This is a genomic window from Maritalea mobilis, assembly GCF_019800885.1.
Classification (GTDB): Bacteria; Pseudomonadota; Alphaproteobacteria; order Rhodobacterales; family Rhodobacteraceae; genus Roseibacterium; species Roseibacterium beibuensis.
The window spans coordinates 341,445-451,674 of record NZ_JAHVKE010000002.1 but is presented as its reverse complement, the minus strand read 5'-3'; the positions used below and the strand labels follow the sequence as shown (position 1 = coordinate 451,674).

General features: G+C 65.8%; 117 protein-coding genes, 2 tRNA genes and 1 pseudogene (2 of these 120 only partly in view). 60 read left to right on the top strand and 60 right to left on the bottom strand.

Annotated elements, in window-relative coordinates:
- The 3 genes from KUV65_RS10935 to KUV65_RS10925 all read left to right on the top strand — a co-directional run.
- On the top strand, positions 1–266 hold the 3' portion of the coding sequence (locus KUV65_RS10935; RefSeq protein WP_222190539.1) for a peroxiredoxin. Its footprint begins 223 nt before the window's first position; the window shows 266 of its 489 coding nt (coding positions 224–489); its start codon lies off the left edge, out of view; the stop codon is at positions 264–266.
- Positions 267–274: 8 nt separating this feature from the next.
- Positions 275–757 carry a peroxiredoxin gene (locus KUV65_RS10930; protein ID WP_222190537.1) on the top strand — a complete coding sequence of 161 codons (483 nt, stop codon included), beginning with the start codon at positions 275–277 and terminating at the stop codon, positions 755–757.
- Positions 758–862: 105 nt separating this feature from the next.
- Complete coding sequence (locus KUV65_RS10925) at positions 863–1,540, top strand: DUF6639 family protein (RefSeq protein ID WP_222190536.1); 678 nt, start codon at positions 863–865, stop codon at positions 1,538–1,540.
- Between the two features lie 150 nt (positions 1,541–1,690).
- On the opposite strand, the pseudogene KUV65_RS18110 reads toward KUV65_RS10925, so the two are convergent.
- Together KUV65_RS18110 and KUV65_RS10915 are read right to left on the bottom strand one after the other, a co-directional pair.
- A pseudogene (locus tag KUV65_RS18110) lies at positions 1,691–1,786 on the bottom strand (SDR family NAD(P)-dependent oxidoreductase); the annotation flags it as partial.
- A 42-nt stretch (positions 1,787–1,828) separates the two neighbouring features.
- A complete protein-coding gene (locus KUV65_RS10915) occupies positions 1,829–2,224 on the bottom strand; it encodes a (R)-mandelonitrile lyase (RefSeq protein WP_222190532.1) in 396 nt (131 codons plus the stop codon).
- 99 nt (positions 2,225–2,323) lie between these two features.
- On the opposite strand from KUV65_RS10915, the gene KUV65_RS10910 reads away from it, so the two are divergent.
- Positions 2,324–3,217, top strand: coding sequence for a LysR family transcriptional regulator (locus KUV65_RS10910; protein ID WP_222190530.1), 894 nt, complete (start codon positions 2,324–2,326; stop codon positions 3,215–3,217).
- A 4-nt stretch (positions 3,218–3,221) separates the two neighbouring features.
- Here KUV65_RS10910 and KUV65_RS10905 read toward each other — a convergent pair whose 3' ends face one another.
- The 7 genes from KUV65_RS10905 to KUV65_RS10875 form a co-directional block, all read right to left on the bottom strand.
- On the bottom strand, positions 3,222–4,106 hold the full coding sequence (locus tag KUV65_RS10905) for a mechanosensitive ion channel family protein (RefSeq protein ID WP_222190528.1): 885 nt from the start codon (positions 4,104–4,106) through the stop codon (positions 3,222–3,224).
- A gap of 62 nt (positions 4,107–4,168) precedes the next feature.
- On the bottom strand, positions 4,169–4,477 hold the full coding sequence (locus KUV65_RS10900) for a 4a-hydroxytetrahydrobiopterin dehydratase (protein WP_222190527.1): 309 nt from the start codon (positions 4,475–4,477) through the stop codon (positions 4,169–4,171).
- A complete protein-coding gene (locus tag KUV65_RS10895) occupies positions 4,474–5,664 on the bottom strand; it encodes a GNAT family N-acetyltransferase (protein WP_261331735.1) in 1,191 nt (396 codons plus the stop codon). The genes KUV65_RS10900 and KUV65_RS10895 overlap by 4 nt, the downstream gene beginning before the upstream one ends.
- An 87-nt stretch (positions 5,665–5,751) precedes the next feature.
- Complete coding sequence (locus tag KUV65_RS10890; RefSeq protein WP_222190525.1) at positions 5,752–6,516, bottom strand: glycerophosphodiester phosphodiesterase family protein; 765 nt, start codon at positions 6,514–6,516, stop codon at positions 5,752–5,754.
- 4 nt (positions 6,517–6,520) lie between these two features.
- Positions 6,521–6,988, bottom strand: a complete 468-nt coding sequence (locus tag KUV65_RS10885) for a RidA family protein (RefSeq protein WP_222190523.1) — start codon at positions 6,986–6,988, stop codon at positions 6,521–6,523.
- A 134-nt stretch (positions 6,989–7,122) separates the two neighbouring features.
- A complete protein-coding gene (locus KUV65_RS10880; RefSeq protein ID WP_222190521.1) occupies positions 7,123–8,481 on the bottom strand; it encodes an HlyD family type I secretion periplasmic adaptor subunit in 1,359 nt (452 codons plus the stop codon).
- A complete protein-coding gene (locus KUV65_RS10875) occupies positions 8,478–10,190 on the bottom strand; it encodes a type I secretion system permease/ATPase (RefSeq protein ID WP_222190519.1) in 1,713 nt (570 codons plus the stop codon). Before KUV65_RS10875 ends, KUV65_RS10880 begins: the two co-directional genes overlap by 4 nt.
- A gap of 276 nt (positions 10,191–10,466) precedes the next feature.
- On the opposite strand from KUV65_RS10875, the gene KUV65_RS10870 reads away from it, so the two are divergent.
- Positions 10,467–11,339, top strand: coding sequence for an MlaA family lipoprotein (locus KUV65_RS10870; RefSeq protein ID WP_222190517.1), 873 nt, complete (start codon positions 10,467–10,469; stop codon positions 11,337–11,339).
- Positions 11,340–11,368: 29 nt separating this feature from the next.
- Positions 11,369–11,992: an MlaC/ttg2D family ABC transporter substrate-binding protein gene (locus tag KUV65_RS10865; RefSeq protein ID WP_222190509.1), complete on the top strand. Its 624-nt coding sequence runs from the start codon at positions 11,369–11,371 to the stop codon at positions 11,990–11,992.
- Between the two features lie 38 nt (positions 11,993–12,030).
- On the opposite strand, the gene KUV65_RS10860 is transcribed toward KUV65_RS10865, so the two are convergent.
- On the bottom strand, positions 12,031–14,244 hold the full coding sequence (locus KUV65_RS10860) for a transglycosylase domain-containing protein (RefSeq protein WP_222190507.1): 2,214 nt from the start codon (positions 14,242–14,244) through the stop codon (positions 12,031–12,033).
- Positions 14,245–14,532: 288 nt separating this feature from the next.
- Here KUV65_RS10860 and KUV65_RS10855 point away from each other — a divergent pair, with 288 nt between their 5' ends.
- Complete coding sequence (locus tag KUV65_RS10855; protein WP_025311633.1) at positions 14,533–14,871, top strand: P-II family nitrogen regulator; 339 nt, start codon at positions 14,533–14,535, stop codon at positions 14,869–14,871.
- Positions 14,872–14,903: 32 nt separating this feature from the next.
- Positions 14,904–16,223 carry an ammonium transporter gene (locus KUV65_RS10850; protein WP_222190505.1) on the top strand — a complete coding sequence of 440 codons (1,320 nt, stop codon included), beginning with the start codon at positions 14,904–14,906 and terminating at the stop codon, positions 16,221–16,223.
- Between the two features lie 53 nt (positions 16,224–16,276).
- On the opposite strand, the gene KUV65_RS10845 is transcribed toward KUV65_RS10850, so the two are convergent.
- Both KUV65_RS10845 and KUV65_RS10840 read right to left on the bottom strand, forming a co-directional pair.
- Positions 16,277–16,828, bottom strand: coding sequence for a hypothetical protein (locus tag KUV65_RS10845; RefSeq protein ID WP_222190503.1), 552 nt, complete (start codon positions 16,826–16,828; stop codon positions 16,277–16,279).
- A tRNA-OTHER gene (locus KUV65_RS10840) sits at positions 16,788–16,901 on the bottom strand. The genes KUV65_RS10845 and KUV65_RS10840 overlap by 41 nt, the downstream gene beginning before the upstream one ends.
- A gap of 83 nt (positions 16,902–16,984) precedes the next feature.
- On the opposite strand from KUV65_RS10840, the gene KUV65_RS10835 reads away from it, so the two are divergent.
- Positions 16,985–17,290, top strand: a complete 306-nt coding sequence (locus tag KUV65_RS10835; RefSeq protein WP_222190501.1) for a hypothetical protein — start codon at positions 16,985–16,987, stop codon at positions 17,288–17,290.
- A gap of 39 nt (positions 17,291–17,329) precedes the next feature.
- Here the strand turns inward: KUV65_RS10835 and KUV65_RS10830 are convergent, their stop codons facing one another.
- From KUV65_RS10830 to regB, 9 genes are all read right to left on the bottom strand, one after another.
- Complete coding sequence (locus KUV65_RS10830; RefSeq protein ID WP_222190499.1) at positions 17,330–17,710, bottom strand: rhodanese-like domain-containing protein; 381 nt, start codon at positions 17,708–17,710, stop codon at positions 17,330–17,332.
- Between the two features lie 184 nt (positions 17,711–17,894).
- Complete coding sequence (gene trxA, locus KUV65_RS10825; protein ID WP_222190497.1) at positions 17,895–18,215, bottom strand: thioredoxin; 321 nt, start codon at positions 18,213–18,215, stop codon at positions 17,895–17,897.
- A gap of 77 nt (positions 18,216–18,292) precedes the next feature.
- Entirely contained in the window at positions 18,293–21,691 is a 3,399-nt protein-coding gene (addA, locus tag KUV65_RS10820; RefSeq protein WP_222190495.1) for a double-strand break repair helicase AddA, read from the bottom strand.
- Positions 21,684–24,680 (bottom strand): double-strand break repair protein AddB, encoded by a 2,997-nt coding sequence (addB, locus tag KUV65_RS10815; protein WP_222190486.1) that lies wholly within the window; start codon positions 24,678–24,680, stop codon positions 21,684–21,686. Before addB ends, addA begins: the two co-directional genes overlap by 8 nt.
- A complete protein-coding gene (locus KUV65_RS10810; RefSeq protein ID WP_222190484.1) occupies positions 24,664–25,368 on the bottom strand; it encodes a nucleotidyltransferase family protein in 705 nt (234 codons plus the stop codon). Before KUV65_RS10810 ends, addB begins: the two co-directional genes overlap by 17 nt.
- On the bottom strand, positions 25,365–26,345 hold the full coding sequence (locus KUV65_RS10805; RefSeq protein WP_222190482.1) for an aminoglycoside phosphotransferase family protein: 981 nt from the start codon (positions 26,343–26,345) through the stop codon (positions 25,365–25,367). Before KUV65_RS10805 ends, KUV65_RS10810 begins: the two co-directional genes overlap by 4 nt.
- Complete coding sequence (gene tsaE / locus KUV65_RS10800) at positions 26,342–26,863, bottom strand: tRNA (adenosine(37)-N6)-threonylcarbamoyltransferase complex ATPase subunit type 1 TsaE (protein ID WP_222190480.1); 522 nt, start codon at positions 26,861–26,863, stop codon at positions 26,342–26,344. Before tsaE ends, KUV65_RS10805 begins: the two co-directional genes overlap by 4 nt.
- A 54-nt stretch (positions 26,864–26,917) precedes the next feature.
- On the bottom strand, positions 26,918–28,615 hold the full coding sequence (locus KUV65_RS10795) for a PAS-domain containing protein (protein ID WP_222190478.1): 1,698 nt from the start codon (positions 28,613–28,615) through the stop codon (positions 26,918–26,920).
- Between the two features lie 92 nt (positions 28,616–28,707).
- Positions 28,708–30,111, bottom strand: a complete 1,404-nt coding sequence (regB, locus tag KUV65_RS10790; RefSeq protein ID WP_222190476.1) for a sensor histidine kinase RegB — start codon at positions 30,109–30,111, stop codon at positions 28,708–28,710.
- Positions 30,112–30,216: 105 nt separating this feature from the next.
- Here regB and KUV65_RS10785 point away from each other — a divergent pair, with 105 nt between their 5' ends.
- The 3 genes from KUV65_RS10785 (at position 30,217) to KUV65_RS10775 (ending at position 32,143) form a co-directional block, all read left to right on the top strand.
- Positions 30,217–30,867, top strand: coding sequence for an SCO family protein (locus KUV65_RS10785; protein WP_222190474.1), 651 nt, complete (start codon positions 30,217–30,219; stop codon positions 30,865–30,867).
- A gap of 124 nt (positions 30,868–30,991) precedes the next feature.
- Positions 30,992–31,555: an ActR/PrrA/RegA family redox response regulator transcription factor gene (locus KUV65_RS10780; RefSeq protein ID WP_374107070.1), complete on the top strand. Its 564-nt coding sequence runs from the start codon at positions 30,992–30,994 to the stop codon at positions 31,553–31,555.
- 87 nt (positions 31,556–31,642) lie between these two features.
- Complete coding sequence (locus KUV65_RS10775) at positions 31,643–32,143, top strand: hypothetical protein (RefSeq protein ID WP_222190470.1); 501 nt, start codon at positions 31,643–31,645, stop codon at positions 32,141–32,143.
- Positions 32,144–32,149: 6 nt separating this feature from the next.
- Here the strand turns inward: KUV65_RS10775 and KUV65_RS10770 are convergent, their stop codons facing one another.
- Complete coding sequence (locus tag KUV65_RS10770) at positions 32,150–33,049, bottom strand: LysR family transcriptional regulator (RefSeq protein WP_222190468.1); 900 nt, start codon at positions 33,047–33,049, stop codon at positions 32,150–32,152.
- Positions 33,050–33,146: 97 nt separating this feature from the next.
- On the opposite strand from KUV65_RS10770, the gene KUV65_RS10765 reads away from it, so the two are divergent.
- Positions 33,147–33,305 carry a hypothetical protein gene (locus tag KUV65_RS10765; RefSeq protein ID WP_222190467.1) on the top strand — a complete coding sequence of 53 codons (159 nt, stop codon included), beginning with the start codon at positions 33,147–33,149 and terminating at the stop codon, positions 33,303–33,305.
- 24 nt (positions 33,306–33,329) lie between these two features.
- Here the strand turns inward: KUV65_RS10765 and KUV65_RS10760 are convergent, their stop codons facing one another.
- A complete protein-coding gene (locus tag KUV65_RS10760) occupies positions 33,330–33,821 on the bottom strand; it encodes a GNAT family N-acetyltransferase (protein WP_222190465.1) in 492 nt (163 codons plus the stop codon).
- A gap of 72 nt (positions 33,822–33,893) precedes the next feature.
- Positions 33,894–34,490, bottom strand: a complete 597-nt coding sequence (locus KUV65_RS10755; RefSeq protein WP_222190456.1) for an HD family hydrolase — start codon at positions 34,488–34,490, stop codon at positions 33,894–33,896.
- A 126-nt stretch (positions 34,491–34,616) separates the two neighbouring features.
- On the opposite strand from KUV65_RS10755, the gene KUV65_RS10750 reads away from it, so the two are divergent.
- A complete protein-coding gene (locus KUV65_RS10750) occupies positions 34,617–34,757 on the top strand; it encodes a hypothetical protein (RefSeq protein ID WP_222190435.1) in 141 nt (46 codons plus the stop codon).
- 57 nt (positions 34,758–34,814) lie between these two features.
- On the opposite strand, the gene KUV65_RS10745 is transcribed toward KUV65_RS10750, so the two are convergent.
- Positions 34,815–35,030 (bottom strand): hypothetical protein, encoded by a 216-nt coding sequence (locus KUV65_RS10745; RefSeq protein ID WP_222190433.1) that lies wholly within the window; start codon positions 35,028–35,030, stop codon positions 34,815–34,817.
- Positions 35,031–35,155: 125 nt separating this feature from the next.
- Between KUV65_RS10745 and ahcY the strand changes: the two genes are divergently transcribed.
- From ahcY to KUV65_RS10730, 3 genes are all read left to right on the top strand, one after another.
- Positions 35,156–36,550 carry an adenosylhomocysteinase gene (gene ahcY, locus KUV65_RS10740; protein WP_222190431.1) on the top strand — a complete coding sequence of 465 codons (1,395 nt, stop codon included), beginning with the start codon at positions 35,156–35,158 and terminating at the stop codon, positions 36,548–36,550.
- Positions 36,551–36,773: 223 nt separating this feature from the next.
- Complete coding sequence (locus KUV65_RS10735) at positions 36,774–37,838, top strand: hypothetical protein (RefSeq protein ID WP_222190429.1); 1,065 nt, start codon at positions 36,774–36,776, stop codon at positions 37,836–37,838.
- Between the two features lie 103 nt (positions 37,839–37,941).
- Positions 37,942–38,913 (top strand): ketopantoate reductase family protein, encoded by a 972-nt coding sequence (locus KUV65_RS10730; RefSeq protein WP_222190427.1) that lies wholly within the window; start codon positions 37,942–37,944, stop codon positions 38,911–38,913.
- Between the two features lie 131 nt (positions 38,914–39,044).
- Here the strand turns inward: KUV65_RS10730 and KUV65_RS10725 are convergent, their stop codons facing one another.
- Positions 39,045–39,236, bottom strand: a complete 192-nt coding sequence (locus KUV65_RS10725) for a hypothetical protein (protein ID WP_222190425.1) — start codon at positions 39,234–39,236, stop codon at positions 39,045–39,047.
- Between the two features lie 62 nt (positions 39,237–39,298).
- Between KUV65_RS10725 and KUV65_RS10720 the strand changes: the two genes are divergently transcribed.
- Positions 39,299–39,640, top strand: a complete 342-nt coding sequence (locus tag KUV65_RS10720; RefSeq protein WP_222190423.1) for a DUF2853 family protein — start codon at positions 39,299–39,301, stop codon at positions 39,638–39,640.
- A 238-nt stretch (positions 39,641–39,878) separates the two neighbouring features.
- Here KUV65_RS10720 and KUV65_RS10715 read toward each other — a convergent pair whose 3' ends face one another.
- The 3 genes from KUV65_RS10715 to tsaD are packed head-to-tail and all read right to left on the bottom strand — an operon-like array spanning position 39,879 to position 42,321.
- Positions 39,879–40,292 carry an EVE domain-containing protein gene (locus KUV65_RS10715; protein ID WP_222190421.1) on the bottom strand — a complete coding sequence of 138 codons (414 nt, stop codon included), beginning with the start codon at positions 40,290–40,292 and terminating at the stop codon, positions 39,879–39,881.
- Positions 40,293–40,297: 5 nt separating this feature from the next.
- Positions 40,298–41,242: an NAD(P)H-dependent glycerol-3-phosphate dehydrogenase gene (locus tag KUV65_RS10710; RefSeq protein ID WP_222190419.1), complete on the bottom strand. Its 945-nt coding sequence runs from the start codon at positions 41,240–41,242 to the stop codon at positions 40,298–40,300.
- Positions 41,239–42,321, bottom strand: a complete 1,083-nt coding sequence (gene tsaD / locus KUV65_RS10705; RefSeq protein WP_222190417.1) for a tRNA (adenosine(37)-N6)-threonylcarbamoyltransferase complex transferase subunit TsaD — start codon at positions 42,319–42,321, stop codon at positions 41,239–41,241. Before tsaD ends, KUV65_RS10710 begins: the two co-directional genes overlap by 4 nt.
- Positions 42,322–42,379: 58 nt before the next feature.
- Between tsaD and KUV65_RS10700 the strand changes: the two genes are divergently transcribed.
- From KUV65_RS10700 to KUV65_RS10655, 10 genes are all read left to right on the top strand, one after another.
- Entirely contained in the window at positions 42,380–43,078 is a 699-nt protein-coding gene (locus tag KUV65_RS10700) for a uroporphyrinogen-III synthase (RefSeq protein WP_222190415.1), read from the top strand.
- 98 nt (positions 43,079–43,176) lie between these two features.
- A complete protein-coding gene (locus KUV65_RS10695; protein ID WP_222190413.1) occupies positions 43,177–44,709 on the top strand; it encodes a COG4223 family protein in 1,533 nt (510 codons plus the stop codon).
- 16 nt (positions 44,710–44,725) lie between these two features.
- The gene (locus KUV65_RS10690; protein WP_222190411.1) at positions 44,726–46,225 is read left to right on the top strand and encodes a heme biosynthesis protein HemY; all 1,500 of its coding nucleotides are present in this window, start codon (positions 44,726–44,728) and stop codon (positions 46,223–46,225) included.
- A gap of 159 nt (positions 46,226–46,384) precedes the next feature.
- Positions 46,385–46,460, top strand: a tRNA-Thr gene (locus KUV65_RS10685).
- Positions 46,461–46,658: 198 nt separating this feature from the next.
- Positions 46,659–48,863 carry an NADP-dependent isocitrate dehydrogenase gene (locus tag KUV65_RS10680; RefSeq protein WP_222190409.1) on the top strand — a complete coding sequence of 735 codons (2,205 nt, stop codon included), beginning with the start codon at positions 46,659–46,661 and terminating at the stop codon, positions 48,861–48,863.
- 153 nt (positions 48,864–49,016) lie between these two features.
- Positions 49,017–49,853, top strand: coding sequence for a flagellar motor protein MotB (locus KUV65_RS10675; RefSeq protein WP_222190407.1), 837 nt, complete (start codon positions 49,017–49,019; stop codon positions 49,851–49,853).
- A gap of 96 nt (positions 49,854–49,949) precedes the next feature.
- The gene (locus tag KUV65_RS10670) at positions 49,950–51,251 is read left to right on the top strand and encodes a flagellar hook protein FlgE (protein ID WP_222190404.1); all 1,302 of its coding nucleotides are present in this window, start codon (positions 49,950–49,952) and stop codon (positions 51,249–51,251) included.
- 30 nt (positions 51,252–51,281) lie between these two features.
- Positions 51,282–52,745 (top strand): flagellar hook-associated protein FlgK, encoded by a 1,464-nt coding sequence (gene flgK, locus KUV65_RS10665; RefSeq protein ID WP_222190402.1) that lies wholly within the window; start codon positions 51,282–51,284, stop codon positions 52,743–52,745.
- Positions 52,742–53,749, top strand: a complete 1,008-nt coding sequence (locus KUV65_RS10660) for a flagellin (protein WP_222190400.1) — start codon at positions 52,742–52,744, stop codon at positions 53,747–53,749. The genes flgK and KUV65_RS10660 overlap by 4 nt, the downstream gene beginning before the upstream one ends.
- Positions 53,750–54,853, top strand: coding sequence for a flagellar basal body P-ring protein FlgI (locus KUV65_RS10655; protein ID WP_222190399.1), 1,104 nt, complete (start codon positions 53,750–53,752; stop codon positions 54,851–54,853).
- A gap of 113 nt (positions 54,854–54,966) precedes the next feature.
- Here KUV65_RS10655 and KUV65_RS10650 read toward each other — a convergent pair whose 3' ends face one another.
- Genes KUV65_RS10650 through fliF form a run of 5 tightly spaced genes read right to left on the bottom strand, consistent with a single transcriptional unit; the run spans position 54,967 to position 58,840 of the window.
- On the bottom strand, positions 54,967–55,455 hold the full coding sequence (locus KUV65_RS10650) for a hypothetical protein (protein ID WP_222190397.1): 489 nt from the start codon (positions 55,453–55,455) through the stop codon (positions 54,967–54,969).
- Between the two features lie 20 nt (positions 55,456–55,475).
- On the bottom strand, positions 55,476–56,216 hold the full coding sequence (fliP, locus tag KUV65_RS10645; RefSeq protein ID WP_222190395.1) for a flagellar type III secretion system pore protein FliP: 741 nt from the start codon (positions 56,214–56,216) through the stop codon (positions 55,476–55,478).
- Entirely contained in the window at positions 56,203–56,493 is a 291-nt protein-coding gene (locus KUV65_RS10640; RefSeq protein ID WP_222190393.1) for a FliM/FliN family flagellar motor switch protein, read from the bottom strand. Before KUV65_RS10640 ends, fliP begins: the two co-directional genes overlap by 14 nt.
- Positions 56,493–57,149 carry a hypothetical protein gene (locus tag KUV65_RS10635; RefSeq protein WP_222190391.1) on the bottom strand — a complete coding sequence of 219 codons (657 nt, stop codon included), beginning with the start codon at positions 57,147–57,149 and terminating at the stop codon, positions 56,493–56,495. Before KUV65_RS10635 ends, KUV65_RS10640 begins: the two co-directional genes overlap by 1 nt.
- Positions 57,146–58,840: a flagellar basal-body MS-ring/collar protein FliF gene (gene fliF / locus KUV65_RS10630; protein ID WP_222190389.1), complete on the bottom strand. Its 1,695-nt coding sequence runs from the start codon at positions 58,838–58,840 to the stop codon at positions 57,146–57,148. Before fliF ends, KUV65_RS10635 begins: the two co-directional genes overlap by 4 nt.
- A gap of 110 nt (positions 58,841–58,950) precedes the next feature.
- Here fliF and KUV65_RS10625 point away from each other — a divergent pair, with 110 nt between their 5' ends.
- The 10 genes from KUV65_RS10625 to KUV65_RS10580 all read left to right on the top strand — a co-directional run bounded on the left by KUV65_RS10625 (position 58,951) and on the right by KUV65_RS10580 (position 68,877).
- Complete coding sequence (locus tag KUV65_RS10625) at positions 58,951–59,493, top strand: flagellar basal body-associated FliL family protein (protein ID WP_222190387.1); 543 nt, start codon at positions 58,951–58,953, stop codon at positions 59,491–59,493.
- Complete coding sequence (locus KUV65_RS10620; RefSeq protein WP_222190385.1) at positions 59,494–60,033, top strand: DUF6468 domain-containing protein; 540 nt, start codon at positions 59,494–59,496, stop codon at positions 60,031–60,033.
- A gap of 3 nt (positions 60,034–60,036) precedes the next feature.
- Positions 60,037–60,666, top strand: coding sequence for a MotE family protein (locus KUV65_RS10615; protein WP_222190383.1), 630 nt, complete (start codon positions 60,037–60,039; stop codon positions 60,664–60,666).
- Positions 60,667–60,710: 44 nt separating this feature from the next.
- Positions 60,711–61,580, top strand: a complete 870-nt coding sequence (motA, locus tag KUV65_RS10610) for a flagellar motor stator protein MotA (protein ID WP_222190381.1) — start codon at positions 60,711–60,713, stop codon at positions 61,578–61,580.
- Positions 61,577–63,778 (top strand): hypothetical protein, encoded by a 2,202-nt coding sequence (locus tag KUV65_RS10605; RefSeq protein WP_222190379.1) that lies wholly within the window; start codon positions 61,577–61,579, stop codon positions 63,776–63,778. Before motA ends, KUV65_RS10605 begins: the two co-directional genes overlap by 4 nt.
- A gap of 318 nt (positions 63,779–64,096) precedes the next feature.
- Positions 64,097–64,564 carry a hypothetical protein gene (locus KUV65_RS10600; protein WP_222190377.1) on the top strand — a complete coding sequence of 156 codons (468 nt, stop codon included), beginning with the start codon at positions 64,097–64,099 and terminating at the stop codon, positions 64,562–64,564.
- Positions 64,561–66,639 carry a flagellar biosynthesis protein FlhA gene (flhA, locus tag KUV65_RS10595; protein WP_222190375.1) on the top strand — a complete coding sequence of 693 codons (2,079 nt, stop codon included), beginning with the start codon at positions 64,561–64,563 and terminating at the stop codon, positions 66,637–66,639. Before KUV65_RS10600 ends, flhA begins: the two co-directional genes overlap by 4 nt.
- Positions 66,636–67,406 (top strand): flagellar biosynthetic protein FliR, encoded by a 771-nt coding sequence (locus KUV65_RS10590; protein WP_222190373.1) that lies wholly within the window; start codon positions 66,636–66,638, stop codon positions 67,404–67,406. The genes flhA and KUV65_RS10590 overlap by 4 nt, the downstream gene beginning before the upstream one ends.
- Positions 67,406–68,494: an EscU/YscU/HrcU family type III secretion system export apparatus switch protein gene (locus KUV65_RS10585; RefSeq protein WP_222190371.1), complete on the top strand. Its 1,089-nt coding sequence runs from the start codon at positions 67,406–67,408 to the stop codon at positions 68,492–68,494. Before KUV65_RS10590 ends, KUV65_RS10585 begins: the two co-directional genes overlap by 1 nt.
- Positions 68,491–68,877, top strand: coding sequence for a hypothetical protein (locus KUV65_RS10580; protein ID WP_222190369.1), 387 nt, complete (start codon positions 68,491–68,493; stop codon positions 68,875–68,877). The genes KUV65_RS10585 and KUV65_RS10580 overlap by 4 nt, the downstream gene beginning before the upstream one ends.
- 43 nt (positions 68,878–68,920) lie before the next feature.
- Here KUV65_RS10580 and KUV65_RS10575 read toward each other — a convergent pair whose 3' ends face one another.
- From KUV65_RS10575 to KUV65_RS10535, 9 genes are read right to left on the bottom strand one after another with little or no spacing between them, the layout of a single operon-like run.
- A complete protein-coding gene (locus tag KUV65_RS10575) occupies positions 68,921–69,475 on the bottom strand; it encodes a flagellar basal body-associated FliL family protein (protein ID WP_222190367.1) in 555 nt (184 codons plus the stop codon).
- A gap of 9 nt (positions 69,476–69,484) precedes the next feature.
- On the bottom strand, positions 69,485–70,213 hold the full coding sequence (gene flgH / locus KUV65_RS10570; RefSeq protein WP_222190365.1) for a flagellar basal body L-ring protein FlgH: 729 nt from the start codon (positions 70,211–70,213) through the stop codon (positions 69,485–69,487).
- Positions 70,210–70,629, bottom strand: a complete 420-nt coding sequence (gene flgA / locus KUV65_RS10565) for a flagellar basal body P-ring formation chaperone FlgA (RefSeq protein WP_222190363.1) — start codon at positions 70,627–70,629, stop codon at positions 70,210–70,212. Before flgA ends, flgH begins: the two co-directional genes overlap by 4 nt.
- Complete coding sequence (gene flgG / locus KUV65_RS10560; protein WP_222190361.1) at positions 70,629–71,414, bottom strand: flagellar basal-body rod protein FlgG; 786 nt, start codon at positions 71,412–71,414, stop codon at positions 70,629–70,631. Before flgG ends, flgA begins: the two co-directional genes overlap by 1 nt.
- A gap of 21 nt (positions 71,415–71,435) precedes the next feature.
- A complete protein-coding gene (locus tag KUV65_RS10555; RefSeq protein WP_222190359.1) occupies positions 71,436–72,155 on the bottom strand; it encodes a flagellar hook-basal body complex protein in 720 nt (239 codons plus the stop codon).
- Between the two features lie 13 nt (positions 72,156–72,168).
- Positions 72,169–72,435 carry a flagellar biosynthetic protein FliQ gene (locus tag KUV65_RS10550; protein ID WP_222190357.1) on the bottom strand — a complete coding sequence of 89 codons (267 nt, stop codon included), beginning with the start codon at positions 72,433–72,435 and terminating at the stop codon, positions 72,169–72,171.
- Between the two features lie 11 nt (positions 72,436–72,446).
- Complete coding sequence (gene fliE / locus KUV65_RS10545; protein WP_222190356.1) at positions 72,447–72,740, bottom strand: flagellar hook-basal body complex protein FliE; 294 nt, start codon at positions 72,738–72,740, stop codon at positions 72,447–72,449.
- Between the two features lie 24 nt (positions 72,741–72,764).
- Entirely contained in the window at positions 72,765–73,157 is a 393-nt protein-coding gene (gene flgC / locus KUV65_RS10540) for a flagellar basal body rod protein FlgC (protein ID WP_222190355.1), read from the bottom strand.
- 18 nt (positions 73,158–73,175) lie between these two features.
- A complete protein-coding gene (locus tag KUV65_RS10535) occupies positions 73,176–73,532 on the bottom strand; it encodes a FlgB family protein (protein WP_222190353.1) in 357 nt (118 codons plus the stop codon).
- A 107-nt stretch (positions 73,533–73,639) separates the two neighbouring features.
- Here KUV65_RS10535 and KUV65_RS10530 point away from each other — a divergent pair, with 107 nt between their 5' ends.
- Positions 73,640–75,025 (top strand): FliI/YscN family ATPase, encoded by a 1,386-nt coding sequence (locus KUV65_RS10530; protein WP_222190351.1) that lies wholly within the window; start codon positions 73,640–73,642, stop codon positions 75,023–75,025.
- A 7-nt stretch (positions 75,026–75,032) separates the two neighbouring features.
- On the opposite strand, the gene KUV65_RS10525 is transcribed toward KUV65_RS10530, so the two are convergent.
- From KUV65_RS10525 to KUV65_RS10500, 6 genes are all read right to left on the bottom strand, one after another.
- Positions 75,033–75,824, bottom strand: a complete 792-nt coding sequence (locus tag KUV65_RS10525; RefSeq protein WP_222190349.1) for a DUF1217 domain-containing protein — start codon at positions 75,822–75,824, stop codon at positions 75,033–75,035.
- Complete coding sequence (flbT, locus tag KUV65_RS10520) at positions 75,821–76,240, bottom strand: flagellar biosynthesis repressor FlbT (protein ID WP_222190347.1); 420 nt, start codon at positions 76,238–76,240, stop codon at positions 75,821–75,823. Before flbT ends, KUV65_RS10525 begins: the two co-directional genes overlap by 4 nt.
- A complete protein-coding gene (flaF, locus tag KUV65_RS10515) occupies positions 76,237–76,611 on the bottom strand; it encodes a flagellar biosynthesis regulator FlaF (RefSeq protein WP_222190337.1) in 375 nt (124 codons plus the stop codon). Before flaF ends, flbT begins: the two co-directional genes overlap by 4 nt.
- Before the next feature lie 140 nt (positions 76,612–76,751).
- A complete protein-coding gene (locus tag KUV65_RS10510) occupies positions 76,752–78,302 on the bottom strand; it encodes a flagellin (protein WP_222190336.1) in 1,551 nt (516 codons plus the stop codon).
- 225 nt (positions 78,303–78,527) lie between these two features.
- Positions 78,528–78,866 (bottom strand): hypothetical protein, encoded by a 339-nt coding sequence (locus KUV65_RS10505; protein ID WP_222190334.1) that lies wholly within the window; start codon positions 78,864–78,866, stop codon positions 78,528–78,530.
- Complete coding sequence (locus KUV65_RS10500; protein ID WP_222190332.1) at positions 78,863–79,177, bottom strand: rod-binding protein; 315 nt, start codon at positions 79,175–79,177, stop codon at positions 78,863–78,865. The genes KUV65_RS10505 and KUV65_RS10500 overlap by 4 nt, the downstream gene beginning before the upstream one ends.
- 1,191 nt (positions 79,178–80,368) lie before the next feature.
- On the opposite strand from KUV65_RS10500, the gene KUV65_RS18200 reads away from it, so the two are divergent.
- Positions 80,369–81,106, top strand: a complete 738-nt coding sequence (locus tag KUV65_RS18200) for a flagellar hook-length control protein FliK (RefSeq protein WP_222190330.1) — start codon at positions 80,369–80,371, stop codon at positions 81,104–81,106.
- A 16-nt stretch (positions 81,107–81,122) separates the two neighbouring features.
- Positions 81,123–81,791 carry a flagellar hook capping FlgD N-terminal domain-containing protein gene (locus KUV65_RS10490; RefSeq protein ID WP_222190328.1) on the top strand — a complete coding sequence of 223 codons (669 nt, stop codon included), beginning with the start codon at positions 81,123–81,125 and terminating at the stop codon, positions 81,789–81,791.
- Positions 81,792–81,798: 7 nt separating this feature from the next.
- Here KUV65_RS10490 and ubiB read toward each other — a convergent pair whose 3' ends face one another.
- Together ubiB and ubiE are read right to left on the bottom strand one after the other, a co-directional pair.
- Positions 81,799–83,328, bottom strand: coding sequence for a 2-polyprenylphenol 6-hydroxylase (gene ubiB, locus KUV65_RS10485; RefSeq protein ID WP_222190326.1), 1,530 nt, complete (start codon positions 83,326–83,328; stop codon positions 81,799–81,801).
- Between the two features lies 1 nt (position 83,329).
- The gene (gene ubiE / locus KUV65_RS10480) at positions 83,330–84,094 is read right to left on the bottom strand and encodes a bifunctional demethylmenaquinone methyltransferase/2-methoxy-6-polyprenyl-1,4-benzoquinol methylase UbiE (RefSeq protein WP_222190324.1); all 765 of its coding nucleotides are present in this window, start codon (positions 84,092–84,094) and stop codon (positions 83,330–83,332) included.
- A 100-nt stretch (positions 84,095–84,194) separates the two neighbouring features.
- On the opposite strand from ubiE, the gene mutM reads away from it, so the two are divergent.
- From mutM to gyrB, 9 genes are all read left to right on the top strand, one after another.
- On the top strand, positions 84,195–85,058 hold the full coding sequence (mutM, locus tag KUV65_RS10475; protein ID WP_222190322.1) for a bifunctional DNA-formamidopyrimidine glycosylase/DNA-(apurinic or apyrimidinic site) lyase: 864 nt from the start codon (positions 84,195–84,197) through the stop codon (positions 85,056–85,058).
- A 64-nt stretch (positions 85,059–85,122) separates the two neighbouring features.
- Positions 85,123–85,899 carry an enoyl-CoA hydratase gene (locus tag KUV65_RS10470; protein WP_222190320.1) on the top strand — a complete coding sequence of 259 codons (777 nt, stop codon included), beginning with the start codon at positions 85,123–85,125 and terminating at the stop codon, positions 85,897–85,899.
- A 185-nt stretch (positions 85,900–86,084) separates the two neighbouring features.
- A complete protein-coding gene (rpsT, locus tag KUV65_RS10465) occupies positions 86,085–86,351 on the top strand; it encodes a 30S ribosomal protein S20 (RefSeq protein WP_222190318.1) in 267 nt (88 codons plus the stop codon).
- 602 nt (positions 86,352–86,953) lie between these two features.
- Positions 86,954–88,459 carry a chromosomal replication initiator protein DnaA gene (gene dnaA, locus KUV65_RS10460; protein ID WP_222190316.1) on the top strand — a complete coding sequence of 502 codons (1,506 nt, stop codon included), beginning with the start codon at positions 86,954–86,956 and terminating at the stop codon, positions 88,457–88,459.
- Between the two features lie 135 nt (positions 88,460–88,594).
- Positions 88,595–89,713, top strand: coding sequence for a DNA polymerase III subunit beta (gene dnaN / locus KUV65_RS10455; RefSeq protein WP_222190314.1), 1,119 nt, complete (start codon positions 88,595–88,597; stop codon positions 89,711–89,713).
- A gap of 79 nt (positions 89,714–89,792) precedes the next feature.
- Complete coding sequence (gene recF, locus KUV65_RS10450) at positions 89,793–90,905, top strand: DNA replication/repair protein RecF (protein WP_222190312.1); 1,113 nt, start codon at positions 89,793–89,795, stop codon at positions 90,903–90,905.
- Entirely contained in the window at positions 90,902–91,336 is a 435-nt protein-coding gene (locus KUV65_RS10445; protein WP_222190310.1) for a VOC family protein, read from the top strand. Before recF ends, KUV65_RS10445 begins: the two co-directional genes overlap by 4 nt.
- Entirely contained in the window at positions 91,333–91,959 is a 627-nt protein-coding gene (locus KUV65_RS10440) for a LysE family translocator (RefSeq protein WP_222190308.1), read from the top strand. Before KUV65_RS10445 ends, KUV65_RS10440 begins: the two co-directional genes overlap by 4 nt.
- A 74-nt stretch (positions 91,960–92,033) precedes the next feature.
- A complete protein-coding gene (gene gyrB, locus KUV65_RS10435) occupies positions 92,034–94,451 on the top strand; it encodes a DNA topoisomerase (ATP-hydrolyzing) subunit B (protein ID WP_222190306.1) in 2,418 nt (805 codons plus the stop codon).
- Between the two features lie 40 nt (positions 94,452–94,491).
- On the opposite strand, the gene KUV65_RS10430 is transcribed toward gyrB, so the two are convergent.
- Together KUV65_RS10430 and KUV65_RS10425 are read right to left on the bottom strand one after the other, a co-directional pair.
- Positions 94,492–95,691, bottom strand: a complete 1,200-nt coding sequence (locus KUV65_RS10430) for an anaerobic sulfatase maturase (RefSeq protein ID WP_222190305.1) — start codon at positions 95,689–95,691, stop codon at positions 94,492–94,494.
- 147 nt (positions 95,692–95,838) lie between these two features.
- Positions 95,839–96,603 (bottom strand): hydroxypyruvate isomerase family protein, encoded by a 765-nt coding sequence (locus KUV65_RS10425; RefSeq protein ID WP_222190303.1) that lies wholly within the window; start codon positions 96,601–96,603, stop codon positions 95,839–95,841.
- A 421-nt stretch (positions 96,604–97,024) separates the two neighbouring features.
- Here KUV65_RS10425 and KUV65_RS10420 point away from each other — a divergent pair, with 421 nt between their 5' ends.
- The 4 genes from KUV65_RS10420 (at position 97,025) to KUV65_RS10405 (ending at position 99,308) form a co-directional block, all read left to right on the top strand.
- A complete protein-coding gene (locus KUV65_RS10420) occupies positions 97,025–97,462 on the top strand; it encodes a curlin (RefSeq protein WP_222190301.1) in 438 nt (145 codons plus the stop codon).
- 99 nt (positions 97,463–97,561) lie between these two features.
- Positions 97,562–97,945, top strand: a complete 384-nt coding sequence (gene csgH / locus KUV65_RS10415) for a curli-like amyloid fiber formation chaperone CsgH (protein WP_222190299.1) — start codon at positions 97,562–97,564, stop codon at positions 97,943–97,945.
- 76 nt (positions 97,946–98,021) lie between these two features.
- Complete coding sequence (locus KUV65_RS10410) at positions 98,022–98,429, top strand: curlin (RefSeq protein WP_222190297.1); 408 nt, start codon at positions 98,022–98,024, stop codon at positions 98,427–98,429.
- A gap of 189 nt (positions 98,430–98,618) precedes the next feature.
- The gene (locus KUV65_RS10405) at positions 98,619–99,308 is read left to right on the top strand and encodes a transporter substrate-binding domain-containing protein (protein ID WP_222190295.1); all 690 of its coding nucleotides are present in this window, start codon (positions 98,619–98,621) and stop codon (positions 99,306–99,308) included.
- A gap of 9 nt (positions 99,309–99,317) precedes the next feature.
- On the opposite strand, the gene KUV65_RS10400 is transcribed toward KUV65_RS10405, so the two are convergent.
- Both KUV65_RS10400 and trhO read right to left on the bottom strand, forming a co-directional pair.
- Positions 99,318–99,884: a hemerythrin domain-containing protein gene (locus KUV65_RS10400; RefSeq protein ID WP_222190286.1), complete on the bottom strand. Its 567-nt coding sequence runs from the start codon at positions 99,882–99,884 to the stop codon at positions 99,318–99,320.
- 68 nt (positions 99,885–99,952) lie between these two features.
- Positions 99,953–100,870, bottom strand: coding sequence for an oxygen-dependent tRNA uridine(34) hydroxylase TrhO (gene trhO, locus KUV65_RS10395; RefSeq protein ID WP_222190283.1), 918 nt, complete (start codon positions 100,868–100,870; stop codon positions 99,953–99,955).
- 70 nt (positions 100,871–100,940) lie between these two features.
- Between trhO and pncA the strand changes: the two genes are divergently transcribed.
- Complete coding sequence (gene pncA, locus KUV65_RS10390; protein ID WP_222190281.1) at positions 100,941–101,546, top strand: bifunctional nicotinamidase/pyrazinamidase; 606 nt, start codon at positions 100,941–100,943, stop codon at positions 101,544–101,546.
- A 4-nt stretch (positions 101,547–101,550) separates the two neighbouring features.
- The gene (locus KUV65_RS10385; RefSeq protein ID WP_222190279.1) at positions 101,551–102,309 is read left to right on the top strand and encodes a DUF6782 family putative metallopeptidase; all 759 of its coding nucleotides are present in this window, start codon (positions 101,551–101,553) and stop codon (positions 102,307–102,309) included.
- Here KUV65_RS10385 and KUV65_RS10380 read toward each other — a convergent pair.
- The gene (locus tag KUV65_RS10380) at positions 102,306–102,965 is read right to left on the bottom strand and encodes a MarC family protein (RefSeq protein WP_222190277.1); all 660 of its coding nucleotides are present in this window, start codon (positions 102,963–102,965) and stop codon (positions 102,306–102,308) included. The two genes, KUV65_RS10385 and KUV65_RS10380, sit on opposite strands and share 4 nt — an antisense overlap.
- Before the next feature lie 48 nt (positions 102,966–103,013).
- On the bottom strand, positions 103,014–104,141 hold the full coding sequence (locus KUV65_RS10375) for a THUMP domain-containing class I SAM-dependent RNA methyltransferase (RefSeq protein ID WP_222190275.1): 1,128 nt from the start codon (positions 104,139–104,141) through the stop codon (positions 103,014–103,016).
- Positions 104,142–104,241: 100 nt separating this feature from the next.
- On the opposite strand from KUV65_RS10375, the gene KUV65_RS10370 reads away from it, so the two are divergent.
- The 4 genes from KUV65_RS10370 to KUV65_RS10355 all read left to right on the top strand — a co-directional run bounded on the left by KUV65_RS10370 (position 104,242) and on the right by KUV65_RS10355 (position 108,371).
- On the top strand, positions 104,242–104,871 hold the full coding sequence (locus KUV65_RS10370; RefSeq protein ID WP_222190273.1) for a hypothetical protein: 630 nt from the start codon (positions 104,242–104,244) through the stop codon (positions 104,869–104,871).
- A complete protein-coding gene (locus KUV65_RS10365; RefSeq protein ID WP_308124610.1) occupies positions 104,868–105,260 on the top strand; it encodes a potassium channel family protein in 393 nt (130 codons plus the stop codon). The genes KUV65_RS10370 and KUV65_RS10365 overlap by 4 nt, the downstream gene beginning before the upstream one ends.
- A 63-nt stretch (positions 105,261–105,323) precedes the next feature.
- Complete coding sequence (pncB, locus tag KUV65_RS10360) at positions 105,324–106,616, top strand: nicotinate phosphoribosyltransferase (protein ID WP_222190271.1); 1,293 nt, start codon at positions 105,324–105,326, stop codon at positions 106,614–106,616.
- A gap of 39 nt (positions 106,617–106,655) precedes the next feature.
- The gene (locus KUV65_RS10355; protein ID WP_222190269.1) at positions 106,656–108,371 is read left to right on the top strand and encodes an AIPR family protein; all 1,716 of its coding nucleotides are present in this window, start codon (positions 106,656–106,658) and stop codon (positions 108,369–108,371) included.
- Positions 108,372–108,408: 37 nt separating this feature from the next.
- Here KUV65_RS10355 and arfB read toward each other — a convergent pair whose 3' ends face one another.
- The 3 genes from arfB to KUV65_RS10340 all read right to left on the bottom strand — a co-directional run.
- Positions 108,409–108,828: an alternative ribosome rescue aminoacyl-tRNA hydrolase ArfB gene (gene arfB / locus KUV65_RS10350; RefSeq protein WP_222190267.1), complete on the bottom strand. Its 420-nt coding sequence runs from the start codon at positions 108,826–108,828 to the stop codon at positions 108,409–108,411.
- A gap of 323 nt (positions 108,829–109,151) precedes the next feature.
- Positions 109,152–109,775, bottom strand: a complete 624-nt coding sequence (locus KUV65_RS10345) for a queuosine precursor transporter (protein WP_222190265.1) — start codon at positions 109,773–109,775, stop codon at positions 109,152–109,154.
- A gap of 89 nt (positions 109,776–109,864) precedes the next feature.
- Positions 109,865–110,230: the end of an amino acid aminotransferase gene (locus tag KUV65_RS10340; RefSeq protein ID WP_222190263.1), read on the bottom strand. Its footprint extends 819 nt past the window's final position; only the last 366 of its 1,185 coding nucleotides appear in the window; its start codon lies off the right edge, out of view; it ends in the stop codon at positions 109,865–109,867.

Below are 110,230 nucleotides of genomic sequence, written 5' to 3'. Positions count from 1 at the left end.
TCTCGGTCAATGACCCGTTCGTCATGGGCGCATGGGGCGAGGCCACCGGCGCGACCCAGGCCGGCATCACGATGCTTGGCGATGCGGAAAGCGCGTTCACCACGGCCATCGGCATGGATTTCACCGCGCCGCCGGCCGGCCTGATCGCACGCTCTGGCCGCTACGCGATGTATGTCGAGGACGGTGTCGTCAAAGTCTTCCAGGCCGAGGAGAACCCCGGCGTCTGCGAAACCTCGGGCGGCGAAGCCCTTCTGGCAGCGATCTGAGGCGCGACATGGTCGCGATCGGAGACAGCCTTCCTGACGTGCGCTTCGTCCGGATGGGCGAGAGCGGGCCGGAAGAGGTCTCGCTGACACAGAAGGCAAAGGGCCGTCGCATCATCATCGTGGCGGTGCCCGGCGCCTTTACGCCCACTTGCGATTCCAAGCACCTGCCGAGTTTCGTGCGCACGAAACCCGAGTTCGACGCCAAGGGCATCGACGAGATCATCTGCGTTTCTGTGAACGACGCGCATGTGATGCGGTTGTGGGGCGAGACGACGGGCGCGACGGCGGCGGGCATCACCCTTTTGGCCGATGGGGACAGCAGTTTCACCCGCGCCATGGGCATGACCTACACCAAGCCCGAGGTCGGGTTCTACGACCGCTCCAAGCGCTACGCGCTGGTGGCCGAGGATGGCGTCATCACCCATTTGCAGGTCGAAAAACCTGGCGAGTGTGCAATCTCGACCGGTGAGGCCCTGCTTGCGGTGATCTGAGGCGCGACAAGGGACAATCCAGAAAGGCGGGCCTAGGTGCCCGCCTTTTCTTGTTTGGGGTTGGTTTTCGTTGCCAAGCGACCCGGCGGCACGCATCTTGTTGCAATGACAACAACTCGCTGTCTGATTTTCACGCTTTGCCTGTCGGCAGCCGCCCCCGTTCTGGCCGATCCGATGCCATGCCCGGGCGGGTCCATCACGGTCGATGCCGGGTCCGATGCCCTTCGGACAACCCTGTGCCAGTCTGCCGAAACCCTGCTGGCCGGATTGGCGGCGTGCCATCTACCCCAACAGCGCCCCATCAACATCGTGGCGGTGGACGAGGTCGCGCATCCGTTCGCGACCTGCCTTGCGGCCTTTGATTGCGACTATGATCGGATCAGGCTGGTCGTGCGCGACGACTACACGGGGCTTGTCGCCCCGGATGATCCTTACGCGAGTTTCCCGCCCGACATTCTGCTGCATACGCTGTTGTCGCACGAGTTGACCCACGCCCTGATCGAGCAGAATAGCACCGGCCGGGAGGTGCCGCTGGTCGATCACGAATACATGGCCAACGCGCTGGAACTGGAGCAGATGGCGCCGGAATGGCGTCAGGCGATCCTCGACTACGCGATGCTGGAGGAGCCGAGCGACTCGCGTATCGACATCTGGATTTACCGACTGGAACCGCGCCGCTTCGCCGCGAATGCCTGGCTGCATTTCATTCAACCTGAAAACGGCTGCGACCTGGTCGGACGGCTCGTCTCGGGCGACGCAAGCTTCGAAGACGACAAGCGGTGATCCGGATTGGCCACCTGCCCGACATGAAGAACCCGGCACCTAGGGTGCCGGGCATTCCGGGACGGTTGGCAGACGTCACCAGGGTTGGGTCGCGGGACCCACGGTAAACTCGTTGACCGTGGTATCTTCGGGCATGTCGAGCGCAAAGCTCACCACCTTGGCACCCTTGGCCGCGATCTCCTTGGCAGTAGCTTCGCCGATCCCCGAGGAGGCCCCGGTGATGATGACGGTTTTTCCTTCGATCATGTTGTTTCCTTGCGTGATATGGATCGACGCACGGGTCAGGGGTCAGGCCCCGTATTCGGCGTCGGTCACGTGTTCCATCCAGTCGACGGCGCGTCCGTCCTGAACCTCCTGGATCGCCGTATGGGTCATGGCGCTGTCCGGCGCGGCGCCGTGCCAGTGCTTTTCACCCGGGGCGAACCAGACGACGTCGCCCGGATGGATTTCCTCGATTTCACCGCCCCAGCGTTGGACACGGCCCTTGCCGGACAGAACGATCAGCGTTTGCCCGAGCGGGTGGGTATGCCACGCCGTCCGCGCCCCCGGCTGGAAGGTCACGTTGGCACCTTGCACGCGTTCTTCATCGACCGGGTTGAACAACCGTTCCAATTCGACCGTGCCGGTAAACCAGTCGGCGGGGCCGGCCATGACTGGGCGGGTGTTTGCGCGGAAGATATCCATTGGGCGTGTCTCCTGTAGCGGTGTGGTTGGTATGTAGCGGGGCTCGCGCTATTCGATTAGACGATGTAGATTGCATGTACTGTTGAGCGAGATTCAAGTATGGCGCGGGACGAGTTCGGCGAATTGCGGACCTTCATCGTTGTGGCGCAAGCGCGCAGTTTCACCAAAGCCGCTGCCATTCTGGGCGTGTCGGCCTCGGCGGTCAGCCACACGATCCGCGGCTTGGAAGAGCGCCTGGGCCTGCGCCTGTTGACGCGCACAACGCGCCGCGTGGCCCCGACCGAGGCGGGCGAGCGCCTGTTCCAGTCCGTCGCCCCCCATTTTGACCAGATCCGCGCCGAGATCGACGCGCTGAGCGAGCTGCGCAACAAGCCCGCAGGTCGGATCAGGATCAATTCCGGCATTCATGCCGCCGAAACGATCCTGCGCCCCAAGCTGGCCGAGTTCCTGCCCCACTTTCCCGATGTCAGCGTCGAGGTTTCGGTCAATGATGCTTTCGTGGATATCGTAGGGGAACGCTTCGATGCTGGCGTCCGGCTGGGCGAGTCCGTCACCAAGGACATGATCGCCGTGCGCATCGGGCCGGACTGGCGGTTCCTTGTCGTGGGTACGCCGACCTATTTCGAGGACCACGCCGTGCCCCGGCACCCAAGTGACCTTACCGATCACACCTGCATCAACTTGCGCATGTCCGCGGCAGGCGGCCTCTATGCGTGGGAGTTCGAGAAGGAAGGACGTGCCTTGGAAGTGCGCGTGAACGGCCAGCTCACCTATGACAGCATCATCCCCGTCCTGCACGCGGCGCTCGACGGGCACGGGCTGGCCTTCGTGCCCGAGGATCTTGCACAGCCCCATATCGAAACGGGCCGGCTACGCGCGGTTCTGGCCGACTGGTGCCCGCCGATCCAGGGCTATCACCTTTACTATCCGAACCGGCGCCTCGCCTCCCCCGCCTTCTCGCGGTTTCTGGAGGTCATGAGGCACCGGGGGTGACCGATCACTCGGCCGCGTTCGCGGCGGCCAGCCGGATCGGCGCGTTGTCATGCACCACCGTGCGGGTCGGGAACGGAATACCGATGCCCCCCGCGTCCAGCGCCTCTTTCACGGCGCGTTTCATGTCGGCCTGGTAGGCGAAGTAATCGCCGGAATCGACCCAGGCGCGGACGAGGAAATCGACCGAGCTGTCGCCCAGATTGTTCACCTGCACGAAAGGTTCGGGGTCCGAATGGGTGCGGCCATCGGCGATCAGCGTTTCGCGAATGATCCGCTCTGCCTCGGCCAGGTTCGAGTCGTAGCTGACCCCGAAATACCATTCGGCGCGACGGGTCGGATAGACCGAGTAATTCTTGATCTCGTTGCCCCAGACCTCGGAATTCGGGATCAGGATCTGCACGTTCTCCAATGAGGCAAGCTCGGTCATGTTCAGCGTGATGGATTTCACGGTGCCCATCTGATCCCCCACCTCGACGAAATCGCCGACCTTGATGGGGCGGAAGATGATCAGCATGATCCCCGCCGCAAGGTTCGACAGCGTCCCTTGCAGCGCGAGGCCGATGGCGACACCGGCGGCACCGATCGCCGCCACGAGGGACGTGGTGCGCACGCCAAAGGTGTTCAGGATGAAAAGCGCCGCGAAAGCGAGGATGATGTAGCGCGCGATATTGGCGAGAAAGCCGAAGAGCGTGTCATCCAGTTGCTTGTGCTTCGAAGCCAGCCCCTCGATCCGGCGGCGAACCCATCCGGACACGGTGAAGGCGGCCAGAAGCAGCACGATCGCCAAAACCACATCGCCCAAAAGCGAGGCCAGGAACTCGACCGTGAACAGATCACCGATTGTGACACCATTGGCGATCTCGGTGGACAGAATGCTTTCCAAATCCATGCAATACCTCTTTGGGCGCCGCTTGCACGGCGCTGGTTGGTCAGTCTTTCAGATCGAAAAGATCAGGCGCCGCGTGCGAAACGGTCCATCTTGGAGGCAAGCGCGACGTCGAGGTTTGAAATCCCGTCGACGTCATGGGTGGTCAGCGTCACCTCGACGGTCTTGTAGACATTGAACCACTCGGGATGGTGGTTCATGTTCTCGGCCACCAGAGCCACGCGGGTCATCCAGCCGAAGGCATCGTTGAAATCGTCGAACTCGAAACGCTTGGTGATGGCATCCCGGTTCTCGGCTTCGCGCCATCCCTCCTTGGCCAAGGCGGCCAGCGCATTTGCGCGGTCTTCCCCGGTCAGTTTCTGCGGCGTGGTCATTCCTGTTCCTCCACATGGGCCTTCTTGAACGGACCGTAGGTGGTCAGCACCTCGATCTCTTCGTCGACCGCCTCGCGTTCGGCCTGCAGGAAGCGCGCGATGGCCTCGGCAAAACCTTGGTCGCGCACCCAGTGCAGCGAATGGGTGGTCACCGGCATATAACCGCGGGCCAGCTTGTGGGTTCCCTGCGCCCCGGCCTCGACCGTTTTCAGGCCCTGTTCGATGGCGAAATCCATGGCCTGATAGTAGCACAGCTCGAAATGCAGGCAGGGGTGATCCTCGATGCAGCCCCAGTACCGGCCATAGAGCGCCTCGCGCCCGATGAAGTTCAGCGCACCGGCGACGGGTCGCCCCTCTCGCATCGCCAGGACCAGCAGCATGTCGTCGCGCAAGATGTCATGCGCCACGTCGAAGAAGCGGCGCGTCAGGTAAGGCGTGCCCCATTTCCGCGCGCCGGTATCCTGGTAGAAGGCCCAGAAGCTGTCCCAATGCTCGGGCCGGATCTGATCCCCGGTCAGCGCGACGATCTCTCCGCCGAAACCCTGCGCCCGCTGACGTTCCTTGCGGATGTTCTTGCGCTTGCGCGAGCTGAGCGAGCCGAGAAAGTCATCGAAGGTGTCGTACCAGTGGTTTTCCCAATGGAACTGCTGGCTCCAGCGGCGCATCAGGCCCATGCGGTCGCCATCCTGCGCCTCACCCTCGGTGCAGAAGGTGATGTGCAGCGAACTAAGGTCATGCTCGGCCGCCAGTTGCACCGCCCCCTGCACCAGCGCGGCGCGGCCTGTTTCCTCCCAGCCCGGTTTGGTCAGTAGGCGGCGACCTGTCGCCGGGGTGAAAGGCACGGCCATTTGCAGCTTGGGGTAATAGCGCCCGCCGGCGCGTTCATAGGCATGGGCCCAGTTGTGGTCGAAGATATACTCGCCCTGGCTATGACCTTTGGCATAGAGGGGGGCCGTGGCGATGGCCTCTCCATCCGTGCGCGCCACGAGGTAGTGCGGCTCCCACCCGCTGCCGGGGCCGACCGAGCGAGAGGTTTCCAACGCCGACAGGAACCGGTGTGTCGTGAACGGGTCCACGGGGCGGCCCCCATCCGCTGCCTCGGGGCATGCGCAGCCATCCCATTCGGCCGGGTCGATCTGGGCGAGTGTCGAAAGAACCTCGATCTCGATTGTGGTGCTGCCGTCCAAGGTCGCTCTCCGGCATCAGTGCTGGCACGTCGCTCAAGATGGGGCCGAGGGCGCAGCCGTCAATTCACCTTCGCGCGCGAGGGCAATTCAGGCCGGGATCGGCGGCACGTAGCCCTCGAAAGTGATGTTGTCGGCGACGCGGCGCGCCTCGGATTCGACCTGCGGGCTGGTCACGGTCCAGCACAGGATCGGCGTGCCCTGCGCCTTCAACTCGGTCACGCGGGGAGAGCCGAGGTCCGTCCAGTCATGGCTGATGAACCGTGCCCCGACCTGCCCGTAAGCCCGGATCGAGCGCAGCGCGTTGCAATGCTCGGTGCTCAGATGCGGCCATTTCGACGGGATGAAGCCGCAAGTGACCAGGCCACGCGGCACGTCCGGGGCGATCTCGCGCATCACGCCGATCATGTAGGGGTTGAAACTCATCACCGCGGCGGGGCCCGTGTACTCCGCAAGCTCCCGCGCCACGGCGCGCTCCAATGCCCCGTCATCGGCCCCGACACCGCCTGACTGGTCTTTCAACTCGATCAGCAGCGGCACCTGCCCGCCCACGACCTCCAACACCTGGCGCAACGTCGGGATGTAGTCCTCCGAGTCGGTCAGGCGCAGATCGCACAGCTCCCGCGCGGGACGGTCTCGCACGGGGCCGGTGGTATGGGTCAGACGGTCGAGCGTGTGGTCGTGAAATACCATCGCCTGCCCATCCGACGACAGTTGGATGTCGATCTCGATCCCGTAGCCCGCGCGCATGGCCCTGCGGATCGCCGCCAAGCTGTTCTCGGGGATGCCCTGCCCCATGTCGTGCAGGGCGCGGTGCGCGATGGGGGCTTGCAGGAACTCGGGCGGCAGGATCATCGGTTCAACTCCGGATCTGGAAGATCCCCTCGATCTCGACCGCGACACCGAACGGGAGGGATGCGGCGCTGACGGCCGAACGAGCGTGCCGTCCCTTGTCGCCCAGGGCCTCGACCAGAAAATCCGAAGCCCCGTTCACGACGGCGGGCTGTTCGCCGAAATCGGTCGTGGAATTGACGAAGCCGGTCAGCTTCACCACCCGCTCCAACCGGTCGATATCCCCGCCGCAGGCTGCCTTGACCTGCGCCAGCAGCGAGATCGCGCAATGCCGCGCGGCCGCTGCGGCGGTGGCCGTATCCATGTCCTGGCCCAGCTTGCCCTTGATCATCTCGCCATCTGCCATCGAGATCTGCCCCGAGACATAGACGGTGTCGCCCACCACCACGTAGGGCACGTAATTGGCGGCCGGGGCCGGTGCGTCGGGCAGGGTGACGCCCAGCTCTGCAAGGCGTGCTTCGATATCTCCGCTCATGGATGGTCTCTCCGGTATTCTGGGCGCCGTCGGGCGCGCCGTTTCGTCGTTCGGCGCGAGGCTAGCGATGCGCCGGGGAAAGGAAAAGGGCACGCGGCCCATGTCGTCCAAGTTTCATCGAACCGCCAAGCGGATCAGCTTTCGCGGAACGCCCGGCTGAAATAGTCGGTCAGAGGCTCCAGCAGATAATCCAGCGGGGTCCGGTCAGCGGTCCGGATGAAGGCCTGCACCGGCATGCCGGGAATCAGCCGCCGGTCACCCAACAGCGCAAGCTGATCTTCCGGCATGATGATCTCTGCCCTGTAAAAACTGGTGCCGGTGTCTTCGTCGAGGAAAGCATCGGCGGAAATCAGCGTCACTTCGCCGGTAAGGTCTGGCATGTCGCGTTGCGGAAAGGCCGGGAAAAGCAGGCTGACCGGCTGGCCGATATAGATCTGGTCAATGTCGATGGCCGGCACCTGCACCGACATGACCAGCGGGCGGTCGTCGGGCACGATGTAGCCCAGCTCATCGGCGGGGCGCACCACCGCGCGGTCTCCGAAAACGGCAAGCCCGAAGATCGCACCGCTGACGGGCGCGCGCAGGTCTAGCTCCTGGAGGTTTCGCTCAAGTGCCGCGACCTCCTCGGCCAGTTCCTGCTCCGAGGCCCGGATTTCGCGCAGTTCCGAGATCGCTTCTTCGCGGCGGTCGGAAATGCGTTGCAGGATCGCCAGTTCGATCTCCGTCCGGCGCTCGGCGGTCTCGGCCCGGCTGGCCTCGATCTCGGCCAACTGCCCCCGGATGCGCGCCGAGTCTCGCTGCAATTGCAACACCGGCGCACTGCGCCCGACGCCCCGGTCCAGCGCATCCTGCTGGCGGGCGAGATCCTGTTCGATGATGAGCAGTTGCTCGGTCAGGGCGACCTCCTGCGCGTTCAACCCCTCGATCTGAAGATCGATCTGGTTCCGCCGCTGGGACAGCTGGTTCACCTGGCCTTCCAGGGTCTCGACCCGCGCATCGAAGAGGTTGCGCTGCCCTTCGAGGAAATCCGCGATCTCGGGGTCGGCCTCGGCATCGGCCAGAAGCGCCGGGGAAAAGGTGATGCTTTCTGCCCCGTCACGCTCGGCTTCGAGGCGGGCACGGCGTGCGCGCAACTCGGCCAGACGATCGCGCGCGACGATCAGGTCGGTCTGCAAATCCGCCGGGTCAAGGCGCAGGATCAGGTCGCCCGCCTCGACCAGGTGCCCTTCCTCGACGAAAAGCTCGGCCACCAGCCCGCCTTCGGGGTGCTGCAACGGCTGGCGATTGCGGTCGACCTCGATCTGGCCCGCCGCGATCACTGCCCCGGCAAGGCGAGAACTCACCGCCCAGCCGAACACGCCCGCGATCAGTACGCCTACGGCAAGAAAGCCGATCAGCATCGGCCCACGCACGGACCATGCCGGGCGTGGGCGCGCCGGCGTGACCGGATGCGGCATGCCACGGTCGTCCGGACGGGTTTCGGGCCCGGTCATACGACACCTCCGCCGCCGCCATCGGGGCGCGTCAGATCCTTGAAGTTGCGCACCACCTTTTCCAGCACCTCGCGGGTCGGCCCGTAGGCGGCCGGAACACCATCCTTCAGCACCATCAGCTTGTCGCATTTCCGGATCGCCGAGGGCCGGTGCGCCATGATCAGAACGGCCCGGTTATCGGCCTTGAGCGCATCAATCACCTTGTTCAGTGCCTCGGACCCTTCGTTGTCGAGCGCCGAGTTCGGTTCATCCAGAACCAAGATCACGGGATCGGAGTACAACGCCCGGGCCAGCCCGATGCGCTGGATCTGCCCGCCCGACAGGCGTGCGGACACGCCGCTGACACGCGTGTCATATCCATCGGGCAAGGCCAGGATCAGGTCATGCGCGGCGGCCTTCTGCGCGGCGGCCACCACGCGCGCGCCATCGAACTCTCCCTCCAGACGGGCGATATTCTCGGCGATGGTGCCATCGAACAGGGACACGGATTGCGGCAGGTAGCCGATCAGTTGCCCCAGCGTATCGGGATGATACTGGTCAATGGAGGCCCCATCGAGGCGGATCTGCCCCGCCGCCGGTTGCCAGACACCCGTCACCGCGCGCGCCAGCGTGGACTTGCCCGAGCCGGACGGGCCGATCACGCCCACCGCCATGCCTGGCTCGACCTCGAAATTCACGCCGCGAAGCGTGGGACGCGCACCGCTCGGCGGCACGACGGAAAGCTGCGACACCTCAAGGCGCGACTTCGGGCGCGGCAAGGGCATGCGGGGCAATTCCCCCGGCTCGGCCTCCAACAATTGGCCCAACCGCCGATAGCCCTGCCACGCCTCGGAAATGGCCTGCCACTGGCCGATGGCCAGCTCGATCGGGGCCAAGGCGCGGCCCATCAGGATGGAGCCGGCGATCATGGCCCCCGCCGAAAGCTGGCCTTGCAGCACGAGATAAGCCGCAAGCCCAAGGATCGCCGATTGCAGGAACAGGCGCAGCGTGCGGGTCATCGTGGTGAAGCCCCCCACGCGGTCGGCCGCCAGCATCGCGTCATCAAGTGCCTTGGCGCGTTGCCGCTGCCAGCGGTCGAAAGCGGCCCCGGTCATGCCGAGGGACCGGATCAATTCCGCTTCCGACTGCATCTCGGAGGCCATCTGCTCGGCGCGCTGGTTGGCCATCGCCGCTTCGGCCAGCGGTTCACGCGATACACGTTGGTTCAGCAGGGTGATCGACACCAGGATCGTGCCGCCCGCCAGCGCGAGCCAGCCCAGCCAAGGGTGGAACAAGAAGATCGCGCCGATGAACAACGGCGTCCAAGGCAGATCAAACAGCGCCATGAAGACCGGAGAAGCGGCAAGGCGCTGCACCGCGCCGAGATCTCGAAGCGCCGGCTGCATCGCGCCGGTGCGCCGCGCATGTTCCAGAGCGGCGCGAAACACGCGGTCATCGAGGGATTCCTGCAAACGGGCACCATAGCGCGCGCCAACGCGTCCGCGGGCGAAATCCAGAAAGCCCATCATCAGGAACAGAAAGGCCACCAGGATGGTCAACGCCAGCAGCGTTTCCTCCGATCCAGATCCAAGCACCCGGTCATAGACCTGCAGCATATAGATCGGCCCGGTCAGCATCAGCAGGTTCACACCCATGCTGAAAGCGGCAATTGACCATAGCAACCACGCGTTTCTGCGGCGGAATTCGCGCAGTTCGGCACGCCGAACCATCGGCCCGCCCGTTTGGGGGCGACCGGCGGCCGGGGTCGCGGCCCGGGTTTGAACGCGCTGCGTTGTCACCTGACGTCTGCTTTTCTTTCGGGGCCGTTCACGGCCTGTCCCCCACCCATCATCGAAACGTGATCTGCCCGCTTATCCATGCCAGCACAAGATTAATGCCCGTTTAAGGTTTTCCAAATTCCCTACCGTGGCACGGCAGCCCTTTCCCCGCGACCGCAGCGCCGATAGGCTACATGATGATAAGGGGAGTCCAAGGGAAGCTGCCACGTGACTGATCGTAGATCTCCCAATCGTGCTGCATGGCGCGGGCATCTGGCCCGTGCAGTGGGGGCTATCACGCTCGCCGCATTGGCCGCTTGCGGGCCGGCGACCCTGCCCCCGGGCGACCAGGTGCCCGATGCCAGCGAAGATCAGAACCGCTCCGTTCACCGGCTGAACGTTGCGCTCGACCGTGCGCTGGTGGGACCCGCCTCGGACGGATTTGGCGACGCGATCCCCCAACCCGTTCGGCGTGGCGTCAGCAATTTTGCGTCCAACCTCAGCCAACCGGGTTACGTTCTGAACAACCTGCTGCAGCTCCGGCTGGAGGATGCCGCGCGCAACACGCTGCGATTTGCCGTGAATTCGACGATTGGGCTGGGCGGCCTTCTGGATCCGGCCAGCGACATGGGGCTTGATGCCGAAGAGACCGATTTCGGCGAGACGATGCATGTCTATGGCTTCCCCGAGGGGGACTACGTCGTCCTTCCCGTGCTGGGGCCATCGACCACCCGCGACACGGTGGGCATGGTCGTGGATTTCGCGCTGAACCCGCTGCGCCATGTCGCGCAGCCGCCCGAAAGCCATTACATCACCGCGGCGCGCATCGCCGGTCGCCTCAACACCCGTCATGAATTCGCAGGCTCGGTCGAAGGTGTGCTCTACGAGTCCGAGGACAGTTACCTCCAGATGCGGTCGCTCTACCTGCAGAACCGCCGCTACGAATTGCGCGGCGATACGGCGGATGGCTATTTCGATCCCTATATCGACCCGTATGCCGAGGGCGATGCGGCGGACGACGCGGTCGCTGCCGCCGATCCGATGGCCGACCCTTATTACGATCCGTACTCGGACCCCTATTTCGACCCGTACGCCCAGTAGTCCCAATCGCCAGGAAGGAGACCGACACGATGTTCCGTCAGTCCCGCCAGACCCGCCGCCGCTTTCTCAACCTGATCGGTGCAGCCAGCCTGGGCGCCTTGTTTCCCGGCTTCGGGTCGTTTGGCAGCGCGCAGGCGCAAAGCGCTGCCGCCGCCGAGCAACTGGTCAACCGCGCCGTGGCCGACGTGATGTCGATCATCAATTCGGGCCGGTCCGAGGCATCCATGCTGCGCGATTTTCAGAACGTCTTCCGAGATTATGGCGACGTGCCCGTGATCGCGCGCTCGGTTCTCGGGCCCCCGGCCCGGACGGCAAGCGCCGCCCAGCTGCGCGCCTTCACCGAGGCATTCGGCATCTACATCGCCAACAAGTACGGTCGCCGCTTTCGCGAGTTCATCGGTTCGACCATCACGGTGACAGGATCACGCCAGGTGCGCAGCTTCCGAGAGGTGATCTCGGTCGTGAACCAGCCGGGCTATGCGCCGTATGACTTGCGCTGGTTCGTCTCGGACGGGTCGGGCAGCCCGCGGTTTTTCAACCTCATCATCGAAGGCGTGAACCTGATGATCTCGGAGCGGACCGAAATCGGCGCCATGCTCGAAGCACGCGGCGGCGATATCGACCGGCTGGCCCGCGACCTGCGCGCGATGTAGACGCCCGGGGATACGCCCCAAAGCGCCATCGGTTCGCGTCAGTTGCGGCCCAAAAGCCCGCCGAGAACTTCCATCAAGATCTGTTCCGCCAAGTCCGGACGGCGGCCTTGCGGCTGCTCTTCGACCACCTGCGGCGCCTGCCGCGCTTCGGCCACAGGGTCGATCATCGGCAGCGGGCGGGGCGGCAGATCGCGGTGGATCTCTTCCATGGTCTGGCGCCAGATCTCGGCGGGCAGGCCGCCGCCCGTCACGCCTGACAGCGGCGTGTTGTCATCATAGCCCATCCAGACACCGGCCACGTAATCTGCCGTGAAGCCCAGGAACCACGCGTCCCGCGCGGCCTGTGTTGTGCCGGTCTTGCCCGCCACGGGCCGATCGGGAAGCGCCGCGCGGCGACCCGTGCCGCTCGCGACGACCTCGGACATCATGTAGGTCAGCTGCCGCGCCGCGAATTCCGAGATCACGCGCTCCCGGATACCCGTGCGCTGTTCAAACATCGGCGTGTCATCGCCCAGCAGGCGCAGTTCCTGCACCGCGTAGGGCCGCACCGCCGAGCCACCGTTCAGGATGCCCGCGAAAGCGCCCGTCATCTCGATCAGGGTCGATTCCGAGGCGCCCAGCGCCAGCGCCGGCCCGGCAGCCAGGTCGCTTTCAATCCCGAATTCCGAGGCGACCGTGCGCACAAGGTCGAGCCCCACCTCGTCCGCGATCCGTACCGCCGGCGTGTTGAGAGAAGTCCGCAGCGCGTCGGTCAGGGTCACCTCGCCATAATACTCGCCCGTGTAGTTCGTGGGCGAATAGGGGCCGGAACCCGGCACGTCGATAGTCAGCGGTGCGTCGAGGATCATGTCGTCGAATCGCCAGCCCAGATCGAGGGCCGTGGCATAGACGAACGGTTTGAAAGCCGATCCGGTCTGCCGCATCGCCTGCGTCGCGCGGTTGAACAGGCCCGCGCCTTGCGTGTCCCGCCCGCCGACAATGGCGCGCACGGCCCCGTCCGCGCTCATCACCACGATGGCGGCCTGCGCCTCGGACCCGGCGCGCACCTGGTTTTCGAACACGTTTTGCAGCGCGCGTTCGGCCGCGGCCTGCATCTCGGGGTCGAAAGTGGTGCGGATCACCACGTCCTCGGTCGTCTCGCGCGTCAGGAAGTCCGGCCCTTCGGCCATGATCCAATCGGCAAAGTACCCACCGATATTCTGTTCCGCCGCCTCGGACAGGCGTGCAGGGTTGGCGCGGGCGGCATCGGCCTCGGCCGCACTCAGGTAGCCCTGCTCTTCCATCAGGTTCAGCACGACATTCGCCCGTTCCTGCGCCCGTTCCAGATTTCGTGTCGGCGCGTAATAGGACGGGGCCACCAGAAGACCGGCCAGCATCGCGGATTGTTGCGGGTTCACCTCGGCCGCGGACGCGCTGAAATAGCGCTGCGCGGCGGCCTCGAAACCCCGCGCGCCCGCGCCGAGGTAGGCGCGGTTCAGATAGACCGACAGGATCTCGTCCTTGGTGTAGCGGAACTCCATCGCCAGCGCGAAGGGCACTTCCTGGATCTTGCGCCAGATCGACGTCTCGCGGCAGTCGGATTCGTATTCCGCCTCCGTCGCCCATTCATCCGGGTCGTAGGCGACGCCGAGGCACATCAGTTTGGCCACCTGCTGCGTGATGGTAGAGCCGCCATGGCCGGATAATGGCCCACGCCCCTCGCGCAGGTTGATGCGGATCGCGCTGGCGATCCCGCGCGGCGAAATGCCGAGGTGGCGATAAAAACGCCGATCCTCAGTCGCGACCACAGCGTTCACAAGGTGGGGGCTGACGGTTTCGGCGTCGATCATGCCGCCGAACTGTTCGCCCCGCCATGCAAAGACGTTGCCGTCCCGGTCAAGCATCGTCACCGACCCGCGCGCACGGGCATCCACGATGGTCGAGACCTGGTCTGGCAGCTGCATGTAGTAGTAGGCCGTGGCAAGCCCCAGAAGCAGCATGGCCGCAGCGGCCCCACGCCAGATCAGGCCCCAGATGATGCGGAGGATCACGCGAAAGGCATAGGCGATCCAACCGAGGGGACCGCGCGGACGGGCGGCACGGGTCTTGCGCGTGCGGCGGGTCCGACGCGCGCCACCCGACCCCGAGGACTTGCCGCCGGTCGTCTTGCGCTTGGGCTTGGGCGTGCTGCGCGATGAAGTTGTCCGCCGGTCGGCGACCAGGCTGCGCTGGCCTCGCGCGGGCGGTCTGCGCCCCTGTCCTGAATTGCTCATCTGAAAAATGCCTTTCGGCTGCCTGCCTTTGTTTTGACCAAATGTAAGCAAATTCGAGTCGCATGTGGAGGGTTCTTGCCGCAGTGCCGAATGATTGATCTGCCCAAAAAATGTGCATCGCATCATTTTTGCGCAAAAAATTTGCAAAATCGCCTTCAGGTTGTCCGGAATCCGGCCCCCTTCGTTGCCCTGAGACCCGTCACGCCCTGTTTTGAGCCCCGTGACGTTCCCGGTCGCATATCGCGGCGGACGGGGGCGGGGACATCAGCAACCGGAAGGGTGACAGCAGTGAAACTCATCATCGCAGCGATCAAGCCGTTCAAGCTCGAGGAGGTGCGTGAAGCGCTCACCTCCATCGGGGTGCGCGGCATGATGGTGACCGAGATCAAGGGCTTCGGCTCTCAATCGGGTCACACCGAAATCTACCGCGGCGCCGAATACGCCGTGAATTTCGTGCCGAAAGTGAAGCTCGAGATCGTGGTCGCGGCCTCGATGGCCGACCAGGTGGTCGAAACCATCCAGACGACCGCCAAGACCGACAAGATCGGCGACGGCAAGATCTTCGTTCTCGATGTGGAAAGCGCCGTGCGCGTCCGCACCGGCGAGACCAACGACGACGCGCTGTAAAGCCCGCGTCCTTTCCAGAGGGTACACTCCAAATGAAACTCACCAAGCTCCTTCCCCTGGCCGCTGTCGCGTCGATCGCGCTGCCGACCATGGCCCTTGCGCAGGACGCCGCGCCGTCCTTCGACGAGATCGGCCCCTACATCATGACCACCCTGCTGTTCTGCATGGCAGGTTTCCTCGTCTTCTTCATGGCGGCTGGCTTTGCCATGCTCGAAGGCGGCCTCGTGCGGTCCAAGAACGTCACCATGCAGATGACCAAGAACATCGCGCTCTACTCGGTGGCCGCGATCATGTACTGGCTCATCGGCTTCAACCTGATGTACCCGGGCGACTTCAACGGATATGTCGGCAGCTTCTTCGTCATCACGCAACTTGACCCGGTGGGTGTTGCCGCTGCTGACGCGGCGCTCGACTACGCCTCGGTCGGTTCGGACTTCTTCTTCCAGCTGGTCTTCGTTGCCGCCACCGCCTCGATCGTGTCGGGTGCGCTGGCCGAGCGTATCAAGCTGTGGCCCTTCCTGGTCTTCGTCGTGCTCCTGACGGGTGTCATGTACCCGATCTCGGGCTCGTGGCAGTGGGGCGGCGGCTGGCTGTCCGAGGCGGGCTTCTCCGACTTCGCCGGTTCGACCGTTGTGCACTCCGTGGGTGGCTGGGCCGCTCTGGCCGGTGCCATCGTGCTGGGTCCGCGCCTGGGCAAGTACTCCAAGGACGGCAAGGTCCACCCGATGCCGGGTTCGAACCTCGCCCTCGCCACGCTGGGCACGTTCATCCTGTGGCTGGGTTGGTTCGGCTTCAATGGCGGCTCCCAGCTGGCCATGGGCACCGTGGGTGACGTCTCCGACGTGTCGCGCATCTTCGCCAACACCAACATGGCGGCGGCTGCCGGTGCCGTGACCGCGCTGATCCTGACGCAGGTCGTCTATGGCAAGCCCGACCTCACCATGGTGCTGAACGGCGCGCTGGCCGGCCTCGTGTCGATCACTGCTGAACCGCTGGCGCCCACCCTCTTCGGATCGCTCTGGATCGGTGCCATCGGTGGTATCATCGTGGTCTTCACCGTGCCGCTGCTCGACAAGCTGAAGATCGACGACGTGGTCGGCGCCGTTCCGGTGCACCTCTTCGCCGGTATCTGGGGCACCATCGCCGTCATCTTCTACAATGGCGACGCCAGCCTCGGCACGCAGCTCCTGGGCATCGCGGCTTACGGCATCTTCACCTTCGTGGTCAGCCTGGTCGTGTGGTTCATCCTCAAGCTCACCATGGGCATCCGCGTCTCGGAAGAGGCAGAGATGTCGGGCCTCGACGTGGCCGAGCTGGGCATGGAAGCCTACCCCGAGTTCGCCAAGGGCTGATCCCTCGGACATAAAGAAAGAAAGGGCGTCCCAACGGGGCGCCCTTTCTGCATTCAGCGTCCCCCTTTCTGGTGTGACACGATCCCCGCTGGTCGCAGACGCTTTCCCCGCCTAGCCTGTTCGTCGGGGAGGAGGAGGCCCCGCCCATGCTGCACCTGATCCGCTGCGCCGCGCTTGTCGTGGCCTCGTTCGCTGCGCCGGTCTTCGCCCAAGGGTTGGACGCCGAGCAGATCGCCCCCGGCATCTGGGCCATCGAAGGACCCACCGAACAGCGCAACGCCGAGAACCTCGGCAACAACGCCACCTTCGGGCTGATCGAAACGACCGACGGCGCGATCCTGATCGATCCGGGCGGCACATGGGCCGGTGCCGAGGCGTTGGCCGAGGTCGTCCGGGGTCTGACTGATCAGCCGGTCACCACGGTCATCGACACGGGCGGGCAGGATCATCGCTGGCTTGGAAATGGCTACTGGCAGGCGCAAGGCGCGCGGGTCATCGCGGCCGAATCCGCCATGGCCGACCAACGGGCGCGCGCATCGCTTCAACTGACCATGTTGCGGGAACTGGTGGGCGAGGCGGGGCTGAATGGCACCGAACCCGCCCAAGCCGATGTGACCTTCACGGACAGCTACGCCTTCACCCAGGGCGGCGTTGCGGTCGAGGTCCACCACGTCGCCCCGGCCCATACACCGGGCGACAGTTTCGTCTGGCTGCCCGAGGCGGGCGTCGTCTTCACCGGCGACATCGTTTTCGTCGGGCGCTTGCTGGGTCTTCTCGACGTCTCGGACAGCGCCGGCTGGATCGAGAGCTTCGACGCCGTGGCCGCGCTGGACCCGCCGATCGTGGTACCCGGGCACGGACCTGCACTCACATTGGAGGCGGCTCGCGCCGACACCCGTGACTACCTGGCCCATCTGCGCGAGGTGATGCGCGCCCATATCGACGCGGGCGGTGACATCATCGGCGCGGTCGAGGTCGACCAATCCGCCTTTTCCCATCTCGACCAGTTCGACGCGCTGGCCGGGCGCAACGCGCAAATGCTGTTCCAGCAGATGGAATGGGAATGACCCGCCGCCCCCGCGGCCGGCGGGCCTAATCGACCCTGGTCAGACCTGCTTGCGCATCTTCTTGGGGGCACCATCGGCGGGGTTGGTGCCCATGTATTCCAGCCCGCTTTCCTTCCACCCGGTGAAGCCGGTGCCCATATGGGCGACCTTGGTCACGCCGGACTTGATGATGCGCTCGGCCACCATCTTCGAGCGGATGCCCGACCCGCAATGCAGCACAAGGGGCCGCTCGTCATGGGGCACGAAGCTCGGCTCGAAATCTTGCATCGGCAACAGAAGCGCGCCGTGAATATGTTCGTGCACGTATTCGTTCGGGGTGCGCACGTCCAAAAGCACGATCTCGCCGTTCTTCAACGCACGCTCGACTTCCTCGGGGGTCCAGGTTTCCAGCGTGCCACCGGCCAGGTCTTCGATATCCATGTTCTGTCCTTTCTCGGGTCTTCGGTTCCGTGCGGAGCGCATATCGCGCGGGGCAACGTCCCACGCGGGCATGGCACCACATTGGCGTGGAAAGACAATCCACGGCAAATGCAAAGCGGCCATGACAACACAAAGGGGCACCCCGACGGGCGCCCCTTTCTTCATTTCGCGGTAAGGCGAGGGCTCAGACGGCCTCGTCGATCCACTTTTGCAGCGCGGCCTTGGGGGCGGCGCCGATCTTGTTCGACACGACCTCGCCATCCTTGAACATGAAGAGCGCCGGAATACCGCGCACGCCCATCTGCATCGGCGATTGCGGGTTCTCGTCGACATTGACCTTCACGATCTTGACCTTGCCGTCATACTCGTCCGACAGCTCTTCCAGCGCCGGGCCGATCTGCTTGCACGGGCCGCACCACTCGGCCCAGAAATCGACAACCACGGGGATGTCGGACTGACGCACTTCGGCGTCGAACGTGGCGTCGGTGACGGAAACGGTTGCCATTGAATAGGCCCTCCTGAGCGGAATCCTTGGGGGTGTCTGATGTCAGGCACGCAAGGTATGGACGGTCCTTGGCAAGGTCAAGCGGGCGGCGTGCCGGCAAGGGCGGCGTTCACCAGATCGTGGGGGAGCGGCATCAGCGCGCGTGTCCGCGACCAAAGGATCGCCACCTCGACCGTTCGATCCGGGTAGATCTGGCGCAAAAGCTCGTCATAGGCCCCCATCTGCCGCAACAGCCCCTCGGGCACCTGCTCGGGGCGATCCGGCGTGATGCGGTTGGTCTTGTAATCGACCGCCAGAACGCGGGTCTCCGACACGATAAGGCGGTCGAGCACGCCCATCAGCGGCGCATTCAAGGCCTGACTATGGCCGAACAATTCCACCTCGGCCAAGGCCTCGGGCGTGAACAGATGCGCCAGCGCCGCGTCGGTCAGCACGCTGGTCGCCTCGGCCAGCAATGGCGCAAGTTCGTCCGGCGTCACGTCGGGCGCCTCCAGCACGGCGATGCCCGGCGCGGCCCCGGCCCAGGCCGGTTGCGCCAGGCGCGGCAGATGTTCCAGCAGCAGATGCACCAGCCGCCCGCGCCGCAAGGCGTCGGGTTCCCCGTCGCCCACGCCCTCGCCCGGCAAGGCCTTGTCCCCACCGAGGTCGGAGGGCGTGCGCAGTTTCGCAGGCCGTGCCTGTGCAGGCACCGGCGCATCCACCCATTCGGGCAGCGTTGGGCGGGGCGTCAGCGCCGCGACCGACCGCCCGCGCACGGGGAAATCACCGCTTTGCACGCGCAGGCCGCGTTCCTCCACACCCGGAACGTCCAGCGGTGTGCACGCCATCCCCGCCATCGCCGCTTCGACCGTCTTGTACCAAGACGAGTCGTCGGCACGCCCGACATCCCCGGCGGCGGCCACGATCAGCCAGCTTTCCGCCCGTGTCAGCGCCACGTAAAGCAGGCGGTTCGCCTCTTCCCTGTCACGCTCCGATTTCGCGGCGAGGCCGTCGCGCACCGGGTCGGCCATGTCCCCGCGCGCCCCGGCCCAGACGAGCGGCCCACCCTCGGCCCGCACCAGGTTCACCCCCGGCGGCCGCCCGCGCCGCTGCGCGCAATCGGGCAGGATCACCACCGGCGCCTCAAGCCCCTTCGCGCCATGCACCGTCATTACGCGGATCATGCCGTGGGCCTGCGCAAGGTCGCGCTTGACCATCACCTCGCCGGTGTCCAGCCAGCCGACGAAGCCGGTCAGGCTCGGCACCTCCATCCGCTCGTAGTTCAGCGCCTGGGACAGGATCGCGTCGATGGCGTCCTCGGCCTCGGTCCCCAGTTGCGCGATCAGGCGGCGACGCCCGTCATGCCGGATCAGCGCCCGTTCCAGCAGATCGTAGGGCCGCATGAAATCGGCTTGGTCCCGCAGGTCGCGCAGAATGGCAACGGTCTTGGGCCACTCGGCCTCTCGCGTCCTCAGCGCGCGCCACAGGTAGCCGTCGCGCGCATGGGCCAAGCGGAAGAGGTCATCCTCGCTCCACCCGCAGAGCGGCGATTTCAGAACGGCGGCCAGAGAAAGGTCATCCTCCGGCGTCGCGAGGAAGCGCATCAGCGCGATCAGGTCTTTCACCGCGATGGGCGCGGTCAGTTGCGCCCGGTCCACCCCCGCAATGGGAAGGCCGCGCTTCTTGATCTCGGAGATGATCGTGCGAAACAGCGCCGAGCGCCGCTGCACGAGGATCAGGATATCGCCCGCCTGAACCGGGCGGCGCGTATCGCCAACCTCGATCTCCTCGCCCTCGGCCAGCATCGACTCGATCCGCTCGGCCACGAGGGCGGCCAGCCGCGCGCTGTGGTGATCTTCGGCCACGATATCGCGCGGGTCGTCCCAGTCGGGGTGTTCGGGATCGTCGGCCTTTGGAATGACGGGCCAAAGATCCACGCGGCCCGGCTTGGTGCCTTTGAAGGCCTTGTGTTCGATCCCCTCGCCCAAGCCGGGGGCCGCACCGCCTGCGCAGACACGGTCGACAAGGTCGAGGATCGGCGCGGCAGAGCGGAAGGACCACACGAGTTCACGGTCGGCGAGGCTCTGGCCGATCCCGCGCAGGCGGTCCGAGAACAGCGCCTTCATCCGGTCGAACTCGGACGGGTCCGCGCCCTGGAAGGAATAGATCGACTGTTTCTTGTCGCCTACGACGAAAATCGTGCGCGTCACATCGGCCCGCGCGCCCTCGCCGGCCGCGAAATCCTCGGCCAACCGCGCAACGATATCCCATTGGTCCGGGCTGGTGTCCTGGGCTTCATCTACAAGAATATGGTCGATCCCTCCGTCGAGACGGAACAGCACCCATTGCGCGACGCCCGGCGTGTTCAGGAGTGTACGCATCTTGCCGATCAGGTCATCGAAATCGAGCCAGCCGCGCGCCTGTTTCGCCTGCGCGTAGGCGGGCAGGAAGGCGGCCGCGAAGCGGTGCAGCGCATGGGCGCGCTGCGCGGTCACGAACCCGACGCGCAGGGGGCGGGTCTCTTCCACCCGGTCGGCCAGATCGATCCAGCCCTGCAGCACATCCGGGTCGAGTTGGCTGCGCACGGCGGCATTGCCGAGCGACGCGCCCTTGGCCTTGAACGGCTCTTTCGCGCTTTCGCCGCTCAGGCAGATCTCTTCGAGCATCTTGAGCGTGGAGAGGGTCATGTCCTCCCACGGCATCGCTTCGAGCACGCGGCGTGGCTTGGCCTGCTGCTTGTTTTCCGGATCGAGATAGGGCCAGATCGAATCGCAGATATCCTGCTCGTCCCCGGTCAGGGCATGGGCGATGACGCCCTCCTCGGTCAGGCCGGGGTCGATCGCCAACCACGCGCAGATCTCGTCCCATCCCAGCGGGTCGGCCAACGCCTCGGCCTTGCCCGCCACCGCGCGGGCGAGCGAGATGATCCCGTCCTCGTCCGAGAGATACGGCACCACCGCGTCGATCGCCTCGCGCCCACGGGCATCTTCGGCCATTTGGTCAAGGATCTCGGCGATCAGTCGGGCCTGCACGCGTTCGTCGATCTCGGTGAAGCCGGGCGAAACCTGCGCTTCCAGTGGGAACCGCCGCAGCACCGAGGAACAGAACGAATGGATCGTCTGGATCTTGAGCCCCCCCGGCGCCTCGATCGCGCGGGCGAACAGCCGCCGCGCATCGCGCAGCAGGTCGGGCGTCAGCCGGTCGCCTTCGACCCCAACCTGCACAAGCACCTCGCGCAGTTCGCCGTCCTGCGCCATTGCCCATTCGCCCAGCCGCTTGAACAGGCGGTTCTGCATCTCCATCGCGGCGGCCTTAGTGTAGGTCAGACACAGGATGCGCTCGGGCTGCACCCCATCCAGCAACAGCCGCGCCACCCGGTCGGTCAGTACCCGTGTCTTGCCCGAACCCGCATTCGCGCTCAGCCAGGTCGAGGCATCGGGCCGCGCCGCGATCACCTGCGCTTCGGTGGCCTCGTTCATCCCCCCTGCCTCAGCCATCGTCCCGCCCCACCGGTTGCACGCGTGCCTTTTCGGTCTCGTCCCATTCGCCATAGCGGGCGAGGTGGTCGAAATCGCGCGTGTATCGCGCCTCGAACACCGCGCGGCGCGAGGTATAGCCCGTGCCCGCCTCGGCGAAATACGCCAGCAGCCGCTGCAATCCCTCGCGCACCTCGGTAAGGTCGGACGGCGTCGGATCATACGCCACCGTCGCAGGTGACGCGCCAAGCCCCAAGTAGGCGATGCGCGCGACCTCGGCGGGGGTATCCTGCCGGTCGAACGCGCCGTTCTCGGCCATCAACGCCTCGATCCAGAGTTGCTTGTTGAAGGCGCGTTCCTGCTCTGGCGTGGGCACCTGGCCCGTCTTGTAATCGTAGATTGCCACCCGACCATCGGGCAGGCGGTCGATCCGGTCGGCGGTGCCGCGCAGCGTCATGGCCGTGCCCGGCACGGCCCACTCTGCCCGGGTCTCCATCAGCCATGGCTCGGCGAAACCACGCCGCTCCCCCTCGGTTCGCAGGAAATGCGGCACGATCCGCGCGAGACGCGCACGCCACAGACGCCGCGCCGCGGGCCATGGGGCCTGATCCTCCAACACGGCGTCGGCGATGGCCAAAAGCCGTTCCGCAGCATCCATTGGCAGGCCTGCGCGCGTGTCCTCGACAAAACGGTTCAGCACGTCATGCAGAACGGTGCCGCGCACGGCCGCATCCGGTTGCGGGCGCAACGGATCGAGCGGCTTTAGGCGAAGAACCTTGCGCGCGTAGATCTCGTAGGGGTCTCGGATCAGCTTTTCGATCTGGGTCACCGAAAGGCTGCGCGGCCGGGCGGGCGCAGGCGGCGCGGGGGCCGGTCGTGGCGCGGGCCTCGCGCCGTCCATCTGTTCGGGCGTGGGGCTGGCCAGCGCCTCGGCCAGCGCGATCCACGCCTCGCCCCGGTGGCGCATCTGCGCCAGCACCTCGGCGGACATATCGCTCGCCCCGCCCAGCAGGTTCGTCAGCCGGTTCAGCCAGCGCGCGGGCACGGTATCGGTCTCGGCGTCGCGGCGCGCGCGCGACAGCCAGACCTCGGGCGCGGCAATGGCCTGTTGAAAATCATGCGCCGACAGCCCGATCACGCGATCCGGCAGGCGCAGCCCCGCTTCGGCCCGCAAGGCGCGGTTCAGCCAGGGATCGGCCTCGGGCGCGGCAGGCCAAGTGCCCTCGTTCAACCCGGCAAGGATGACGAGGTCGGCGCCTTGCACCCGCGCCTCTTGCGTGCCCCAGATCAGGACCTGCGCATGCGGGCGCAGCCCCTCGCGCACCTGTCGGTCCGAGATCAGGCCGCCGAACATGTCGGCATAGTCGCGCGCACTCATCGCGCCGCCGGCGTCGCCCTCGGCGCGCAGATCGGCGGCCAGTTTCGCAATCTCACGCCCAGCTTCTTGCAGATACAGCTCGCCGGTCGTCTCGCCGGTGCGGCCCTGTGCCAAGACTTCCGCGAGGGCGATATGGCGCTCCGCGTGCCGGGCAAAGGACTGCTCCCCCTCCACTTGAGGCGCGAGCAGCGTGTCGCACACCCAGTCGGCCCAAGCGCGCGCCTCTGCCTGTTGCTCGGACTTCAACCTCTCGACCCAGTCGGCGAGGGTAGTCGGTGTCGGGAAGCCGGATTTGCCGCGCAGCCCGCCCAATTCGAACTCGCGCATCAGCCGCAGATGCGGGCCGCGATCCGCGCCGGAATGGCACATCGGGTTCGACAAGATCGCGATCAGCAACTCCGCCGTGATCGGCCCGGTGAAAACCTCGGCCACCAGACGCAGGAAGCGGCCAGCGACGGTCTGGTCCAGAGGTACGCCCGCGCTGTCGTCCGGCGTGATGCGCCAACGGTCCAGCGCGGCGGCGACCTGCCGCGTCAGAACCCGGTCGGGCGAGACCAGAGCGGCGCGCTGCCCGTCGGCGACGGCCTTGCGCAGGCGCAGCGCGATGGCCCCGGCCTCGACCTGCGGGCTGGGTGCTTCCAACAGCGTGACCGCGCCAAAGGCGTGCTGCAGATCGGGCAGGCCCGGCCCCTCGTCGCGCCATTGGTCGGTGACCGGCGCAGGCCGCAGCGCCAGAGATACGGCGGCGTTGCGCGCGGCGTTCACCGGGGGCACCCCGTCCGCCCAGTCCGGCACCTGGGCCGGATCCAACCCCATGACGGACGCAACCTTGGCAAGGCGGAATTGCGGATGATCCTCGCCCGCCAGACCTTGCCCTTGCCGCCCCTCGAGCAGGCGATGCCAGATGGCCGCCGGCATGTCCCGGTCGATCCCGGGCAGGATGACGGCGCCCTGAGGCAGGCGCGCCACCGCCTCCATCAGGCGCAAGGTCGCCCCCCGCGACCCGGTCGAGCCCGCAACGATCACCGGGTGATCGGGCGGTGCGACCTGCCATTGCCGGATCAGCCGGTCGGTCACACGGGCCGCGCGCGCCTCGGGCGTCAGGGCGGCTTCCTCGGCGAAATAGCTGGTGATCGCGGTGACAAAGGCCTGCGCCCGCGCCCAATGGTCGGAATGCCCGGCGACGTCCAGATCGCGCACCATCTCGGGCGTGACCTCTTCCTCGAACATCTCGGCCATCAGATCGGCCAGGCTGTCGGAAAGGTCATAAAGCGCCGTGCGCGGGGCGAGGTCAGGCGTTCGGTCGATCAGCCGCCCGATCTGTTCGGCCAGCAACAGCCGCAGTCGCAGGGGCGAGATCGAGGGCGGCACCCCGGCCAGATCGGCAAGGTCGCCCAAGGCGGTGACAGGGCGGATGCGCGGCAAAAACCCCGCGCCCCGCTCGGCATAGAGCGTCTGGATGCGCCGTTGCAGCCGCGCGTTCGCGACGTGGATCTCCACCCGGGCAATCGCCTCGGGCGGTTGCCCCGCCAAACGGTCGTCCAGCCCCTTGATGAGGGCCGAGCAGAAATCCACGCCGATGGGCGTGGCGAACAGCCGTGGGCTTTCGCTCGGGTCAAACAGGCGTGTCACGTCGCACCATCTCCTCTGCCGCCACGATCCCCGCGGGATGGCCCACATCGGCCCAATGGCCTTGGTGAATCACGCCAAACAGGCGGCCCTCGTCCATCATGCCCTGCCAGATGTCCCGCAGGGAAAACACCGCGTCCGGGTGGTTTGAAACCGGGCCAGGGTCAAGGATCTGCGCCCCGGTGTAGACCAGCCCGTCCGCCCCCTTGTCCCAGGTCAACCGACCCTCGGCATCCATCGCGAAATCGCCCCCGCCCTCGCGCCCGATCGCGCGTGCGCGCGGCACCAGCAGCAAGAGCGCGCCCATGCGGCGCCCGTCCCACGCGGCTTCCAAATCCGACAGTGGCGTCGGTCCGGACCAGACGGCATCCGCGTTGAGCGTGAAGATCGGATCAACCCCCAGTAGCGGCAGCGCGTTCTTCACCCCGCCCCCTGAATCGAGGATCTCATCCGCCTCATGCAGAAAATGCACGCCGGGATGATGCGCCGAGAGATAGGCCTGCATCTGCCCGGCGCGGTAGTGCCCGTTCACCGCGATCGGTTTGGCCCGCGCCGCCGTGGCGACCTCCAGCGCGTGATCGATTAGCGCGCGACCGGCAACCTCGATCAGGGGCTTTGGCCGGTCGGCCGTCAGCGCGCCCATGCGCGTGCCAAACCCCGCGGCAAGGATCATGCAGGCACGAGACCTCATGCAGCACTCCAATGGGCCGTTCGGTCCAGAAGCTCCGAGACCGGCTGGTGCAGCCGTGCAAGCGCGGGGTTTTCCACGGCCCGTGCGATCAGGCGGCGCGTGCGCGGCAGGTAATCCGCGTAGGCAGGTTTTCCGAATTGCCGCGACAACCGACGGAAAACGCCAAGAATGCGCAGATTGCGCTGAAGCGACAGGCAATCGATGCGTGCGGTCGCCGCCTCGTAGGTTTCATCGATCTGCGCCGAAAGATCTTCTACAAGATCTTTGCGCCAAGCGTGCGGAACATCGCGCCGAACATCGTCGAGAAGAGAGGCGAGGTCATAGCCCAGGGGCAACCGCAGGGCATCCTGGTAATCCAGCAGCCCGACACGCGCCGACCCTTCCCGATCCGGCATCCAGATCAGATTGTCGCCATGCATGTCGCGCAACGCGAAAACCGGCGCCCCCCCGGCATGACGCGCCAGCGCATCGGTCAGCCCCACTCGCAAACGGCCGCGCAGCGCTGGCAGCTCGACACCATCGGCACCGAGCATGTCAAAGGTCAGGTCGACCATGGCGGCCATCGCCTCGGCATCCGGGGCGCGCAATCCCGCGGGCGCGGATTTGGCGAGGATCGGCAAGAGATGCGCGGCCTGCCGATAGGCCGTCTCCGCCTCCGGGGCGCCCGTCTCCAGCAAATGAGACAGGGACAGGTCGCCCAAATCCTCCATCAGGAGGAACCCTTCAGCCGAGGCAGCCGCGTATTCCTCGGGCGCAGAGAGATCCAGATGCCGCAAATACCCCCCGATGCGCCGAAACGCATCGAAGGCCGCGCGGTCCGCCGTGCTGTCGACCGGGGCGCACATCAGGATCGCCCGCGCGCCCTCCGGGTCGGTCAGGCGCAGGTAGTGCCGGGTGGAGGCATCGCCCGCGACGGGATCGAGGCGCGCATGGGCCCAGCCGCAGCGGTCGAGAAACTCATCCCTGGAAATGCTCATGCGACCCCGTCCAGCACAGACGCGATCCGGGCGCCAAGGTCCCCGCTGCCCGCTGACACCGTCAGGGCGCGGCTGTCCTCACCCGTCACCCGAAACCGCAGCAGCGCGGCAGCGGCGGGCCAATCCGGCGCCATCCGCTCGGGCCATTCGACAAGGCAGATCGCGTCCTCCATCGCCGCCTCCAACCCGAGTTCGAAGATCTCGTCCGGGTGGCCCAAACGGTAGAGGTCGGCATGCCAGACTTCGGCCCCCGGTGCATCATAGGTCTGCACCAGCGTGAAACTGGGGGATGGAATGTCTTCTGCCGCACCCTCGGGGCCCAGCCGCGCCCGGATCAGAGCGCGGGCGAAATGCGTTTTCCCGCTGCCCAATTCTCCCGACAGCAGCAGGGTGTCACCGGCATTCAGCACCCCGGCCACGCGCTCTGCGACCCGCTCTGTCACTAACGGGGAAAGCAGGTCGATCCGGGCGCAAACGGGCCAATCGGGAAGGTCATGTGCGGGGGCGTCGGGGGTCATTGTCGCGAGTGTAGCCATCCCCTGCCCCGCCGCAAGCAGGCTGGTGGGCGCCTCTTAAAGGGCCTTGGGATCGGGCGGGCTGTAGGTAGCCTGCCCGGGCTCGGCCATGCCGGCCACCGCAGCATGCGGCTCGGCCATGGGCGGGGTGCTGGTCACCGTCTCGAACCAGCCCAACGGGCCGGACAGACCGTGCTCCAACGGTAGGAACCGAACCAATGTCGCGCCGCCCGCCACGGGCGAGACCCGACAGGCCAAACGCTTCCCCCCAAGCATGGTAATCGTCTCGACCGAGGGTGTACGCTCGATCTGGAAGGCTGCAAACTGTCGGATATCGCCCCAGATGCCCGACGGCGCACAGCGCCCCTGCCACAGCCGCGTGGCATCGGCGAGGCGCGGGGCCACCTCGGACAATCGCGGGTCGTCGCCCCACAGATCCGCATAGGCGGCGTTCGACAGAACAATCTGCCCATCCCGCCCGAACACGGCCAGCGCGCTGGCCTCGTCGTCCAGCACGGATCGATAAAGATCCAGCTCGGCCCGGAACCTCCGGGTCAGCGTCACCTCCTGGCTGATATCCTCGAACATGAAGGCCACGGCCCCATCGGGGTGCGGCCGCCCCGTCACCCGCAGGCTTTGGCCGTCGGGAAGCGTCCAGATCTCCTGATAGGTCCCCTCGGACGCATCCTGCTCCAGTTTCGCGATCTCGTCGCGCCAGCACCGGTAGTCGCGCGGCTCGGGCATGCGGCGGGCCTCGCGCAACTGGTCTAGGAAGTCGACGAGCGTCGGACGGGACGCCAAGAATTCCATCGGCAGGTTCGACAGCGACGTCAGCGCGGGATTGAAGATCATCAACTCGCGCCGCCGGTCAAACACGGCAAGGCCGGTGGGCAGGCTGGCAAAGGTTTTCGACAGGGTCTGCATGAAACTGCGCAGGCTCGTCTCGGCCCGAACCAGCCGGTCGACGGGCCGCGCCGTGCAGATCGCGCCGCCATCCTCGGTGGGCTGGGCCGACACCTCGAACCAGGCCGGGGTCTCGGCGTCGGGCAGATCGACGCTGCATCGGCGCATCTTGCCGACATCCGGCAATGGGGCGACCTGATCGGCGAAGATTTGCGGCAAGGGCCAGCCCAGCGCCACCGCCTCTTCGCCACCGCCAAGCTTGCGGTCCGCCAGCCCCAGATAGGACGCGTTGGCCCAAGCGATACGCCCCTCCCCGTCCTGCTTCCAGATCGGCATCGTGGCTGCGTCCAATGCAGTGCGCAGGTCATCCGCTTCTTCCTGCAGCTTGGCGAACGTGGCGGAATCGACCGCCGCGCGACCATCGGAGGCATCGGCCGGGCCGACCGACAGGATGACACGCCCGTCTTCGTGCCGCCCGGCCACCGACAGCGCATCATGGCCCAGCGTGCCGGTCAGAAGAAAGGCCTCGCCCCGCTTGCGCAAGGCCCGCATCCGCGCAGGAAGGTCCGGGTGCAGGTCGGCGAGGACACGGGCCAGGGCATCGAACGCGGTCGTGCGGTCGGTCTCCTCGGGTAGGAAGGCATCGTCCGAGGTCACGGGTGACAGCAGGTAACCCTCGCGAAACTCGTAGCGGTGAGGCATATCGATCAAGGGGCGCGCCATGCCTGCCGGGGCAAGGCCGGCCCCACGCCGTGCCGGTGCCAACCGCGCGGTCAGGATCAACGCCAAGGCCGCCGTCAGCAGGCTGATCGCCGCGAAAAGCATGACCGTCATGCTGTCCGGAAAAGTCATGTCGTCCCCTCGACTTAGTGCACCCCGCGCGCACTCTGCGCGACAACGGTTAACAGGCCGTTAAGGACGTTTGGGCGGCTTTACCGGGGCGATCAGGCCGTGATCGGCTGGTTTTCCCCAAGCGGACCGGTTGCCTGTTCCTCGGGCAGGACGATGGCGTCGCGCGGCCAGATGACCTCGACCATGGCGCCCTTGTGCTCTGGCGTGTCCTCGTCCGACAGGAACGGGTCCGAGGCGTTGAGGAACGTCACCTTCGCGCCCGACCGCTCAAGCAGTGTTTTCGCGATGAACAGGCCCAGCCCCATCCCCTCGTAACCCGGACGGTGGCTGTCGCTGTCGCGCGACCGGCGGCGCAGGAACGGGTCGCCCAGTCGCCCCAGCAGGTCGGGCGGAAAGCCGGGGCCGTCATCCACAATCTTCAGCTTGATGTCCTCGGCACTCCACTGCCCTTCGATCCAGACGCTCGCCTCGGCGAAATCCACCGCGTTCTGCACGAAGTTGCGCAGCCCGTGGATGATCTCGGGTTTGCGCCAGACGGTGGGCAGGGCCGGGTCCGCCCCCTCCGCCGGGGAGAACGCGCTGACGATCTCGATCCCGCGCGACGCATGTGGCTCGGCCGCTTCGCGAACGATCTCTTTCAGCGGGGCTGAGCGCATGTGCAGGTCGTCCTTCCCGGCCCGGCCCATCGATCGCATGATGTCGCGGCAGCGGTCGGCCTGGTCCCGGATCAGGCGGGCATCTTCGGCCAGTTCAGGCATGGCCTCCAACTCTTCGGCCAGTTCGGTCGAGACCAGCTTGATCGTGGCCAGAGGTGTGCCCAACTCGTGCGCGGCGGCGGCCACCACGCCGCCAAGGTCGGTCAGCTTCTGCTCGCGGGCGAGTGCCATCTGTGTCGCCAACAACGCCTGGCTCATGGAATGGGTCTCGGAGCTGATGCGGCGGGCATAGGCCGACAGGAAGACGATGCCAATGACGATCGCGATCCAGAAGCCGAGGATATAGAGATCGGGCAGCGCCAGCACCTCGCCCGTGGCCAGCGTCAGGGGGATGTGGAAATAGACCAGAAGCGAAATCAGCCCGATGGCCAGCACCCCCAGAACAAGGGTCGAGCGCAGAGTCAACGCCGTGGCCGAAATCGTGACCGGCCCGAGGATTAACAGCGCGAAAGGGTTGTTCAACCCCCCGGTCAGGAACAGAAGGAAGCTCAACTGCGCGAGGTCGAACAAGAGCGTTAGCATCGCGTCCCGGTCGCTGAGGCGCTGGTTCTCGGGAAAGATCGACATCGCGATCAGGTTCGACAGCACGCTCGCCCCGATGGCCAGGAAACACAGGCCCAGCTCCACCCGCAGCCCGAAATAGAAGCTGGCCAGAACCACCGTCAGCGTCTGCCCGAGGATCGCCAGCCAGCGCAGAACCAGCAAGGTGCGCAGCCGAACCCACTCGGTCCGCGTCTCCTGGCGTACGAAGTCGAGGGCGGGATCCGTTGTAAAAGCCATGAGGGGCGTTCCGTCGCAGGGACAAGGATGTGAATTGATAGGGCGCAGTGCCTAGGTATTCAACGTCACAGACCCCGACCATCCAGACCAAAGGGACCAAATCCAATGTCGCGCACCTATGCCGTTGCCTCGGTCATCCTGATCGCGCTGCTCCTCGCGGGGTCGGCGCTGGCCATCCTGATGGGCCGTACAAGTGGCGAGGCCGATGTCTTCGCTCAATGCCGCGGCAGTGCCGTTGCCGGCGGGGCCGATCTGGGCGGGCCGTTCACGCTGGTCAGCGAAACCGGAGAGACCGTGACCGACGCCGATGTCATCACCGGTCCGACGATCCTTTACTTCGGCTATACCTTCTGCCCCGATGTCTGCCCGCTCGACACCGTGCGCAATGCCGAGGCCGTGGATATCCTCGACGCGATGGGCCACGAAGTCCTGCCCGTAATGATCTCGGTCGATCCCGAGCGCGACACCCCCGAGGTCATGGCCGCTTTCACCGAGAACGTGCACCCGCGCATGCTGGGCCTGACCGGCACGCCGGAACAGACCGATGCCGCCGCCGATGCCTACCGCGTCTACTACCGGATCAACCGCGAGGGCGACGATCCCTACTACCTCGTGGATCACTCGGCCTTCGCCTACCTCGTCCTACCCGAGCACGGCTTCGTGGAGTTCTTCAACCGCGAGACGACACCGCAGCAGATGGCAGACACAACGGCCTGTTTCATCGAGGCCGCCGAGGCGGCGCAGCCCGGCTCCTGAGGCAACGACGGGCGAATTCCCGCTATACGACAGCAACTTGATGGTGCGTACAATTTCTGCGCGACAAATTGACCCCGCGCGGCAGCACCCTATAAGGAAGCGTGGAAAGAGTGGCAAAGGACCAATGCGCATGACGCAAGAACGCAGCCTCCGCGAAATCGGACCGGACAAGTCCCTGCTGATCGTCGATGATGACGAACCGTTCCTGCGCCGCCTGCAGCGCGCCATGGAAAAGCGCGGCTTCGAGGTCGAAGCGGCGGGCTCCGTCGCCGGGGGCAAAGCCATCGCCACTGCCCGCCCCCCTGCCTATGCCGTGGTCGATCTGCGGCTCGAGGATGGCAATGGGCTGGACGTTGTCGAAACCCTGCGGGAAAAGCGCCCCGACAGCCGCATTGTCGTGCTGACCGGGTATGGCGCCATCGCCACCGCCGTGGCCGCCGTCAAGATCGGCGCCACCGATTACCTGTCGAAGCCGGCGGATGCCAATGACATCACCGCGGCGCTGCTCGCCGAAGAGGAAGAGATGCCGCCGCCGCCGGAAAACCCGATGTCGGCCGACCGCGTCCGCTGGGAACATATCCAGCGGGTCTATGAGCTCTGCGACCGCAACGTCTCGGAAACCGCGCGGCGGCTGAACATGCACCGCCGCACGCTTCAGCGAATCCTCGCCAAGCGCAGCCCCCGCTGAACGCACCCGTGTTTTGCGACGCCGCCCCTGTTGCGCTATAGCGCGCGGGGAATCACCGCTTTGCATTCTTGCCCGAAAGTCCTGACCATGCGCCGCCCTGCCGCCCTGATCGCCCTTGTCGCCGCCACCGCGCTGTCCGCCTGTGTCGGCACGCGCGAACCCGAGGTTCCGCCCTTCACGCTCGATGGGCGGGGGATCGAACCCACCGTTTCGGGGCTTCGCATCGATTTCGGCCGTGCACAGATCGGCGTGATCGACACCGTCTCGCGCCTGCTGGATGAAGAACCGGCCCAGGTGATCACGCAGACCGAATGTGGCGCGGGGCCGGTCACCGCCGCCCAGTGGGAAGACGGCCTGACGCTGAACTTCCAGGAGGGCACGTTCGTCGGCTGGACGACCAGCGACCCGGACTTGCCCGTCGCCAACGGCTTCCGCCCCGGTCAGCGCCGGGTCGAGATGCCCCAGGTCAGCTTCCAGGTCACGACGCTTGGGGACGAATTCGCCCGGGGCGCAGTTGCGGGCCTTCTGGACCCGACCGGCGAAACCGTTGCGCTGCTCTGGTCTGGGACAACCTGTTTCTTCCGGTAACGGGTTTCAGCACGCCATCGAACGGCGAAGCCACATCACGAAGGTCTTGACCCGGGGCGGCATCGGCCCGGGCAAATGCACGAGGTGATAGGCCAGCGGACTGTCCGCCTGTTCGGCCAACACCACGAGACGCCCCTCCGCCAGATCGCTTTCGACCACGGCGCGTGGCTGGACGGAGACCCCGGCCCCGCTGCGACATGCCGCCAGGACCATCGGGTTCGTCTCAAGCCGCGTCGCCTCCAACGCGTCGGGGTCGATTCCGCCCGCGCGCAGCCACGCGTAGAACTCCGCATCCTGCGGATCGACCAGCCAGCGCAATCCGCGCAACCGCTTCAGCGCGCCCTGTGCTTCCGTATCCGGCCACGCACCGCCAAGTTGCTCGGCCACTTGCGGGGCGGCGACCGCGACGATCCCCGGATCGGTGAGGCGCATCGTCTCCAGCCCCGGCCATTCGCCCCGCCCGTAGCGGATGGCAAGGTCATAGCCGTCGCGGCGCAGGTCGGACATGCGCGCCTCGGCCGAGACGCTGAGGGGCACCTCGGGATGCGCCGACCAGAACTGCGCCAAACGGGGCATCAGCCACGCCTCGGCGAAACTGGGGGTGGTCGTGACGGAGACCGGGCGATCCGCGCGGCCTTGCATCAAGGCCCGCACCCCGCCCGCGATCTCCCCGAACCCCGCCGACAGGTCCCGCGCCAGCCGCGCGCCCGCTTCGGTCGGGGCCACGCCGCGGCCCGCCCGCGTCATCAGGGATTGACCGAAATGCTCTTCCAACGTGCGGACGTGCTGCGCAATGGCGGCGTGCGTCACGTTCAACGCCCGCGCGGCCTCGGAATAGGAGCCAAGGCGCGCTGCCGCCTCAAACGCCCGCAGCGCCGAGAGAGAGGGGATATCACGCCAATCCATATGAAAGCTCACCTAACATATGAGCAGTATTGCTGACTCGGCCCAGTGCCGCAACACGGCTATGGTCCCCTTAGTCGCAGATCACAGGAGACCCGCCATGCTCAGCATTTTCGCAAGCAGCCTCATGACCGCCACGCGCCAGAAAGACTGGGATGCGCCCGATCAATCACGGTCGCCCGACCGCCGCACCCGGAAGGAGCGCCGCCGAGATCAGGCGGATACGCGCCGCTGGCTCCGCAATGCCGGAGTCAAGTGACGGAACTAACAATAGGCCCAACGGTCAGGTCAGGTCGTAGCGTTTGAGAACCTTGTCGACCACCTGCCCGCTGGCCATCCGAATGCCCTCGATCCGCCCGTAGTCCTCGAACCCTCGGGATTGATAGTAGGTCAGCCCACTTTCGTTATCGGCGCGGATATTGGCGTTGATCCAAGTGTAGCCCAACCTTTTCGCCGCCGCTTTCGTCGCCTCCATCAGTTTCGACCCGATGCCAAGACCCTGCTGGCCCGGTTTGGCGAAGGTGGCGATCTCGGCGGCCTCGGGCGGCAGGTATTCCCCGCCCCGCGTGACCCATTGAAAGCCCACGATCTCGCCATCGGGCTTTTCAGCGACAAGCCAGGAAGACACCTCGCGCTCGGCATTCATCCGGTCGATGAAATACTGCGCGTCGATAGGATCGGTGATGGCGGTGGTGCCACCGATCTCGATCACCGCGTTCAGGATCGCGGCCATCTCGCGCGCGTCGAGGTCATGGGCGGGGCGAACGTGGATCATCGGGAAGACTCCAACTTGGAACAATCCGGCAGTGTGCGCTCCACCGCGGCGGAGTGGCAGGGGGCGCCTGCGTCACATCTGCGCCATCAGTTCAGCATGCCGCGCGGTAAAGTCCGCGCGCACCTCGGCCGGCGGGCGCAGGCGCAGGGTCAACCCCTCGATCAGCGCCGCATCCGGGCGGCCAAAGAACTTGTCCGCCTCGCCCTCGGCGAACCCGGCAAGCTGCACCGCCTCCAGCCAGGCCGAGATGCGGTCGGCCCGCTTGATCGCTTGCTTCACCGTCTTGGGCAGCACGGCGGGCAAGCCGAAGCGCAGGTGGATCGCGGCCGTCAGCCGGGTATCAAGCTCTCCATATCCCGGCCCGACGGCGGCTTTCACCGGGCTGATCATGTCGCCGATCACGTATTCGGGCGCGTCGTGCAGCAGCGCGGCCAAGCGCCATTTGACAGGCACCTGCGGCTGCAACCGCACGTGGATTTCCTCGACCAGGATCGAATGCTCGGCCACGGAATAGGCGAAATCGCCCCGTGTTTGCCCGTTCCAGCGCGCGACGAAAGCCAGACCGTGGGCGATATCCTCGATCTCGATATCCATCGGCGTTGGGTCCAGCAGGTCGAGCCGCCGCCCGGACAACATCCGTTGCCAGGCGCGAGGGGGGGCTTTGGGCATGAATTCGGTCCTGAAACGAGCGTCCCCGCCGGTTTAGCAATGCAATGCGCAGGCCGAAAGCATTAGGCGAATCTTCAACCCTCGGTTTAGCCTGCATTCCTGACGTATTATTTCAGGGAGATTAACATGACCAAGGAAGGTGTCGGCGGCGCCGAAGGTGTGCCCCTCCAGGAAAACAACAAGCAGCCGCCTAGCGCGGATGGCAACAAGCCCGGCCCCGCGAAGGGAACCGAAGGCAGCGCCAAGAAAGGTGCGCCCGGCAAGTAACGTGTCCCATTCCGGACGCGAAAAGGGGCCATCCTGCCGGGTGGCTCCTTTTTCGGTTCAGGCCAACGCCCAACTGATGATCGCGACGAGTATCCCAACAGCGATGACGGCCAGTGTGAACCGCCCGGCATAGCGGCTGCGCCGTTCGTATTGGTCCGATTTCGGCAGCTCGCGCGGCGCATCGGCGGCCCCGGCGTCGCCCGGACCGGCGCGCACATCGCCCGACACAGAGGCGCGGGTGTGGCGTTGCGTTTCTGAATGCATCCCGCTCATCGAAAATCTCCTTTCTTACGTGCAAAACGTCCCCCGCCCGCTTCCGTTCCCGTGTCGCGTTGCCGTCGCAGGGGTCTGGTGCTATCTGCGCCGCAACGGAATTTGCAAAATGTGGAGCCTCGGACATGGGCACGGACTACATCGTCAAGGACATCAACCTCGCCGACTATGGCCGCAAGGAACTGGACATCGCCGAAACCGAGATGCCGGGCTTGATGGCCCTGCGCGAGGAATACGGCGCCTCCAAGCCGTTGAAAGGCGCGCGCATCGCCGGGTCGCTGCACATGACGATCCAGACCGCCGTCCTGATCGAGACGCTGGTGGAGCTGGGCGCCGATGTCCGCTGGGCCTCGTGCAACATCTTCTCGACGCAGGACCACGCCGCCGCCGCGATCGCTGCGGGTGGCACGCCGGTCTTCGCCGTGAAGGGTGAAACGCTCGAGGAATACTGGGACTATTGCGACCGTATCTTCCAGTTCGAAGACGGCGGCGCGAACATGATCCTCGATGATGGCGGCGACGCCACGCTCTACATCCTGCTGGGTGCACGCGTCGAAGAGGGCGAAACCGACCTGATCGAAGTGCCCACCAGCGAGGAAGAGGTCGCACTGTTCGCACAGATCAAGAAGCGCCTCGCCGAAACTCCGGGCTGGTTCACCAAGCAGCGCCACATGATCCAGGGCGTGACCGAGGAAACCACCACGGGCGTGCATCGCCTTTACCAGATGATGGAGAAAGGCCACCTGCCCTTCCCTGCCATCAACGTGAATGACAGCGTCACCAAGTCGAAATTCGACAACAAGTACGGCTGCAAGGAATCGCTCGTCGACGGTATCCGCCGCGCCACCGACACGATGATGGCCGGCAAGGTCGCCGTCGTTTGCGGCTATGGCGACGTGGGTAAGGGCTCGGCCGCCAGCCTCCGCGGCGCGGGCGCCCGCGTGAAAGTGACCGAAGTCGACCCGATCTGCGCGCTGCAGGCCGCTATGGACGGGTTCGAGGTGGTCACGCTGGAAGACGAAGTCGCCAATGCCGACATCTTCATCACCACGACCGGCAACCGCGACGTGATCCGCATCGAGCATATGCGCGAAATGAAGGACATGGCGATCGTCGGCAATATCGGCCACTTCGACAACGAGATCCAGGTCGCGGCCCTCAAGAACCACAAGTGGACCAACATCAAGGACCAGGTGGACATGATTGAGATGCCCTCGGGCTCGCGCATCATCCTGCTGTCCGAAGGCCGCTTGCTGAACCTGGGCAATGCCACCGGCCACCCGTCCTTCGTGATGTCGGCCAGCTTCACCAACCAGGTGCTGGCGCAGATGGAGCTTTGGACCAAGGGCGAGAACTACGAGAACAAGGTCTACGTCCTGCCCAAGGTGCTGGACGAGAAGGTCGCGCGCCTGCACCTCAAGAAGATCGGCGTGAAACTGACCGAACTGGCCAAGGAGCAGGCCGATTACATCGGCGTGCCGCAGGAAGGCCCCTTCAAGCCCGAACACTACCGCTACTGATCGCCGGCCCCCGTTGGGGGCCGACCGGCAGCTTTAGACCGGCCATTCCGACGGGGATGGCCGGTTTTCGCTTATTTGGCCGGGCATCTGGAACGGAGTCGGATACAAGGCGTTGAGTCCGATTGACCCGTGTTTAAGTCATTATTTTTCCGATATTTTTCAGGGAACCCAGCACCCCTCCTGTTGCTTGGTCTGACATCAACGCTGCACAGGAGATCTGACAATGACCTTCAAGAACGCACTGACCACCACCGCCGTCATTCTTGCCATGGCCGCCCCGGCCTATGCCGAAAGCCACAGCGGCACGATGGATGAAACGACGATGTCCGAGACGATGGGCATGCACGATGCCTCGGCCTTCGACGGCATGACCGTGGGCGAGATCCTCGGCATGGATGTTGTCGGCACGAACGGTAACGACGTCGGCGAGATTGATTACATCTACGAAGCTGACGGCGGTTACGAGGCCGTGATCGGCATCGGTGGCTTCCTCGGCCTTGGCGAATACACCGTGTCGCTGCCGCTGGGTGCCTTCTCGATGAACGACAACAGCCAGTTGGTCCTCGACGGCTATTCCGAGGAAGAACTGGAAGCGATGCCCGAAGTCGACGAAAGCGAGCTGGACGGCCTCGACGATGATGTGGTGATCGACACGGGCGCGTTGGGCGCCGCGATGCCCAGCCCTGACTCGGCCGAAGCCGACATGGACACCGACCTGAGCGCCGAAGTCGAAGAGGAAATGGCTGAAACCGGTGCCGCCCTCGAAGAAATGGGTGGCGAGGCCGCCGACGCCGCTGGCGAAGTTGGCCAGGACATCGAAGAGGCCGGTGACGCCGCCGCGACCGCCGTCGCCAATGCCGGTGACGAGATTGCCGACGATCTGAACCAGATCGGTGAGGAGATCGAAGGCGAGATGGCCGAAGCCGAAGCCGAGGTGACCGGCGACACCGAGATGGCCGCCGCGGCCGACATGGGCCAGGACATTTCGGATTTCGAAGGCATGACCGTCGGTGAAGTGCTCGGCATGAGTGTCGAAGGCGCCAATGGCGATGATGTGGGCGAGATCGACTACATCGTGCAGGCCTCGGGCGAATACTCGGCCGTGATCGGCATCGGTGGCTTCCTCGGCCTTGGCGAATACACCGTTGAGTTGCCGCTGGACGCCTTCTCGGTGCAGGGGGACGGGACGCTGATCCTTGATGGCTATACCGAGGAAGAACTCGAAGCGATGCCGGAAGTCGACGAAAGCGAGTTGGACGGCCTCGACAACGACACGGTCATCAGCTGATCGCTGAAGACAGCAAGAATGACGCCCGGGTGCCTTGCGCCCGGGCGTTTTGCGTTGCACCGCTTGGACGGGTGCACCGGATCGGTCAGGAAAGGAACAGGGCATGCGGGTCGTCGTTTACGGCGTTGGCGCGATTGGTGGGGTGGTGGCGGCAGCGCTGGACCGGGCCGGGGTCGAGACCATCGGCATTGCCCGCGGCGCGATGCTGACGGCGATGCAGGATACCGGGCTGCGCCTGCGCGCGCCGGGGATCGACGAGCTGCGCGATGTGCCAGCGGTCGCATCGCCCGCCGAGGTCGATTGGCGGCCCGACGACGTGATCCTGCTCTGCATGAAATCGCAGGACACCCAAGGCGCGCTGGAGGATTTGCGCGCGGCGGGCGTCCATGATCAGCCGATCTTCTGTGCGCAGAACGGGGTGGCGAACGAACGCGCCGCGCTGCGGATGTTTCCGAATGTGCACGGCGTCACGGTGATGATGCCCGCGCTTTACCTCGTCCCGGGTGAGGTGGCGGTGTTCACCGAACCGAAACTGGGGATCTTCGACCTGGGCCGCTATCCGGGCGGCACGGACGACGACGACCGTCGCATGGCCGAAGCCCTGGAGGCCGCGAATATCGGCGCCTTCACGCATGAAAACGTCATGGCGAGCAAACGTGGCAAGCTATTGTTGAACCTCGTGAATATTCTGAAAGCCACGCTTGGCAACAGTACCGATCCCGGCCCGTTGAAAGCCGCCATTCGGGCCGAGGCCGAGGCCGTTTACCGCGCGGCGGGGCTGGATTGGGTCGAGGTGGACGACAGCGACCCCAGACGCGGTGAAATGATGCGGCCCGTCGATGCGCTGCCCGGTGTGGCCCGCGTGGGCGGTTCGACGAACCAGAGCCTCTTGCGCGGCGCCACGCGGCTGGAAACCGACTACTTGAACGGCGAGATCGCGCTGCTCGGACGCCTTCACGGGGTGCCGACCCCGGTGAACGCAGCGCTGTGCCGCGTGGCGGACCACCTGACGCGCAGCGCCTTGAAGCCGGGTGATCTGAGCCTGTCCCAGCTGGAAGCCCTCCTCACCCCATGACCCGGTGGTTCGGCGGATACCGTTCGCCGGCGCGGAAAGGAGCAAGCCCCGGCCATCCGGATGCCCCCTGCACGGGTCGGACCACTGCGCGGGTCCGGTCCCGCCTTGCCTCGGCCCTTTGGGAGCCGCTTTCAGCCGGCGGCAAGACCATCGTGCATGATCGCGATCAAGCCCACGCTGGCACGGCACGGCGCAGCGTTCGCGAGTACAGGCACGATTTCAACGCGCTGCGCATCGCGGGGACCGGTCGGGGTGCTTTTCCCCGAAAGTTTTTCTTCGCCCCTGACGGGGTTGCGGGTAACGTTCCCGGCAAGCTTCGCCATTTCGCGGCGGGCTGGAGGAACAAATTCATTTTGAGAACGCCAAAACGGGGGGACAGTTTCCGATGGGCAAGCGTGACGACCTGATCGCTCACTACGCGGACGATCTGCGCAACAAATGCGGCATGGAGCCGGACATGGACCTGCTGACCAAGGTGACGATCGGCTGCGGCCCGGCGATTTACGACGCCGACGCTTCGACGGTCGCCGGCAGTCAGGAGCATGAGCTGGAAACCGTGAAGAACAATTTCCTGATCAAGAAGCTGGGGCTGTCCGATGGCCCCGAACTGATGGACGCGATCAACAGCGTGATCGAGACCTACGGCAAATCCGAGCGCAACAAGTATCGCGCGGTCGTCTACTACATGCTGACCAAGCATTTCGGCAAAGAGAGCGTCTACGGCTGAGGCCCGCCGCCCTGTTCAATGGCAAGGCCCGCCCAAACGGCGGGCCTTTTGCTGGGATTAACGCCAAATACCGCGAAAATCCGAGCTTCATTTCCTTTGTAACGCGCCGGAGTGATGCGGTAGGTCTCGCTTAGCCCGGTCAGGATGACGGGCCCGACATTCGAACACACGTGGAGCGAGCAAATCGTGTGTGGGTGGTGGAGGGTCCCGGCGGTCGGGACCCTCCATTTTTATCCGGTCAAAGGCCGCCCATCGCGCAGATGGTCTTGAACGCCGCCTCGGTCACCGGCTGCACGGAGAGGCGCGAGTTGTTCACCAGCACCATCTCGGACAAGTCCTCGCGCGCCTTGATCTGGTCCAGCGAGACGGGGGTGGGCAGGCTTTCGATGGCCTTGATATCCACGCACTCCCAGCGGTCGTCGTCGGTGGTGCTGTCAGGATGCGCCTCGGCGATCACCTCGACGATACCGACCACCGCCTTTTCCTTCTGCGAATGGTAGAAGAAGCCCCGGTCACCGACCGCCATCTCGCGCATGAAATTGCGTGCCTGATAATTGCGGACGCCATCCCATTCCTCGCCAGCGTCGCCCTTGGCGACCTGGTCCTCCCAGGACCATGTCGAAGGTTCGGATTTGAACAGCCAGAAGCGCATCGGGGTCACTCCGGTTTCAGGGGGCGTGACAGAAGGGTGTCGAGAACGGTGGCAAGGTCAAGTCGCCCGTCGGCCATCGCCGCAACCGCGTCGGCAATGGGGGTGTCCAACGCGGGGTCCGACGCGATCTGCCGCGCGGTATGCAGCCCCTCGACCGTCACGTCCTCGGGCAGGGTTTCACCATGGGCCAGCGCCACGCCGAAACGAAAGTTCCGCGATTTCTCGGAGCCACAGGTCAGGATCAGGTCGCCCAGCCCGGACAGGCCCGTCAGCGTCTCTTCCCGCGCCCCGGCGGCGCGGGCGACGCGCGCCATTTCGGCAAAGCCGCGCGCGATCAGGGCCGCGCGGGCCGAGTCGCCAAGCCCCGCGCCGATCACCGCCCCCGCCGCGATCGCAATGACGTTCTTCAGCGCCCCGCCCAGTTCGGCGCCAGTGACATCCGTGGTCCGGTAAAGCCGCAGCGCAGGCGTGGACAGCGCGTGTTGCAGCGCCTCGCCCAGGGCGTCGTCGGCACAGGCCAGCGTCAGCGCGGTGGGCAGCCCCTTGGCGATATCGACGGCAAAGCTGGGGCCGGTGAGTTGCGCGGGCGTGGTTCCGGGCGCGGCCTGCGCGATCAGGGCCGTGGGGAACAGCCCGGTGGCCCGGTCGATCCCCTTGGCGCAGGAGACAAGATTCGGTGTGCTCGGACGATGCGTGGACAGGAATTCGCCCAGCGATTGCGTCGGCAGGGCCAGCAGGGCGATCTCGGCGTCGGTGGCCGGATCGTCGGTCACTGTCAGGCCCGCCGGAAAGGGCGCCCCCGGAAGGCGGCGGATGTTCTCGCGCGCCTTTTGCATCGCCTCCGCGCCCTCGCGCGCCCAAAGCGTCACCGGATGCCCCGCATTCGCGTAGGTGATGGCCAGCGCCGTGCCGAACGCCCCTGCCCCGTAGATCATCAATGGCGCGCTCATGCCTTGGCCCCTTTCTTTCCCGATCCGATCAGGGGCGCGGCAACCCGGTCAAGGGGCCAACGCGGGCGGGCCGACAGGGTCATGTCGTCCACCCGCCCGCCCTCGAAGGCCAGCAGACCGGCATAGGCGATCATCGCGGCGTTATCGGTGCACAGGCGCAGCGGCGGGGCAAGGAAGGGCACACCCGCCACCTCGGCCACGGCGGTCAGGCGCGCGCGGAGGGTCTGGTTGGCCGCCACGCCCCCGGCAACGGCAAAGGCGGTCAGCCCATCGCAGGCCGAAAGCGCACGCTCGGATTTGCCCGCCAGCACATCCGCCACCGCCGCCTGGAACGAGGCACAGAGGTCGGCACGGTCCTGTTCCGTCAGCCCGCCCTGTGCCTCGGTCATCTGGTCGCGGGTGCGGATCACGGCGGTTTTCAGCCCGGAAAAGCTGAGGTCACAGCCGGGTCGATCCATCAACGGGCGCGGCAAGGCGAAACGGGCCGGATCACCGGCCTTCGCCGCCGTCTCGACCGAGGGGCCTCCGGGCTGCGGCAAGCCAAGGATGCGCGCCACCTTGTCAAACGCCTCTCCGGGGGCGTCGTCGATGGTGCCGCCAAGGCGGCTGAAGGCTTCGGGGCCATCGACACGCAGGAATTGGCAGTGCCCGCCCGAAACCAGAAGCATCAGGTAGGGAAAGGTCACGCCATCGGTCAGGCGCGGGGTCAGGGCATGGCCCGCAAGGTGATTCACGCCGATCAGCGGTTTGCCCAATCCCATGGCCAGCCCCTTGGCCGCCATGACGCCCGCCAGAACACCGCCGATAAGCCCGGGGCCGCTCGTCACCGCGATCGCGTCGATATCGGTTAGGGATACGCCCGCAGCGTCCAGCGCCTCTTCGACCATCAGGTCGAGCTTTTCCGTATGCGCCCGCGCAGCGATCTCGGGCACGACCCCGCCGAAGGCCGCGTGCAGGTCCGTCTGGCTGGACACGACCGAGGACAGAAGCTCGGGCGCATCGCCCGGCCCGCGCAGGACGGCGGCGGCGGTGTCGTCACAGCTCGATTCGAGGCCGAGGATCAGGGGCGGGGTGGACATGGCCGGACCGGGCCTTCGCGTTTGTGTTGCTGGGCCAAGGCAGGTAACACTCTGCCCGATGCCTGACAATGCTAAGCCCCTGATCCTGCTGACGCGGCCGAAGCCGCAGTCGGAGCGCTTTGCCCGCGCCCTGCGGGACCGGCTGGGCGAGGTCGAGGTGGTGGTCGCGCCGCTGATGGAGGTGGTGCCGCTGACCGCCCCGCCCGAGGCGGCACAGGCGCGGACGCTGATCTTCACCTCGGAAAACGCGGTGCCGCAGGCCGGGGCGGGGGCGCATCGCGTGGCCTGGTGCGTCGGGCGTCGCACGGCGCTGGCGGCGCAAAAGGCGGGGTTTTTACCGATCTCGGTCGATGGAACCGCCGACGATCTTGTCGCGCGCCTTGCCCACGAACGCCCCGAAGGCCCGATCTGGCACCTGCACGGCACCCATGTGCGCGGTGACATTGCCGGACGGCTGGAACAGGCCGGGATCGCGGTGCACGAGGCCGCCGTATACGACCAGCGCGCCGTCATGCCGGACCCGGCTTTCCTCGCGGCCTTGCGGCAGGCGGGCGCGATCCTGCCCATCTTTTCGCCTCGGTCTGCTAAACTGCTGGCCAAGGCGGCAGGCGACCGTCCACCGCGACTCACCCTGATCGCGATCAGCGACGCGGCCCGTGACGCCCTGCCCGATCCGTGGCAATCCGGTGTAGACGTTGCCGAATCTCCGAATGCGGAGGCTATTCTGGAGGAAATCGCGCGACGGATTGGCGCGTAGCCCCCAGATGCGGGGCATGAAACGCTGATTTTGGCTGACTCGCGCCGAGTGTCAGGTTAGGTAGACACTTGGGCGCGCTAGGGAGAAGGACATAGGTGGTGGCGAGACGATCATCGAAAAGCTCTGGTAGCAACCGCAGCACGGGTGACGACACGCACCCCTTCGAAGAAAGCGTGACTGACGGCGCCGCAGGACAGGACAGCGTCACACTCGACCCGCAAGAGGGCGAAACGCTGACCCCGGGCGAGGACAGCACAGCCATCGAAGACGCCGAGATCGTGGCGTCCGATGCGGCCCAGACGCCCGAAGCCGAAACGATCGACCCGGACAGCACGGCATCCGAGGCCGAGACACTGACGCCCGAGGGTGATACCGCCGAGGCGGAGACGCCCGACGCCGACACGGTCGCCGCAGAGGGCGACACGCCCGAAACGGACGAGACCGCAGGCGAAGGCGACGACACGCTCGACGCAGAGTCGGTGGCCGGCGCGGATTTCGTGACCGATGCCGAGACGACCGAGGGCGACACCGCCGAAGACACCGTTGCAGGCGAGGCCGAGACGACTGTCGAAGAAACGCCGCCCCCCGCACCCGCCCCGGCCACCGTGGTCGAACGCCGCGGACCCGGTTTCGTGCCGCTGGTTATCGGTGGCATCGTCGCCGCCGGCATTGGCTATGGCGCAAGCTACATGGGCCTTTTGCCCACGTCCGGCGGGGATGAGGCGACCAGCCAGCTCGAGACATTGATCGCCCAGCAATCCGAAGCGCTGACCGCGCTGCAGGCGCAGGTGGGCGACCTGGCCTCGGCCTCCGCCCCCGAGGTGGACCTGTCGCCCGTCACCGAACAGATCGGCGCACTTGGCGCCCGGCTGGATGAAACCGCGACCGCTCTGGAAAACATCGCCACTCGCGTCACCACGCTGGAAGAGCGCCCGCTTTTCTCGGGCGATGTCGAAAACGACGTGGCCGCCGCTGCCGAAGCGGTGACGCAGCTTGAAGAGCAGCTGCGCGCTCAGGAAGAGGAAGCCGCCCGGATCGAAGCCGAACGCGCCGCCGCCGAAGAGGCCGCCGCGCAGGCCGAGGCCGAGGCACAGGCCGCCATCGCCGAGGCCGAGGCCCAGGCACAAGCGGTGCTGGCCACCGCCGAGGCCGAATCCGCGCTTGGTCTGATCCGCAACGCCATCGCCACCGGCGACCCCTATGCCGAGGCGATCGACACCATCGCCGCCGCGACCGAGGTGCCCGAGGCGCTGGCCGCGAATGCCGAAACCGGCGTGCCCACGGTCGAGGAGTTGCAGGACAGCTTCCCCTCCGCCGCCCGCGCCGCCCTGCCCGTCGCCCTGCGCGAAACGGCAGGTGAAGGCACGATGGAACGCGTGACCGCCTTCCTTCAGGGGCAGGTCGGGGGACGCTCGATCGAACCCCGCGAGGGGGATGATCCCGACGCCGTCCTGTCCCGCGCCCAGGCCGCGGTCGACCGGGCCGAGTTCGGTACCGCGCTGGAAGAAATCTCGGCCCTGCCCGAAGGGGCACAGGCCGAGATGTCCGGCTGGGTGGCCGAGGCCGAAACGCGCGCCGCGGTGGACGCGGCGCTGGTGACCGTCGCCGACGCGCTCGCCGGCAGCAACTGAGAAGGGACGCCGCACAATGCTCTGGTCTCTGCTGAAAGTCTTGATCTTCATCGCCATCGTGGGCCTGCTGACGCTGGGCGTCGGCTACCTGACGGAGTTGCAGGACACCGCCGTCCTGACCGTCGCGGGGCGCGAATTCGTTCTGACGCCGCTGGTCGCGATCCTCGGCGCGTTGGCGCTGCTGATCTCGGTCTGGCTGCTGTTCAAGCTGGTTGGCCTGCTGATCGCCACGCTGAAATTCCTCAACGGCGACGAAACCGCCATCAGCCGCTATTTCGACCGCCGGTCCGAGCGCAAAGGCTACGAGGCCCTTGGCGAGGGCATGATGGCGCTGGCCGCCGGGGAGGGTCGCCTGGCCATCCGCAAGGCTGAACGCGCCGAGAAATACCTTGGCCGCCCGGAACTGACCAAGCTTGTCGTGGCGCAAGGGGCCGAGATGGTGGGCGACCGCAAGCTCGCCACCGACACCTACAAGGCGCTGGTCACAGATGATCGCACCCGCTTCGTCGGCGTGCGCGGGCTGATGAAGCAGAAGCTTGAAGATGGCGAGACCGACACCGCGCTGGAACTCGCCAAGCGCGCCCTGGCGCTGCGCCCCAAGAACGAAGAGGTGCAGACGACGTTGCTGCAGCTTCAGTCGCGGTCGGAGGATTGGCAGGGCGCGCGCCAGACGCTGGCCAATGCGCTCAAGGCCGGCAACATCCCGCGCGACCTGCACAAGCGGCGTGACGCGGTGCTGGCGCTGGCCCATGCCCGCGACGCCATGGCGGAAGGCAAGGTGGCCGATGCCACGCGCGAGGCGAACGCGGCCAATACCATGGCCCCCGGCCTTGTGCCTGCCGCGGTCATGGCCGCCCGTCTGGCCATCTCCGACGGCAAGCCGCGCATTGCCACCAAGATCCTGACCAAGGCGTGGGAGACGGGGCCGCACCCCGACCTCGCCGCGGCCTTTGCCGCCATCGCGCCGGACGAAACGCCGGCCCAGCGGCTCAAGCGGTTCCGCCCGCTTCTGGCCAAGCATCCCAGGGACCCCGAGACCAAGATGCTCGAGGCCGAGTTGCACATCGCCGCCGAGGATTTCCCCGCTGCGCGTCGCGCGCTGGGGGATCTGGCCGAAACCAACCCGACCGCCCGGTCGCTGACCATCATGGCGGCCATCGAGCGCGGGCAGGGCGGCGAGGACCGCGTGGTCCGTGCCTGGCTTGCCAAGGCCGTCACCGCTTCGCGCGGGCCGCAATGGACTTGCGAGAAATGCGGCCATGTCCACGCCGACTGGCGCCCGGTCTGTGCGAATTGCGAAAGCTTCGACACGCTGAGCTGGCAGGAGGCCCCGCAATCCGACGCGGCACTGGCCGGTCCGGCCCAGATGCTGCCGCTGATCGTCGGCGCGCTGGAAGATCGGCGCGAGGACACGGCGGATGAGGCCGAGGTCGTGGAAGGCACCCCCGCCGCGTCCACGGATACGCCCGAAGAGGCGGAAACGGTCGAGGCCGAACCGGCCGAAGCCCGCGGCTGAAACCACCAAGGCAGGGGCGGCCCGAACAAGGACCGCCCCCGATTCCCGGCCTGTTCAGGAAAGCGTCACGGGAACGGCCAGACGCGATTGACGCCGCAAACGCATCTGCTAAAAGCGGCGCGGTCAAGCGGGACGGGGCAGTCGCCCGGTCCGAAAGACGCCGGTGTAGCTCAGCTGGTAGAGCACGTCATTCGTAATGATGGGGTCGGGGGTTCGAGTCCCTTCACCGGCACCACTTTCCCACCTTCAGAAAGTGTTGCAACCGTTCCGACAGGGACACATGCTTGCAACAGAAGCAAAGCGTCCGGCGCGGCAACTCGCCTCGTCTGACGCTGCGATAGGGCATGGACCCAGCCGGTTCGGTGTACTATGGCATACCGCGAAGGAAGGGCGGGATTCTCCGCCGCCCGGCAACAATGGAACGATGGATCCGATGAGCGCAGAGAACACCCCCGACATCATCTACACCAAGGTCGATGAGGCGCCTGAACTGGCCTCGGCCTCCCTCCTCCCGATCATCCAGCGCTTCGCCGATGCGGCGGGCGTCACGGTCGGCACCAAGGATATCAGCCTCGCGGGCCGGATCATCGCCGCTTTCCCGGAGAACCTGACCGAGGCGCAGCGCCAGTCCGACGACCTCGCCGAACTGGGTGAGCTGGTGAAAACACCCGAGGCGAATGTCATCAAGCTGCCCAACATCTCGGCCTCGGTGCCGCAGCTGGTCGCCGCCATCAAGGAACTGCAATCGCAGGGTTACGCGCTGCCCGATTACTCCGAGGCGCCCCAGACCGACGCCGAGAAAGAGGCCCGCGCGCGCTATGACGCGATCAAGGGCTCGGCCGTGAACCCGGTCCTGCGCGAGGGCAACTCCGACCGCCGCGCCGCTACCGCCGTCAAGAAATTCGCGCAAGCGAATCCGCACCGCATGGGCGAGTGGAAATCTGACAGCAAGACGCGCGTCGCCTCGATGTCGGGTGGCGACTTCTTCTCGAACGAAACCTCCGCCACGCTGAACAAAGCCGCGACCGCGAAGATCGTCCTGGAAAGCGCCTCGGGCGAGACCGTGCTGAAGGAGAGCGTCTCCTACCCCGCGGGCACCGTCGTCGACGCCACCTACATGAGCGCCGCCACGCTGGACGCGTTCCTGGCCGATGAAATCGCCAAGACCAAGGACGAGGGCACGCTGTTTTCGCTGCACATGAAGGCCACGATGATGAAGGTCTCGGACCCGATCATCTTCGGCCATGCCGTCAAGCAGTGGCTCAAGCCCGTCTTCGACCAGTTCGGCGACAAGATGGAGGCGCTCGGCGTGAACCCGAATTCCGGCCTCGGCGACCTGCTGGCGCGGGTCAAGGGCGAGCCCGAGATCATGGCCGCCATCGAGGCCGTCACGGCCGAGCGTCCGCCAATGTACATGGTCGACAGCGACCGGGGCATCACCAACCTGCACGTCCCCTCGGACGTGATCATCGACGCCTCGATGCCCGCGCTGATCCGCGCTGGCGGCAAGGGCTGGGGCCCCGACGGGAAAGAGGCCGACGCCAACTGCGTCATCCCCGACAATTCCTACGCCCCGGTCTATGACGAGGCGATCAAGTTCTTCAAGGAAAACGGCGCGCTGAACCCGGCCACCGCCGGCACCGTGCAGAACCTCGGCCTGATGGCGCAGAAAGCCGAGGAATACGGCTCTCACCCCACCACTTTCGAGATCCCCGAGGACGGCACCGTCAAGATGATCCTCGACGATGGCACGGTCCTGCACCAGCACAGCGTGCAGGCGGGCGACATCTGGCGCTCGGCCAGCGCGCGCAAGGCCCCGATCGAGGACTGGGTGAACCTCGCCATCGAACGGCAGGCCGCCACCGGCTACCGCGCGATCTTCTGGCTGGACGAAGCCCGCGCCCATGACGCGCAGCTGATCGCCATGGTGAAGCCCATCCTTGAAGCCAAGGGCGTGGCCGACCGTTTCGAGATCATGGCCCCGCGCGAAGCGACCCGCGCCAGCCTCGAGACGATCACCAAGGGCGAGAACACCATCGCCATCACCGGCAACGTGCTGCGCGACTACCTGACCGACCTGTTCCCGATCCTCGAACTGGCGACCTCGGCCAAGATGCTGTCGATCGTGAAGCTGATGCAGGGCGGCGGGCTGTTCGAGACCGGCGCCGGCGGCTCGGCCCCCAAGCACGTGCAGCAGTTGCAGGCCGAGAACCACCTGCGCTGGGACAGCCTTGGCGAGTTTTGCGCGCTTGGCGAAAGCTTCAAGTTCCTCGCCGACGCCAAGGGCAACGCCAAGGCCCGCGTGCTGGGCGAGGCGGTGGAAACCGCCACGCAGGGCATCCTCGACCATGGCCGCTCGCCCGGGCGCAAGGTCGGCCAGCCCGACAACCGCGACAGCCACTACTGGTTCGCCCGCTACTGGGCCGAGGCCTTGGCCGCGCAAACCGAGGACGCCGATCTTGCCGCGCATTTCGCCCCCATCGCCAAGGCGCTTGCCGAAGGTGAAGAGGCGATCGTTGGCGAGTTGGCCGCAGCCCAGGGTGCCCCCGCCGATCTGGGGGGCTACTACCACACCGACCCAGCCAAGACGGCCGCGGTGATGCGCCCCTCGACCACGCTGAACGCGATCATCGGCTGACAAAAAAGGAGGATGGGCAGACCCTTGCCCATCCGAACGACCAGCGGCGCTGCCCCACCGGGCGGCGCCGTTTTTCGTGCCGCCGTCACGGCGCATTAAGCCCCTTTTCACGATTGCCCGCTAAACAGGCCAAAACCCTTGCGGAGGGCCGGCATGGCGGATGGCAGCAACCAGCGCCCGATCATCATCAAGCGCAAGAAGGTGGTCGCGGGCGGCGGCCACCACGGCGGCGCGTGGAAGGTCGCCTATGCCGATTTCGTCACCGCGATGATGGCTTTCTTCATGCTCATGTGGCTGCTGAACGCGACCACGGAACAGCAGCGTAAGGGCATCGCCGACTATTTCAGCCCGACGGTTCCGATCAGCCGGATCTCGGGCGGCGGCGACGGCAGTTTTGGCGGCGACAGCGTGTTTTCCGAAACCACCATCGCGCAGAACGGCACCGGCGCCACCAACCGTCGCCCGACCGAGGGGCGGCAAGCGCTCGGGTTGCAGGGCACGGACCATGACGCGCAACGCGAAATTGCCGCGCTGGAGGCACTGGAAGACGCGCTGATGGGCCAGGGTGGCGACAGCATGGTCAGCGAACTGGCCCTGGCCCATGTGAACAGCCGCCTGACCGACGAGGGCCTTATCATCGAGATCTTCTCGCGCCCCGGCGCGCCACTGTTCGATCCGCGCACGGGCGATCCGGCGCCGTGGCTGCCGGGCCTTGCGGCGGTGATGGCCCAGTTGTTCGGGACGGTCACGAACGCTGTGGGCATCGCCGGGCATGTCACCTCGGAACCCATCGTCATCGCCTCGGAAACGCGGTGGCAGGCGTCGATCAGCCATGCGCAGGCCCTGCGGCGGATGCTGGAAACCGGCGGCCTGCCCGCGCGCCGCATCGCCCGCCTGACCGGCCATGCCGACCGGGAGCCGATCACCGACGACCCGATGGAGGTCCGTAACGACCGGATCGAGGTCATTCTGATCCGCAACCACCTCTGATCCGGGCGAAATAGACAAAATTTGATCTGTTAGGGGCGATTTAACTTCTCCGGTGCAGTCTGGACCAAATCCGAATGCAGCAGAAAGGCGCATGACATGACGATTTCCTCCTCGCTCAATTCCGGGGTGGCGGGCCTGACCGTGAATGCCAGCCGGCTGGCCACGATCGCCGACAACATCGCCAATGCCGGCACCTATGGGTACAAGCGTGCGGTGGCCGATTTCCACTCGATGGTCGTGATGCAATCGGACGGCAGCTATTCCGCCGGCGGTGTGCGCGCGACCGTCTCGCGCATGATCGACCAGCGCGGCACGCTGGTCTCCACCACCAACCCCACCGATATCGCCATCGGGGGCCGGGGTCTTTTGCCCGTCACATCGGCCGCGGCATTGAACGGCGATGGCGACGACCTGCCGGTCATGCTGACCTCCACCGGCTCCTTCCGCCCCGATGCCGAAGGCATTTTGCGCACCGAAACGGGCGAGGTGCTGATGGGCTGGCCCGCCAATGCCGATGGCTCGATCCCCGCCTACCCGCGCGACACCTTCGCCGGGCTGGAACCGATCATGCTCAACACCAACCAGTTCATCGGCGACCCCACCACCCGGATGGAACTGTCGGTGAACCTGCCCGCCACCTCGACCGAGGCCGGGGGCGATGGCGATAGCTTCGTGATGTCGGCGGAATACTACGACAACCTGGGCACCTCCCAGTTTCTGGAAATCGAGTTTACCCCGACCGTGCCCGCCACGGGCAGTTCCCATGAATGGACCATGGTCATCCGCGACTCTGCCAGCGATGGCGCGGTGATCGGCGAATACACCGTCACCTTCGACGACGCGCGCGGCAATGGCGGCAATCTCGATACCGTCACGCCCATCTCGGGCGGCCCGTTCGATCCGGTGACCGGAACCCTCGCCCTGACCGTCGATGGCGGCCCGATGGAACTCGTGATCGGGGTGCCGGGTGAGGCCGGGGGGCTGACGCAGCTCTCCGATACCTTCTCGCGCGCGCCGGTGGTCAAGGATGGCTCGCCGGTGGGCGACCTGACCACGGTCGAGGTCGATGCCAACGGGTTGCTCCACGCGATCTACGACAACGGCATGACCCGCGTGATCTACCAGATCCCCGTGGTCGACGTGCCGAACATGAACGGGCTGATGGCACACGACAACCAGACCTATTCCATCACCGCCGACAGCGGCGCGGCCTTCCTGTGGGACGCGGGCGATGGACCCACGGGCGAGATGGTCGGCTACGCGCGCGAGGAATCGGCCACCGATGTCGCCGCCGAACTGACGCAGCTGATCCAGACCCAGCGCGCGTATTCCTCGAACGCCAAGATCATCCAGACGGTGGACGAAATGCTGCAGGAAACCACCAACATGAAGCGCTGATCCGCGCCCCTTGCCTGCCGGGACCCGCCGATGAGCATCTCCTCCACCCTGTCCAACGCGCTCTCCGGCCTGACCGTGGCCGGGCGCTCGGCGGATGTCGTGTCGTCCAACATCGCCAACGCGATGACCGAAGGCTACGGCGTGCGCCGGCTGGAGATCGCTTCGCGCGTGACCGGAAACGCGGGCTCTGGCGCGCAGATCGGCGGCATCCTGCGGACCGAGGATATGGTCCTTCTCGGCCAGCGGCGACTGGCCGATGCCGAACTCTCCGCACTGGGCACCGAGGCCGGGTTCATGACCCGCCTCGAAACCCTGATCGGCACGCCGGACCAGTCCGGCAGCCTCTCTGCCCGGCTGGCCGATTTCGAGGCCACCCTGACCGCCGCCGCCAACAGCCCGCACAGCCAGGCGCACCTGTCCGCCGCGGTCGAAGCCGCCGCTGCCCTGGCCGGCCAGATCAACACCATTTCCGACGGCATCCAGGCCGAGCGTCTGCAGGCCGATACGGCGATCGCGAGGGCGGTCGACACGATCAACGGCGCGCTCGGACAGATCGCCGACCTTAACACCCGCATCCGCGCCGCGCAGGACGGCGGGGGCGAGGCCGCCTCCCTGATCGACGCCCAGAACGCGCTGGTTGAAGAGATCGCGCCCTTCATCCCCCTTCAGGCCCGCCGCGACAGCAGCGCGGCGCTATACCTCTACAGCCAGGATGGCGAGGCGCTGGTCGATGGGCAGGCCGCGCAGTTGGGGTTCACCCCGGTCGCGGTCATGGCCCCGGACATGACCCGCACCGATGGCACCCTCTCGGGCCTCACGATCAACGGGCGCAACCTGCGCCTCGACGGCACGCCCCCCGCCCTTGCAGGCGGCGAGCTGGCGGCGCTGTTCGCGGTCCGGGATGCGTGGGGCACCGATGCGCAGGCCCGGATCGATGCGGTCGCCCGCGACCTCGCCGAACGGCTACAGGCCCCCGGTCTCGACACGACGCTCCCCAGCGGCGCCGCGAGCCTGTTCACCGATGCCGGTGTCCCGGTCACCGCCGCGGACGAGGTCGGCCTTGCCGGCCGCTTGCGCCTGAACGCCGCCGTGGACCCGGATCAGGGCGGCGCGGTCTGGCGCCTGCGCGACGGTCTGGGCGCCGCGACCGAAGGCGCGATCGGCAATGCGACTTTCCTGACCGCGCAACTCGATGCCCTGTCCGAGCTTCGCCCGACCGCGTCAGGCGGCTTCTCGGGCGCGGCGCGTTCCCTCTCGGGGCTCGTGTCCGACCATCTGTCCCTTGCCGGTTTGGCGCGTCAGACCGCCGAGACGAATGAAAGCCACGCCAGCGCCCGGCAATCTGCCCTGAAACAGGCGGAACTGGCCGGCGGTGTCGATACCGATGCCGAGATGCAGCGCCTGTTGCAGATCGAACAGGTTTTCGCCGCCAATGCCCGCGTGGTCCAGACCGCCGAGGCGATGCTCGACGAATTGATGAGGATCGGCGCATGAGCCTGACCACCCTTGGCGATGCCGCCGGATACCACCTGTTTCGCCGCGACAGCGCGGGGTTGAAAGCCGATCTGCAACGGCTGACGACTGAATTGTCCACCGGGCGCGTGTCGGATCTGGGCCAAGCCACCGGCGGCGATTTCTCGGCGCTCTCCGACGTCATGCACCGCTTGCGCTTGACCGAGACCTTCGCCACCGGCATCGCAGAGGCGACGCTTGCCGCGCAGGGGCGCCAGACCGCGCTAGAGCGCCTCTCGGCGGAGATCGAGGGGCTGGGGCCCAGTCTGCTCGCCGTCAGCAACTCGGGTGCGGCGGGCGAGTTGCAGTTGCGGCTTGCCGATGCGCCCGACCGGTTCGAGATGGCGGTGTCCAGCCTGAATACCCGCGTTGCCGGTCAGAGCCTGTTTTCCGGCGACCGCCCTGATCAACCCGCGCTGCGGCCCGCCGATGACATCCTCGACGCGCTCCGCCCCATCGCCGATGCGGCCCCCGACGCGGCCACCCTGATCGCCGAGATCGATGCGTGGTTCAGCGACACGGGCGGCGGCTATGACAGTTTCGCCTGGCAGGGCGGGGGCGGCGACCCGCCCCCCGTCCTGCTGGAGGAAGGCCAGTCGGTCGAGGCCGGGGTAACCGCGCGCGAAGACGCCATTCGCACGACCCTGGCCGGTCTGGCCCTCGCCGCGCTGACCGCCGAGGGCCATGGCCCGGCGGATGAGGCCTCGCGCCGCGAGCTGACCCAGGCTGCGGCCGGGCGTCTGGAACTGGGCGAGACCGGGTTGATCGAATTGCGCGCCAATCTTGGCACGGCCGAGGCGCATCTCGACGCCGCCCGCGTCCGGACCGAGGCGACCCGCAGCAGCCTCGAGTTGGAACAGGGCCGGATCACCGCAGCCGATCCCTACAGCACCGCCTCGGAGATCGAGGAATTGAGCCAGCGGCTGGAAAGCCTCTACCTCGTCACCGCGCGCCTCTCGCGCCTGTCCCTGTCGGAGTACCTGTAGATGACCCGCCTCCTGCTTGCCCTGAGCCTGATCTGTGCCTGCGCCAGCGCGGCGCTGGCGACCCCGATCCGCATCAAGGACCTGGTCGAGTTCGACGGTGTGCGCGGCAATGACCTTGTGGGCTACGGGCTGGTTGTGGGGCTGAACGGAACCGGCGACGGCATCCGCAACGCGCCCTTTACCGAGGAAATCATGGTAAACATCCTCGAACGCCTCGGCGTGAACGTGACAGGCGAACAGTTCCGGCCGCAAAATGTCGCCGCGGTGATCGTGACGGCGGTCCTGCCGCCCTTTGCCCGGCAGGGCAGCCAGATCGACGTGACCGTGTCGGCCATCGGCGATGCCGACAGCCTGCTTGGCGGCACGCTGGTCATGACCCCCCTGACCGCCGCGGATGGCGAGATCTACGCCGTGTCCCAGGGCGCGGTGATCGCGGGCGGCGCTTCGGTCGAGGGGGACGCGGCCAGCGTGGTGCAGGGCGTTCCGACCGCTGGCGTCATCCCCAACGGCGCAAGGATCGAACGCGAGATCGAGTTCGAATTCGCCTCTCTCACCGAAGTGCGCCTCGCCCTTCACAGCCCGGATTTCACCACCGCCGCCCGCATCGAGGCGGCGATCAACCATGAGTTCGGACGTGGCGTCGCGGCGATGCTGGATGCGGGGACGGTGCTGCTCGATATCGGCGCCACACGCACGCCCTCGCCCGCCCATGCCCTGACGCGGGTCGAGAACATCCTGGTGCAACCCGAAACCCGCGCCCGCGTCGTGGTGGATCAGCGCTCGGGCACCATCGTCATGGGCGAAGACGTGCGGATCAGCCGGGTCGCCGTGGCGCAGGGCAACCTGACCCTGCGGATCGAGGAACGGCCTGTCGCCGTGCAACCGAACCCGTTCGCCGAGGGCGAGACGGTCATCCTGCCCCGCACCGGCGCGGCGATCGAGGAAGACGCGGGGACGGGCCTTGCCGAACTGCGCGGCGGCACGTCGCTGTCCGAAGTGGTGGCGGGGCTGAATGCCCTTGGGGTCTCGCCGCGCGAGATGATCGACATCTTGTCGAGTATCGACGCGGCCGGCGCTTTGCATGCAGAGTTCATCGTCCGCTGAGCATCGCGGTGCGGGGCCACGGGCGACGGGCGGCACCGGACCCGCTCCATCCCGGTCCTAGCCGCCGTCCCCAAATCTTTTGAAGGCCCGGCGACGACCCGAAGAGGGGCGGCTCACAGGTCGCGCAATCGGCGCACGGCGGCCCGCGCGACATGGCCGGGCAGGCTCCGCAAGGTGCGCACGCGCGTGGCGCGATCCTGCTGGCGCAGGACCTGCGCGATCACCGCCGGGTGCTCATCACAGAGGCGATCGACATCCAGCGCGGACGCGATGCGGGCATCCAGACCGGCATTTGCCTGCATCGGCGCGCGGGGCTGCGCGGGGCCGCGCGACGCTGGGTTGGGATTGGCGGCGGGGGTCGCAAGCGGGACCTCTCGGCGCGGCAACTCGCGGTCCGGCGCGGCCTCGAGGCGCGCGCGCAGCCGTTGCAACAGCCGGTTCTGATGCCAGGCCAGGCGGTCGGGGTCGACATCGGGCTGCGGCCCCGCCTCTCCCAGCCCCGTGGCCCGCAATCGTGCCAGACCATCGGGTCCGAGAAGCGCGGCCAGCGCGCTGAGTTTCTCGTCTCTTGTCGTGCGTTGGGTCGGGGCGGGATCGGCCATGGGGGTCGCCTTTTCTCAGGTCAGAAGTAACTGCGAACGAGCGCGCCGGTGATCAGCGCCCAGCCGTCGGCCACGACGAAGAAGGCCAGTTTGAACGGCATGGATACGATGGCGGGCGGCACCATCATCATCCCCATCGACATCAGGATCGCCGCCGCGACCAGATCGATGACGAGGAAGGGCAAAAAGATCAGGAACCCGATCTGGAAGGCGCGTTCGACCTCGCTGAGCATGAAGGCCGGGATCAGGATCGACGCCTCGGAGGCGGAGCCTTCGGCCGCGGCCAGATCGACCTCGCGCAACTCGGCAAGGCTGGCCAATGTGCCCATGTCGACCCGGTTCAGCATAAAGCCGCGAAAGGGCGCGTAAGCAGCGGACAAGGCCTCCTCCGGGGGCATGTCGCCGGCGATGAGGGGCGCGATCCCCACCTGGTAGGCCTCTTCGAAGACGGGGGCCATGACGAAATAGGTCAGGAAGAGCGCCAGGCTGACGATCAGCATGTTGGGCGGCGATTGCTGCAGCCCCAGCGCCTGCCGGAGGATCGACAGGACCGTGACCACGAAAGGAAAGCAGGTGATCATCACCGCCAGCCCGGGCGCGAGGCTGAGCACCGTGATCAGCGCGATCAGTTGCAAGGCGCGGGCCGTCAACTCCCCGCCCTCGCCGAGGGTCAGGGTCACCTCTTGCGCCACCGCGCCCCCCGGCAAAAGGACCACGCCAAGCGCCAGGAGCGCTGGAAACAGACGATCACTCCGGCGCATCGCCGCGATCCGGCAGGCCGGTGATGCGGACGGCCAGTTGCCCGGCGCGATCCCCGTCAAGCTCGACCAGGTCACCCTCGGCGATGAGCTTGTCCCCGACATAGAGCCCCACCTTGTCCTCGATCCGGCTGTCGAGAGGCAGGACGGTGTCGGGCGCCATCGACATCATCTCTCCCAACCGCGGGCGCGCGCGCCCGACGCAGACGCGGATCTCGATGGGAAGCCCGTGCAGGGCCTTGGCGCGCGTGGCGGCGATTGGGTCGAAGGCGGTGGTCATCAGGCGGCTCCTTTCTGGGATTCAATGTCGGGCAACGGCTCCGCGACCGGGGCATGCTGGGTCAGCCCGTCCGTAAAATCGCGAATCGCCTCGGCCATCTGCTGCGCCGCCCCGGACAGGTCGACATCGCGCCGCTCGGTGCCGAACCGGACCGAGACCTGCCCCTCGGCATAGGCGGGCTCGGGCCGCAGCCGGATTCGGAGGTCGGGGATTTGTGCGACAAGGTTTTCCAGCCGGGGCACCACCACGGGCGCGGCGACCAGGTCAACCGAGGCGGCGCTGACCTCCTGCGCGATGCGCAGCAGTTCGTCTCGCACGACGGGGGCGACAGCCTCGGCCACCAGCTCGGGCAAGAGGCGCGACAGCACCGCGTCGAAGAGGGGACCGAGCGCGGAGAGCACATCGGCGCGAACGGACTCGTAGCTGGCGGAGAGGTCCCGCAGGTTGGTGGCCAGGTCCGCCGCGATGCGGCCACGTTCTTCGGTTTCGGCGGCAAGGCAATCGTCCCAGCCGCTGCGGTAGCCCTGCTCGAAAACCGCCAGCCGGTCTTCCTCGGAGGCCGCACCCTCGGGCGTCGTGGGCTCCTGCGTCTGGGCAACGGGCTGGGCCGCGCCGTCCACCTCATCGAAATCCGGCAAGGACAAGGCGCGCGTCATGGGCGGACCTCCTCTTCATCCTCTTCCATCCAGCTGCGCAGGATCTCGACGGTTTCCTCTTCGCGCTCCTCGATCAGGCGGCGCAGGCGTTCGACGGGATCGAGCGGAAGCGGATCTGCCTCGGGCGCCGTCAGATTCGGAGCGGCCGGCAACAGGCCCGCCGCGGACAAACCCCCGGCCTGTCCGGGGTTGGACTGCGCCGCCCCGCCCGCGGGATCGAGCGGGGCAGCAAGTTGGGGCTGATCGGTCCGCTGGGCGGGGGCCGGAACGCCAAGCGGCGCACCGGCCATCTCGGCCATGCCGGCACCAGCAAGGGCAGGTGCGGCGGACGGCTCCTCCTCCGCGGCGCGCGCGCGCAGGAGGGGGCGCAGAAGACCAAAGGCGATGGCCAGGGCGACCACCCCCAGAACGATGCTTTGCAGAACACGCCCAAGATCGAGGCTGACCCGGTCGGTGAAACTGGCCGTCTCCAGCCCGGTCAACGCCGAGGCGTCGAAAGCCATCGAGTCGATGGTCACGCTGTCGCCGCGCGCCGCGTCATAGCCCACGGCCGAGCGCACCAGGGCCTCCAGCGCGGCGAGTTCCTCGGGCGTGCGTGGCACAAGGCGCTCAACCCCGTCGGCCCCGATCTCGGGCACACCGTTCAGCAGCACGGCGACCGAGATGCGGCGGATCGCGCCGGGCTCGCGTTCCACCTCGCGTTGGGTTTCCGACAGGTCGTAACTCACCCGCTCGCGGGTTTCGGTGGATTGCGCCGAGGATCCGTCGCCTTCGGCGGCATCGCCATCGGGCAGGTTCGACGCGACGGTGACATCGCCACCGGCCCCGCCGCCGTCGCGGGTGGCGTTTTCGCGCTCCTCGGTTTCCGTGGCGATGACGACGCGGCTGTCAGGGTCGATCAGGCGTTCGAGGATCGTCTCGCGCGCCGTGTCCAACTCGACCGAGACCTGCACCACCGCGTTGCCCGGCCCGACCCGTGCGGCCAGCAGGCGTTCGATGTTCAAGCGCAGGGCATCTGCGCGACCGGCGGCATCGGCAGCGGGCGTCACCTGGTCCTGCCCGCCGAGGACCTGGCCCGAATCGGCGTCGATCACGGTGACATTCTCGGGGCTGAGGCCCGGAACGGAGGATGCCACCAGGTACCGCAAAGCTTGCGCATGACCGGGCGCGAGGCCGCCCGCGGCGGGGCGAATCGCGACCGAGGCCGTGACGTCCTGCACGGGTTGGAACGGGTCGGCAGAGGGGTTGGCGATATGCACCCGCGCCGCGCGAATCCGCGGGCTGGCAAGGATCGTGCGGGCCAGTTCACCTTCCTTCGCGCGCCAATAGGCGGCGTCGAACATCTGCGACGTGGTGCCGAACCCCGACAGGGAATCGAGCAATTCATAGCCCTGCGGGCCGTTCGCGGGCAGCCCCTCGCCGGCCAGGGCCATGCGCAGGGCGTCGCGCTGGCCCGCCTCCACCTCGATCGTGTCGCCGCTGATGCGATAGGGGACGCCGCGCGCCTCCAATGCCTCCACCACCTCACCCGCCGCGGCGGGGTCGAGACCCGAGTAGAGCAAGGCGTAAGACGGCGCGCCGACAAGGCGGACAAGGATCAGGACCACGACCAGAAGGGCCGCCGCCCCGCCAATCAGAAAGGCGCGCCTGCGGGTGTCGAGCGCATCCCAAAAACCGGTCAGCGTGTTCATCACGTTCCGTATCCCTCCACGACCATTCTGGCCCGTTCGAGGGAGGTGATACCTCGGCGGCGATTAACAAACCGTTAGGGCTGAGGCGGTATCACGGGAAAGAACGTAACGTGATCACCGGAATCGACATGGCGCAGGATGACGACAGCCAAAGCCCAAAGAAGAAACGCGGACTTCTCTTGCCCCTGCTGCTTGGGCTGGTGCTGGCCGGTGCGGCAGGCGGGGGCGGATTCTGGGCCGTGACCAGCGGTCCGTTCGGGCCCGATTCGGCCGCGGAGGAGGACGGGGGTACTCACGCCTCGGAGGCGGGTGGCGATCATGGCGAAAGTGGGCATCACGAGGCTGTGCCCGTCGACGTCGCCTTCGTGCCCCTCGATACGGTGGTGATCACGCTGGGGTCCGAGATCAGCGGCGCCGATCTGATTTTTACCGCCGAGCTGGAGGTCGCCCCCGAACACGAGGCCGAGGTCGCGCATCTCAGCCCGCGCGTCCTGGACGTTCTGAACAGTTACCTGCGGGTCATCGACCTGTCGGAACTGACCGACCCGACCAGCCTTGCCCGCATCCGCGCCCAGCTTTTGCGGCGCATCCAGGTCGTCACCGGCGCAGGCCGGGTCAGCGACCTTCTCGTGACTCAATTCGTGGTGAACTGAATGATGTTCCTTGTGACCTATGCTGCTGACATCCTGCTATTTTTCTCCAGTTTCGGCGCGGCGTTCTACTGCATGATCCTGTCGCGGCGGCTGTCGCGCCTGACCAGTTTCGACCAGGGCATCGGTGGCGCCATCGCGGTGCTGTCCACGCAGGTGGACGAGATGAAATCGGCCCTGACCGAGGCCAAGGCCGGGTCCGACGGGGCGGGGCGGCAGTTGCACGATCTCGTGCGGCAGGCACGGGAAATCTCGGGCGAATTGGAACTGATGATCGCCGCCTGTCACGATTTTGCCGAACAGGCAATCGAGGTGCAGGGCGCATCCGGCGCGCAGGCCCGCCCTGACGCTGCGGCAGGTCAAATGCAAGTATCTGGTCCCGCGCCTGAGCGCGCCGCTGAACACCTACGGGAGGCGGAACCGGGGACCGAGGTTGCCATCCCGGTCTTCGGATCCCGCCGCGCCGCCCCTGACCTTTCCGACATCGCGTCGCAGGCGGCGACCCCGCTGTTTCGCCATCGCAACCAAGCTGCGGAGGGCTGACATATGGCCCGCCGCGCAGTGCGAAAATCGAAAACCCCGCATCCGCGACGGATGCGCCGCGGATGGTTGCTGTTCGCCCTCGGGCTGAGCTTTGCCGCGTCCGGTGTCCTGCGCCTTGGCGCACTGGATTGGGCGCAAGCCTCGGAGCCCGCGGGCCATGCAACCGCCGCCCCCTTCCTGCCTGAGACGGGACGACTCCGGAGCGCGCTGGACGAAGTGGCCGCGCTGCGCGCCCAACTGGTCGCACGCCAGGCCGACCTGGAGGAACGCGAGGCGGCCCTCATGGCGGCGCAAACTCTTATAGAAGATCGACTCGTTGCATTGGAACAGGCCGAGGCAAGGTTGGCGCGGTTGGTCACGGTCTCGGATACGGCGGCTGAAACCGACATCGACCAGTTGACGCGGGTCTATGAAACCATGGCCCCGGAAGAGGCAGCGCGGCTTTTCGAACGGATGGAGCCCAGCTTTGCCGCCGGCTTCCTGTCGCGCATGGCCCCGGCGACCAGCGCCGCACTCCTGGCGGAACTGGACCCCGACGTCGCCTACGCGATCTCGGTCGTGCTGGCGACGCGCAATGCCATGGCCCCCGTCCGCTCCGATCCGGAGATCAGCCCGCCGGATACGGAAAATTAACCCATGTCCGCGATCACGAAACCAAAGCGTCTGGAGGGGCCGGCATGATCGGAATGATCGGGATCGTCGTTATCTTCGTCATGGTCTTCGGGGGCTATATCGCCGCCGGGGGCAAGATCGGGATTATCCTCAAATCCCTGCCCTACGAGATGACGATGATCCTTGGCGCCGCGGTCGGGGCGTTTCTGATCTCGAACGACATGAGCGCGGTGAAGCACACGTTCGGCGCCATCGGAAAGGTCTTCAAGGGCCCCAAGTGGAAGCCCGAAGATTATCGCGACCTGCTGTGCCTGCTGTTCGAACTGATCCGTCTTGGCCGGCAGAACGCCGTCACGCTGGAGGAGCATATCGAGAACCCGGACGGCTCCGACATTTTCGGGCGGTATCCGAGGATCCAGGCGGATCACGAGGCGGTGGAGTTGATCTGCGACACGCTGCGCTCGGCCTCGATGAACTACAACGATCCGCACCAGGTCGAAGAGGTGCTGGACAAGCGGCTGGACCAGAACCTCAGCCACGCCGAACATTCCGCCCACGCGCTGCAGACCGTTGCCGATGGTCTGCCCGCACTGGGGATCGTGGCCGCCGTTCTGGGCGTCATCAAGACGATGGCCTCGATCGACCAGCCGCCCGAGATCCTTGGCGGGCTGATCGGCGGGGCGCTTGTCGGGACATTCCTGGGCGTCTTTCTGGCCTATGGCTTCGTCGGCCCTTTTGCCGCGAAGGTGAAGATGGTCGTGGAAGAGGACCACCAGTTCTACCTTCTGATCCGCGAGGTCCTGATCGCCAACCTCCACAATCACGCGACGAATATCTGTATCGAGGTCGGCCGGCAGAACACGCCGCATCACATGCGCCCGGATTTCAACGCATTGGAAGAGGCCTTGCGCGGACTGAAGCAGGGGGCGGCATGATGATGGCCCGCCCCCTCGCCCCCTTGGCGCACCGCATAGTCCTTGCGATGCTGGCCCTCGTTGCGAGCGTCACGGGCCTCACCGCGCAGACACTGGCCGTCCAATCCGGCGAGCATGACGGATTTTCCCGGCTGGTCGTGGAGATCGGCCCCGACCGGGACTGGGCGTTGACGGGCGACGGGCGTGACTATGCCCTGACAGTGACACCGGCACCTGAGGGGTTCGATACGAGCGCAGTCTTCAACCTGATCCAGCGCGATCGTCTGGCCGAGATTGACGCAGGCACCTCGCTGAACCTTTCCCTCGCCTGCCCCTGCGACGTCGAGGCGTTTCGCTTTCGCGACCGCTACGTCGTGATCGACATAGCCGATCCGCCGGACGTGCCCGCCCCGACCCGGCCTGCCACCGCCGGGGTATTGCCGGACCTCGCGGACCTCCTGGTCGAGGACGTCGATCTTGATCTCGATCCGGACATGCCCGAAGCCGCCCCGACCCGTCCCGACATCCCGCACGGTGTGGACGACATAGACCTCGAAGAGGCTGCGCAGGTCATGGCCGCGCAACTGGCCCGCGCCGCGGCGGCGGGTTTGCTCGATGCCAGCCTGGGGCGCCCCTTGGCGGATGCCGACCCTGTCGCTGCGGGCCCAAGTGCCTCCCCGGATGACCCCGATGTGCCCGCACTCGTGGAGGACGCGGATCAAGACATGGCCCTCGTGTCACCAACCGCCGAGGCCGCCACGGAAAGGCGCGGGGCCGACGCCCCGGGACGCGATGATGACCTGGAGGAGGACCGCCCCGCAGAGATGCTCCCCCTGCGGGCAGAAACCGCCTTTGACACTGACCGGCGCCCCGCTCCGAGCCCCGCGTTGCAGCGCCCGCCACTGGCCTGCGACGGCCTCACCTACGAGATCCGGGATTGGGCCGATGGGGCAGGACCGGACCAGGGGTTGGGTGCCCTGAGACTCGGGCTGTTCGATGAGCGCGACAGGTTGGTGCCAGAGGGGGCCATCGCGCTCGCCCGCCACTACCTTTTCTACGGGTTCGGGGCCGAAGCCGCGTTCTGGCTTCGACAGTTGGACATCCCGCCCGAGGACCTCCTCATTATCGCGGCCATGGTCGATGGCGCCGACAGTCCGCGGTTCCCGGTCGAAGCCGACCCGATGGCCTGCAGTGGAAGCGAGCTGTTCTGGCGATATCTCGACGGGCGCATCGGACCGAGCCTGTCGGACGACCAGGTCGGCCTCGTCCAAAGATCCCATGCCGCATTGCCGGCTGTGCTGCGCGATCACCTGGCACCGCGCCTGGCGCGGCGGCTTCAGAGCGACGGCCATGACAGCGCGGCCCGCAACGTGGCCGATGCCATTGTGCGGGGCGGTCGCCTGCCACAAGACGCGGTTGCTCGCCTCGATCTCGACCTCGGAGTGGAACCGGACTCCGCGCAGATGCGCATGATCCTGGACGACGCGCTGGAGGCTGACGGGGCCACGCCCGCCGAAACCATGTCCCACGCCCTTGCCCTGGCCCGCCGAACCGGCACGCCCCCGGATCAGACGCGCCTGGTCGCTGCCGAGGCCTTGCTGCGCGAGACGCCTGCCGGTGAAACGTCAGATGCGCTGTGGCGCGAAGTCGTCCTCGCCCATGCTGCGACGGGCAACCTCGACGAAAGCGTCGAGTTGCTCCTCGACGCAGAGGTACGGTCAGACGAGGTGCGAGGCGAGGCAATCCTCCACCTGATCGCTTCTCGGCTCGATGCACAGGACACCGCCGCGCTGGCCGCCGTGGCGCATCTTTTTGGCAGCACGTGGAACGTTGAGGGGTCGGAGGCCGGGCGCGTGCGAATGGCGGCCATTTCGCATCTGCGCGATGCAGGTCTTTTCCAAGCTGCCGAGGCACTGCGGGGCGGCCAGCGGAGCCTGATCCTTCCCGCCGGCCCGGCGCCCGAACGCTCTGACGATGACCTCCTGTCCGAGGCCTGGTCCGCCCGTGACTGGCCGACACTGGCCGAAATCACTGACGGCCCACAGCGCCAGCTTGCCAACCGTATGATGAATCTCTGGCCCGACGACCCAAGGCTCAGGGATGGGGAGGAAAGACGCGGCACTGCAGAAACAGATCTGCAGGACCTGTCACTTCTTGTAGAAGATAGTCGCGCGCTGCGGCAGCTCGTATCGGTCTTGTTGCGGCCGGGAGGTGATTGAATGGTCAAGCCACACCAAACCGCAGCCCGGTCGCTTTTCAATCGGGCCCTCATCATACGGCTTGCCCATGTTTGCGCGCTTTGCATGATGGCTTGGGCTTTGCCCGTGACTGGCCCCACACTGGCCGAACCCAGCGCATTTGCTGAAACGCGCCAAGCCCCACCGATGGATCTATGTGATCGGGCAGCACGCGCCGCCGCCGATGAAACAGGGGTTCCTCTCGACATATTGCGCAGCATTGCCCTCCTTGAAACGGGGCGGACCATCGAGGGTCGCTTCACGAGTTGGCCCTGGACAATCAATGCCGGCGGCGAGGGGATGTGGTTCGACACGCGCGCCGCAGCGCTGCACGAATTGCAGCGCCGGTTGGCTTCGGGTCGGCACAATATCGATATCGGATGTTTCCAGTTGAACCACCGCTGGCATGCCGCCCGGTTCGAGTCGGCGGCCGCGATGATCGACCCGGTCGGAAATGCGCGCTACGCGGCGCGGTTCCTTCTGGATCTGCGAACGGAGCTAGGTGACTGGGACGCGGCGGTTGCCGCTTATCACTCGCGCACGCCCGAGCATGGGCAAAGGTATATCACCCGGTTCCACGAGATAGCCGCGGACCTCCGCGAACTGGCGCCAAGCGCGCGCCCGGCGGCGTCGCCCGAGTTCCCCCCGACCCCATTCGACGCTGTCCGGCGCCCGCCCCTTGTGGCCTCTGGACGCGGCGGTTTGGCGTCGGCTCAGCCCCTTTTCGCCAGGGCATCGGCCCTTCCGCTTCTTGGGGGGCAGCGATGAAACGGGCCGCGACCCTCTTCCAGCCAACGATCCTGTTTGCGCTGGCACTGATGGCGATCATCGTCATGATGATTCTGCCTGTGCCAAGCTTCATCCTCGATATTGGGCTTGCTGCGTCCTTTGGTCTTGCAATCCTGATCTTCACGGTGACCCTGTTCATCGAGCGTCCGCTCGACTTCTCGTCCTTCCCGACGGTGCTGCTGGCCTCGCTCATGCTGCGGCTGTCACTGAACGTGTCGTCCACGAAGCTGATCATCGGTCAGGGCCACACAGGCACGGGCGCTGCAGGTGGCGTGATCGAAGGCTTCGCGATGTTCGTGATCGGCGGCTCGGTCGTCATGGGGCTCGTCATCTTTTGCGTCCTACTGATCGTGAATTTCATCGTCATCAACAAGGGCGCGGCCCGCATGGCCGAGGTTGGCGCGCGCTTCGCGCTCGATGGCATGCCGGGCAAACAACTGGCCATCGACAGTGACATGGCGGCCGGCGCCATCGACCATGCCGAGGCCAAGCGACGTCGCGAGACCGAGCAGGCGGAAACGACCTTTTTCGGCTCGCTCGACGGGGCGTCGAAATTCGTGAAGGGCGACGCGATCGCGGGCCTGCTGATCACGCTCCTGAACCTTGTTGTCGGCCTGATCATCGGAACGGCCATTCACGACATGCCCCTGGCCCAGGCGTTCGAGACCTATTCCATCCTGACGGTCGGCGACGGGCTGGTCAGCCAGATCCCCGCCGTAATCATCGCCATCGCCTCGGCGCTGCTTCTGGCGCGAGGCGGGGCGTCCGGCTCCACCGATACGGCCCTGATCCAACAATTGGGCAATCACCCCTCCGCATTGGCCACGGTCGGTGTCCTGATGGCGATCTTCGCGATGGTGCCGGGCCTGCCGTTTCTGCCCTTCCTGCTGGGCGCCGCGGCGCTCGGAGCCGCGGCTTGGGTCCGCCACAAGGCGCTTTTGGCCGAGGCCCAACAGCCCGCGCCCGAGGCAGAGGCCCCGGCCAAGGCCGAGGAAAAGATCGGCGATCTGCTGGACCTCGACGATATCCACGTGGAATTCGCCCCGGATCTGGTGGCCCTTGCCCTTGACCCGGCTACCGGTCTCGATGCCCGGATCCGCAACATGCGCGAGCACGTGGCGCGCGCCTTCGGCCTGATCCTGCCCGAGATCCGTCTGACCGATCGGGGCGACATGCCCAGTGGCAGCTACGCGATCCGGCTTCTCGGGGTGGAGCATGCCACGGCCCGCCTGCAGCCATCCCGCGTGCTTGCCTTGGTCGGAGACGAACGGAGCGACCTGCCGCCGGGCGAAGACGTGGAGGAACCTGTCTACGGGGCCCCGGCCCGCTGGATCGCCGCCCAAGATCGCGAGGCGGCCGCCCTCAAGGGCGTCACTGTGGTGGAGGCCTCCGAAGTGCTGGCAACGCATCTTCTGGAAGTCCTGAAGCGCAACCTCGACCGATTGCTCACCTTCAAAACCTTGCAACGCCAGCTTGACGCGTTCGTGACCCTGTCCGACGGCGCCCGGTCCGAGGAAAACCGGCGGCTTCTGGACGAGATGATTCCCGACAAGGTGCCGCTTGGCCTGCTCCATTCGGTGCTGCGCCTGCTGCTGGCTGAACAGGTCTCGATCCGCAACCTGCCGCTGATCCTCGAAGCGGTGGCCGAGGCGCGGGGGGGATCGGCGCCGCCCGAGGTGATTTGCGAACATGTCCGGCAACGGCTTGGCTTCCAGCTGGTGGCCGAGATGAAACGCGCGGACGGCACCCTGCCGCTGGTCCAGCTCTCGAACGAGTGGGAAGAGGTGTTCCTGCGCCACCAGATCGGGGGCGAAACCGCCTTGCCCGAAATTGCCCTGCCGCCGGACCAGTTCAATGCGCTGGCCAGATCGGTGGCCGAAAAGGTCTCGCAGGCCGGCGAAAAGGGCAGCTACCCGGCGGTCGTCACATCGGCCCTGCGCCGCCGCTTCCTTCGCACGGTGCTGAATGCGCGCGGCATCCCGAACCCTGTCTTCTCTTTCGAGGAAATCGGGCTGGAAGCGAAACCGGCGCTGGTGGGGTTGGCGGCCCCATGACCGAATTGCTGTCGCATCTTCTGGGCATGTCGCAGCTGTGGCTGATGGCTGGGCTGTCGGTCTTTCTCAGGGTTGGGGCCGCCTTCCTGGTTTTGCCGGGGCTGGGGGACCAGATGGTGCCCATGCGCGTGCGCCTCGGCGCGGCGCTGGCGATGAGCGTATTCCTGACGCCGATGCTGGTGACCGAGATCGGCGGCGGCCCTGCGCTTCCCCCCGTCCAGACCTTTGTCAGCGAGGCGGGCGCGGGGTTGATCCTCGGCCTCGCGCTGCGCCTGATGGTGCATGCGCTGCAGATCGCCGGCAGCATCGCGGCGCAGTCCACCTCGCTTAGCCAGATCATGGGCGGGGCCTCGCCCGATCCGCAACCTGCCATGGGGGCGATCCTGACCCTTGGCGGGGTCACGCTGGCCGTGATCTCGGGCCTGCACGTCCACCTCGTCGAAGCCTTCCTGAGATCCTACGCGCTGCTGCCCTTCGGCGATTTGCCGGGCCCGCGGGACGTCGGCGCCTGGGGCATCGCGCAGGTCGCCGACAGCTTTTCACTGGCCTTTTCGCTGGCGGCGCCGTTCCTGATCGCGTCGCTGCTCTACAACGTGGCGCTCGGCGTCATCAACAAGGCCATGCCGCAGCTGATGGTCGCCTTCGTGGGGGCACCGGCAATCACCTGGGGCGGGCTCCTCCTTTTGCTGGTCACGACCCCCTTCATCCTGCCCATCTGGCTATCAGCCTTTGAAGCTGCGCTCGTGTCACCGATCGGGGGGCCGTGATGTCCGACGACGAGTCGCCACGCGACAAACCGCATGACCCGACGCCGCGGAAACTCGAAGAAGCGCGAAAGAAGGGCGAAATCGTCCGGTCGGCCGACCTCAACACGGCGGTCACTTATTTCGGCTTTCTCTTGTCCGGGGCCCTGCTGGGCCCTTGGGTGGTGCAGTCGCTGGGGCGGCTCATGCAGGAGAGCCTCGGGCGCGCCGATCCCTTGTCCGCCCTGATTCTCGCCCCGGGCGGGTCAACGGCAGCGGCTGGTGCGGTGTTCGATAGCCTCCTAAGCGCAGGCGTCGTGATCCTGGTGCCCGCACTGCTGCTGCTTGTGGCCTTGATCGCGCAACGGGGTCTTTTGTTCAGTCCGTCCAAGCTGTCGCCGAAACTCTCGCGGATCTCACCGCTGTCCAACGCGCGAAACAAGTTCGGCGCGCAGGGGCTGTTTCAATTCGCGAAATCCGCCGTCAAGCTGGCGGTCGTATCCAGTCTTCTCGCGCTCTATCTCTGGGCGCGGGCCGAGGCGATCCTTGCCACGATCTACGCGTCGCCCGGGCAGATCCTTGTGCAACTGGGCGGTTTGGTCCTCGATTTCCTGATCGTCGTGACCGGCATGGCGGTCGTCATCGGCGGGATCGACTGGATGTGGGAATACGCGCAGCACCAGGCCAAGAACCGGATGTCCCGGCAGGAGGTGATGGACGAGGTCAAAAGCGCCGAGGGCGATCCGACCATGAAACAGGCCCGGCGGCAAAGGGGCCAGGCGCTCGCCACGAACCAGATGCTGGCGGATGTGCCCAAGGCCGACGTGGTCATCGTGAACCCGACCCACTACGCGGTCGCCTTGAAATGGGAGCGGTCCAAGGGCGGCGTGCCGGTCTGTGTCGCGAAGGGGGTGGATGAAATCGCGGCGCGCATCCGCGAGAAAGCGGCCGAGGCGGGCGTGCCGATCCATTCCGACCCGCCGACAGCGCGCACCCTGTTCGCGAGCGTCGAGATCGGCGATCCGATCGCGCCGGACCAGTATCGCGCCGTCGCCGCCGCCATTCGCTTCGCCGATCTCATGCGGCGCAAAGCCGGTCGGAGGCCGCGATGAGCAAGGTCGATACCCGGCTTAGACAACTGAAGCCGCTGGCCGACATGCTATCGCAGGCGGCCTTGCGCCCCGTGGTCGAGGCGCGTGCTCGGCGCGATGCCGTGAAGGCGCGCATCGACCAGATCGCGGCGCATCGACGGGCGCTCCTCAGCGTGGGGGCCGACCCGATCCTGGCAGCGCAGATGCTGGCCCAGGCCGCGCAACTGCGACGGCTACAGATGTCGGAAACCCAGGCGCTTGCCCGTGCCGAGGCTCATCTGGCCCGCGCCCGCGAGGCGGCGAGGCGGGCCTACGGCCGGGAGCAGATCCTTGCAGAGATCGAGAAACAGCAGATCGACGCGCGACGCCGTAATGCAGAACGCAAACGGCACCGCGGGATCTGAAATCGGGATTGTTGCATAAGAAGTTCGAGATGCGTGTTTGGCGTCACGCATCCTGTCGCGTGATATCCACGATCAGGACATCGTAAACGCTATTGCCCAGAACCTGGGCTGCCGCTTCTCGCAGGCCGATACGCAGCGGTGCCATGGCTGCAGCCTCGGTGAAACTTCCATCGAACCCGCCTGCATTCGCGTGGGCGAACATCACCTGCAGGAACGAGTCGCGCAAGCGCGGCTCGTGCTGGAACACCAGGTCGTTGTCGCCGGTCGGCACCTCGAGCGTCAGGGCCATCACCACGAGCGACCGCACCATCCCGTGGCGGATGATCGGAACGATGAACTGATTGTTCAGCCGGACATATTCCGTATCGGCCCCGGCGGGGGTGACGCGGATGATGCTGGTGCCATGCCCCGCCGCGCCATGCCCGTCGTCTTCACCCTCGGCATGATCGTCGCCATCGCCGGACCCTTCGGTTTCGGCAGACCCGTGATGCTCGGCTGCCGGATCCGGGGAAGATGACGCCCCAAGGGTCAGACCTGCGCCCACCCCTCCGGCAAGACCGAGCAGGACAAGGAGCAACGGAAGAACAAGGCGCATCATCTGTGACCCTCAGAAAGGCAGGAGAATGTCGGTGATCTGCTGCCCGTAGCGCGGCTGCTGCACGTCGCTGATCTGGCCGCGCCCGCCATAGGAAATGCGCGCCGCCGCGATCCGGTCATAGGCAATCTCGTTCTGACGCGAGATATCCTCGGGCCGGACATAGCCCGAGACCAGCAACTCGCGCAGCTCGTGGTTGACCCGCACCTCCTGCGTGCCCTCGATCCGCAGCACGCCGTTTTGCAGAACGTCCGTGACCGTCGCCGCGATCCGCAGCTGGAGCTCTTCGTTGCGACGCACGGCACCGTCGCCAGCGTAGCGGCTGCTTGACCCGGTATCGACGGCACCGGACATCGAGGCCCCGTCAGGCAATTCGCGATCCGCCAGTTCCGGCAGACCGAACAGACCCGAAACCCCCATTTGTTCGGATCCCGAGCGACTGCGTTCGGAACTGTTCGAAATTTCGGCGCTTTCGTCGATCTCGATCACGACAGTAAGGATGTCGCCCCGCGCCCCGGCGCGCCGATCCCCGAGTAACGAGCGACGCCCAGCCGTCCAAAGCGACGCGCCCTCGTGGCGGGCGGCGGCGACGCGATCCTCGGGCAAGGGGGCCACGCTCATGGCAAACACCTCGTTGCCGGCGGTCGGCGTGTTGAAATCGGGGACCTGGCCCACTTCGGACAGGCGACCGCAGCTGACCAAGGCAAGCGACACGCAGAAATACAGGAGGAATCGGGTCATGGCATCTGTCCAACGATGGCGAGGCCGGGCGCGGAGGCCACGGCAGTTACGGTATTGCGTGACGAGAGGTTCAAGGCGCGAAACGCCTCGCCTTCGGCTGCACGGTCGAGGGCCCGCCCCTCGGTCACGATCAACAGGCCGCCGGAGTCGAACCGCAGCGTGATGACCTCGTTGCGTTCGATGATGGCGGGTGGATGCACGTCCCCCCGGCGGACCGGCCGCCCGGGGTAGAGGTTGACGCGCGCCTCCATCCCGATTGCCTGGTCCACCGCCCAAAGGGCGCCGGGCGTGTCGCCCTCGACCAGGACCACGTCCTCGGGGCCGATCAGCTGCTGGCCACGGATCGTGGTGGAGGCGACCACCGTGTCGCCGAAGGCGGGCTGCGCGAGAAACATCAGGAAAAGAACCCAGCGCATCACCGCACCTGCGTCGTTGCGCCGAGCATCTGGTCGGCGGCGGTGATGACCTTGGCATTCAACTCGTAGCCGCGCTGCGCCTCGATCAGTTCGGTGATCTCGCGCACGGCATCGACCGAGGAGGTTTCGACATAGCCATGCCGCAGCGTGCCAAGACCGTCCTCGCCCGGTTGCGCCTGGAGCGGCGGGCCCGAGGCGGCGGTTTCGAGAAACAGGTTCGATCCCATCGCCTCGAGCCCCTGGTCGTTGGAAAACCCGACCAGCGTGAACTGGCCCAGAAGGTCCGGTTCGACCTGGCCCGCGAAATAGGCATAGACTTCGCCATCGGCATTGATGGCGATCTGGCGGGCGTCGTCGGGGATAGTGATGCCGGGGCTCACCTCGTAGCCGTCGGCCGTCACGATCAGCCCGTCGCCCGTGCGCCGGAGCGCGCCGTCGCGCGTATAACCCGATGCGCCCGAGGGCAGCGTCACCTCAAGATAGCCGCGCCCCTCGATCGCGATGTCCAGATCGCCCCCGGTTTGGGAGAGCGCCCCCTGCGCGAAGGTTACGGTGACGGCGGCGGGCCGCACGCCAAGGCCCAGTTGCACCCCGGCGGGCACGACCGTGCCATCGGCGGCGTTGATCGCGCCCGCGCGTGTCATCTGCTGGTAATGCAGGTCGGCGAAATCGGCGCGGCGCGGGCTGTAGCCCGTGGTGGACATGTTGGCGAGGTTGTTCGAGATCACCTCGACCCGCATCTGTTGCGCGCTCATCCCGGTGGCGGCGATATCAAGTGCTCTCATCGGATCGACTCCTTTCTGGCGTCATCGATTGCCCGCGGTCCGCAGGAATTCACGCAGGCGATTATCCTCGGCATCGAGGAAGGACTGGCCCAGCTCATAGGCGCGCTGCACCTCGATCATGCGGGCGATCTGGCCCACCGGATCGACGTTGGATTGTTCCAGCACCCCTTGCAGAAGGCGCGCGGGCGGGGCGGGTTCGACACCCGAAGGCGCCACGAAAACGACGCCCGCCCGGCGCGTCAGGTCGGTTGGATCGACGGGCTGCCACAGCCCGATCTGGGTCAGCGGCTGCCCATCGGCGGAGAGCGTCCCGTCATCGGCCAAGGTGATCGACTCCGCCGTGGCCGGAACGAAGACGGGCGCACCGCCCCCGTCCAGCAGCAGGTGGCCATCGGGCGTGACCAGTTCGCCCTGGTCCGAGCGGATGAAGCTGCCGGCCCGCGTCAGCGCCTCACCCTCGGGCGTGTCGACAAGGAAAAACCCCTCGCCCTCGATCGCGAAATCGAAGGTGCCGCCGGTCGTCCTGAGCGCGCCTTGTACGGGCGAGATCGAATGGCCCGTCGCGCTGGCCATGGACAGGCTTTCCTCGCCGCGCCCGGTGGCGCGGACATGTTCGGCAAAGATCACGCCCTCGGCCCGGAAGCCGGTGGTGGAGAGGTTGGCGATATTGTGGGCCACGACCTGCATTTCGCGTATCAGGCCCGATTGGCGGGTCAGGGTGACGTATGCGGCATTGTCCATGGCGGCGCCCCCCTTACATGCCCGCGATCAGGGGGATCAGCATGTCGTGGAAATAGGCCGTGAGCGTCTGGCTCATGAACCCCATCGACACCCAGAACACCGCGACGATGGCCAGGAGTTTCGGCACGAAGGTCAGCGTCATCTCCTGGATCGAGGTCAGCGCCTGGAACAGGCCCACCGCCACCCCCGAGATCAGCGCCGCCGCAAGGATCGGGGTTGAGGTGATGACCGCCACCCACAGCCCCTGCCGGAGCGTGTCGAAGAACAGCATTTCATCCATCACGCGCCCCGTCACACTGGCATCCTGAGAATTTCCTGGTAGGCCTCGACCACCCGGTCGCGGATCGTGACCGCCGTTTCCACGGCCAGTTCCGTCTGCGCCAGCGCGGTGACCAGCGAATGCGGGTCGGCGCCGGTGGTCATGGCGGCCCGCGCCTGCGCCTCTCCGGTTTGCAGGGTTTCGGCAAAGCCCTCGACGGCCTGGGTAAACGCCTCCCCGGCCGAGGGCTGGGCGGTGGCCTCGGGGCGGAGGGCCGGGCGAGCCTGCCCGTAGGCCTGGGCGGCGAGCGTGTTGCGAACATCCATTCTGGCTGCTCCTTTCTAGGGGTCTCAGCGACGCAAGAGTTCGTTGAGGGAGGAGGACATCTGCCGGACCTGGTCGAAGACGCGCAGATTGGCCTCGTAACTGCGCTGCGCCTCGCGCGCGTCGGCCAGTTCGACGACCAGATCCACGTTGGACCCGTCGTAATGCCCCGTATCGTCGGCCAGCGGGTGGCCGGGGTCGTAGATCTGCGGCAGATCGGCCCGCGACAGGCGGACCGGGCCGGGTTGCACCGCGCCTTGCGCGGCCTCGGCGCTGCGATCCGGCGCGAAGCTGACCAGCTTGCGGCGATAGCCGGGCGTGTCGGCATTGGCGATGTTCTCCGACACGTGCTGCAGGCGCTGCGCCTGGGCGCGCATCCCGCTTGCGGCGACGGAGAGGGCTGAGCTGAAATCGGTCATTGTATTCCTATACAAGAATTACCGGCGCCCGAGGCTGGACCGCAGGATGTTCAGCGCGCTGTCATAGACGCGGATGGCGCGGTCATGGTCGCGCTGCGCCTCGACTCCGCGCACCATTTCCAGTTCCAGAGAGACCGTGTTGCCATTGGGCGAAGCCGGCGCGTCCACGTCGAAGGTGCGAATGCCAAGGTCGCCGCGCGGGTCGCCGCCCTGAACCTCAAGGCGGCGCAACGTGTCGGCGAAATCGGTGACGTCGCGCGCGCGGTATCCGGGCGTGTCGGCATTGGCGATGTTCTGCGCCACGACCGCCTGCCGCGCGGCGGCATGGCGCGCGCGGGCGGTGGCAAGTTGAAAAATGTCGAGACCGTCAAACATTTTGGGGGTTCTCCCTCATCGGCTACACGGATGCTTAACGGTGATTCCTTTAAAAACGGTTTCAGCGGCGGATTTTGCCGCGCGATCCGCTCAGAAGGAGCCGAGACTTGACCCTGACCTGTCCAAACCCGCCCGAAACCGACACTTTCTTTGCCCCGCTTCTGGCGCGGCTTGGCGCGATCCGTCCCTGCCAGAGCATCGGTCATGTCACCGGGCTAAGCCGCGATCACGTGCGCGTGGCGGGGCTGGACCGGATCGCGGCGCTGGGGGATCGCGTGCGCATCGGCGACAGCATCCCGGGCGAGGTGCTGGCCCTGGAAGAGGGCGCGGCCCGGGTCATGCCCGAAGGCCCGTCCGAGGGGCTGCGCCTGGGTCAGGCTGTCCGGCACCTTGGGCCACAGACCATCGCACCCGATCAAAGTTGGCTGGGCCGCGTGATCGACCCTGACGGGCAGCCCATGGATGGCCGCCCCCTGTTTCCCGGGCCGCGCGCCTGCCCGCTTCTGGCGCCGCCGCCCCCGCCCGCCGCGCGCCGCGGGCTCGGGGCACGCCTGGAAACCGGGTTTGCCGTGTTCGACACGGTGCTGCCCATCGCCCGCGGCCAGCGCGTGGGCCTGTTTGCCGGGTCTGGCGTGGGCAAATCCCGCCTGATCGGGGCATTGGCGCAGGCCATGGCAGCGGATGTGGTGGTGATCGGCTTAATCGGAGAGCGCGGCCGCGAAGTGCGGGATTTTGTGGCCGACGTGCTGGGATCTGAGGGGTTGAAGCGCTCGGTGGTCATCGCCGCAACCTCGGACCGCCCGGCGCTGACCCGCGCGCGGGCCGCCTGGGCGATGATGGCGGTCGCGGAATATTTCCGCGACCAGGGCAAACAGGTGCTTGTGCTGGCCGACTCGATCACCCGCTTTGCCGAGGCGCAGCGCGAGGTCGCGGCGGCCGCGGGCGAACCGTTCGGGCCGGGGGGCTTTCCCGCCTCGATGGCGCAGATGGTCATGGCGCTGGCCGAGCGCGCGGGGCCGGGCGGTGCGGGACAGGGTGACATTACGGCGGTCCTGTCGGTGCTGGTCGCGGGCTCGGACCTTGAAGGGCCGGTGGCGGACGTGATGCGCGGGGTTCTGGACGGGCATGTCGTCTTGAACCGCGAGATCGCCGAGCGCGGGCGTTACCCGGCCATCGACCTGCTGGCCTCGGTCTCTCGCGCGTTGCCGGGGGCGGCCAGCGATGTCGAGAACCGGCTGATCGCGCGGGCGCGGCATCTTCTCGGAGCCTACGCGAAGGCCGAGCTGATGGTGCAGGCCGGGCTTTATTCAGCAGGATCGGACCCGATGACCGATGCGGCGGTCGCCGTGTGGGATGACCTCGACGCTTTCATCGGCGCGACCTCCGAGGGTGGCATTCCAGCCAGCTTCTCCCGGCTCGAGGACATCCTGGCGCTCGCCGAGCGTGGCAAGGATCGCCGCGCCGCGCCTGCGGCCACCGTCGCACCAGGTTGAGGAGGCGTCACACCAGGGAGGCCAAAAGCGTCATCGCCGCATAGCCCGGCGTCGTCATCGACGGCCCGTTCGACAGCTGCGCGCGCAAGGTGAAGTTTCGCATCAGGTCTTCGACGCGCGCGGGGTCCGAGAATTGTGCGATCTCCGCGCTGCCAAGCACCCGGCTGGCCGCGTCGCGGAAATCCTCCACCTGGCGGTCGAGATCCAGCGTCGCGATCCCGGATGGCAGGCCCAATGCCGTTTCGAACACGCTCCTGAGCGGTGTCGTCCCCAGGATCGTCAGCCAGGCGGTCGTGTCACTGACGCCGCTTTCGGCCAGCTCCGGCAGGGCCCGCGCGGCGTTCAGCGCCAGCCGCATGTCGTCATCCTGCTCGCCCACCGCAACCTCGAAGGCTTGCCGGTCGAATTTCGCAAGGATCTTGTCGGCAAAGCCGGGCATCTGCGTTCGTGGTGGCAGCGGTGAGCCGAAGCCGAAGGCCTCCGCAAACTCGCGATAGCGCGTATCGGCCAGCTTGTTGGCCAGCGCGTCATCCTCAACCACGCCATCGGCCAGCACCCGTTCAATGAAGGCGCGGTTGGCCATGTCGTCCTGCAACCCGAAGGCCGAGAGCGCGACCCGGCGCAGGCGATAATCGGCCACCAGATCGGCGGCCGAGGTGATCGACCCGATCGTCTCGCGGAAATAGGCGCGGTCGCGCGCCTGCACCGGGCTGTCGGCAAAACGGGCAACCTGCGCGTCGAGGCTGGCGGAGAGAAACCGCCAGCCCGCGTAGCCGCCCAAGGGAACGATCGGGGTCACGGGTGCGACCCGGTCGGCCGGCCCGCGGCGAGCAGGCGCTCTTCGCGTGGCAACAGGCAGCGCAGGGCCTTCAACGCCTGGTAGACCTGATCCTCCAGCAGATGCTCGGTGGCGCGGGACAGTTGCGCCCGGCTGTCGGGATCCGTGAAGACCTGGCTCAACTGCTCCATGCCGCGCAAAAGCTGCGGCCTGGCCTCGTCAAGCTCGGTATCGCCGGACAGCACCAGTTGCGCGATGTAGCAGACGCGGCGCACGGGCGTCGTCACCTCCTCGGGGTGGATGGCGTCGCGCAGCCGAAGGATGTGCGCATTCGGCGTGACGATGGCCAGACGGGCGCGGCGGTCGCCATTCTCGATCACCGCACCGTTCACGAGGACCCTTTCCTTGGGACCCAGTTTCAGAACAAGCCCGCTCATGCTGCCTCCACGATGCCGGAGAGGCCACGCATGACGGCCGTGTTGATGTCGATCAGGGCCGCCAGTGAATCGGTCTGGCGCAAGGCCTGCCCGCTTTGCAGCAGGGAGAACTCGGCGAGGTAGAGAAGCTGCGCGCGCAGCGATTGCGGCAGGGCGTTCTCGGGATCGGCCAGGTCGGTGGCCAGCAGCGTCCAGAGGCGGCGGTTTTCATGCACCGCAGCGGCCCGCGTCGCCATGTCGCGCGGGTTTTCCGCGGCACGGGACAGGCGGGCGGTGACGGATTGGAAGGCGGCGTATTCGGTGCCGCGCGGGGTGCGCACCGGCTGGGACGCGGCGGCATAGGCGGTTCGGGCGAGCGATGTTGCGGTCACGGGAGGAACTCCTTGGGCGGGGGCCGCTGAGACCGGGGCCGATTCGGATGGAACGGCGAGGCGGGGCAGCGACCGGCAAGACAGGTGGCGTGCGGATCCTGAAAACGGACGGGGCGGCGCACCGCCCCGCCCCCGTCAGGTCAGCGGAACAGCGACAGGATGTTCTGCGGCGCCTGGTTCGCGATCGACAGCGATTGCGTCGCCAACTGCTGCTGCACCTGAAGCGCCTGCAACCGGGCCGAGGCCTCTTCCATGTCGGCATCCACGAGGGTGCCGATGCCCGCGGTCAGCGAGTCCATCAGCTTCGAGACGAAATTCGATTGCGTCTCGATCCGCCCCTCGACCGAGCCGAAGGAGGCCGCAGAATCGATGGAGTTCTGGATCAGGGTCTCGACGTTGTCGAGTGCCGCGTTCGCCCCTTCATTCGTGGTCACGTCCAGCGAATTCAGGCCGAACAGTCCGCCAGAGGCCACACCGCCCGTGGTCACGTTCAGCGTGAAAGTGGTACTCGTACCGTCGCCGTTAGCATCGTCCACCGCGAGGCTCCATTGATCGGCGTCGGCGTCATACTGGACAGCTGTGCTGATGCCGTCGATGCGGTTGGAGTCGATCGCGGTCTTCAGACCCTTGGCGACATCCTCCATGGTTTCGCCTTTTCCAGCGATATAGCTGGAGGTCGCGCCACCCACGGTGACTGTGAAGGTATCACCATCATTGACCTTGGTGCTGCCGACAAGGTCAATGGTTGCGGCGCGCTGTTCGATCGTGACCTTGTCAGCATCGGTCGGCGTCGCACCGTTCACGCTGGTGACTTCTGCGCTTGCATCGGTCGTCGAGGCAAGTTCGATGTCCACGCCTTCAAACCCATTGGTATTCGCAATGGTGATTGTTCCATCGGCGTTATCGGTGGCAGCGACGCCCTCAAGGCCAAGCGCGTTGATCTGTGTTGCGAAATACGCACCGATGTTTTCCTGCGTTTCGCCGCCCGTTGTCGACAGCGAGATGTCGTTTCCATTGATCCGCAGCGTGAAGTTCTCGGCGCCCGTTGCGGCCGCGAAATCCACGGTGGCCGTCAAGCCGCCGGCATCGGTCGTGAAACCGGTCGCCGAGGCGCCGCCATTGATCGTGCCATAGTTCGCAGCGGTCAGACCGCCCGTCAGCCCCGTCGTCCCGATCTCACCCGTGCTGGCGGTGAGATCCTGGCGGGCTACCTTGATGTTCGCCGCCGACACCTCGCCAGCGCCGGAACGATCGAGTGAGGACAGGATGTTGACGTCTTCCGACCCCTTCACGAGGTTCAGACCGTTGAACTGCGCTGCATTGACCACCGAACTGATCTGGTCGCGCAGGGCGTCGATATCAGTCTGGATCTTGGCGCGGTCGACATTCTCTTCCTGCGCGGCGACGATCTTGCCTTTCACCTCGGTCAGCAGGTCCGTCACCGTTTCGGCCGCATTGCGGGCCACCGCCACGGTCGATTCCCCCAGGCTGAGGCTTTCCGAGATCGCCTGGAACCCCTTCACATCGGATTCCATCACCTTGGAGATGGCCCACACCGCCGAGTTATCGCGCGCAGAAGCCACGGATTTGCCGGTCGAAATCTCGGACTGGGTTTGTTGCAGGTTCGAATTCACCGATTTCAGGGTTTGCAACGCCACCATGGCGCTGGTGTTCGTCAGAATGCTGGACATGTCGTCCCTTTCACTAGCTTTTTCCGGGCGCCGATTTCGCGCCATACCGATCCGGGGCGGCGACGCCCCACGAAATGTCGTTCTGACCACTGCAACCCTTCATGCTGGGTCACGCCACCCGCTTTGGGTGCCCGCATACCCTACGTTCAAAGGCTTGAATGAAGTGTTAGGACGGGCCGGAAACTGCATGGGTTTTGCAGCGAATTTTAACGGCCGCGGTCGCGATCAGCGTCTTGAGAGGGTTCGGCCCGGGGCAGATGCGACATTGCTGCGGCGGCCATATGCGTCATAGGTGGACAGGGAGACATCCCGCCGCGCGCCCATATCGCTTCGCGCCCGGGCCAGCCCGGCCTGCGCGGCGCGGATCAGGTCGGCCGTCCGCCCGGCCTCCTGCCGGACAAGCATCAGCGCGTCGCGGTCGATGGGTGGCCCGAGGTTCGACAGTGCCCGCTCCAGCCGTGCGCCGATCCGGTCCAATCCGCCATAATCCCCGGACCGAAGCGCATTACGCTGCGCCGAGAGCAGGTCGCGCAGCACGGCGAGGGTGTCTGCCCCACGGTTCAATTCGCGTCACCCGCCGCTGCATTCGCCCGCGCCACCAGGGCGTTGAAAAGCGATTCGGCCAGTCCGATCCCCCCGCGCGCGGCAAGGGCGCGGGCCTGTTCATCCCGCAGCATGGAGGCGAACTGGTCTTCGCCCACACCGCCGCCGAACCCGCCCCGCGGCGCGCCGAGACCGGCATGTTTCAGCATTTCCGACAGGAACGCAGCCTCCAGGTTCTGCGCCACCGCCCGCAGATCCGACAGGTCGCGTCGCTCCGGTGACAGGGCATCGGTCGGCGTTGGCGAAACGGCAGGTGTGGGGGTCAGGGTCATCCGGAAGCTCGCATTATGCGCGTTTTGTCCAGCATGACGCCCAGGCGTAAAGAATTCGTAAGGACATCTGTGAGACTCTGCCCCGGTCTTTCTAGAACGGATCGCCAAATGCAGACTCTCCCTCCCCTTGGTTCGACCGGGTATGGGCCCACGCCGGGGGCCCCGCGCAGTCCTGAAGGCGCCATGGCATCAGGGGCAGGCGACGCCGTGTTCGCGGTTATGCTGGCGGAAGGGGACATGCCGTGTGGCCCGGTGATCGACGACACTGTGAACGATCGCCAAGGTCACCGAGTCACGGTTCCGTTCCGCGCGAATGGGCAGACGGGGGAGGAGGACGACCCGGTCTTGCCGATGAACGGCCAGCTTGAGCCAGAGGTGGGCTGTCCCGCGGTGCCGGACAACGCGAACGGCAGAGTATTGGCCGACTGGGCGCAGGATTGGTCCGAGGCACCGGAGGATTCCCCGGCGCCGTCGGGTGACACCGGGTCAGCGGTGAACGCGCCGGTCGGCATGGCGATGCAAGCGGGGGGCGATGTGCTTTCGCGACGAGAGTCGCCCATAACCACACCACCCGGCACTTCGGCAGATACGCCAAATGGCGCGAATGGCGCGCTCACGCAGGGTCGCGTGCTTTCGCATGAACTGGCGGTGCAATCGCGGCCTGGCGTCAGTGTCGCGCCGCACTCGGACGAGGCTCCACCGGACAGCCCCCGGCCTCTCGGCGCTCCCGGTCCAGCGGGTATCGAGGTCGCCCCGTCCAAAGGTCTCGGGACCGCACGAGACCTGGCCGGTATGCCTCGGCCCGGTCTCACCGAAGCGGTGATCGCCGGGGAGCCCACTCATGGGCGGCTCGGCCCATCCGTCGCCGAACCCTTGGTCCCTCGCCTTGGTATCAGGCGCGACGGCACGGTGCCCCCTGCGGCGGCGGGTGCGCCCGGTGTGCCGACCGGATCCGCCCCGGATGTGGCGGTCATGCGCGTGGACACCAAGGCAACGCCCGCGCCCGAGTCGGCGCCCGATGCCCAACCGGTTAGGGCTGACGCGGCCCCCGGTGTACAATTTAAGCTGCCAAGCGACCGTGCGAGTGGCACCGCGCCCACGTCGCCACATAAGCCCGAGGCCTTGCCGTCCTTACCCCGAGACGAAAGGCCTGCGGGCCTACATGCCGAGATACCCGGGTCAGGCACCCGCGTGAAACTCGGGTCCGCGAACGCGCTGGCCGCACCACCCAAGCTGAACGCAGCGGGCGACGAAGCCGCCCTGACCGGGCATGACCGCACCGAGCATCGGGGGCCGACCGGCAGGGCCCGCGAGGACCGCGTCGAACCCTTGCGCCTCGACACCGCTCCCTCCGCCGATGCCACGAAAGGCACCGGCGTGGATAAGGCCGCGACCGGCCCCAGCGGGGCCAGCGCGGAAGGGGAGAACCGGAGTGAACCCATGCCGCCAACCCATCCGGCCATGTCTGCGCCCCCGGTCGCCATGCCGACCGGATCGACCCAGACACCTGCGGCGGCACAGCCCCCCATGCCTGTCGCCCAGCAGATTTCCCTTGCGATCAGCACCGCCGAACAGGCGCGCGAGACGCCGTTGGACCTGGCCCTTGATCCGCCCGAACTGGGCCGTGTCCGGTTGAGCGTCAGCGAGCAGGGCGGAACCCTTACGCTGGCGATCACGGCGGACCGGCCGGAAACGGTCGACTTGATGCGGCGGCACCTCGATGTGCTGCAGCAGGAAGCAAGCCGCCTTGGGCTCGACGCCCTGCAGGTGCGCCTGTCACAGGGGGGGCAACCCGGCCACGATGGCAGTGGCGCGCGGCCCCAGGCCGGCGACAGCGGCCTTGCTGCGCACAGCACCGATGAAACGGACCCACACCCTCATAACGACCCGCAGCGCGCCCATGACGGTGCCCTCGATCTGCGGCTTTGACCGATCAAGGAGATAGATGATGGAGATCTACCCGACCACGGCGACGCAAACGGCCTCGGGCCTGACCGCATCGGCCACCGACAGCACCGTCCTCAGCGCGGATTTCCAGACCTTCCTGCAACTGCTGACCACGCAGATGCGCAACCAGGATCCGTTGAACCCAATGGAATCGACCGAATACGCCACGCAACTCGCCACCTTTTCCGGGGTCGAGCAGCAGGTGCTGACCAATGACCTGCTCGCGGAACTACAGACCGGCCTCGGGACGCTGGGCATGGGGGAGCTTGGCGGCTGGATCGGGATGGAGGCGCGGGCCGAAATGCCCGTCTATTTCGAAGGGCAGTCGGTGACACTGCAAGCGGCGCCCAACCTGTTGGCCGACCGCACCGAACTGATCGTGCGCGACCAGTCGGGCGAGGTGGTGCAGCGCCTGCCCATCCCGCTGTCGGATCAACCCTTCGAATGGACGGGCGCGGGACTGGACGGCAGCACCCTGCCCGAGGGGATCTACAGCTTTTCGGTCGAAAGCTGGCTGGGTGAAGACCTGCTGGACGAACGCAACGTGATGGTCCGGGCCGAGATCGAAGAGGCGCAACTGGTCGATGGCGCGGTCTGGCTGACCGTGGAAGGGGGGCTGTCCATCCCGGCGGAATCCGTCCTCGGCCTACGCGCGCCGGATGCGTGACCGCGCCCTAGAAGAGCGCGATCACCGCGATGATACCCGCCCCGGCGGCAGACCCGGCCAACGCATAGCCGATCCGTTCCGGCCAGGGATTCTTGCGCTCGGGCGGTTTGGGATTGGCCTGCGCCAGCAGGGCCGCCTCGGCCAGGTTGGGTAACCGCGGACCGAACCGCGCCAGAACGCGGGCGGTGTGGAACAGGTCGCGCGCCACGGCCTTGGGGCCGACATTGTCACGGATGTATTCCTCGACCACCGGCTGGGCGACCGTCCAGATGTTGATATCCGGGTTCAGCGAACGCGAAACGCCCTCGACCACGACCATGGTGCGCTGCAACAGGATCAGCTCGGTCCGCGTTTCCATCCCGAACCGCTCGGTCACCTCGAAAAGATAGGCAAGCAACCGGCCCATCGAGATCTTGGAGGCTTCCATCCCGAAGATCGGCTCGCCGACCGAGCGCAGGGCCTGAGCGAACTCGCCCACGTCGCGGTCCGGGGGCACGTAGCCCGCCTCGAAATGTACCTCGGCCACGCGGCGGTAATCCTTGCGGATGAAACCCATCAGGATCTCGGCGTAGACACGGCGCGTGTATTCGTCGATCCGCCCCATGATGCCGAAATCCAGCGCCACGATATCGCCGTTCGGCGCCACCTTGAGGTTCCCGTGATGCATGTCGGCATGGAAGAACCCGTCGCGCAACGCGTGGCGCAGGAACATCTGCAACACCCGCGTGCCAAGCTCGCGCCGGTCGTGCCCGGCGGCGTCGATGGCATCGAGATCGCTGAGCGTGATGCCATTGGCCCAGGCCAGCGTCATCATCCGCCGCGAGGAGAGGAACCATTCAACCGCCGGCACCTCGAACCCGTCATCCTTGGCCGTGTTGGCGGCAAATTCCCCCGCGGCCGAGGCTTCGATCCGCAGGTCCAGTTCCTGCATCACGACACCTTCGAAATGCCGGATCACGTCGCGCGGTTTCAAACGCCGCGATGAGGGCGAGAGCGTTTCGACGAACCACGCGATCAGGTAGAAAGCGTCGATATCCTTGCGAAAGGCGCGCTCGATATTCGGGCGCAGCACCTTGACCGCAACATCCTGCCCGGTCTCCAGCAGCCGCGCGCGGTGCACCTGCGCGATCGAGGCCGCGGCGACCGGCTCGGAGAAATCGGAAAAGATCGTGTCGACCGGGCGCTCCATCTCGTGGGCGATGACGCGCTTGGCCTCGTGCCGGGAAAAGGGCGGCAGCTTGTCCTGCAGAACCTGCAACTCCTTGGCGAGGCCCGTGCCCACCACGTCCGGGCGGGTCGAAAGGATCTGCCCGAACTTGATATAGGCCGGGCCCAGTGCGTTCAGGGCACGCGGCACGGGTGGCATCGATGGGTCACCCCGAAGGCCGAGGAAGGCAAAGGGCCAGCCAAGCACGCGGGCCGCGACGCGCACCGAGCGCGGTGCGTCCATCGCTTCGAGAACGGCGCCCATGGCCCCGGTCCGTTCGAAGGTGGCGCCGGTTCGGATCAGGCGCCAGATATTGTGCGGTCCCTTCACGTCAGATCTTCCAGCCCGAATGCAGCGCCGCGATCCCGAAAGAGAGGTTGCGGTATTTCACCTGGCTGAACCCGGCGTCGCGGATCATGTTGGCGAACGTGTCCTGATCCGGGAACTTGCGGATGGATTCGACAAGGTACTGGTAGCTGTCACGATCATTCGCGATCAGCTGCCCCATGCGCGGGATCACGTTGAAGGAATAAAGGTCGTAAAGCTTCTGCATGCCTTGGTTCGGCAGTTGGCTGAATTCCAGCACCATCAGCCGCCCGCCGGGTTTCAGCACGCGGTAGGCCTCGGACAGGGCATCGGGAATGCGGGTGACGTTCCGGATGCCGAAGCTGATCGTGTAACGGTCGAAGGTGTTGTCCTCGAAGGGCAGCACCATGGCATCGCCCACGATCCAGTCCAGCTTGTCCGACTGGCGCTGCGCCTCGGCGCGCTTCTGCCCTTCCAGCAGCATCGACTCGGTCATGTCGAGCACGGTGCATTGCGCCATCGGCGCGCGTTCGAGGAAGCGGAAAGCGATATCGCCGGTGCCGCCCGCCACGTCCAACAAATGCTGCCCGTCGCGCGGCGTCAGCCAATCCATCATCGCATCCTTCCAGATGCGGTGGATGCCGACGCTCATCACGTCGTTCATGATATCGTATTTCGAGGCGACGTTGGTAAAGACGCCATGGACCAGCCCCGCCTTCTCCCGCTCATCCACGGTCTTGAAACCGAAATGGGTGGTGGTGCCGTCGGGGTTCATCGTGTCATCGGTCATGGGGGCTTGTGCTCCGGCTTTGGTCGGACCTCTTATACGCGGCGCTTGCGGGGCCGCAACGCGGCGTTACATCCCGGTCAGACCACAAGGAAAGCCCGATTTGCCCGAACTTCCAGAAGTCGAGACAGTGCGTCGCGGATTGGCCCCCGTTCTGGAGGGCGCGCGCATCGCCAAAGCCGAGGTGCGCCGCCCCGATCTGCGCTGGCCCTTCCCCGAACGGATGGCCGAGCGCCTGACCGGGGCGCGGGTCGACCGCCTGCGCCGCAGGTCGAAATATATCCTGGCCGATCTCGACAGCGGCGAAACGCTGATCGTGCATCTGGGCATGTCGGGCCGGATGCTGATCACCGGCGATGGCGCAGCCGAGATGCCGGGGGCCTTCGCCCATGACCACGGGCAGATTGGCAAGCATGACCATGTCGTCCTGACGACGGAGGCCGGCGCCCGCATCACCTTCAACGACGCCCGCCGCTTCGGCGCGATGGACCTGGTGGAAACGGACAGGGCCGACGCGCATTGGCTGTTGGCCGGGCTTGGACCCGAGCCGTTGGGCAATGCGTTCAACGAGGGCTACCTGGCCGAGAAGTTCGCGGGCAAACGCACCCCGGTCAAATCGGCGCTGCTGGATCAGCGGATCGTGGCAGGGCTGGGCAATATCTATGTCTGCGAAGCGCTCTGGCGGTCGGGCATTTCGCCCCTGCGCCACGCTGGCCGCATTTCGAAGCCGCGCATCGGGCGACTCGTGCCCGCGATCCGCGATGTTCTGTCCGAGGCAATAGATGCCGGTGGGTCATCCTTGCGCGACTACCGCCAGGCCGATGGCGACCTGGGATATTTTCAACACAGGTTTGCGGTCTATGGTCGCGAGGGAGAGCCCTGCCAAACCCCCGGATGTACAGGAAAAATAAGGCGAAAAGTGCAGTCGGGGCGATCCAGCTTCTACTGCGCGACCTGTCAAAGATAGCTTGAACCTTCCGGCCCCGATGCTAACCCTGCGCTTCGGAATGAAGCAGCCGGGGACCCGATGCATGGCCTATGAGACCCTCATCGTCGAGATCGAAGACCATATCGCGCTGATCAAGCTGAACCGCCCAGACGCCCTGAACGCGCTGAATACGCAGCTCCTGAACGAACTGTCCAAGGCGCTGCGCGCGGCGGAAGAGAACGAAAAGGTCCGCTGTGTCGTCCTGACCGGCTCGGAAAAGGCCTTTGCCGCCGGGGCCGACATCAAGGAGATGTCGGAAAAGACCTTTGTGGACGCCTTCACCGACGACCTGTTCGGGCGCGAGACGCAGGAAATGCTGCGCTGTCGCAAGCCGATCATCGCCGCCGTGTCGGGCTATGCGTTGGGAGGCGGGTGCGAGTTGGCCATGATGTGCGATTTCATCATCGCCTCGGACACCGCCAAGTTCGGTCAGCCCGAGATCAACCTCGGCGTGGTCGCGGGCATTGGCGGGACGCAACGCCTGACCCGCTTCGTGGGCAAGTCCAAGTCGATGGACATGCACCTGACCGGCCGTTTCATGACTGCCGAGGAAGCCGAACGCTCGGGCCTTGTCAGCCGCGTGGTCCCCGCCAAGAAGCTTATGGAAGAGGCGATGGGCGCCGCCGCCAAGATCGCCGAGAAATCCGCCCTGACCGCCATGGCCGTCAAGGAAGCGGTGAACCGCGCCTACGAGGTCCCGCTGAACGAGGGGCTTTTGTTCGAACGCCGCCTGTTTCACGCGCTCTTCGCCACCGAAGACCAGAAGGAAGGCATGGAAGCGTTCCTCGAAAAGCGCGAGGCGCAGTTCCGCGACAAGTGACCCGGCAGGCCCCCGATCCATTGGGGGCTTCCCTTTCGCGGCAAATTCGCCTATCTGCCGCGCCAGACATGCGTGTGAGGCCCGCCTAGGCCAGAATCGCCCGGTATCGAACCCGGGGTCGGGTCTTCCCGCGCAGAACTGTATTCAACCGGTCTGCCACAGGCCCGAGACGAGAGAGACACACCATGGCAAATTCGCCCCAAGCCAAGAAGCGCGCCCGCCAGAACGAGCGCCGCTTTGCCGTCAACAAAGCCCGCCGTTCGCGCATCCGCACCTACCTGCGCCGCGTCGAGGAAGCCATCGCCTCCGGCGACCAGGCCGCCGCCCAGGCCGCCCTTCGCGCCGCCCAGCCCGAGATCATGCGGGGGGTTACCAAAGGGGTGTTGCACAAGAACACCGCATCCCGGAAAATCTCGCGTCTTTCGTCGCGCGTGAAGGCCATGAGCGCCTGATCCGGCATCCATATAAGCCTTGTTATAAAGGCGCTCTGGCAACAGGGCGCCTTTTTTCATTCTGAAAAATCCATTGTCGCACAAGGCGCTAAAACGGCCCGCGAGATTCGTTTTCAGATAGGTTCAGAGTCAAGCGCGAAGATATGTTGCGAGGGCTCTGCGACTCCCGCTAGCTTCATCTGGCGATTCAGACGCCTGGGGGGCGGATGGAGCGACGATAGGACGACTAATCGGGTTCTTCGAACCAGCGCCGCGGGGACAGGGTCGGCGAGGGTTCAGCCAGCGCAAACCGCGTAAGCGATCCGTAGTCCTGGGGAAGAGGGGCCTGATTAATGATGTCGGGTGATTGCACACGGCCTTTGGGCTGCGGCTCCTCTTTTCGTCGTTCGAATCCGGCGCCGGTACATGAAAAGGGTAAGTGGAAGAGTTCCGATCAGCGGGCCGACCGTTGTCTTCGGACCGTCTTCTTGATGCCATTTTCGTCGGCCATCCCGTCCTTCGGAGGGGTGTGTCTGGGTCGCCCCACGGGGCGCAACACCGTGGGTTAGAGCGAAAAAACGGTTGGCTGGCAGGCGACCATAAAAAGACGAGGACAAAAGACCATGACGAACGAAACTTGGGGGCACGTGCGCGGCGAGCTGCTGAAGTCCATCGGGAAGAACAACTTCTCGGCCTGGATCGAGCCGATCACCTTCGACTGTCTCGAGGACCGCACCGCCAAGTTTCACGCGCCCACCAGCTTCATCGGGTCCTGGGTCTCGCAGAATTTCGGTGATCTGATCCTGCGCCACCTCGCATCGGCCGGTGTGGGGGTCGATCGTGTCGAGATTTCCGTGGGCAAGCCTGCGCCGACCCCTGCGCCCGCCAATGCCGTGGCCACGCCTGCCGAAGACCTCGCGCCGCGCGCCATGGAACTGAAAAATGCCGCTCCTGCCGCGGTCGATCACGTCAATGGCCATGACGCCGAGATTGCCCCGGTTGCCGCCAGCGCCCCGCGCCGCGCCCCGTCCGCGCCCGTGGCCCAGCCGCGTCCGGTGGCCGCCCAGGCCAATGGCCATGACGATGATCTGCCGGGCGCGCAGTTGAACCCGAACTTCACCTTCGACAATTTCGTCGTCGGCAAACCCAACGAGCTGGCCCATGCCGCCGCGCGCCGCGTGGGCGAAGGGCGCGACGTCACCTTCAACCCGCTTTTCCTTTATGGCGGCGTAGGTCTTGGCAAGACGCACCTGATGCACGCCATCGCGTGGGAGTTGCGCGCCAACCTGCCCGAGTCGCGTATCCTTTACCTCTCGGCGGAGCAGTTCATGTATCGCTTCGTCCGCGCCCTGCGCGAGCAGGACACGCTGGGCTTCAAGCAGATGTTCCGCTCGGTCGACGTGCTGATGGTCGATGACGTGCAGTTCATCGCCGGAAAACGCTCGACACAGGAAGAATTCTTCCACACGTTCAACGCGCTGGTCGAAATGGGCAAGCAGATCGTCATCTCGGGCGATCGCGCGCCCGTCGACATGGAAGAGCTGGACACCCGGATCGCCTCGCGGCTGCAATGCGGCCTTGTCGTGGACCTGCACCCGACCGATTACGAGCTGCGCCTTGGCGTCTTGCAGCACAAGGCCGAGCGTATGCATGAGCGCAATCCCAACATCGCCATCGCACCCGGCGTGCTGGAGTTCATCGCGCAGAAAGTCTCCTCGAATGTCCGCGTACTGGAAGGGGCGCTGACCCGTCTCTTCGCCTTTGCCGATCTGGTGCAGAAGGACATCACGATGGAGATGACGCAGGATTGCCTGTCGGACATCCTGCGCTCGACCGACAAGAAGGTCACGATGGACGAAATCATCAAGAAGACCTGCGAATACTACAATATTCGCCAGGCCGACATGATGAGCGCCAACCGCGCCCGTGCCATCGCCCGCCCGCGCCAGGTGGCCATGTTTCTTTGCAAGAAGCTGACAACCCGCTCGCTGCCCGAGATCGGGCGCAAGTTCGGGGGCCGCGATCACACCACGATCCTTTATGGCGTGCGCAAGATCGAGGAACTGATGCAGGTCGACAGCCAGATCGCCGAGGATGCCGAGCTGTTGCGCCGCGCGTTGGAGGCGTGATCGCGCCATAGCGCGCATGAATTCTGGGCATCGGGGATTGACGCGCGCCGCGCTGTCGCGAAACTCCGTGAAAACACTTGTGCTTGCGGGGCGTGAGAGTAGTCTCACAGCCCCGCGATCTGTCGGAGCCAGGGCATGAAACTCTCCATCGAGCGCGCCACGCTGCTGCGCGCTGTTTCTCAGGCGCAATCGGTCGTCGAGCGTCGTAACACCATTCCGATCCTCGCCAACGTGCTGATCGAGGCCGAGGGCGATACGGTCAGCTTCCGTGCGACCGACCTCGATATCGAGGTGGTCGACCGCGCCCCGGCGCAGGTGGAACGCGCAGGCGCGACCACCGTGTCTGCCGTGACGCTGCACGAGATCGTGCGCAAACTGCCCGACGGTGCGCTGGTCAGCCTGACCGAGGATGGCGCGGCGGGCCGCCTGACCGTGCAGGCCGGACGCTCGACCTTCCAGCTGGCGACACTGCCGCGCGAAGATTTCCCGGTGATGACCGCAACCGAATACGCCGCCAATTTCTCCTGCGCGGCACCGGTTCTGCGGCGCCTGTTCGACAAGTCGAAATTCGCCATCTCGACCGAGGAAACGCGCTATTACCTGAACGGCGTCTATTTCCACGTATCCGAGGGTGAAAACGGCCCCGTGTTGCGCGCCGTGGCCACCGATGGCCATCGCCTTGCGCGGATCGACGCCCCCCTGCCCGATGGCGCACAAGAGATGCCCGGCGTGATCGTGCCCCGCAAGACTGTGGGCGAATTGCGCAAGCTTCTGGATGATGACGAGGCGCAGATCGCGGTGTCGGTGTCCGAGACCAAGATCCGCTTCGCCACGCCCGAGATCACGCTGACCTCCAAGGTCATCGACGGCACCTTCCCCGACTACACGCGCGTGATTCCCATGGGCAACACCCGCCTGATGGAGGTGGATGCCAGCGATTTCGCCAAGGCGGTGGACCGTGTGGCAACCGTGTCGTCGGAACGCTCGCGCGCGGTGAAGATGCAGCTCGACGAGGATCGGCTGGTCTTGTCGGTGAACGCGCCCGATGCGGGCAATGCCGAGGAAGAACTGGCCGTGGCCTATGGCGACGAAAAGCTCGAGATCGGGTTCAACGCGAAATACCTTCTGGAAATCGCCAGCCAGGTCGATCGCGAGAACGCGGTATTCCTGTTCTCCTCGCCTGCCGAGCCAACGCTGATGCGCGAAGGGTCCGACACCTCGGCGATCTATGTCGTGATGCCGATGCGGGTGTGACCGGGAAACGGAAATCTCGAGATTTCCGACCCGGAAAACTCGAGTTTTCCGCATCGTTTTCCTGCAGGAAAACGCGCCCATGACACCCTACATCGCCAATCTTTCCCTGTCGCATTTCCGCAGCCATCGGCGCACGCGGCTGGGGTTTGATGGCCGGCCTGTCGCGCTTTATGGGCCGAACGGCGCGGGCAAGACCAACCTGATCGAGGCGGTGTCGCTTCTGTCGCCCGGGCGCGGCCTGCGCCGCGCCGCCGCCGAGGAGATCATCCGCCGCCCCGAGGCCATCGGCTGGAAAATCGCCGCGACGATCGAGGGCCCCGGCCTTGGCCACGAGGTCGAGATCACCGCCGAACCCGGCCAGCCCCGCAGCCTGATGCTCGACGGAAAATCCGCCCCGCAACTGGCCCTGGCCCGGTTGATCCGCATCGTCTGGCTTGTGCCCGCGCAGGACCGTCTCTGGATCGAGGGGGCCGAGGGGCGGCGCCGGTTCCTCGACCGCATGACGCTGAGCTTTCTGCCCGATCATGGCGAGGCGGTGCTGACCTACGAGAAATCCATGCGGGAACGAAACCGCCTTCTGAAGGATGATGTGCGCGACCCGGGCTGGTACCGCGCGCTGGAACGCCAGATGGCCGAGGCCGGAAGCCGCATCATGGAAAACCGGGCCGAGGCGTTGTCGCGGCTGTCCGCCGCGCAGGATGACACGGCCACCGCCTTTCCCGCCGCCGACCTCTCCCTGATCGAGGTCGAGGGCACGCCCGCGCCCGGCCCCGATGCCCTGACCGACGCGCTTGCGGCCAGCCGCCCGCGCGACCTTGCCGCCGGCCGCACGCTGATCGGGCCGCATCGCAGCGACCTCGCCGCCACCTACCGCGCCAAGGACATGGCCGCCGCGCAATGCTCCACCGGCGAACAGAAGGCGCTGCTGATCTCGCTGATCCTCGCCAATGCCCGCGCGCTGAAGGCCGAGACCGGGGCCGCGCCGCTGGTCCTGCTGGACGAGGTCGCCGCCCATCTCGACGCCGGCCGCCGCGCCGCGCTGTTCGACGAGATCTGCGCCCTTGGCGCACAGGCGTGGATGACGGGCACCGGGCCGGAACTGTTTGCGGAACTCGGGGATCGCGCGCAGCATGTCGCGGTCGAGGAACAGGGCGGCGAAAGCCTCGCCCGGATCGAGGAGCCAAGCCCATGACCGACCTGCCCGTGAACCGCGTCACCATGATCACGCTGGGCGTCCACGATATCGGACGATCCCGCGGCTTTTACGGCGCGCTGGGGTGGGAAGAGACACGCGCCATGGACGGCGTCGTGTTCTACCAGATGGACGGCATGGTCCTGTCGCTCTTCCGCCTTGGCCCGCTGGCCGCCGATCAGGGCCGACCGGGGGCCGAGCTTGGCATGGGCGCGGTCACGCTGGCGCAGAATTTCCGCGACACGTCCGAGGTGGATGCCGCCTTTGCCCGTGCGCTCGATGCCGGTGCAACCGAGTTGAAGGCCCCGGAAGAAACCTTCTGGGGCGGATACTCGGGCTATTTCGCCGATCCCGACGGGCATGTCTGGGAACTGGCCTACAACCCCCACTGGTCGCTCGACGACAGCGGGCGCACGGTCATCCCGGAATGACGCTATCCCTTTCGCAGCTGTTTCTTTACGCCAGCGCGCTTTTCGTCCTGTTCCTGATCCCCGGCCCGGTCTGGCTGGCGACCGCGGCGCGGACGCTGGCCCATGGCTGGCTGGCCGCGATCCCGCTGATCCTGGGCGTGGCCTTGGGCGATATGCTCTGGTCGCTCCTGGCCGTGCTGGGCCTGTCCTGGATCGTCGCCGCCTACCCGTGGATCATGGAGGCGCTGCGCTGGGTCGCGGTGGGGGTTTTCGCTCTGATGGGCTGGCTCCTCATTCGGCACGCCGACACGCCGGTTTCGGGCGACAGCCGACTCAACCGGCCCGGTGCGCTGGCCGGGTTTCTTGCCGGCCTGGTCGCGATCCTCGCCAATCCCAAGGCGATCCTGTTCTATGCCGGGATGCTGCCGGGCTTCTTCGACCTGACCGCCGTCACCCGCGCCGACATCATCGTGATCGCCGCAATCTCGATGGGTGTGCCGATGGTCGGCAACACCGGCTTCGCCCTTCTGGTCGATATCGCGCGGCGCCGGTTTTCCAGCCCGGAACGCCTCGCGCGGATCAATCGCGTGGCCGGGGCGCTCCTGATCCTCGTGGCTGTGGTGATCGCCCTGCCGAGCCCCTAAATATTGGGGTCAAAGGCGTGACAATCCCCCGCCCGACCGATATAAAATCGGCAAACGAACAGGCAGAAGAACACATGGCAGACAACGCCCCCGCGCCCGAAGAATACGGCGCCGATTCCATCAAGGTTCTCAAAGGCTTGGAGGCGGTTCGCAAACGCCCCGGCATGTATATCGGTGACACCGACGATGGCTCGGGCCTGCACCACATGGTGTACGAGGTCGTCGATAACGGCATCGACGAGGCCCTGGCCGGCCATGCCGACGCCGTGACGGTCACGCTTCACCCCGATGACAGCGTCTCGGTCAGCGACAATGGCCGTGGCATTCCCGTGGGTATCCACGAGGAAGAAGGCGTCAGCGCCGCCGAGGTCATCATGACCCAGCTGCATGCCGGCGGGAAATTCGACAGCAACTCCTACAAGGTGTCGGGCGGTCTGCACGGCGTGGGCGTTTCCGTGGTGAATGCGCTGTCGGATTGGCTGGACCTGCGCATCTGGCGCGACGGCAAGGAACACCACGCGCGCTTCGAACGCGGTGAAACGGTCCAGCATCTCGAGGTCGTCGGCGATGCCGAGGGCAAGACCGGGACCGAGGTGCGCTTCCTCGCTTCGACCACGACCTTCTCGAACCTCGATTACTCGTTCAAGACGCTGGAAAACCGCCTGCGCGAACTCGCCTTCCTGAACTCGGGCGTGAAGATCGTTCTGGAAGACCTGCGCCACGCCGAACCGCAACGGGTCGAGATGATCTACGAAGGCGGCGTTCGGGAATTCGTGAAATACCTCGACCGCTCCAAGACCCCCATGATCGAAGAGCCGATCTATGTCGAGGGGGAGCGTGACGGCATCGGCATCGAGGTCGCGATGTGGTGGAACGACAGCTACCACGAGACGGTTCTGCCCTTCACCAACAACATCCCGCAGCGCGATGGCGGCACCCATATGGCGGGCTTCCGTGGCGCGCTGACGCGGACGATGAACCACTACGCCAACTCCACCGGGCTGGCGAAGAAGGAAAAGGTCAACTTCACCGGCGATGACGCGCGCGAAGGGCTGACCTGCGTGCTGTCGGTCAAGGTGCCGGACCCCAAGTTCTCCAGCCAGACCAAGGACAAGCTGGTCTCGTCCGAGGTGCGACCCGCCGTCGAAGGGCTGATGAACGAGAAGCTCTCGGAATGGTTCGAAGAGCACCCGCAAGAGGCGCGCCAGATCGTCGGCAAGATCGTCGAGGCCGCGCTTGCCCGCGAGGCGGCACGCAAGGCCCGCGAACTGACCCGGCGCAAGACGGCCATGGACGTGGCCAGCCTTCCCGGCAAGCTCGCCGATTGCCAGGAAAAGGACCCCGCCAAGTCCGAGCTGTTCCTCGTCGAGGGTGACAGCGCCGGCGGCTCGGCCAAGCAGGGCCGCTCGCGCCACAACCAGGCGATCCTGCCGCTGAAGGGCAAGATCCTGAACGTGGAACGCGCGCGCTTCGACCGGATGCTGTCCAGCCAGGAGATCGGGACGCTGATCACCGCGCTTGGCACCGGGATCGGGCGGGACGAGTTCAACCTCGACAAGCTGCGCTACCATAAGATCGTCATCATGACGGATGCCGACGTGGACGGCGCGCATATCCGCACGCTTCTGCTGACCTTCTTTTTCCGGCAGATGCCCGAGATCATCGAACACGGGCACCTCTACATCGCGCAGCCGCCGCTCTACAAAGTCAGCCGGGGCCGCTCCGAGGTGTATCTCAAGGATGAGGCCGCGTTCGAAGACTACCTCGTCGCGCAAGGGATCGAAGGCGCGGTGCTGCGCCTGCCCAACGGCGAGGAACTCGCCGGACAGGATCTGGCCCGCGTGGTCGAGGGCGCGCGCAACTTCAAGCGCATCCTCGATGCCTTCCCCACCCATTACCCGCGCCACATCATCGAACAGGCCGCCATCGCAGGTGCCTTCGATCCGGGCCGGGCCGATGCCGACCTGCAAGGCGTGGCCGACGAGGTCGCCAAGCGGCTGGACCTCGTGGCCGTGGAATACGAACGCGGCTGGCTGGGGCGCATCACGCAGGATCACGGCATCCGCCTGAGCCGCGTTCTGCGCGGGGTCGAGGAAATCCGCACCCTCGACGGCGCGGTGCTGCGCTCGGGCGAGGCGCGCAAACTGTCCTCGGTCAGCCAGGAAACCCGCGAGATCTACCGCGACCCCGCCACGCTGCAACGCAAGGAACGCTCACAGCTGATCCACGGGCCGAGCGAGCTGCTGCAAGCGATCCTCGACGAAGGCGCCAAGGGCCAGCAGATGCAACGCTACAAGGGTCTGGGCGAGATGAACCCCGACCAGCTTTGGGAAACCACGCTGGACCCGGATGCGCGGACGCTGTTGCAGGTGAAGATCGACGACCTGGCCGAGGCCGACGACATCTTCACCAAGCTGATGGGCGACGTAGTGGAACCCCGCCGCGAATTCATCCAGGCCAACGCGCTGAGCGTCGAGAACCTCGATTTCTGAGGCTGTAGACCGCGCGTTTTTCTCGCGGTGCGAGGGCCGCTCAAGCCATGACCTCGGCGGCTGATCTGCCCGACGCGACAAGCCGCGCCATGTCATTCAGGCGCGGCTGCGCGTGGTGGAAGAACATGGTGTAGCTTTCACAGAAATAGTTGTGCCCACCCTCGCCGCTGCGCGATGTGGCAAAGCGGTGTTTCGGACAACCGCCGTTGCAGGCCGCCCGGAACGGGCAGGCGCGGCATTGCGCGGTCAGGCTGTCGCGCTTGTGCTGGCCAAAGGCCGTCTGCCGATCCGTCCACAGCATCTGGTCAAGCGGCGTGTCGGTGATCCGGCCCAGCCGGTAATCCGGAAAGACATAATGGTCGCAGCTGTACAGGCTGCCGTCATGTTCCAGCGCCAGCCCATCCCCACAGGTTTCCGCGAACACGCACAGCCCGCCGGGGCGGCCCAGCCATTTGCCCAGCATGGCGTCGAAATGCTGAACAAAGATCCGCCCGACATCGCGCTTGATCCATGTGTCGAAGACATCGCACAGGAACTTGCCATAGGCGCGGGGCCGAACGCTCCAGTCGGTGACGGCAGGACCGGGGTCGCTGTCGATCTGCGGCACCGCGGCCAACCCATCGGGCCCGCCCCGTTCGGCGATCGGAATGAACTGCATGTGCTCGATGCCCAGCCCCTTGAGAAACCGATAAACCTCGCGCCCTTTTCCGCCATTGGCGCGGTGCACGGTGGTCAGGGCGTTATGCGCGACCCCGTGGCGCTGCAACACGTCGAGCCCGCGCATCACCGCGTCAAAGCTGGGCCGCCCCGCGCGGTCGAGGCGATAGCGGTCATGCACCTGTTTCGGCCCGTCGATGCTGATCCCCACCAGGACCCCGTTATCGTGCAGGAACCGCCCCCAATCGTTATCCAGCAACATTCCGTTGGTCTGAAGTACGTTGGTCACCGTGATCCCCGCTGGGGCGTAGCGGCGCTGCAACGCCAAGGCCTTGGCGTAGAATTCGACCCCCAGCATCGTCGGCTCGCCGCCCTGCCAGGCGAACGTGACCTCGCGCATGCCTGCGGCCAGCGAGGCGTCGATCAGTTGGCGGGTGTAAGCCTCCAACACCTCGTCGGACATGCGGAATTTCTTTTCGTCCGGGAAGAGGGTTTCCTTGTCGAGGTAGTAGCAATAGCTGCACGCGATATTGCAGCGCGGCCCAATGGGCTTTGCCATGATGTTGAATGGACGGCGGGTCATGCGGATACGTCCCTGATGAATGGCTGTCGCCAACCCAGCACCCCAAGTCCCTGGCAAGCGATCCTTCATTTTCGAATACGGCCCTACGCTCGGGCGAGGGCAAGTGAAATCCGGGTGCGAGACATATTGCGCACAAACCGGCGGGCGCTAGCGCGTCCGTTTCGCGTCTTTCATCCACGCCAACCCGTCTTCAACCGCTCCGGCGGGCCGGTATTCCGCGCCGATCGGGCGGGTCCAGCCGAGGCGGTCCAGCGTGGTGAAAACCTCGGGGTAGTCCAGCTCGCCGTGGTCCGGCGCACCCCGGTCGGGGATGGCGGCGATCTGCACATGCCCGATCAGGGGCAGCAACGCCTCCAGCCGGGCGATCACGTCCCCTTCCGTCCGGCCCACGTGGTAGCAGTCGAACATCAGCCGCAGGTTCGGTGCATCCATCGCGTCGATGATCTCACCCGCTTGGTCCGTGTCGCGTAAGAAATAGCCCGGCGCGTCATGGGCGTTCAGCGGTTCGATCAGGATGGTGATGCCATAGGGCTCCGCCAGATCGCAGGCGAAGCGCAGGTTGGAGCGGAAGACGCCATCGGCCTCCCGCCCCTTGGCGAAGCCGGCCATGACATGCACCGCCTCGGCCCCGACCGCGACGGCATATCCCATCGCCTGCTCGATGGCGGCCCGCGCCTCGGGCTCGCGATCCGGCAGCGCCGACAGGCCGAAACATCCCTCGCCCCCGCGCACGGTGTTCAGCCCCAGCATGGGCAGACCCGTCTCTTCCAGCGCGGCCCGAACGGCGGCGGGTTCCTCGGCATAGGGCCAGTGGCATTCGACCGCGTCGAAGCCCGCCGCAGCCGCACGCCGGATTGCCGTCGGCAAGGGATGCCCTGCCCACAGGAACCCGAGATTCGCCGAAAACCGCATGTCGTCCTTCCCTTTCCCGTCAGCCGACGAATCGAGCGCTGGTCACCCCGTTTAAGCGCTGCTTAATGCGACTCGCAGGCGGCACACCCCGCGCCTGAAGGTAAGGCTAACCTTACCCGGCGTCACGCCAGGCGATAACACCGCGATAACGCCGTCTGAACGCCGATGTTTTCACCCTATCCCGCCAAGATTTGCGACACCAACCCCCAAAGCCGTAAATCATTGTTTTTATTTTATTTCACTCGCTGTCATCGGATAACACCCCCGCGTCATCGCCTTTCTTTTCGCTGAAATTGTCTGACATCGGGGTCCGGGGCCAATGTTTGGTCATCGGCTCACGGGGCACACCCCAAACCGGGCCGCACACCAAACACGACCCACGCAACACCTGAACCAAAACTTCAATTTAAGGACCTTCCCAATGACTTTCTCGATCATCAAGACCGCCGCCGCCTCCATCGCCCTCGCCGCCGCATTTTCGGCCCCCGCGATGGCCACCTGCAACAACGCGTATCTGGAACAGTGGGGCGGCGGGAACGGTGCCGCCATCGAGCAGCACGGCTGGTGCAACGGAACCAGCGTCATCCAGGACGGCTGGGGCAACACCACGATGACCTTCACCGACGGCGCCTTCAACACCACGGCCATTGGCCAGCAGGGTGTCGGCAACGAGGCCTACTCGGCCCAGGGCGGCATCGGCAACGCCACCGGCATCGCCCAGTTCGGCGCGAACAACTACGCCAACACCACCGTGGGCGGCGTCGGCAACGCGGTCGGCGTGATCCAGGTCGGCAACGGCAACTCGGCCGAGACCGTGCAGTACGGCGCCGGCAACGTCGCCCTGATCATCCAGGACTGAGCCCCCGGTCCTGATCCCGGGGGCGGGCGCCCCGACTGTCCCTCCTCTCCTCCGCCCGCCCCCGGCCCTTCTTGAAACCCCAACCGAAAGGACAGGCCCATGACCCTCTCTTCCTTCACCCTCCGGGCCGCCCTCGGCACCGCACTGGCCGCCGCCGCCCTTGGCTGCACCGCCATCGCCGAGACCGGTTCGACCCATGCCACCCCCGGCCCCGTCGCCTGCGCCGTCGCGGTCACGCCCTCCGGCTCCTCCCTCGTGATCGAGGGCGTCGTCGAGGCCCGCGAACCCCTGGTCGGCAGCTACAGCCTGTCGGTCACCGGCCCCGGCACCCGCATGAACCAGGGCGGCCCGATCGCCGTGGACGCCGGCGAAACCCTCCGCCTCGGGCGCGTCCAGATGGGCGGCACTGCAACCAACGGCCTGACGGCCGAACTCACCCTCGAAATCGACGGCGAAACCTATCGCTGCCCGGCCGAGATCTGACCCGACCCAAAGCCCTTCACGACCCAAGACCTTTTCAAACCTTCATTCCCGAACCTTCTGCCAAAGGACCAAACCCATGTTCAAGAAAGCCATCATCACCGCCGCCCTCGCCACCACTACCGCCTTCTCGGCCCTGCCTGCCGCGGCCAACGGCACCCTCAGCTTCACGCTGAACGCCGGCAACCAGCAGGAGGCGGACGCCATCCGCGCCGGCCTGACGCTCTACCAGATCGTTCAGGGCGCGGAATCGGGGGCCTTCGTCCACCAGGACGGCAGCCTGAACGGCGCGGCCATCGCCCAGGTCGCCGGGGGCGGCTCGGTCGGGATCATCCACCAGGACGGCAACGGCCATGCCGCGACCCTCGACCAGCGGGGCCACGGACAGGCACACGGCATCTTTCAATTCGGCAACGGCGCCAATGCCGATGTCGTCCAGACGGCAAACGGTCAGGCTGGCCTGACCTTCCAGTTCGGCCTGAACTGAGGTTCAGCCGAAACCGGACGCCCGGCCTTTCCTAGGTCCCGTTTCCCCCGGTCGGGCGTCCGGTCACCCCTTTCTCCCTCCCTCGTCGTTCCCGAGGACCCTGCCCCCCGCGCTTTGCCGGGGGGCTTTTTTCTGCGCGTTTGGCGTCAAACGGTCTAAGTTGGCGCGAAACGGACCCGAGGGGGGAGCATGGAAATCGATCTCGAAAGCCTCGTGGATGACGGGCACCTGCGCGTCGCGATCAACACCGGCAACCGCGCCCTGGTGCAACAGGTGGACGGGGAATTGACCGGGGTCAGCCCGGCGCTCGCCCGCCGCCTTGCCGATCATCTGGGGGCCAGGATGGTTCCGGTGATCTATTCCGGCGCGGGCCATGTCTTTGCGGACGCCGACAGGGACCTGTGGGACGTGGCCTTTCTCGCCATCGACCCGATCCGCGCCCGCAAGGTCAGCTTCACGCGCCCCTATCACCGGATCGAGGCCACCTATGCCAAACGCAGCGGCAGCGCCTTCGCCTCACCCGATGAGGTTGACCAGCCCGGCGTCACGATCCTCAGCTCCGTCGGCTCGGCCTATGACCTCTGGCTCAAGGGCAACCTGCGCCACGCCACGCTCGACCATGCCGCCACGCCGGGCGAAAGTTTCGAGGCGTTCCGCGCAGGCCAGGGCGACGTGGTCGCGGGCATCCGCGCGTCGCTGCACCGGGCCTTTGCCGGAGAGGGCGGGATCGCGGTGATGGACGGCACACTGACATCGGTCGATCAGGCCATGGTCCTGCCCCGCCCCAAGGACCCGCGCATTGCCGCCCTCGACATGTTCGTCGAACAGGCCATCGCGGATGGGTTCGTCGCGGAAGAACTTGAGAAATCCGCAAAGTAGAAGGACGTATCAGCCCAGTCCCGCGGACCCGTATTTCAGGATAACGGGCACGATCAGGTCTTCCTCGTCGTCGAGATGCCGCCCGATCAGCCGCTCCAGATCGGTCAACCCCTCGCGAAGCGCCCCGGCTGGCTTACGCGCATCGGCGCCGCCGATGCCCTGGATCGCGCCGTTCGCCTGTTCGACGAACCGGTTCAGGATCCCGTCGAGCGCGTGGTGATCCGCGTCCAGCAGGTCGAACCCCGTCTCGATCCGCGCATCCTTTTCGCGCAGGATCGGGAAATAGTGGTGATCCTCGATATGGTGATGGCCGTGCAATTGCTGCACGAAGACGCCGCCATAGCGCCCGATGCCCCGTGCGAAATGCTGCGGGTCGCGTTCCCCGGTCAGGAAGCCCTCGGTCTCGGCCTTCATATGCGCCATCAACTGGCGAAACATCATGTGACGCTCCAGCCAGAAACTGACCAGCCCGTGGAAATTCGGGTCAGCCTCCCACGCCTCGCGCGGGTAGTCCTGCAACAAGACCTGAAGGGCGTCGGGCAGGCCGGATCGGGCGTCGAGGGAAAGCGGGGTCATACCGCTGATCTAGCCGCGCCCGCGCGCACCGCAAGGCACAGGCGCTGTGCGAAAACTCACGCGGGCCGTCACTCAGGCCGCGCATCCGCCCCGATATGCGCCGCGCCCCGCGCCTCGGCCAGTTTCATCTGGCGCTGGCGCTCGCGGAACCGGGCGCGGTCGGCGTCGGAATACTCGTCGACGCAGTGGTGGCACTGCACGCCCTCTTCATACTCGGGCCGCGCCGTATCGGCCTCGGCCAGTGGCCGCCGACAGGCCCGGCAGAGCGTGTAGGGCAGTTGCGCCAACCCGTGACCCACCGCCACGCGCTCGTCAAAGACGAAACACCCGCCCCGCCAAAGGCTGTCTTCCTCCGGCACCTCTTCGAGGTATTTCAGGATACCGCCTTTCAGGTGGTAGACCTCCTCGATCCCTTCCTGCTTGAGGAAGGCCGTCGATTTCTCGCAGCGGATGCCGCCGGTGCAGAACATCGCGATGCGCTTGTTGTGAAACCGGTGCTTGTTCTCCGCCCACCACGCCGGGAAATCGCGGAATGTGTCGGTCTCGGGGTCCACCGCGCCCGCGAACGTGCCGATGGCGACCTCGTAATCGTTGCGCGTGTCGATCACGGCGACATCGGGCGCAGAGATCAAATCGTTCCAGTCCGCCGGATCTACATAGGCCCCGACCGAGCCCAGCGGGTCCACGTCGGGCTGGCCCATGGTCACGATCTCGCGCTTCAGCCGCACCTTCATCCGGCCGAACGGCATTTCGGCAGCGGTCGATTCCTTCCACTCCAGATCGGCGCAGCCGGGCAGCGCGCGAATATGCGCCAGCACCGCGTCGATCCCGGCACGGCTGCCTGCGATCGTCCCGTTGATCCCCTCGCGCGCCAGCAAAAGCGTGCCGCGTACGCCATTCGCCTCGCAAACGGCGCTCAACGGCCCGCGCAGCGCGGCAGGGTCAGGGAAGGGGGTGAACTTGTAGAGGGCGGCCACGATCATCATGCCCGCCAGATACGCCGTTGCATGCCCGCGCTCAAGGCGTAGGCTGGCCACACCTGACAGGAGGCCCAAGATGCGCGACGCCACCCACGCCCTGATCGTTATCGACGTGCAAAACGACTTTTGCCCCGGCGGCGCGCTTGCCGTGCCCGAGGGCGACCGGATCGTGCCCGGCATCAACGCCCTGATGGAGGCGTTTCCCGCCGTGATCCTGACGCAGGACTGGCACCCGGCAGGTCACTCCAGTTTCGCCAGCCAGCACCCCGGCAAAGCCCCGATGGAGATGACCGAGATGCCCTATGGCCCGCAGGTGCTGTGGCCCGACCATTGCGTGCAGGGCACGAACGGCGCGGCGTTCCATGCCGATCTGAATACCACCCGCGCCGACCTGATCATCCGCAAGGGCACCAACCCGGCCATCGACAGCTACTCCGCCTTCTTCGAGAACGACCAGACCACGCCCACGGGGCTCGAAGGCTACCTGCGCACCCGAGGGATCGAGCACCTCACCATGGTCGGCCTCGCCACCGATTTCTGCGTCAATTTCTCGGCCGTGGATGCCGCGAAACTCGGCTTCGCCGTCGACGTGCGCATGGAGCTTTGCCGCGCCATTGACCTGAACGGCTCGCTTGCCGCCGCACGGGACGGGATGGCGTCCTTCGGTGTGACCCTCACCTGACGCGATGAGGGTCTGGCCCGCACTCGCCCTTTGCGTCGGGTTGCTCACCGCCCCGATCGCGCAGGCGCAAGACTGTGCCGCCCCGCCCTATGACGCCGACTCGGGCACCGCGCTCGGCGCCCTCCTGTCGCAGGGATTGCCTGTCATTGCACAATACCCGTCGCTTCAGCAGGCCTTGCAGGCCGAGCGGCCCACGATCTGCCTGTCCGACCAGACCGGCACCGCCATGGGGTATTTCGAACCCGCCACCAACCGGGTGATGATCGACGCCGCGTTGAACGCCGATCTTCAACTCGCGATCCTCGTCCACGAAATGCGCCATGTGGAACAGTTCAGGCGCGGGATCTGCCCCCACGACGCGCTCGCCATGCACGAATATGCCCGCGCCACCTTCGCGGTCGAGGCGGACGCCATGACGATCACCCTGATCGTCGCCTGGGCCTTGCGCGAGGGTGGCGATCCCGGCCCATGGACCGCGCTGCAGGACCTGCCGCGCTATGTCGACATGACGCGCGCCTTCGCCGAAAGCATGGAGGCGGATGGCAATCTCTTCTCCGCCGGCGAACTGGCCTTCGCGCTTTGGTACGAGGACGAAAGCCGCCGCCACGATTACTACATCGCCAGTTGCGGCGCCTATCTCGACCGGCTGGACGACACCCATGCCCTGCCGCGCTACGACACCCTGCGCGAGGATTTCTTTGAACAACTCTGCATCCTGCCGGACGGCACGCCGTTTTCTTGCCGCGACCCCGACCTGCCCTAACCGCCCAAGCCGGGCGCGGGTGCCGTGATCTGCAACAGGCCCAGCGCCTCCAACCCGCCGAGGACCGAGTCGACCGCGACAGTGGCCAGGATGATCCCCATGACCCGGCTGATGACGCTGGCGCCGGTCGTCCCGATGACCCGGACGAGGTAAGGCGCGGCCAGCAGGATCAGCAGGGTGATCAGCAGGACCAGCAACAGCAACCCCGCCGTCACCACCTGGTCCGAAACCGGGTTGGTGTGGTTGTCCGTCAGGATCACGATGGCCAGCATCGCCCCGGGCGAGGCGATGGAGGGCATGGCCAGCGGAAAGACCGCCCCGGCCAGGTGATCGCGCTCGGCTTCTTCGATTTCCTTGGTCGATTTCGACTCGCCGAAAATCATCGACATGGCGAACAGGAACAGGACCAGCCCCCCGGCCACCTGGAACGAGCCCAGCCGCAGACCGAGGGATTCCAGCAGGATCTGCCCCCCGACCAGAAACGCCAGCAGCACCAGCGCGGCCACCAACACTGCACGGATCGCAAAGCGCCGATGCAGGTGACGCGGCACCGAAGCCGTGGCAAACAGGAACACGGGCAACGACCCGATCGGGTCGATCACCACGAAAAGCGTGATGAACTCACGCAACAGGGTCGGCCAGTCGAGGCTTGGCATTCGGTCAGCTATCCTTGGTCGGGGCGGCGCCTGCCCCCGTCTAATGGCTCAGACGCGCCCGCGCCACAGATTCACCTTGGTGCCCGAATGATCGATGGGTCCGAACGGGTCCAGCCCCAACTCCGTCGCCTTGGCCAATCCCCCATCGCTGGTGACGATCCCGACGGACCAGCCCGCGAAGCGCTCGGCCAGCACCTGCCCCAGCGCGCCATAGAGACCGAACAGCATTTTCCGGTCCCCGATCCGCCCGCCATAGGGCGGGTTCACCAGAACAATCCCCGGTGCGACGCCCTCGGGCGGCTGCAAATCGCTGATCGCCTGCCGCTCGAACCGACACAAATCGGCCACGCCCGCCCGCTCGGCATTCTCGCGCGCGCCGCGGATCGCCCCGTCATTGCGGTCAAATCCCTGGAACCGAACCGCCCCATCTTTATCCTTCAAATATGCCTGCACGGCCTCGGCCACAGGCACGTCACCGGCCTCTGACAGCGCCTCGCCCCCCACAAGCCCCTGCCAGGCAAAGCTGCGTGACCGCCCCGGCACCAGCCCGACGGCGATCTCGGCGGCCTCCAGCGGGATCGTCCCTGACCCGCACATCGGATCGACCACGGCCTGGCTCCCGTCAAAGCCCATCTCCCACAGGAACGCCGCGGCCATCGTCTCGCGCAGGGGGGCCTTGCCGACGAAGGTCTTGTGCCCGCGCCGGTGCAGCGCCTCGCCGGTCGTGTCCAGGCTGATCGTGCACAGATCATCGTCGATCCGCACCTTCACCACGATCTCGGCGTCTTTCGTCACCGGCACGCCGGCCGCCTCCACCGCGCCGCTCACCCGCTGAACGGCGGCCTTGTTGACGTAGATCTTCGACCGCCGACAGGTCGCCTCGACCCGCACGGGCACGTCAGGCCGCAGCCACGCGCGCCAGTCCACCTTGCGCGCGCGCTTGTCCAACTGCGCCAGGTGCATCGCCCGGAACTCGGCCACGCGCATCAGCACCCGCACGGCACAGCGCATCTGCCGGTTGGCCCGCGCGGCCTCCTCCAGCCCGCCGGCTACCTCGACCCCGCCCGCCACGCGGCGCACGCCGGCAAAGCCCAGCCGCCGCGCATCGGCCTCCAGCGCGCCTTCCAGTCCCGGCACGCCCACCAGGAACAGGCCATTTTCGTTCGATTGGCTCATGAGGTCGCCTTATCCTGCGCCACTGCGTTTTGCGAGGCTTCGCAGAGATTGAGATAACATTGCAATGACGTAAGCTGATGCAGATCACGAAGGCACGCGCATGACCAGACAACATCCCGTCACGTACCTGATGTGGGGCCTGCTTGGCCTCGGGGCCGTCCTGTCCATCCTGAACGGTACCTGGAGCGTCCTGTTCATCGCTCTGGTCACCTTCGGACTGACACTCGTGCCGGTCCTCGGCCAAGGGTGGCTCGGCGTGAACCTGCCATCCGGCTTCGTCGCCGCCGTTGTCTTTTTCATCACCGGTACGCTGTTTCTTGGCGAGGTGGGCGATTTCTACGAACGGTTCTGGTGGTGGGACATCCTGTTGCACTCGGGCTCGGCCGTCGGGTTCGGAATGATCGGAACGCTGATCGTGCTTCTCCTCGTGAAGGGCGACCGCGTCGCGGTGCCACCCGCCATCGCGGCGCTTCTGGCGTTTTCCTTCGCGGTCTCCATCGGGGCGATCTGGGAAATCTTCGAGTTCTCGATGGACCAGATCTTCGGCACGAACATGCAGAAATCGGGGCTGGTGGACACGATGGCGGACCTGATCGTCGATTGTGCAGGGGGCGCCATCGGCGCTGCGGCGGGGTACGGGTTTCTCAAGGGGCGTAACCGCGGCCTGTCGGCCACGATCGCCCGCATGGCCAACGGTCGCTTCGGCCCGCGTCCACCCGAGGGAAAGTGACCCTGTCCGGCCAGATCCTCGCAGGGCTGTCGGTCTTCCTGGTCGCCTGCCTCCTGCACCTGCTGGTACTGTTGCGGCTGTCGCGGGTCGTCGCCGCCACTCCCACCATGCGCCTTGCCCTTGCCGCGCGGCTTTTTCTCGTCATCGCGGGGTCGCACACGCTGCAGGTGGCGCTTTGGGCCTTCCTGATCGTCGCTTTCGACGGGCTGCCCCGGTTCGGCGATGCGCTCTACTTTTCGCTCGTGACCTACACCACGCTTGGCTATGGCGACGTGACCCTGCCTGAGGGGCTGCGCATCTTCGGCGCCATCTCGGCCATGGCCGGCATCCTCACCTTCGGGATGAGCACGGCGCTTCTCGTGTCGCTCTTTGCGCGCGCCCGGCACTGACGGGGCCTTGCATCCAACCCGCGCCCTTTGCTCTAACGTCCCCAACCAGCCGGAGACGCCCCCATGGTCGATATCGCCACCCGTGTCTACAACCACAAATGGAAGATCGACCCCATCGTCCGGTCTCTCATCGACACGGATTTCTACAAACTGCTCATGTGCCAGTCGGTATTCCGCAACCGCCGGCACACGCAGGTCACCTTTTCGCTGATCAACCGCACCACGCGCATTCCGCTGGCCGACCTGATCGACGAGGGCGAGCTGCGCCAGCAACTCGACCATATCCGCACCCTGCGCCTCACGCGGGGCGAGTCCACCTGGATGCGCGGCAACACCTTCTACGGCAAGCGCCAGATGTTCACGCCCGAATTCATGGACTGGTTCGAGAAGCTGCAACTGCCGCCCTACCACCTCGAACGCGTCGGCGACCAGTACGAGCTGACCTTCGAAGGCCTCTGGCCCGAGGTCATGCTGTGGGAAATCCCCGCGCTGGCGGTGCTGATGGAGTTGCGCGGCCGCGCCGTCCTCGCCCATATGGGCAAGTTCGAGCTTCAGGTGCTCTACGCCCGCGCCATGACGAAGCTTTGGGAAAAGGTCGAACGCCTGCGCGCCATCGACGGCCTGCGCATCGCCGATTTCGGCACCCGCCGCCGCCATTCCTTCCTCTGGCAGGACTGGGCCGTGCAGGCCATGTCCGAGGGGTTGGGCGACGCCTTCACCGGCACCTCCAACTGCCTCATCGCGAAAAACCGCGACCTCGAGGCGATCGGCACCAACGCCCACGAACTGCCCATGGTCTATGCCGCGCTGGCCGACAGCGACGCCGAACTCGCCCGCGCCCCCTATGACGTGCTGTCCGACTGGCACGAGGAGCATTCGGGCAACCTGCGCATCATCCTGCCCGACACCTACGGCACGCGCGGCTTCCTCGCCCACGCCCCCGACTGGCTGACGCAATGGACAGGCATCCGCATCGACAGCGGCGACCCCGCCAAGGGGGCCGAGACCGCCATCGCCTGGTGGAAATCCCGGGGCGAGGACCCGCGCGAGAAACTGGTGATCTTCTCCGACGGTCTGGACGTGGACAAGATCGAAGAGCTTCACGCCCAATTCGCCGGCCGCGTACGGGTCAGCTTTGGCTGGGGCACGCTGTTGACCAATGATTTCCGAGGGTTGGTCCCCGACGACGCGCTTGCGCCGTTTTCACTAGTCTGCAAGGCTGTCAGCGCCAATGGCCGCCCGACGGTGAAACTCTCGGACAACCCCGAGAAGGCGATGGGGCCAGAGGATCAGATCGCCCGGTACAAGAGGGTTTTTGGGGTGGGTGAACAGGAACGGGTTGAGGTGGTGGTTTGAATAACCATATCGACCAGCTACCTTCAGAAAGGCATTAATATGAGCTTCGAAGACGCACTTTCTTCTCGTCAAGGTCTTGTAGAATCTGTTTCTTATGAGGGTGCTTATATAGCGCAAGCCATCGCGCTTTTCATTGAAGAACCAGACGTTCTAGCCCTTGCATCTGAGGGCTTTACAGATGGGAGCAATGACAAAAAGATTGATTTCATTTACCATGATGTCGAGGGGCGTCGCCTTATTTTTGCACAAGGTTATTATTCAAAGAGCAAGAAAGACTCAGCGCCCGCAAACAAAGCGTCCGATTTAAACACCGCCGCAGCGTGGATTGTTTCAGGGAACTTGGACCAAGTGCCTGAAAATATAAGGAATACCATTTCTGGATTTCGTCAATCATTGGCGGATGGAGAAATTGAACAAATTGATCTGATATACGTTCACAATCTGCCAGAGTCGGTTAACGTCGCTCTAGAACTTCAAACAGTCGAAGCTCACTTACGCCAAGCACTAGCCAATGAGAATATCACTGTACGGTCCCACGAACTTGGCAAACCAAAGCTAGACCATTTATTTGCTGCGCAAGACTCTCATATTGAAGTAAAGGACGATATCGACTTTCCCTTTGAAGTGGGGATTGAAGAGTCTGGATCAAATTGGCAGGCCGGCGTTGCCACCATTACCGGCGAATGGATAAAATCGCTATATGAAAAATATGGCGACAAGCTTTATAGTGCAAACTATCGTGGCTTCCTTGGCGCCGATGGTCGGCGCAGAGTGAATTCTGGAATCAAAGACACCATCGAACGAAGCCCTACAGATTTTTGGGCTTTTAATAACGGGATAACAATCTTAACACTTTCGTTGAGCGAGAAAAAATCAGGCAAACGAAAACTGAGCGGCATTTCCATAATTAATGGAGCCCAAACCTCTGGCACGATCGGAAGCGTCGCCCTCGCTGGCTCGGAAGTTTCTGATGTAAAAGTTCTTGGAAGAGTAATTCAATCGTCGGATCAAGACACAATTGATAAGATCGTACGATTTAACAATACTCAAAATCAAATTACCACCTGGGATCGCTTTGCGAACGATGCCGACCAAAACAGAATATCAAGCGAATTCGCGCAGATCGGCTTCTCCTACAATAGAAAACGTGGTTTCAACCAGCAAGGCGAACAGATTGGAATTGAGCAAGTATTGCAACCGCTGCTTGGCTTTCACGGGCGCCCCCGTGATGCAGTTCGAGGAAAAGCTCAGCTTTTCCTACAAAAGAATCTATATAACAATGCTTTTGAAAACAAAAAAGCACGACATATTCTACTTGTTTATACTTTGGCTCGCGCAATTGACGCCAAAAGACTTGCACTTAAGAAGAAGTCAAATAGTGGAGAGCTTCTTGATATTGAGAACCGGCAGCTTGAGCTTCTCCGCAATTTGAACTTCAAACCTTTTCTTCTTGCTGTCATTGCGAACAGCTTAGAAGTTATCGTAGGCACCAAGCTAGATACAACAACAGTCGCATTTGACCAGAAGACGGCAAGAGATTCGTCCATTGCAGAATTGGTTGCACGATGGGTGCCTGTTGTAGAATCGATTTTACCACTGCTTATCGGATTGCCCGGCATTGCGGATTTCTACACGAATCTTCGATCGCAAGATGATTATCTTTCCCACATCAAAGGGCAAATGGATGGAATGCTGCTGGCCACCGGCCAACAAGAGCGGCTGAAAGACTTTGCGAGTTTGATTTCACCTAGCTGAAACTAGTCGGTGCTTATTGAGTACGACCGAACCCAAACTACTCCTCCACCTTCCCCCGTAACGCCTTCACCTCGCCGCGCTTCTTTTTCGCCTCCACCCGCTTGCGCTTCTGGTTCAGCGACACGCGCGTCTTGATCCGTTTCTTGGGCTTTTCCGTCGCCCGCCGGATCAGCTCGGCCAGGCGCTCCCGCGCGATCTCGCGGTTGCGGGCCTGGGATCGCTCCTCGGTCACCTGGATCACCACCGCCCCCTCTTTCGTCCAGCGCCGTCCGGCCAGACGCTCCAGCCGCCGTTTCACCGGGTCGGGCAGGTTGGGCGAGCGCGCGGCCTCGAACCGCAGTTCCACCGCGCTCGACACCTTGTTGACGTTCTGGCCGCCCGGCCCGCCCGCGCGGATGAAACTCTCGGTGATCTCCCAATCCTCGATCTGGATCGTGTCGGTGATGGTCAGGGGCATCGGGGCCTCCGGGGCGGTGCGGGCGCGTGTATGTACGGGCTGTGTACAGGGTGTGTACCGGGTGTGACGTGCGGATTCAGCCCCCGCGCGCACCAAAAAGGGCCGCGTCATCCGACACGGCCCTTTCGAGAATCCGGAGGTGGGGTGCGGTTAGGACACGCCCACTTGAGAGGGGTTCTTGCCCCCAAGGGTTGCCTTAAAGGCGCACCTCCCAAGCTGTCCCGACCCACTTCTCCAATGCTTCTCTAGACACTGGATCACCTCCTTTCACTGCGTTGCTGTTAAGCTTAGCCTGCCACAGATTTCGTGGTTGTCAAAACTTTTTACGCAACCTGTGCCATCAAACGGCGCGTAATCAGGCGAAACGGCACCAGCGCGATCAAGGCGAGGGCAAGTTTGACACCCCAATCCGCGATGGCCAGCGACACCCAGAGCGGGGCCTCGGGACCTGCGCCCAGGATCGGCAGGACCTCCCCCGCCCAGGACACGTCATTGGCGGGTTCAAGGAAGGTCAGGCTGGCCGAGAACGCGATGGTAAAAAACAGCGCCGTGTCGACGGACGAGCCGATAACGCTAGAAAAAACAGGCGCTTGCCACCATTTCCCGCCGCGAAGGCGGTTGAAAATGGCGACGTCCAGCAGCTGCGCGGTGAGGAAGGCAAGCCCACTGCCCAGCGCGATGCGCAGCGTCACCAGCGGGCCGAATTCGCCCATGATCTGCGTGCCGATCAGCGAACAGGCAACGCCGGTCAGAAAGCCAACGAAAACAACGCGCCGCGCGGCTTGCACGCCGTAGACGCGGTTCATGATATCGGTGACGAGGAAGGCCAGAGGGTAGGTGAACGCGCCCCAGGTCAGCCATTGGCCGAAGAGGAACTGAACAAGGATATTCGACGCGACGACAATCGCCGCCATGGCAAGAATGCCAGGAAGGTAACGGGAGGTCATGTTGTGATCCGTTTTTACAAGGTGCTCGGAGACTTGGCCCCATCGGGGACAGCGGCCCCCTTACGCCCCTGGAAACGGTCTGGCAAGCCCTAGCCCAGCACCTGCGCGATGGCGCGGGCGACCTGCGGGATGGTCTTTTCGGTCAGGCCCGCCACGTTCATCCGCCCATCCGAGACGAGGTAGATCGCGTGATCCTCGCGCAGTTGCGATACCTGTGCCCCGGTCACCGGCAGGAGAGAGAACATCCCCCGTTGCGCCGCGATGAAGCCGAAACGGTCCGACCCCGTCTCAGCCCTCAGTGCCTCGGCCAGCGCGCGGCGGTTGGCGGTCATGCGGGTGCGCATGGCATCCAGTTCCGCCCGCCATTGGGCGGTCAGCTCGGCATCGGTCAGGATCGTCTCGACCACCCGCGCGCCGTGGTCGGGCGGGAAGGCAAAAGATTGCCGGTTGAGATG

Excerpts from the sequence above, each read along its gene's own strand:
- KUV65_RS10875 (WP_222190519.1), bottom strand. The coding sequence starts at position 10,190 with ATGGTTCGGCGTGCCGAACTGCGCGAATTCCGCCGCAGAAACGCGTGG.
- fliF (WP_222190389.1), bottom strand. The coding sequence starts at position 58,840 with ATGAACACGCTGACCGGTTTTTGGGATGCGCTCGACACCCGCAGGCGC.
- KUV65_RS10405 (WP_222190295.1), top strand. The coding sequence starts at position 98,619 with ATGGAAATCGATCTCGAAAGCCTCGTGGATGACGGGCACCTGCGCGTC.
- ubiE (WP_222190324.1), bottom strand. The coding sequence starts at position 84,094 with ATGACCGATGACACGATGAACCCCGACGGCACCACCACCCATTTCGGT.
- KUV65_RS10735 (WP_222190429.1), top strand. The coding sequence starts at position 36,774 with ATGACCTTCAAGAACGCACTGACCACCACCGCCGTCATTCTTGCCATG.
- flgA (WP_222190363.1), bottom strand. The coding sequence starts at position 70,629 with ATGCGCTGGGTTCTTTTCCTGATGTTTCTCGCGCAGCCCGCCTTCGGC.
- KUV65_RS10775 (WP_222190470.1), top strand. The coding sequence starts at position 31,643 with ATGCGCCGCCCTGCCGCCCTGATCGCCCTTGTCGCCGCCACCGCGCTG.
- regB (WP_222190476.1), bottom strand. The coding sequence starts at position 30,111 with ATGGCTTTTACAACGGATCCCGCCCTCGACTTCGTACGCCAGGAGACG.
- KUV65_RS10590 (WP_222190373.1), top strand. The coding sequence starts at position 66,636 with ATGACCGAATTGCTGTCGCATCTTCTGGGCATGTCGCAGCTGTGGCTG.
- KUV65_RS10680 (WP_222190409.1), top strand. The coding sequence starts at position 46,659 with ATGAGCGCAGAGAACACCCCCGACATCATCTACACCAAGGTCGATGAG.
- KUV65_RS10420 (WP_222190301.1), top strand. The coding sequence starts at position 97,025 with ATGACTTTCTCGATCATCAAGACCGCCGCCGCCTCCATCGCCCTCGCC.
- KUV65_RS10550 (WP_222190357.1), bottom strand. The coding sequence starts at position 72,435 with ATGGATGAAATGCTGTTCTTCGACACGCTCCGGCAGGGGCTGTGGGTG.
- KUV65_RS10690 (WP_222190411.1), top strand. The coding sequence starts at position 44,726 with ATGCTCTGGTCTCTGCTGAAAGTCTTGATCTTCATCGCCATCGTGGGC.
- recF (WP_222190312.1), top strand. The coding sequence starts at position 89,793 with ATGACACCCTACATCGCCAATCTTTCCCTGTCGCATTTCCGCAGCCAT.
- KUV65_RS10925 (WP_222190536.1), top strand. The coding sequence starts at position 863 with ATGACAACAACTCGCTGTCTGATTTTCACGCTTTGCCTGTCGGCAGCC.
- KUV65_RS10745 (WP_222190433.1), bottom strand. The coding sequence starts at position 35,030 with ATGAGCGGGATGCATTCAGAAACGCAACGCCACACCCGCGCCTCTGTG.
- KUV65_RS10670 (WP_222190404.1), top strand. The coding sequence starts at position 49,950 with ATGACGATTTCCTCCTCGCTCAATTCCGGGGTGGCGGGCCTGACCGTG.
- KUV65_RS10755 (WP_222190456.1), bottom strand. The coding sequence starts at position 34,490 with ATGCCCAAAGCCCCCCCTCGCGCCTGGCAACGGATGTTGTCCGGGCGG.
- KUV65_RS10635 (WP_222190391.1), bottom strand. The coding sequence starts at position 57,149 with ATGACGCGCGCCTTGTCCTTGCCGGATTTCGATGAGGTGGACGGCGCG.
- dnaN (WP_222190314.1), top strand. The coding sequence starts at position 88,595 with ATGAAACTCTCCATCGAGCGCGCCACGCTGCTGCGCGCTGTTTCTCAG.
- KUV65_RS10850 (WP_222190505.1), top strand. The coding sequence starts at position 14,904 with ATGAAACTCACCAAGCTCCTTCCCCTGGCCGCTGTCGCGTCGATCGCG.
- pncA (WP_222190281.1), top strand. The coding sequence starts at position 100,941 with ATGCGCGACGCCACCCACGCCCTGATCGTTATCGACGTGCAAAACGAC.
- fliE (WP_222190356.1), bottom strand. The coding sequence starts at position 72,740 with ATGGATGTTCGCAACACGCTCGCCGCCCAGGCCTACGGGCAGGCTCGC.
- KUV65_RS10930 (WP_222190537.1), top strand. The coding sequence starts at position 275 with ATGGTCGCGATCGGAGACAGCCTTCCTGACGTGCGCTTCGTCCGGATG.
- KUV65_RS10795 (WP_222190478.1), bottom strand. The coding sequence starts at position 28,615 with ATGACTTTTCCGGACAGCATGACGGTCATGCTTTTCGCGGCGATCAGC.
- KUV65_RS10700 (WP_222190415.1), top strand. The coding sequence starts at position 42,380 with ATGCCTGACAATGCTAAGCCCCTGATCCTGCTGACGCGGCCGAAGCCG.
- KUV65_RS10830 (WP_222190499.1), bottom strand. The coding sequence starts at position 17,710 with ATGGATATCGAAGACCTGGCCGGTGGCACGCTGGAAACCTGGACCCCC.
- KUV65_RS10760 (WP_222190465.1), bottom strand. The coding sequence starts at position 33,821 with ATGATCCACGTTCGCCCCGCCCATGACCTCGACGCGCGCGAGATGGCC.
- KUV65_RS10385 (WP_222190279.1), top strand. The coding sequence starts at position 101,551 with ATGAGGGTCTGGCCCGCACTCGCCCTTTGCGTCGGGTTGCTCACCGCC.
- KUV65_RS10615 (WP_222190383.1), top strand. The coding sequence starts at position 60,037 with ATGGCCCGCCGCGCAGTGCGAAAATCGAAAACCCCGCATCCGCGACGG.
- trxA (WP_222190497.1), bottom strand. The coding sequence starts at position 18,215 with ATGGCAACCGTTTCCGTCACCGACGCCACGTTCGACGCCGAAGTGCGT.
- flgK (WP_222190402.1), top strand. The coding sequence starts at position 51,282 with ATGAGCATCTCCTCCACCCTGTCCAACGCGCTCTCCGGCCTGACCGTG.
- KUV65_RS10885 (WP_222190523.1), bottom strand. The coding sequence starts at position 6,988 with ATGAGCGGAGATATCGAAGCACGCCTTGCAGAGCTGGGCGTCACCCTG.
- flhA (WP_222190375.1), top strand. The coding sequence starts at position 64,561 with ATGAAACGGGCCGCGACCCTCTTCCAGCCAACGATCCTGTTTGCGCTG.
- KUV65_RS10720 (WP_222190423.1), top strand. The coding sequence starts at position 39,299 with ATGGGCAAGCGTGACGACCTGATCGCTCACTACGCGGACGATCTGCGC.
- tsaD (WP_222190417.1), bottom strand. The coding sequence starts at position 42,321 with ATGTCCACCCCGCCCCTGATCCTCGGCCTCGAATCGAGCTGTGACGAC.
- KUV65_RS10750 (WP_222190435.1), top strand. The coding sequence starts at position 34,617 with ATGACCAAGGAAGGTGTCGGCGGCGCCGAAGGTGTGCCCCTCCAGGAA.
- csgH (WP_222190299.1), top strand. The coding sequence starts at position 97,562 with ATGACCCTCTCTTCCTTCACCCTCCGGGCCGCCCTCGGCACCGCACTG.
- KUV65_RS10345 (WP_222190265.1), bottom strand. The coding sequence starts at position 109,775 with ATGACCTCCCGTTACCTTCCTGGCATTCTTGCCATGGCGGCGATTGTC.
- KUV65_RS10640 (WP_222190393.1), bottom strand. The coding sequence starts at position 56,493 with ATGACCACCGCCTTCGACCCAATCGCCGCCACGCGCGCCAAGGCCCTG.
- KUV65_RS10905 (WP_222190528.1), bottom strand. The coding sequence starts at position 4,106 with ATGGATTTGGAAAGCATTCTGTCCACCGAGATCGCCAATGGTGTCACA.
- KUV65_RS10410 (WP_222190297.1), top strand. The coding sequence starts at position 98,022 with ATGTTCAAGAAAGCCATCATCACCGCCGCCCTCGCCACCACTACCGCC.
- KUV65_RS10725 (WP_222190425.1), bottom strand. The coding sequence starts at position 39,236 with ATGGCGAAGCTTGCCGGGAACGTTACCCGCAACCCCGTCAGGGGCGAA.
- KUV65_RS10865 (WP_222190509.1), top strand. The coding sequence starts at position 11,369 with ATGTTCCGTCAGTCCCGCCAGACCCGCCGCCGCTTTCTCAACCTGATC.
- KUV65_RS10715 (WP_222190421.1), bottom strand. The coding sequence starts at position 40,292 with ATGCGCTTCTGGCTGTTCAAATCCGAACCTTCGACATGGTCCTGGGAG.
- flgC (WP_222190355.1), bottom strand. The coding sequence starts at position 73,157 with ATGACCGATTTCAGCTCAGCCCTCTCCGTCGCCGCAAGCGGGATGCGC.
- KUV65_RS10915 (WP_222190532.1), bottom strand. The coding sequence starts at position 2,224 with ATGGATATCTTCCGCGCAAACACCCGCCCAGTCATGGCCGGCCCCGCC.
- KUV65_RS10620 (WP_222190385.1), top strand. The coding sequence starts at position 59,494 with ATGATGTTCCTTGTGACCTATGCTGCTGACATCCTGCTATTTTTCTCC.
- KUV65_RS10535 (WP_222190353.1), bottom strand. The coding sequence starts at position 73,532 with ATGTTTGACGGTCTCGACATTTTTCAACTTGCCACCGCCCGCGCGCGC.
- KUV65_RS10575 (WP_222190367.1), bottom strand. The coding sequence starts at position 69,475 with ATGATGCGCCTTGTTCTTCCGTTGCTCCTTGTCCTGCTCGGTCTTGCC.
- flbT (WP_222190347.1), bottom strand. The coding sequence starts at position 76,240 with ATGAGCGGGCTTGTTCTGAAACTGGGTCCCAAGGAAAGGGTCCTCGTG.
- KUV65_RS10890 (WP_222190525.1), bottom strand. The coding sequence starts at position 6,516 with ATGATCCTGCCGCCCGAGTTCCTGCAAGCCCCCATCGCGCACCGCGCC.
- KUV65_RS10910 (WP_222190530.1), top strand. The coding sequence starts at position 2,324 with ATGGCGCGGGACGAGTTCGGCGAATTGCGGACCTTCATCGTTGTGGCG.
- KUV65_RS10375 (WP_222190275.1), bottom strand. The coding sequence starts at position 104,141 with ATGAGCCAATCGAACGAAAATGGCCTGTTCCTGGTGGGCGTGCCGGGA.
- KUV65_RS10490 (WP_222190328.1), top strand. The coding sequence starts at position 81,123 with ATGATGGAGATCTACCCGACCACGGCGACGCAAACGGCCTCGGGCCTG.
- KUV65_RS10600 (WP_222190377.1), top strand. The coding sequence starts at position 64,097 with ATGTGGTTCGACACGCGCGCCGCAGCGCTGCACGAATTGCAGCGCCGG.
- KUV65_RS10710 (WP_222190419.1), bottom strand. The coding sequence starts at position 41,242 with ATGAGCGCGCCATTGATGATCTACGGGGCAGGGGCGTTCGGCACGGCG.
- tsaE (WP_222190480.1), bottom strand. The coding sequence starts at position 26,863 with ATGACCCCCGACGCCCCCGCACATGACCTTCCCGATTGGCCCGTTTGC.
- KUV65_RS10655 (WP_222190399.1), top strand. The coding sequence starts at position 53,750 with ATGACCCGCCTCCTGCTTGCCCTGAGCCTGATCTGTGCCTGCGCCAGC.
- KUV65_RS10440 (WP_222190308.1), top strand. The coding sequence starts at position 91,333 with ATGACGCTATCCCTTTCGCAGCTGTTTCTTTACGCCAGCGCGCTTTTC.
- addA (WP_222190495.1), bottom strand. The coding sequence starts at position 21,691 with ATGGCTGAGGCAGGGGGGATGAACGAGGCCACCGAAGCGCAGGTGATC.
- KUV65_RS10860 (WP_222190507.1), bottom strand. The coding sequence starts at position 14,244 with ATGAGCAATTCAGGACAGGGGCGCAGACCGCCCGCGCGAGGCCAGCGC.
- KUV65_RS10585 (WP_222190371.1), top strand. The coding sequence starts at position 67,406 with ATGTCCGACGACGAGTCGCCACGCGACAAACCGCATGACCCGACGCCG.
- KUV65_RS10380 (WP_222190277.1), bottom strand. The coding sequence starts at position 102,965 with ATGCCAAGCCTCGACTGGCCGACCCTGTTGCGTGAGTTCATCACGCTT.
- KUV65_RS10770 (WP_222190468.1), bottom strand. The coding sequence starts at position 33,049 with ATGGATTGGCGTGATATCCCCTCTCTCTCGGCGCTGCGGGCGTTTGAG.
- KUV65_RS10880 (WP_222190521.1), bottom strand. The coding sequence starts at position 8,481 with ATGACCGGGCCCGAAACCCGTCCGGACGACCGTGGCATGCCGCATCCG.
- flgH (WP_222190365.1), bottom strand. The coding sequence starts at position 70,213 with ATGACCCGATTCCTCCTGTATTTCTGCGTGTCGCTTGCCTTGGTCAGC.
- KUV65_RS10510 (WP_222190336.1), bottom strand. The coding sequence starts at position 78,302 with ATGTCCAGCATTCTGACGAACACCAGCGCCATGGTGGCGTTGCAAACC.
- KUV65_RS10400 (WP_222190286.1), bottom strand. The coding sequence starts at position 99,884 with ATGACCCCGCTTTCCCTCGACGCCCGATCCGGCCTGCCCGACGCCCTT.
- KUV65_RS10780 (WP_374107070.1), top strand. The coding sequence starts at position 30,992 with ATGCGCATGACGCAAGAACGCAGCCTCCGCGAAATCGGACCGGACAAG.
- motA (WP_222190381.1), top strand. The coding sequence starts at position 60,711 with ATGATCGGAATGATCGGGATCGTCGTTATCTTCGTCATGGTCTTCGGG.
- trhO (WP_222190283.1), bottom strand. The coding sequence starts at position 100,870 with ATGATGATCGTGGCCGCCCTCTACAAGTTCACCCCCTTCCCTGACCCT.
- dnaA (WP_222190316.1), top strand. The coding sequence starts at position 86,954 with ATGACGAACGAAACTTGGGGGCACGTGCGCGGCGAGCTGCTGAAGTCC.
- KUV65_RS10900 (WP_222190527.1), bottom strand. The coding sequence starts at position 4,477 with ATGACCACGCCGCAGAAACTGACCGGGGAAGACCGCGCAAATGCGCTG.
- KUV65_RS10355 (WP_222190269.1), top strand. The coding sequence starts at position 106,656 with ATGAGCTTCGAAGACGCACTTTCTTCTCGTCAAGGTCTTGTAGAATCT.
- KUV65_RS10445 (WP_222190310.1), top strand. The coding sequence starts at position 90,902 with ATGACCGACCTGCCCGTGAACCGCGTCACCATGATCACGCTGGGCGTC.
- arfB (WP_222190267.1), bottom strand. The coding sequence starts at position 108,828 with ATGCCCCTGACCATCACCGACACGATCCAGATCGAGGATTGGGAGATC.
- KUV65_RS10470 (WP_222190320.1), top strand. The coding sequence starts at position 85,123 with ATGGCCTATGAGACCCTCATCGTCGAGATCGAAGACCATATCGCGCTG.
- pncB (WP_222190271.1), top strand. The coding sequence starts at position 105,324 with ATGGTCGATATCGCCACCCGTGTCTACAACCACAAATGGAAGATCGAC.
- KUV65_RS10805 (WP_222190482.1), bottom strand. The coding sequence starts at position 26,345 with ATGAGCATTTCCAGGGATGAGTTTCTCGACCGCTGCGGCTGGGCCCAT.
- KUV65_RS10660 (WP_222190400.1), top strand. The coding sequence starts at position 52,742 with ATGAGCCTGACCACCCTTGGCGATGCCGCCGGATACCACCTGTTTCGC.
- KUV65_RS10555 (WP_222190359.1), bottom strand. The coding sequence starts at position 72,155 with ATGGACAATGCCGCATACGTCACCCTGACCCGCCAATCGGGCCTGATA.
- ahcY (WP_222190431.1), top strand. The coding sequence starts at position 35,156 with ATGGGCACGGACTACATCGTCAAGGACATCAACCTCGCCGACTATGGC.
- fliP (WP_222190395.1), bottom strand. The coding sequence starts at position 56,216 with ATGCGCCGGAGTGATCGTCTGTTTCCAGCGCTCCTGGCGCTTGGCGTG.
- KUV65_RS10650 (WP_222190397.1), bottom strand. The coding sequence starts at position 55,455 with ATGGCCGATCCCGCCCCGACCCAACGCACGACAAGAGACGAGAAACTC.
- KUV65_RS10370 (WP_222190273.1), top strand. The coding sequence starts at position 104,242 with ATGACCAGACAACATCCCGTCACGTACCTGATGTGGGGCCTGCTTGGC.
- KUV65_RS10730 (WP_222190427.1), top strand. The coding sequence starts at position 37,942 with ATGCGGGTCGTCGTTTACGGCGTTGGCGCGATTGGTGGGGTGGTGGCG.
- rpsT (WP_222190318.1), top strand. The coding sequence starts at position 86,085 with ATGGCAAATTCGCCCCAAGCCAAGAAGCGCGCCCGCCAGAACGAGCGC.
- KUV65_RS10430 (WP_222190305.1), bottom strand. The coding sequence starts at position 95,691 with ATGACCCGCCGTCCATTCAACATCATGGCAAAGCCCATTGGGCCGCGC.
- KUV65_RS10605 (WP_222190379.1), top strand. The coding sequence starts at position 61,577 with ATGATGATGGCCCGCCCCCTCGCCCCCTTGGCGCACCGCATAGTCCTT.
- KUV65_RS10810 (WP_222190484.1), bottom strand. The coding sequence starts at position 25,368 with ATGAGGTCTCGTGCCTGCATGATCCTTGCCGCGGGGTTTGGCACGCGC.
- KUV65_RS10765 (WP_222190467.1), top strand. The coding sequence starts at position 33,147 with ATGCTCAGCATTTTCGCAAGCAGCCTCATGACCGCCACGCGCCAGAAA.
- KUV65_RS10500 (WP_222190332.1), bottom strand. The coding sequence starts at position 79,177 with ATGACCCTGACCCCCACACCTGCCGTTTCGCCAACGCCGACCGATGCC.
- KUV65_RS10425 (WP_222190303.1), bottom strand. The coding sequence starts at position 96,603 with ATGCGGTTTTCGGCGAATCTCGGGTTCCTGTGGGCAGGGCATCCCTTG.
- KUV65_RS10785 (WP_222190474.1), top strand. The coding sequence starts at position 30,217 with ATGTCGCGCACCTATGCCGTTGCCTCGGTCATCCTGATCGCGCTGCTC.
- KUV65_RS10675 (WP_222190407.1), top strand. The coding sequence starts at position 49,017 with ATGGCGGATGGCAGCAACCAGCGCCCGATCATCATCAAGCGCAAGAAG.
- gyrB (WP_222190306.1), top strand. The coding sequence starts at position 92,034 with ATGGCAGACAACGCCCCCGCGCCCGAAGAATACGGCGCCGATTCCATC.
- KUV65_RS10580 (WP_222190369.1), top strand. The coding sequence starts at position 68,491 with ATGAGCAAGGTCGATACCCGGCTTAGACAACTGAAGCCGCTGGCCGAC.
- flgG (WP_222190361.1), bottom strand. The coding sequence starts at position 71,414 with ATGAGAGCACTTGATATCGCCGCCACCGGGATGAGCGCGCAACAGATG.